This is a genomic window from Klebsiella sp. H-Nf2 (assembly GCF_002806645.1).
In the GTDB taxonomy this organism is placed as follows: Bacteria; Pseudomonadota; Gammaproteobacteria; order Enterobacterales; family Enterobacteriaceae; genus Klebsiella; species Klebsiella variicola.
This window is the reverse complement of sequence record NZ_PIBL01000016.1, coordinates 1-101757: the sequence shown is the minus strand read 5'-3', so window position 1 is coordinate 101757 and position 101757 is coordinate 1. Positions and strand designations below refer to the sequence as shown.

The 101757-nt window shown below is 55.6% G+C and carries 104 protein-coding genes and 2 pseudogenes; 63 read left to right on the top strand and 43 right to left on the bottom strand.

What is annotated here, in order from left to right; all coding sequences use genetic code 11:
- Window positions 1-396: 396 nt before the first annotated feature.
- Genes CWM58_RS25470 through CWM58_RS25460 form a run of 3 tightly spaced genes read right to left on the bottom strand, consistent with a single transcriptional unit; the run spans window position 397 to window position 3361 of the window.
- On the bottom strand, window positions 397-1362 hold the full coding sequence (locus CWM58_RS25470; RefSeq protein WP_100682095.1) for a lysylphosphatidylglycerol synthase transmembrane domain-containing protein: 966 nt from the start codon (window positions 1360-1362) through the stop codon (window positions 397-399).
- Complete coding sequence (clsB, locus tag CWM58_RS25465) at window positions 1359-2603, bottom strand: cardiolipin synthase ClsB (RefSeq protein ID WP_100682094.1); 1245 nt, start codon at window positions 2601-2603, stop codon at window positions 1359-1361. Before clsB ends, CWM58_RS25470 begins: the two co-directional genes overlap by 4 nt.
- Window positions 2600-3361, bottom strand: a complete 762-nt coding sequence (locus CWM58_RS25460) for an endonuclease/exonuclease/phosphatase family protein (RefSeq protein WP_100682093.1) — start codon at window positions 3359-3361, stop codon at window positions 2600-2602. The genes clsB and CWM58_RS25460 overlap by 4 nt, the downstream gene beginning before the upstream one ends.
- A gap of 131 nt (window positions 3362-3492) precedes the next feature.
- On the opposite strand from CWM58_RS25460, the gene CWM58_RS25455 reads away from it, so the two are divergent.
- Window positions 3493-3903: a YbhQ family protein gene (locus tag CWM58_RS25455; RefSeq protein WP_100682092.1), complete on the top strand. Its 411-nt coding sequence runs from the start codon at window positions 3493-3495 to the stop codon at window positions 3901-3903.
- Here CWM58_RS25455 and CWM58_RS25450 read toward each other — a convergent pair.
- The 6 genes from CWM58_RS25450 to CWM58_RS25425 form a co-directional block, all read right to left on the bottom strand.
- Window positions 3865-4971, bottom strand: coding sequence for an ABC transporter permease (locus CWM58_RS25450; RefSeq protein WP_100682091.1), 1107 nt, complete (start codon window positions 4969-4971; stop codon window positions 3865-3867). The genes CWM58_RS25455 and CWM58_RS25450 overlap by 39 nt on opposite strands.
- Window positions 4972-5100: 129 nt before the next feature.
- Window positions 5101-6234 (bottom strand): ABC transporter permease, encoded by a 1134-nt coding sequence (locus CWM58_RS25445; protein ID WP_100682090.1) that lies wholly within the window; start codon window positions 6232-6234, stop codon window positions 5101-5103.
- Window positions 6224-7963: an ATP-binding cassette domain-containing protein gene (locus CWM58_RS25440; RefSeq protein ID WP_100682089.1), complete on the bottom strand. Its 1740-nt coding sequence runs from the start codon at window positions 7961-7963 to the stop codon at window positions 6224-6226. Before CWM58_RS25440 ends, CWM58_RS25445 begins: the two co-directional genes overlap by 11 nt.
- Window positions 7956-8951, bottom strand: coding sequence for a secretion protein HlyD (hlyD, locus tag CWM58_RS25435; protein ID WP_008805759.1), 996 nt, complete (start codon window positions 8949-8951; stop codon window positions 7956-7958). The genes CWM58_RS25440 and hlyD overlap by 8 nt, the downstream gene beginning before the upstream one ends.
- Window positions 8951-9610 (bottom strand): transcriptional regulator CecR, encoded by a 660-nt coding sequence (gene cecR / locus CWM58_RS25430; protein ID WP_008805760.1) that lies wholly within the window; start codon window positions 9608-9610, stop codon window positions 8951-8953. The genes hlyD and cecR overlap by 1 nt, the downstream gene beginning before the upstream one ends.
- Window positions 9611-9683: 73 nt before the next feature.
- Window positions 9684-10607, bottom strand: a complete 924-nt coding sequence (locus CWM58_RS25425; RefSeq protein ID WP_012542386.1) for a LysR substrate-binding domain-containing protein — start codon at window positions 10605-10607, stop codon at window positions 9684-9686.
- Window positions 10608-11026: 419 nt separating this feature from the next.
- Between CWM58_RS25425 and CWM58_RS25420 the strand changes: the two genes are divergently transcribed.
- The 7 genes from CWM58_RS25420 to ybiB all read left to right on the top strand — a co-directional run bounded on the left by CWM58_RS25420 (window position 11027) and on the right by ybiB (window position 19923).
- Entirely contained in the window at window positions 11027-12358 is a 1332-nt protein-coding gene (locus CWM58_RS25420) for an MFS transporter (protein ID WP_012542385.1), read from the top strand.
- 50 nt (window positions 12359-12408) lie between these two features.
- Window positions 12409-13158: an SDR family NAD(P)-dependent oxidoreductase gene (locus CWM58_RS25415; RefSeq protein WP_100682088.1), complete on the top strand. Its 750-nt coding sequence runs from the start codon at window positions 12409-12411 to the stop codon at window positions 13156-13158.
- Between the two features lie 13 nt (window positions 13159-13171).
- The gene (locus tag CWM58_RS25410) at window positions 13172-14017 is read left to right on the top strand and encodes a transketolase (RefSeq protein ID WP_016160531.1); all 846 of its coding nucleotides are present in this window, start codon (window positions 13172-13174) and stop codon (window positions 14015-14017) included.
- Window positions 14017-15009: a transketolase family protein gene (locus CWM58_RS25405; RefSeq protein WP_100682087.1), complete on the top strand. Its 993-nt coding sequence runs from the start codon at window positions 14017-14019 to the stop codon at window positions 15007-15009. Before CWM58_RS25410 ends, CWM58_RS25405 begins: the two co-directional genes overlap by 1 nt.
- Before the next feature lie 216 nt (window positions 15010-15225).
- Entirely contained in the window at window positions 15226-16581 is a 1356-nt protein-coding gene (gene rhlE / locus CWM58_RS25400; RefSeq protein WP_008805766.1) for an ATP-dependent RNA helicase RhlE, read from the top strand.
- A 187-nt stretch (window positions 16582-16768) separates the two neighbouring features.
- Window positions 16769-18925 (top strand): ATP-dependent DNA helicase DinG, encoded by a 2157-nt coding sequence (gene dinG, locus CWM58_RS25395; protein WP_100682086.1) that lies wholly within the window; start codon window positions 16769-16771, stop codon window positions 18923-18925.
- Between the two features lie 29 nt (window positions 18926-18954).
- Window positions 18955-19923 (top strand): DNA-binding protein YbiB, encoded by a 969-nt coding sequence (ybiB, locus tag CWM58_RS25390; RefSeq protein WP_100682085.1) that lies wholly within the window; start codon window positions 18955-18957, stop codon window positions 19921-19923.
- Between the two features lie 108 nt (window positions 19924-20031).
- Here the strand turns inward: ybiB and ybiJ are convergent, their stop codons facing one another.
- The 4 genes from ybiJ to CWM58_RS25370 form a co-directional block, all read right to left on the bottom strand.
- A complete protein-coding gene (ybiJ, locus tag CWM58_RS25385; protein WP_004176772.1) occupies window positions 20032-20292 on the bottom strand; it encodes a DUF1471 family protein YbiJ in 261 nt (86 codons plus the stop codon).
- Window positions 20293-20577: 285 nt separating this feature from the next.
- Entirely contained in the window at window positions 20578-20844 is a 267-nt protein-coding gene (locus tag CWM58_RS25380) for a DksA/TraR family C4-type zinc finger protein (RefSeq protein ID WP_002895824.1), read from the bottom strand.
- A 20-nt stretch (window positions 20845-20864) separates the two neighbouring features.
- Window positions 20865-21125 (bottom strand): DUF1471 domain-containing protein, encoded by a 261-nt coding sequence (locus CWM58_RS25375; RefSeq protein WP_074386616.1) that lies wholly within the window; start codon window positions 21123-21125, stop codon window positions 20865-20867.
- A gap of 140 nt (window positions 21126-21265) precedes the next feature.
- Window positions 21266-21880, bottom strand: a complete 615-nt coding sequence (locus CWM58_RS25370) for a flavin reductase family protein (RefSeq protein WP_100682084.1) — start codon at window positions 21878-21880, stop codon at window positions 21266-21268.
- Window positions 21881-21976: 96 nt separating this feature from the next.
- On the opposite strand from CWM58_RS25370, the gene rlmF reads away from it, so the two are divergent.
- On the top strand, window positions 21977-22891 hold the full coding sequence (gene rlmF / locus CWM58_RS25365) for a 23S rRNA (adenine(1618)-N(6))-methyltransferase RlmF (RefSeq protein ID WP_061155249.1): 915 nt from the start codon (window positions 21977-21979) through the stop codon (window positions 22889-22891).
- A 2-nt stretch (window positions 22892-22893) separates the two neighbouring features.
- Here rlmF and ybiO read toward each other — a convergent pair whose 3' ends face one another.
- From ybiO to rhtA, 6 genes are all read right to left on the bottom strand, one after another.
- Window positions 22894-25089 carry a mechanosensitive channel protein gene (gene ybiO / locus CWM58_RS25360; RefSeq protein ID WP_100682083.1) on the bottom strand — a complete coding sequence of 732 codons (2196 nt, stop codon included), beginning with the start codon at window positions 25087-25089 and terminating at the stop codon, window positions 22894-22896.
- A gap of 112 nt (window positions 25090-25201) precedes the next feature.
- Window positions 25202-25924 (bottom strand): glutamine ABC transporter ATP-binding protein GlnQ, encoded by a 723-nt coding sequence (gene glnQ / locus CWM58_RS25355; RefSeq protein ID WP_008805775.1) that lies wholly within the window; start codon window positions 25922-25924, stop codon window positions 25202-25204.
- A complete protein-coding gene (glnP, locus tag CWM58_RS25350; RefSeq protein ID WP_002895837.1) occupies window positions 25921-26580 on the bottom strand; it encodes a glutamine ABC transporter permease GlnP in 660 nt (219 codons plus the stop codon). The genes glnQ and glnP overlap by 4 nt, the downstream gene beginning before the upstream one ends.
- Window positions 26581-26705: 125 nt before the next feature.
- On the bottom strand, window positions 26706-27452 hold the full coding sequence (gene glnH / locus CWM58_RS25345) for a glutamine ABC transporter substrate-binding protein GlnH (RefSeq protein ID WP_061155247.1): 747 nt from the start codon (window positions 27450-27452) through the stop codon (window positions 26706-26708).
- A 430-nt stretch (window positions 27453-27882) separates the two neighbouring features.
- Window positions 27883-28386, bottom strand: a complete 504-nt coding sequence (gene dps / locus CWM58_RS25340; RefSeq protein ID WP_004886200.1) for a DNA starvation/stationary phase protection protein Dps — start codon at window positions 28384-28386, stop codon at window positions 27883-27885.
- Window positions 28387-28623: 237 nt separating this feature from the next.
- A complete protein-coding gene (rhtA, locus tag CWM58_RS25335) occupies window positions 28624-29511 on the bottom strand; it encodes a threonine/homoserine exporter RhtA (protein WP_061155246.1) in 888 nt (295 codons plus the stop codon).
- Between the two features lie 351 nt (window positions 29512-29862).
- Here rhtA and ompX point away from each other — a divergent pair, with 351 nt between their 5' ends.
- Window positions 29863-30378 (top strand): outer membrane protein OmpX, encoded by a 516-nt coding sequence (ompX, locus tag CWM58_RS25330; protein WP_008805777.1) that lies wholly within the window; start codon window positions 29863-29865, stop codon window positions 30376-30378.
- 95 nt (window positions 30379-30473) lie between these two features.
- Here the strand turns inward: ompX and CWM58_RS25325 are convergent, their stop codons facing one another.
- Complete coding sequence (locus tag CWM58_RS25325) at window positions 30474-32054, bottom strand: phosphoethanolamine transferase (protein WP_100682082.1); 1581 nt, start codon at window positions 32052-32054, stop codon at window positions 30474-30476.
- 268 nt (window positions 32055-32322) lie between these two features.
- Window positions 32323-32448, bottom strand: a complete 126-nt coding sequence (gene mntS, locus CWM58_RS25320) for a manganase accumulation protein MntS (RefSeq protein ID WP_012968653.1) — start codon at window positions 32446-32448, stop codon at window positions 32323-32325.
- A gap of 185 nt (window positions 32449-32633) precedes the next feature.
- Here mntS and mntR point away from each other — a divergent pair, with 185 nt between their 5' ends.
- From mntR to CWM58_RS25295, 5 genes are all read left to right on the top strand, one after another.
- Window positions 32634-33107 (top strand): manganese-binding transcriptional regulator MntR, encoded by a 474-nt coding sequence (gene mntR / locus CWM58_RS25315; RefSeq protein WP_008805779.1) that lies wholly within the window; start codon window positions 32634-32636, stop codon window positions 33105-33107.
- Window positions 33104-34216, top strand: a complete 1113-nt coding sequence (locus CWM58_RS25310) for an anion transporter (protein ID WP_061155244.1) — start codon at window positions 33104-33106, stop codon at window positions 34214-34216. Before mntR ends, CWM58_RS25310 begins: the two co-directional genes overlap by 4 nt.
- A 107-nt stretch (window positions 34217-34323) precedes the next feature.
- The gene (locus tag CWM58_RS25305) at window positions 34324-35364 is read left to right on the top strand and encodes an aldo/keto reductase (RefSeq protein ID WP_061155243.1); all 1041 of its coding nucleotides are present in this window, start codon (window positions 34324-34326) and stop codon (window positions 35362-35364) included.
- Window positions 35365-35519: 155 nt separating this feature from the next.
- Window positions 35520-36896, top strand: coding sequence for a glycoside hydrolase family 1 protein (locus tag CWM58_RS25300; RefSeq protein WP_100682081.1), 1377 nt, complete (start codon window positions 35520-35522; stop codon window positions 36894-36896).
- A gap of 67 nt (window positions 36897-36963) precedes the next feature.
- Window positions 36964-37680 (top strand): GntR family transcriptional regulator, encoded by a 717-nt coding sequence (locus CWM58_RS25295; RefSeq protein WP_100682080.1) that lies wholly within the window; start codon window positions 36964-36966, stop codon window positions 37678-37680.
- A gap of 122 nt (window positions 37681-37802) precedes the next feature.
- Here the strand turns inward: CWM58_RS25295 and ldtB are convergent, their stop codons facing one another.
- Window positions 37803-38717 (bottom strand): L,D-transpeptidase, encoded by a 915-nt coding sequence (gene ldtB, locus CWM58_RS25290; protein ID WP_100682079.1) that lies wholly within the window; start codon window positions 38715-38717, stop codon window positions 37803-37805.
- A 201-nt stretch (window positions 38718-38918) separates the two neighbouring features.
- Window positions 38919-39834: pseudogene (locus tag CWM58_RS25285) on the bottom strand (tyrosine-protein phosphatase).
- 48 nt (window positions 39835-39882) lie between these two features.
- Between CWM58_RS25285 and CWM58_RS25280 the strand changes: the two are divergent.
- Window positions 39883-41475, top strand: a complete 1593-nt coding sequence (locus tag CWM58_RS25280; RefSeq protein WP_061155238.1) for an ABC-F family ATPase — start codon at window positions 39883-39885, stop codon at window positions 41473-41475.
- 376 nt (window positions 41476-41851) lie between these two features.
- On the opposite strand, the gene CWM58_RS25270 is transcribed toward CWM58_RS25280, so the two are convergent.
- Window positions 41852-44215 carry a glycoside hydrolase family 31 protein gene (locus tag CWM58_RS25270; RefSeq protein ID WP_100682077.1) on the bottom strand — a complete coding sequence of 788 codons (2364 nt, stop codon included), beginning with the start codon at window positions 44213-44215 and terminating at the stop codon, window positions 41852-41854.
- A 15-nt stretch (window positions 44216-44230) separates the two neighbouring features.
- A complete protein-coding gene (locus CWM58_RS25265; protein ID WP_061155236.1) occupies window positions 44231-45532 on the bottom strand; it encodes an MFS transporter in 1302 nt (433 codons plus the stop codon).
- Window positions 45533-45831: 299 nt separating this feature from the next.
- On the opposite strand from CWM58_RS25265, the gene CWM58_RS25260 reads away from it, so the two are divergent.
- Window positions 45832-46905 (top strand): LacI family DNA-binding transcriptional regulator, encoded by a 1074-nt coding sequence (locus tag CWM58_RS25260; protein ID WP_100682076.1) that lies wholly within the window; start codon window positions 45832-45834, stop codon window positions 46903-46905.
- Here CWM58_RS25260 and CWM58_RS25255 read toward each other — a convergent pair.
- The 6 genes from CWM58_RS25255 to moeA form a co-directional block, all read right to left on the bottom strand.
- Complete coding sequence (locus CWM58_RS25255) at window positions 46902-48167, bottom strand: DUF1479 domain-containing protein (RefSeq protein WP_100682075.1); 1266 nt, start codon at window positions 48165-48167, stop codon at window positions 46902-46904. The genes CWM58_RS25260 and CWM58_RS25255 overlap by 4 nt on opposite strands.
- Before the next feature lie 140 nt (window positions 48168-48307).
- Complete coding sequence (locus CWM58_RS25250) at window positions 48308-49123, bottom strand: Cof-type HAD-IIB family hydrolase (protein WP_100631673.1); 816 nt, start codon at window positions 49121-49123, stop codon at window positions 48308-48310.
- Between the two features lie 180 nt (window positions 49124-49303).
- Window positions 49304-51736 carry a formate C-acetyltransferase/glycerol dehydratase family glycyl radical enzyme gene (locus CWM58_RS25245; protein WP_100682074.1) on the bottom strand — a complete coding sequence of 811 codons (2433 nt, stop codon included), beginning with the start codon at window positions 51734-51736 and terminating at the stop codon, window positions 49304-49306.
- Between the two features lie 4 nt (window positions 51737-51740).
- The gene (locus CWM58_RS25240) at window positions 51741-52640 is read right to left on the bottom strand and encodes a glycyl-radical enzyme activating protein (RefSeq protein WP_074386456.1); all 900 of its coding nucleotides are present in this window, start codon (window positions 52638-52640) and stop codon (window positions 51741-51743) included.
- Between the two features lie 155 nt (window positions 52641-52795).
- Complete coding sequence (gene moeB, locus CWM58_RS25235; protein ID WP_061155230.1) at window positions 52796-53551, bottom strand: molybdopterin-synthase adenylyltransferase MoeB; 756 nt, start codon at window positions 53549-53551, stop codon at window positions 52796-52798.
- Window positions 53551-54786, bottom strand: coding sequence for a molybdopterin molybdotransferase MoeA (gene moeA / locus CWM58_RS25230; protein ID WP_074386455.1), 1236 nt, complete (start codon window positions 54784-54786; stop codon window positions 53551-53553). Before moeA ends, moeB begins: the two co-directional genes overlap by 1 nt.
- Before the next feature lie 233 nt (window positions 54787-55019).
- Between moeA and iaaA the strand changes: the two genes are divergently transcribed.
- The 5 genes from iaaA (at window position 55020) to gsiD (ending at window position 61318) form a co-directional block, all read left to right on the top strand.
- Window positions 55020-55961, top strand: a complete 942-nt coding sequence (gene iaaA / locus CWM58_RS25225; protein ID WP_100682073.1) for a beta-aspartyl-peptidase — start codon at window positions 55020-55022, stop codon at window positions 55959-55961.
- Between the two features lie 17 nt (window positions 55962-55978).
- Window positions 55979-57838: a glutathione ABC transporter ATP-binding protein GsiA gene (gene gsiA / locus CWM58_RS25220; protein WP_100631672.1), complete on the top strand. Its 1860-nt coding sequence runs from the start codon at window positions 55979-55981 to the stop codon at window positions 57836-57838.
- A gap of 32 nt (window positions 57839-57870) precedes the next feature.
- The gene (gene gsiB / locus CWM58_RS25215; RefSeq protein WP_061155226.1) at window positions 57871-59412 is read left to right on the top strand and encodes a glutathione ABC transporter substrate-binding protein GsiB; all 1542 of its coding nucleotides are present in this window, start codon (window positions 57871-57873) and stop codon (window positions 59410-59412) included.
- Between the two features lie 72 nt (window positions 59413-59484).
- On the top strand, window positions 59485-60405 hold the full coding sequence (gsiC, locus tag CWM58_RS25210; RefSeq protein WP_008805798.1) for a glutathione ABC transporter permease GsiC: 921 nt from the start codon (window positions 59485-59487) through the stop codon (window positions 60403-60405).
- A gap of 1 nt (window position 60406) precedes the next feature.
- Complete coding sequence (gene gsiD / locus CWM58_RS25205) at window positions 60407-61318, top strand: glutathione ABC transporter permease GsiD (RefSeq protein ID WP_100682072.1); 912 nt, start codon at window positions 60407-60409, stop codon at window positions 61316-61318.
- Between the two features lie 963 nt (window positions 61319-62281).
- On the opposite strand, the gene rimO is transcribed toward gsiD, so the two are convergent.
- Window positions 62282-63607, bottom strand: a complete 1326-nt coding sequence (gene rimO, locus CWM58_RS25190) for a 30S ribosomal protein S12 methylthiotransferase RimO (RefSeq protein WP_100682070.1) — start codon at window positions 63605-63607, stop codon at window positions 62282-62284.
- A 245-nt stretch (window positions 63608-63852) separates the two neighbouring features.
- Between rimO and CWM58_RS25185 the strand changes: the two genes are divergently transcribed.
- On the top strand, window positions 63853-64755 hold the full coding sequence (locus tag CWM58_RS25185) for a Kdo hydroxylase family protein (protein WP_100682069.1): 903 nt from the start codon (window positions 63853-63855) through the stop codon (window positions 64753-64755).
- Window positions 64756-64782: 27 nt separating this feature from the next.
- On the opposite strand, the gene CWM58_RS25180 is transcribed toward CWM58_RS25185, so the two are convergent.
- On the bottom strand, window positions 64783-66024 hold the full coding sequence (locus CWM58_RS25180) for an oligosaccharide MFS transporter (RefSeq protein WP_061155223.1): 1242 nt from the start codon (window positions 66022-66024) through the stop codon (window positions 64783-64785).
- A gap of 378 nt (window positions 66025-66402) precedes the next feature.
- Here CWM58_RS25180 and bssR point away from each other — a divergent pair, with 378 nt between their 5' ends.
- The gene (bssR, locus tag CWM58_RS25175; RefSeq protein WP_061155222.1) at window positions 66403-66786 is read left to right on the top strand and encodes a biofilm formation regulator BssR; all 384 of its coding nucleotides are present in this window, start codon (window positions 66403-66405) and stop codon (window positions 66784-66786) included.
- A 115-nt stretch (window positions 66787-66901) separates the two neighbouring features.
- Entirely contained in the window at window positions 66902-68011 is a 1110-nt protein-coding gene (locus CWM58_RS25170) for a PQQ-dependent sugar dehydrogenase (RefSeq protein WP_100682068.1), read from the top strand.
- A 2-nt stretch (window positions 68012-68013) separates the two neighbouring features.
- On the opposite strand, the gene CWM58_RS25165 is transcribed toward CWM58_RS25170, so the two are convergent.
- From CWM58_RS25165 to CWM58_RS25135, 8 genes are all read right to left on the bottom strand, one after another.
- Window positions 68014-68640, bottom strand: a complete 627-nt coding sequence (locus tag CWM58_RS25165) for a glutathione S-transferase family protein (RefSeq protein WP_061155220.1) — start codon at window positions 68638-68640, stop codon at window positions 68014-68016.
- A 97-nt stretch (window positions 68641-68737) separates the two neighbouring features.
- Window positions 68738-70024: a site-specific integrase gene (locus CWM58_RS25160; RefSeq protein WP_048293365.1), complete on the bottom strand. Its 1287-nt coding sequence runs from the start codon at window positions 70022-70024 to the stop codon at window positions 68738-68740.
- Window positions 70024-70239, bottom strand: a complete 216-nt coding sequence (gene xisR, locus CWM58_RS25155) for an excisionase family protein (protein ID WP_023297262.1) — start codon at window positions 70237-70239, stop codon at window positions 70024-70026. Before xisR ends, CWM58_RS25160 begins: the two co-directional genes overlap by 1 nt.
- 87 nt (window positions 70240-70326) lie before the next feature.
- Window positions 70327-70671 carry a hypothetical protein gene (locus CWM58_RS25150; protein ID WP_100682067.1) on the bottom strand — a complete coding sequence of 115 codons (345 nt, stop codon included), beginning with the start codon at window positions 70669-70671 and terminating at the stop codon, window positions 70327-70329.
- Window positions 70672-70703: 32 nt separating this feature from the next.
- Window positions 70704-70925, bottom strand: a complete 222-nt coding sequence (locus CWM58_RS28245; RefSeq protein ID WP_133122440.1) for a hypothetical protein — start codon at window positions 70923-70925, stop codon at window positions 70704-70706.
- Between the two features lie 72 nt (window positions 70926-70997).
- Window positions 70998-71291 (bottom strand): host cell division inhibitory peptide Kil, encoded by a 294-nt coding sequence (locus CWM58_RS25145; RefSeq protein ID WP_100682066.1) that lies wholly within the window; start codon window positions 71289-71291, stop codon window positions 70998-71000.
- Between the two features lie 211 nt (window positions 71292-71502).
- On the bottom strand, window positions 71503-71727 hold the full coding sequence (locus CWM58_RS25140; RefSeq protein WP_100682065.1) for a hypothetical protein: 225 nt from the start codon (window positions 71725-71727) through the stop codon (window positions 71503-71505).
- A 379-nt stretch (window positions 71728-72106) separates the two neighbouring features.
- Window positions 72107-72592: a helix-turn-helix domain-containing protein gene (locus CWM58_RS25135; protein WP_165785849.1), complete on the bottom strand. Its 486-nt coding sequence runs from the start codon at window positions 72590-72592 to the stop codon at window positions 72107-72109.
- Window positions 72593-72663: 71 nt separating this feature from the next.
- On the opposite strand from CWM58_RS25135, the gene CWM58_RS25130 reads away from it, so the two are divergent.
- The 8 genes from CWM58_RS25130 to CWM58_RS25085 all read left to right on the top strand — a co-directional run bounded on the left by CWM58_RS25130 (window position 72664) and on the right by CWM58_RS25085 (window position 78053).
- A complete protein-coding gene (locus tag CWM58_RS25130) occupies window positions 72664-72933 on the top strand; it encodes a transcriptional regulator (protein ID WP_023297269.1) in 270 nt (89 codons plus the stop codon).
- A complete protein-coding gene (locus tag CWM58_RS25125) occupies window positions 72933-73346 on the top strand; it encodes a toxin YdaT family protein (RefSeq protein ID WP_032413998.1) in 414 nt (137 codons plus the stop codon). Before CWM58_RS25130 ends, CWM58_RS25125 begins: the two co-directional genes overlap by 1 nt.
- A gap of 265 nt (window positions 73347-73611) precedes the next feature.
- Window positions 73612-74706 carry a hypothetical protein gene (locus CWM58_RS25115; protein ID WP_100682062.1) on the top strand — a complete coding sequence of 365 codons (1095 nt, stop codon included), beginning with the start codon at window positions 73612-73614 and terminating at the stop codon, window positions 74704-74706.
- A 26-nt stretch (window positions 74707-74732) separates the two neighbouring features.
- Window positions 74733-75128 (top strand): hypothetical protein, encoded by a 396-nt coding sequence (locus CWM58_RS25110; protein ID WP_100682061.1) that lies wholly within the window; start codon window positions 74733-74735, stop codon window positions 75126-75128.
- A gap of 213 nt (window positions 75129-75341) precedes the next feature.
- A complete protein-coding gene (locus tag CWM58_RS25100) occupies window positions 75342-76130 on the top strand; it encodes a ParB/RepB/Spo0J family partition protein (RefSeq protein WP_048334530.1) in 789 nt (262 codons plus the stop codon).
- Window positions 76127-77203, top strand: a complete 1077-nt coding sequence (locus tag CWM58_RS25095) for a DGQHR domain-containing protein (protein WP_100682059.1) — start codon at window positions 76127-76129, stop codon at window positions 77201-77203. Before CWM58_RS25100 ends, CWM58_RS25095 begins: the two co-directional genes overlap by 4 nt.
- A gap of 137 nt (window positions 77204-77340) precedes the next feature.
- On the top strand, window positions 77341-77610 hold the full coding sequence (locus CWM58_RS29590) for a hypothetical protein (protein WP_048334534.1): 270 nt from the start codon (window positions 77341-77343) through the stop codon (window positions 77608-77610).
- 122 nt (window positions 77611-77732) lie between these two features.
- The gene (locus CWM58_RS25085) at window positions 77733-78053 is read left to right on the top strand and encodes an energy transducer TonB (protein ID WP_100682058.1); all 321 of its coding nucleotides are present in this window, start codon (window positions 77733-77735) and stop codon (window positions 78051-78053) included.
- Window positions 78054-78256: 203 nt separating this feature from the next.
- On the opposite strand, the gene CWM58_RS25080 is transcribed toward CWM58_RS25085, so the two are convergent.
- Complete coding sequence (locus tag CWM58_RS25080) at window positions 78257-78595, bottom strand: hypothetical protein (protein WP_048964771.1); 339 nt, start codon at window positions 78593-78595, stop codon at window positions 78257-78259.
- Window positions 78596-79422: 827 nt separating this feature from the next.
- Between CWM58_RS25080 and CWM58_RS28915 the strand changes: the two genes are divergently transcribed.
- The 4 genes and pseudogenes from CWM58_RS28915 to CWM58_RS25065 all read left to right on the top strand — a co-directional run bounded on the left by CWM58_RS28915 (window position 79423) and on the right by CWM58_RS25065 (window position 81188).
- A complete protein-coding gene (locus CWM58_RS28915) occupies window positions 79423-79590 on the top strand; it encodes a hypothetical protein (RefSeq protein ID WP_162921945.1) in 168 nt (55 codons plus the stop codon).
- Window positions 79591-79735: 145 nt separating this feature from the next.
- Window positions 79736-80041: a Ref family recombination enhancement nuclease gene (locus tag CWM58_RS25075; protein ID WP_100682057.1), complete on the top strand. Its 306-nt coding sequence runs from the start codon at window positions 79736-79738 to the stop codon at window positions 80039-80041.
- Window positions 80038-80577 (top strand): annotated as a pseudogene (locus CWM58_RS25070) (phage N-6-adenine-methyltransferase); the annotation flags it as partial. The gene CWM58_RS25075 and the pseudogene CWM58_RS25070, both read left to right, overlap by 4 nt.
- A gap of 11 nt (window positions 80578-80588) precedes the next feature.
- The gene (locus tag CWM58_RS25065) at window positions 80589-81188 is read left to right on the top strand and encodes a hypothetical protein (RefSeq protein WP_100682055.1); all 600 of its coding nucleotides are present in this window, start codon (window positions 80589-80591) and stop codon (window positions 81186-81188) included.
- A 274-nt stretch (window positions 81189-81462) separates the two neighbouring features.
- Here CWM58_RS25065 and CWM58_RS25060 read toward each other — a convergent pair whose 3' ends face one another.
- A complete protein-coding gene (locus CWM58_RS25060) occupies window positions 81463-82521 on the bottom strand; it encodes a hypothetical protein (RefSeq protein WP_100682054.1) in 1059 nt (352 codons plus the stop codon).
- Window positions 82522-82707: 186 nt separating this feature from the next.
- Here CWM58_RS25060 and CWM58_RS25055 point away from each other — a divergent pair, with 186 nt between their 5' ends.
- The 26 genes from CWM58_RS25055 (at window position 82708) to CWM58_RS24930 (ending at window position 101557) form a co-directional block, all read left to right on the top strand.
- Window positions 82708-83022 carry a hypothetical protein gene (locus CWM58_RS25055; RefSeq protein ID WP_100682053.1) on the top strand — a complete coding sequence of 105 codons (315 nt, stop codon included), beginning with the start codon at window positions 82708-82710 and terminating at the stop codon, window positions 83020-83022.
- A complete protein-coding gene (locus tag CWM58_RS25050; RefSeq protein ID WP_129689327.1) occupies window positions 83006-83530 on the top strand; it encodes a lysozyme in 525 nt (174 codons plus the stop codon). The genes CWM58_RS25055 and CWM58_RS25050 overlap by 17 nt, the downstream gene beginning before the upstream one ends.
- On the top strand, window positions 83527-83994 hold the full coding sequence (locus CWM58_RS25045; protein ID WP_100682051.1) for a lysis protein: 468 nt from the start codon (window positions 83527-83529) through the stop codon (window positions 83992-83994). The genes CWM58_RS25050 and CWM58_RS25045 overlap by 4 nt, the downstream gene beginning before the upstream one ends.
- A 345-nt stretch (window positions 83995-84339) precedes the next feature.
- On the top strand, window positions 84340-84828 hold the full coding sequence (locus CWM58_RS28910; RefSeq protein WP_165785850.1) for a hypothetical protein: 489 nt from the start codon (window positions 84340-84342) through the stop codon (window positions 84826-84828).
- Window positions 84779-86179, top strand: coding sequence for a PBSX family phage terminase large subunit (locus CWM58_RS25035; protein WP_100682049.1), 1401 nt, complete (start codon window positions 84779-84781; stop codon window positions 86177-86179). Before CWM58_RS28910 ends, CWM58_RS25035 begins: the two co-directional genes overlap by 50 nt.
- Before the next feature lie 237 nt (window positions 86180-86416).
- Entirely contained in the window at window positions 86417-87868 is a 1452-nt protein-coding gene (locus CWM58_RS25030) for a DUF1073 domain-containing protein (RefSeq protein ID WP_100682048.1), read from the top strand.
- Window positions 87869-87923: 55 nt separating this feature from the next.
- A complete protein-coding gene (locus CWM58_RS25025) occupies window positions 87924-88472 on the top strand; it encodes a phage minor head protein (RefSeq protein ID WP_100682047.1) in 549 nt (182 codons plus the stop codon).
- 38 nt (window positions 88473-88510) lie between these two features.
- Window positions 88511-88933, top strand: a complete 423-nt coding sequence (locus tag CWM58_RS25020) for a hypothetical protein (protein WP_072023566.1) — start codon at window positions 88511-88513, stop codon at window positions 88931-88933.
- 55 nt (window positions 88934-88988) lie between these two features.
- Window positions 88989-90188, top strand: coding sequence for a DUF2213 domain-containing protein (locus CWM58_RS25015; protein WP_100682046.1), 1200 nt, complete (start codon window positions 88989-88991; stop codon window positions 90186-90188).
- 3 nt (window positions 90189-90191) lie between these two features.
- Window positions 90192-90686, top strand: a complete 495-nt coding sequence (locus CWM58_RS25010) for a hypothetical protein (RefSeq protein WP_000528476.1) — start codon at window positions 90192-90194, stop codon at window positions 90684-90686.
- Window positions 90687-90697: 11 nt separating this feature from the next.
- A complete protein-coding gene (locus tag CWM58_RS25005; RefSeq protein ID WP_100682045.1) occupies window positions 90698-91639 on the top strand; it encodes a DUF2184 domain-containing protein in 942 nt (313 codons plus the stop codon).
- Window positions 91640-91678: 39 nt separating this feature from the next.
- Window positions 91679-91960: an STY1053 family phage-associated protein gene (locus tag CWM58_RS25000; protein ID WP_048265720.1), complete on the top strand. Its 282-nt coding sequence runs from the start codon at window positions 91679-91681 to the stop codon at window positions 91958-91960.
- Window positions 91929-92348, top strand: coding sequence for a DUF4054 domain-containing protein (locus tag CWM58_RS24995; RefSeq protein ID WP_100682044.1), 420 nt, complete (start codon window positions 91929-91931; stop codon window positions 92346-92348). Before CWM58_RS25000 ends, CWM58_RS24995 begins: the two co-directional genes overlap by 32 nt.
- Complete coding sequence (locus CWM58_RS24990; protein ID WP_100682043.1) at window positions 92345-92851, top strand: hypothetical protein; 507 nt, start codon at window positions 92345-92347, stop codon at window positions 92849-92851. Before CWM58_RS24995 ends, CWM58_RS24990 begins: the two co-directional genes overlap by 4 nt.
- Window positions 92851-93255, top strand: coding sequence for a head-tail adaptor (locus tag CWM58_RS24985; protein WP_100682042.1), 405 nt, complete (start codon window positions 92851-92853; stop codon window positions 93253-93255). The genes CWM58_RS24990 and CWM58_RS24985 overlap by 1 nt, the downstream gene beginning before the upstream one ends.
- A complete protein-coding gene (locus tag CWM58_RS24980; RefSeq protein WP_100682041.1) occupies window positions 93248-93799 on the top strand; it encodes an LIC_12616 family protein in 552 nt (183 codons plus the stop codon). Before CWM58_RS24985 ends, CWM58_RS24980 begins: the two co-directional genes overlap by 8 nt.
- 1 nt (window position 93800) lies before the next feature.
- Complete coding sequence (locus tag CWM58_RS24975) at window positions 93801-94952, top strand: DUF3383 family protein (protein WP_100682040.1); 1152 nt, start codon at window positions 93801-93803, stop codon at window positions 94950-94952.
- A 10-nt stretch (window positions 94953-94962) separates the two neighbouring features.
- Window positions 94963-95403, top strand: coding sequence for a DUF3277 family protein (locus CWM58_RS24970; protein ID WP_100682039.1), 441 nt, complete (start codon window positions 94963-94965; stop codon window positions 95401-95403).
- Between the two features lie 3 nt (window positions 95404-95406).
- Window positions 95407-95856 carry a phage tail assembly chaperone gene (locus CWM58_RS24965; protein ID WP_100682038.1) on the top strand — a complete coding sequence of 150 codons (450 nt, stop codon included), beginning with the start codon at window positions 95407-95409 and terminating at the stop codon, window positions 95854-95856.
- Window positions 95857-95897: 41 nt separating this feature from the next.
- A complete protein-coding gene (locus tag CWM58_RS24960) occupies window positions 95898-96050 on the top strand; it encodes a DUF6889 family protein (RefSeq protein ID WP_100682037.1) in 153 nt (50 codons plus the stop codon).
- Window positions 96040-97962, top strand: a complete 1923-nt coding sequence (locus CWM58_RS24955; RefSeq protein WP_100682036.1) for a hypothetical protein — start codon at window positions 96040-96042, stop codon at window positions 97960-97962. Before CWM58_RS24960 ends, CWM58_RS24955 begins: the two co-directional genes overlap by 11 nt.
- The gene (locus tag CWM58_RS24950; RefSeq protein WP_100682035.1) at window positions 97962-98537 is read left to right on the top strand and encodes a phage baseplate protein; all 576 of its coding nucleotides are present in this window, start codon (window positions 97962-97964) and stop codon (window positions 98535-98537) included. The genes CWM58_RS24955 and CWM58_RS24950 overlap by 1 nt, the downstream gene beginning before the upstream one ends.
- Window positions 98538-98840, top strand: coding sequence for a phage baseplate plug protein (locus CWM58_RS24945; protein WP_374756067.1), 303 nt, complete (start codon window positions 98538-98540; stop codon window positions 98838-98840).
- Window positions 98841-98842: 2 nt separating this feature from the next.
- Window positions 98843-99907 carry a hypothetical protein gene (locus CWM58_RS24940; RefSeq protein WP_100682033.1) on the top strand — a complete coding sequence of 355 codons (1065 nt, stop codon included), beginning with the start codon at window positions 98843-98845 and terminating at the stop codon, window positions 99905-99907.
- Window positions 99907-100239 carry a hypothetical protein gene (locus CWM58_RS24935; RefSeq protein ID WP_100682032.1) on the top strand — a complete coding sequence of 111 codons (333 nt, stop codon included), beginning with the start codon at window positions 99907-99909 and terminating at the stop codon, window positions 100237-100239. Before CWM58_RS24940 ends, CWM58_RS24935 begins: the two co-directional genes overlap by 1 nt.
- Before the next feature lie 88 nt (window positions 100240-100327).
- A complete protein-coding gene (locus CWM58_RS24930) occupies window positions 100328-101557 on the top strand; it encodes a GIY-YIG nuclease family protein (protein ID WP_100682031.1) in 1230 nt (409 codons plus the stop codon).
- The last annotated feature ends 200 nt before the right edge of the window (window positions 101558-101757 follow it).

Here is a 101757-nt window from a genome sequence, read left to right as displayed (position 1 = left end):
CCTGCAGGGATAAGTCGAAGGTACCACGCAGTGGCGATTTTGCTGGCCGGAGCCCGGGGGTACAGGGGGCGGCGGCGACTGGCCGCCCCCTGTGCGCTCCCTGCGCCATGAGTGACATAACGCAGACAATTAACCGGGAGCGCAATGTGCGCTGGAGCCACAGATAACATCAAGGAATTCCCGGCAGTGCTTCCCCTCATCCTGTCCCTCTCCCGGAGGGAGAGGGAACCATCCGGCTGGCGTTTAGGCCCGTGCAAGCGCAGCGCCGCCGGGCGAGATATCAGGCACGGTACCCGTGATGTTGCCGGGCGGCGGCTGGCGCCTTGCCCGGCCTACGGGGGCCTCTCACAGGCTCACACCCCGCAGGCCCGGCAAGCGCAGCGCGACCTGGCTGTGTCATTCGCGGGCCAGCTTGCGCTGGTTCTTTTGCCGCAGCTTTTTCGCCCGACTCTCCAGCAGCAGATAGGCCACCGTCGCCAGCAGCAGCGGCAGGAAATAATAGAGCGCACGCCAGGCGAGCAGGGCGGCGATAATCGCGCCCTTCGAAATCTCCTCTCCGGAGAGCATGGCGATAAACACCGCCTCCAGCACGCCGATCCCGGCTGGAATATGAACGATCACCCCGGCGATACTGCTCACCAGCAGCACCCCTAATACCAGGAAATAGTTAATTTCGCTGCCCAACAGCAGCCAGATTATCGCCCCCATCGCCATCCAGTTCGCCGCCGAGATCCCCATCTGCAGCAGCGCGAAGCGCCAGGAGGGCAGCACCAGCCGCTGGCCTTTAATCGTCAGGTGACGGCGTTTAGCGAACGCGCAGCCGAACAGATAGCAAAGCGTAAGGATCAGCATCACCCCGCCGATAATGCGCAGGGTGGTCTGGCTGATGTACCAGTGCGGCGGTAACTTCACCAGATCCGCCGTAAAGATCACTCCACCGAGCAGGATATAGCCCAGCCAGTTGGTGGTAATACTCAACGAAAAAATACGGGTGATGGTGCCGCCGTTGAGCCCCAGCCGCGAGTACAGCCGGTAGCGCATGCCGATCCCGCCGACCCAGGTGCTGAGCGTCAGGTTAAAGGCATAGCAGATAAACGACACCAGCATCACCTGGCGTTTCGCCAGCTTATGCCCGCAATAGGCCCGGCCAAGCAGATCGTAACAGCCGTAGATCAGATAGCTGACGATGACCAGCGCAATGGCGCTAAATAAGGCCAGCCGATCGTAGCCGCGGATCACCTTCCACACGTCCTGCCAGTCGACCTTCTGCGCGTAAATCACCAACAGAACGATCACAGCGATAAAAAAGAGCACGGTAAGTACTCTTTTCGCCATCCGCCAGTGGGGATGCGATTTGCTCATAGCGGATTATCCCTGGTTTGTGAGTCGACACGATCCTGGGTTTCAATCTCCGGCTGTACCGGTGGGCTGACCCTGGCCAGCCGCGGCGTATGGGCTGGTAGCCAGCCGACCCACGCCGGGAAGTGGCGCAGAAAGTGGAAGGCCATCACGCTGACGCCCAGCCGCCACCAGTTGCGCTTCGGCAGCATCGCTTTATCGATCCGCTGGCAATCCCTGGCGATAAGCCCGTTGAGGTTATCGCGCAGCGTCTGGTTAAACACCCGGTCGTGGATGATCAGATTGGCTTCCAGATTCAGCGACAGGCTCAATGGATCCAGGTTGCTCGACCCGACGGTGGCCCAGTGGTCGTCCGCCAGGGCGACCTTGCCATGCAGCGGACGGCGGCGATACTCAAAGATCTGCACCCCGCCCTTAACGAGATAGTGATAGAGCAGGTGGGCGCCAAACTTCACAATCGGAATATCCGGCTCGCCCTGGACGATCAGCTTGACCCGCACGCCGCGCCGCGCGGCATTGCGCATCGCATGCAGCAGGCGGTAGCCGGGAAAGAAATAGGCGTTGGCAATGATCACCTCCCGGCGGGCGCTGGTTAGCATCTTCAGGTAGTGGCGTTCGATATCGTCGCGGTGATCCTGGTTGTCGCGCCAGATGAACAGCGCCTGCGCCTCGCCGGGAGTCTGGTTGATCTCCGGCTGATGGCGACGGCGGCGCCACCAGCGGCGGGCGGTTTCGCTGTTGGGCAGGTTCTCCAGCTCGAACTGCAGAATATCAAGCACCACCGGCCCTTCGACCTGCACCGCATAATCCTGTTTCGCCTCCGGGCCGTAGTCGCTCATATGCTCGGCGGAGTAGTTAATGCCGCCGACAAAGGCGGTAGTGTCATCAATCACCACGATTTTACGGTGCATCCGACGGAACAGGTTGGTGCGCATCCCCATCAGCTTAGGGCGCGGATCGTAGTAGCGAAAAATCACCCCGGCGGCGGTCAGTTCGCCGACAAACTCATCGCTGAGATCCGGCGAGCCGTAGCCGTCAAGCAGCACCTCCACCTGAATACCGCGGCTGGCGGCTTTCAGCAGAACCGCGTGCAGCCGCCAGCCCACCTCATCTTCAAACCAGATAAAGGATTCGAGGATCACCCGCCGGCTGGCGCGACCAATGGCCGCAAACAGCGCCGGATAGTACTGGTCGCCGTTCTCCAGGAGCGTAATGCGGTTGCCTTCCTGCCAACGACATTTCACAAGTGTATCTCCACGCTAAGAGGCGCATGATCGGACAGATGCCGCCATTGTTTGAGGGCCAGCGCCTTTGGGTGGCTGGCGTGGGCGTTTTTGACATAAATGCGATCAAGGCGCAGCAGCGGAAAACTGACCGGAAACGTGCGCGCTGGCCTTCCGCGGGCGCGGGTAAAGATCTCTTCCAGCCCGGCTTGCGCTTTTAACGGCTGATTCGCCTGCTGACGCCAGTCGTTAAAATCCCCGGCCACCACTACCGGCTCACCGGCAGGCAGGGTATTGACCCATTCCGTCAGCATGGTCAACTGCGCCTGCCGTTGGTCTGCGCGTAAACCCAGATGAACGCAGATGACATGGATCGTCACGCCGCTCTCTGGCGGCACGATGCGGCAGTAAAGCAGACCGCGTTTCTCGCCGTTGCCGACTGAAATATCGCGATTTTCATAGTATTCAATGGGAAAGCGCGACAGTACGGCATTGCCGTGGTGGCCTTCCGGATAGACCGCGTTGCGCCCGTAGGCGTAATCGCTCCACATGGTGTCGGCGAGAAATTCATAATGGGTGGTATCTGGCCAGTTCTCGATGTGCAGCGGGTGAACTTCGTGAGCGCCCATCACTTCCTGCAGGCAAACAATATCCGCGCTGACGCTGCGCACGGCTTCGCGCAATTCGGGCAAAATAAAACGCCGATTAAACGCCGTAAAGCCTTTATGGGTGTTAATTGTCAGCACGTTCAACGAAAATCCCGACGTTGGCTCAGCCATAATTCTCCAGTAAATGTCACTTTCCTGAATAAAATAGTGTAGTAGACGTCACAAAAAGATGCGGTGATACGGAATTTTCCGTAAAGTGCGGTACTCTGAGTAGCAGAGAAAAATCCTTCAGGAGAGAAGCCATGAAGTGGCAACAACGTGTACGCGTCGCAACAGGTCTTAGTTGCTGGCAGATTATGTTGCATCTACTGGTCGTGGCAGTACTGGTGATGGGTTGGATGAGCGGCGCGCTGGTGCGCGTCGGATTAGGACTGTGCGTCCTCTACAGCGTCACGCTGCTGGCGATGCTGTTTTTACAGCGTCACCACGAGGCGCGCTGGCGTGATGTGGGAGACTTCCTTGAGGAGCTCACCACGACCTGGTACTTCGGCGCGGCCATGATAGCGCTGTGGCTGCTGTCGCGCGTGCTGCACAATAACCTGCTGCTGGCCCTCGCCGGGCTGGTGATACTGGCAGGCCCGGCAGTGGTCTCGCTGCTGGCGAAAGATAAAAAACTAAGCAATCTTTCTTCGGAACATCGCATACGCCGCTGAGCCGGTGGTGGCCGCTATGACCAGTAGCGGCCACAAACTTCCCCACACAATCTTCAGACTCGCATCCTTCAGATAAATTTGCTTGGTGATATCGGTAAAATGGCGGATCGGGTTTATCCAGGTCAGATCCTGCAGCCACTGCGGCATGTTTTCCACTGGTGAAACGTAGCCCGAAAGCAGGATTGCCGGCATCATAAAGACGAACACGCCGATAAACGCCTGCTGCTGGGTGGCGCACAGCGATGAAATCAATAAACCGAAGCCCACCAGCGATAAGCCATAAATCACCATCGTGAAATAGAACAGCAGCAGCGAGCCGGCAAACGGGATCTGATAGGCCCAGATACCAATCGCCAGCACGATAGTCGCCTGCAGGGTGGCGACGATCAGCGCCGGTACTGCTTTGCCAACGAAGATTTGCCAGGTGGCGAGGGGCGAGACCAGCAACTGATCGAGGGTACCCTGTTCGCGCTCGCGGGCCACCGACAACGACGTCACGATCATCACCCCGATGGTGGTGATCATGGCGATAAGCGACGGCACCACGAACCACTTATAGTCGAGATTCGGGTTGTACCAGTTGCGCACCACCAGTTCACTGTTATTCGGCTTCGCTTTCCCCTCCAGCAGCTCCTGCTGATAGTCTTTCACGATCTGCTGCAGGTAGTTGGCGGCGATTTGCGCGCTGTTGGAGTTGCGCCCGTCGAGCAGCAGCTGCAGCGGGGCGGTTTGATAGTTGTCGAGATTACGCGAGAAATCCGCCGGGAAGCGTACCACCAGCAGGGCTTTTTGTTCATCGATGGTCGGCTGGATCGCCTGCGGGCTTTGCAGCAGCAGGACGTGGGTAAAGGCTTTGGCGCGGGCAAAGCGCTGAGTGAGTTCCACCGCATGCCGGCCGCTGTCCTCGTTATAGATGGCGATGGTGGCGTTGGTCACCTCCAGCGTCGCGGCAAAGGGAAAGAGCAGTACCTGAATCAGCACCGGCATGATTAAAATCATCCGCGTTTGCGGCTCGCGCAGCAGCGACTGCAGCTCTTTGCGGATCAATGTCCATAAACGGTGAAACATAATAGCTCCTTTGGCCCATTCAACCACGCCGGGCGGCACTGCGTTTGCCCGGCCTACGGGATCGGCGAACCGTATAATCGATGTTGGTTAAACCGTAGGCCCGGTCAGCGCAGCGCCACCGGGCAAAACCTAATCCAGACGCCGCTTGGTTTTCAGCCACGTCAGGCCGATAAACATCACCGCCGACGCAATCAAAAACAGCACATTCACCAGCAGCACCACCGGAATATTGCCCGCCAGAAACAGGCTTTGCAGGGTGTTGACGAAATAGCGCGCCGGGATCACGTAGGTCACCGCGCGGATCACCGCCGGCATACTGTCTATCTGGAAAATAAACCCGGACAGCATAATCGACGGTAAAAACGCGGCATTCAGCGCCACCTGCGCGGCGTTAAACTGGTTGCGGGTAATGGTTGAGATAAGCAGCCCCATGCCCAGGGTGCTGAGCAAAAACAGACTGGTGATGACAAACAGAATCAGCAGCGAACCGCGATAGGGCACGCCGAGAATAAATACCGACACCAGCATACACAGCAGCATTGCCAGCATGCCGAGGAAATAGTAGGGAATGAGCTTGCACAGCAGCAGTTCGGCGCGGGTGATCTCCGTCGATAGCAGCGCCTCCATGGTGCCGCGCTCCCATTCGCGTGCCACCACCAGCGAGGTCAGGATCGCGCCGACCACGGTCATGATGATGGTGATCGCCCCGGGGATAATAAAGTGCTGGCTAATAGCCGCCGGGTTAAACCAGTAGCGCATCTGCACGTCGATCAGCGGCTCAAAGGTCTCACCGCGGTCTTCCGCCCGCTGCTGCTGCCAGATCTGCCAGATGCCTTCCACATAGCCCTGGGCGAAGTTGGCGGTATTGGGCTCGCTGCCGTCGGTAATCAACTGAATTGGCGCGTCGGCGCCGGGGCGCGCCATCTGGCGGTCAAAGTCCACCGGAATGACCACCATGGCGCGGATGCGCCCGGCCTGCATCATTTGAATCAGCTGCTGGCGATTATCGCTGACCGTGGCGTCGATATAGGGCGAGCCGGTCATGGTATGGACAAAATCCAGCGCCTCTTCGCTCTGTTGCTCCAGCAATACGCCGACCCGCAGCTTGCTGGAATCGAGGTTAATGCCATAACCGAAGATAAACAGCAGGAGTAGCGGGATCACCACCGCAATCAGCCAACTACTGGGATCGCGGACGATCTGCCGGGTCTCTTTCACGCACAGGGCGCGGACCCGTCGCCACGAAAGAACGCTATTGCTCATGGCCGTGCTCCTTATCCCATTGATTAATCAGGGTAATAAACGCCTGCTCCATGGTGGGATCTTTCTGGCTATCATTCGCCGCCTGGGCCTTCAGCGCGTCCGGGGTCCCGCTGGCGATAAGCTTACCGTGATAGACCAGCCCGATGCGGTCGCAATATTCCGCCTCATCCATAAAGTGGGTGGTGACCATCACCGTCACCCCTTTATCGACCATGCTGTTGATATGCAGCCAGAACTCACGGCGGGTGAGGGGGTCGACGCCGGAGGTCGGTTCATCGAGAAACAGAATATCGGGCTCATGCATCAGCGAGCAGGCCAGCGCCAGCCGCTGCTTGTAGCCGAGCGGCAGCTCGTCGGCGGCGTGACGGGCGATACTTTTCAGGCCAAAGGCATCGCTCATCCGGGCGATTTTTTCATTTTGCGCCCGGCCGCGCAGGCCATAGACGCCGGAGAAAAAGCGCAGGTTCTGCTCGACGCTGAGGTTGCCGTACAGCGAAAATTTTTGCGCCATATAGCCCAGATGCTGGCGCGCCTTGCCAGAGCTGACCTTAAGATCCATCCCCAGCACCAGCGCTTTGCCGGAGGTGGGCACCAGCAGGCCGCACATCATTTTGAAGGTGGTGGATTTCCCGGCGCCGTTGGGGCCGAGCAGGCCGAAAATTTCACCACGCTTAACCTGGAAATCGACGTGGTCGGTAGCGGCGAAATCACCAAATTTTTTCGTTAACGACTGCGCCTCAATGACCGTTTCGTCTTTGCTGCCGTCAACGCGATGGATAATCGCTCCCAACGGCGACTCAGCGGTCCCGGCGCCGCCGAGCAGATCGATAAACGCATCTTCAAAGCGCGGCGCCGTCTCCGCCACCTGTAGCGGCGGGATGTCGCCATGCTGCTGGACTTCCTCAATGCGGGCGTCCTTTTTCAGGATCAGGCGCACCGATTTGCCCTGGATCACGCCATCGCTGACCTGCGGCAGTTTCAGCGCCCGCTGCAGCAGACGGCGGTTGTTTTCCTGTGGGCTGGAGACGAGGAAACTGCGCCCGGCCATGGTTTGCGTCAGCGCCGTCGGCTCACCCTGGTAGAGTAGTTTGCCTTCGTTCATCAGCAGCACGTCGCGGCATTGTTCCGCTTCATCGAGATAGGAGGTGCTCCACAGGATCAGCATGCCTTCGCCGGCCAGCTCGTGCACCATCTGCCACAGCTCGCGGCGCGAGATAGGGTCGACGCCGACGCCGGGCTCATCCAGCAGCAGTACTTTCGGGTCGCCCACCAGGGTACAGGCGAGCCCCAGCTTTTGCTTCATGCCGCCGGAAAGCTTGCCTGCCAGCCGTTCGGTGAACGGGCCAAGGGAGGTGAACTCCAGCAGACGGTCGAAAATTTTCTTCCGCGCCTCGCCGGTGACGCTGCGCAGGTCGGCGTACAGGGTCAGGTTTTCCATCACCGTCAGATCTTCATACAGGCCGAACTTCTGCGGCATATAGCCGAGCACCGCGTGCAGAGCGCTGTCGTCTTTTAGCGGGTCGAAGCCGATCACGCTGGCGCGGCCCTCATCAGGCTTGAGCAAACCGGCCAGCATTCGCATCAGGGTGGTTTTCCCCGCGCCGTCGGGCCCCACCAGCCCGGTGACGTAGCCGGCGTGGATCGTGCAGGTGAGCGGCGCCACCGCGGGCCTGTCCATTCCGGGAAAACGGCGGCTCAGACCGTTTAAGGCAATGATGGCCTCACTCATGTCCGTTCCCGTGGTTAAAGGAGACGGTCACCGGCATCCCCTGGCGCAGGGCGCCGTCGGCATCGTTCACCACAATACGCAGACGATAAACGAGGTCGGTACGCAGATCCGGCGTTTCAACGGTCTTCGGCGTGAATTCAGCGCTTGGTGAGACAAAGCCGATTTTGCCGTGATAGGGCTTATCCGGCCGGCTATCGGTATACAGCAGCACTTCACGTCCCGGCTGCGCCTGACCAAGGTTTTTTTCGTCAACATAGGCGCGGACCCATACCGGATGGGTTAACGACAGCGTCAGTACGGTGCCGCCGGCGTTGAGCATGGTGCCGGGCTCGACGGCACGGGTCATCAGCGTACCGTCGGAAGGGGCGGTGAGCACGGTATCGTGCAGGTCCAGTTTGGCCTGGGCCAGCGCCGCCTGCGCCTGTTCCAGACTGGCTTTGGCCTGGGCAATTTCCTGCGGGCGGTTACCGGCGCGGTACTGACGCAGTTTGTCCTGCGCTGATTTGAGCGTTGCTTGCGCCTGGTCGCGCGAGGAGCGGGCATTCTCCAGATCGTTGGCGGAAATCGCGCTGCTGGCGCGCAGCCCGAGCTGGCGCTGATAAAAGTTTTGCGCATAGTCGTAAGCGGCCTGCGCCTGTTTCACCGCCGCCGCGGCCTGGGCAATCTCTTCCGCGCGGTAGCCGGCCATCATCAGGTCATACTGCGCCTGGGCGGTAGAGACGTTGGCCTGGGCCTGCAGCAGGGCATTTTCATACGGCGCGCGATCAAGCTCGCCGAGAGTTTGCCCGGCGCGGATGCTGTCGCCTTCGTCGACGGTCAGCGAAGCCAGTCTGCCGCCGACGCGGAAGCTCATGTTGACGGTGCGGATATCGACATTGCCATACAGGGTCAGCGGCTGCTGCCGGCTGCTCTGGTACCACCACCAGCCGCCGCCCAGCGCGGCGAGAAGAATCACGATCAGCAGAATGACGACGACGGGTTTTTTCATCAGCCCAAACTCCTTTGCGATAACCCATGCAGAATGAAATCGATATGACAGGTAATGACCTCGAAAATCTGTTCGGTCTTTTGCGCGTCAAACTGCGTCCAGCCGGTGCGCAGCAGGATGGTTTCACGCCCAAGACGGAAAGCCAGCACCTCGCCCAGCAGGGCGTGGGTGTGGAGGATCATTTGCGTATCACCGGCATCGCGGCCTGTCCAGGCGGCAATCAGCCGGGTGAGATAGTGGTGCAGGGGGGCGATCACCTGCTGGTGGATCAGATGGTAGGCGGCGGTCGGCGCCAGCTGCTCACGGGAAATGAATTTGCTTAAGTTGACCGTATCATCCTGGGTCAGCAGCAGGATCATGTTATGGCAGGCGTTGAGAATGAGGGCGCGTATTGCCTGGCGATCCGGCGACTTCCCGGCGAGCAGGGCCTCCGCCGCTTCGGCCTGTGGGCGAAAATTGTCGCCGATAAAATCGGCGATCCATTGGGCACAGGCGAGATATAAGTCGTCTTTCGAGCCAAAATAATAGGTGATAGCGGCGATATTCTGCCCGGCCTGGGCGGCGATATCGCGGGTGGTGGCATGCTGACCATACTCGCCAAACTGGGCGATAGCGGCCGCGATAAGCTGATTTTTTGCCTGTTCGCCTTTACTGGTCATCGCGCTCGGTAAAAGTTAATCAATCGATTGATTAACTTTAGGCCTCGATCGGCGGTTTGTCCACCAGCCGGGATCAAATATGGAACCCTTCCTCTTTCAGCTCCCCGGCGACCCAGGCGAAGAAACGCTGGACCTTCTCCTTCTGTTCATTGGCATGGGGAAGAACGAAGTGGTGCGCGCCGACCGGCATACTCCGCTCGTCGTCAAATACCGGCGTCAGCTGCCCCTGACGCACGTGCCCGCCGGCCAGCAGATTGCTTTCGAGGATCACGCCCATCCCCATTCTGGCCGCCTCGATGCTCATGTACGACCGGTCGAAATTAAAAATGAAGTTTTTATGCCAGCCGCGGACCTTGTGCCACGACAGCCAACTGCTCCAGTTAATTAAGGTGCTGTCGGAGTGGATCAGATCGCAGGCCAGCAGATCTTCCACCGCATGCACAGGATGGCTGGCTAAATAAGACGCTGCGCTGTAGGGCAGGACGCACTCATTTTTAATGGTTCTGACCAACAGCGTTGGCCACTGTGATAGCCCGTGACGAATATCGATATCAATATTATCCCGGGAGAACTGGATGCTTTCGTAGGAACAGGTCAGGCTGATTTTTAACTCCGGCCACGCCTGGCGAAATTTATCCAGGCGAGGCATCAACCACAGCAGGCCGAAGCTCGGCGCCGAGTGAATACGTAAATAATCCTGATGGATATCATTGATCACCTGGCTGGTGGCCTGGCCAATCATATTCAGCGCCCCGGAGACCTCTTTGAGATATTTTTCTCCCACCGCCGTTAACATGACGCCTTTACTGCTGCGGGAGAACAGTTTTTTCCCCAGAAAGTGCTCCAGGCTGGCTATCTGATGGCTGACCGCCGAGGCGGTAATATTGAGATTCTCTGCGGCCAGGTTGAGGCTGCCGGTAGCGGCGACTTCAATAAAGGCTTGGATATTGCGTAAAGAGGGCATCGGCAAATTTTTATTGGGCAGCGGTTGACTCATGGCAGCATCCTGGGCAGGGCGTTTCTAAAAGAAAATAGCGAATAGCGTGGCGCAGTCGTGATAGCCAGCATAGGGAAAAGGAAAAAAATGATTTTAATTTGTGATGGGCTTAACAATTTATCTCGTTAAAAGCGCGCGTGTCAGTAAAGACTAAAAATTTGCGGGAAGTCACTAACTCAATTTTTCTCAATCATAATTGAGGTTTTTTGAATACCGTTTCATTTTGGGGTTGTTATATTCCTCTCACAGGCCTGATCACAAACGGCGATGCGTTGAGATCGCCATTATAAAACACCTAACCACCTGTTTAGCTGAGCGAAAAGATATTTATCTTTTGCTGCTGTATGGAAAGTGAAAACGCGGTGATCCGAAGCGGCAACGGGCAGCGAAGTGGATGAGGTATAAGATGAGGAAACCCTATGTCACGTATAGATACACTAGTCTGTACTGACGCCAGGAAAACGAAATATCGTTTCGTGGTTTTGACGATGATTTTCCTGGTGTATGCCATCAATTACGCCGACAGAACCAATATTGGCGCGGTTCTGCCGTTTATCATTGATGAGTTTCATATCAATAATTTTGAAGCCGGGGCCATCGCCAGTATGTTTTTCCTCGGCTATGCGGTAAGCCAGATCCCGGCCGGTTTTTTCATCGCCAAACGCGGTACCCGGGGGCTGGTTTCGCTGTCCATTTTCGGCTTCTCCGCCTTTACCTGGCTGATGGGCACGGTGAGCTCCGTGTTTGGCCTGAAGCTGGTGCGTCTGGGACTGGGGCTAAGCGAAGGGCCTTGCCCGGTGGGGCTGGCTTCCACCATAAATAACTGGTTTCCACCAAAAGAGAAAGCCACGGCAACCGGCGTTTACATCGCGGCGACCATGTTTGCGCCGATTATTGTCCCGCCGCTGGCGGTGTGGATTGCGGTGACCTGGGGCTGGCGGTGGGTCTTTTTCTCCTTCGCGATACCCGGGATTGTGGCAGCGATAGCCTGGTATCTATTGGTGAAGTCAAAGCCATCAGAAAGCGGATTTGTTTCACAAAGTGAACTGGCAGAGATTAATGCCGGGCGTGAAAGTCATAATAATAGCGTACGCGAAAATATATTAATTGCCGATCGATTCACCTGGCTGGATAAAATCATTCGGGTAAAGAAGATGGCGCCAATTGATACGGCGAAAGGCTTATTCACCTCAAAAAATATTCTCGGTGACTGCCTAGCGTATTTTATGATGGTTAGCGTGCTGTACGGATTATTAACCTGGATCCCGCTGTACTTAGTCAAAGAGCGTGGCTTTGATGTAATGAGTATGGGTTTCGTGGCCAGTATGCCGTGCATCGGCGGCTTTATTGGCGCGATTGGCGGCGGGTGGATTTCAGATAAAGTCCTGGGCCGCCGACGTAAACCCACCATGATGTTTACTGCCGTGTCAACGGTGGTCATGATGTTAATTATGCTGAATATCCCGGCAAGCACCCTGGCGGTCTGTATTGGATTATTCTTTGTCGGCTTTTGTTTAAATATCGGCTGGCCGGCTTTTACCGCCTACGGTATGGCCGTTTCGGACAGCAAAACCTATCCAATCGCCTCTTCCATAATTAATAGCGGCGGCAACCTCGGTGGATTTGTCGCGCCGATGGCAGCCGGTTTCTTACTTGATAAAACCGGGAGTTTTAATTCTGTATTTACCTATTTTGGTATCTGCGCCGCCATTGGCTTGGTGGTGATTCTTTTCCTCGATGAACCACAATAACGGAAATATATCCTGTTAATTAATATGACGTAATGTCATGGAGTGAAACTATGTTATTAAAAGATAAAGTCGCCATTATTACTGGCGCGGCCTCCGCACGCGGTTTGGGCTTTGCCACCGCGAAATTATTCGCCGACAACGGCGCGAAAGTGGTCATTATCGACCTCAATGGTGAAGCCAGCAAAACCGCGGCGGCGGCATTAGGCGAAGGTCATCTCGGCCTGGCGGCGAACGTCGCTGATGAAGTGGAGGTACAGGCGGCCATCGAACAAATTCTGGCGAAATATGGCCGGGTTGATGTGCTGGTGAATAACGCCGGGATTACCCAACCGCTGAAGCTGATGGATATCAAGCGCGCCAATTATGACGCAGTGCTCGATGTCAGCCTGCGCGGCACGCTGCTGATGTCGCAGGCGGTTATTCCCACCATGCGGGCGCAAAAATCCGGCAGCATTGTCTGCATCTCGTCCGTTTCCGCCCAGCGCGGCGGCGGTATCTTCGGCGGCCCGCACTACAGCGCGGCAAAAGCCGGGGTGCTGGGTCTGGCGCGGGCGATGGCGCGCGAGCTTGGTCCGGATAACGTCCGCGTTAACTGCATTACCCCGGGGCTGATTCAGACCGACATTACCGCCGGCAAGCTGACTGACGACATGACGGCCAACATTCTTGCCGGGATCCCGATGAACCGCCTCGGCGACGCGGTAGACATCGCGCGCGCCGCGCTGTTCCTCGGCAGCGACCTCTCTTCCTATTCCACCGGTATCACCCTGGACGTTAACGGCGGCATGTTAATTCACTAAGCGAGGCAAACAGATGAAGATGACCGAATCACAAAAAGTCGCTGCAGCGGCGTGGCGTATTCGCCGTTACGCCCTGCAAATGGGGGAAGTACAGGGGCAGGGCTATATCGGCCAGGCGCTGGGCTATGCCGATGTGCTGGCCACCGCCTTCAGCCACGCCATGACCTATCGCCCGGAAGATCCCGAGTGGGAGGGGCGCGATCGCTTCCTGCTATCTCATGGCCATTACGCTATCGCTTATTATGCCGCGCTGCTGGAGGCGGGCATTATCCCGGAAGCCGAGCTGGAAACTTACGGTTCCGACGACAGCCGCCTGCCGATGTCCGGCATGGCGACCTACACCCCAGGCATGGAGATGTCCGGCGGTTCGCTGGGACAGGGGCTGTCCATTGCCGTCGGCATGGCGCTTGGGCTGCGGCAGAAACAGAGCACGGCCTGGGTCTACAACTCCATGTCCGATGGGGAGCTGGACGAAGGGTCGACCTGGGAAGCGGCGATGTCGGCGGCTCACTATGGCCTGAGCAACTTGATTAACCTTGTCGACGTCAACAAACAGCAGGCCGACGGCGATTCACGCAAAATCCTCGGCTTTGAGCCGCTGCATGAAAAATGGGCCGCCTTCGGCTGGTACGTACAGCGCGTGGACGGTAACGATCTGCCAGCGGTGATGGCCGCTTTTGACAACGCGAAAAGTTATTCCGGCAACCAGCCGCGGGTCATTTTATGCGACACGCTGATGGGCAAAGGGGTGCCGTTCCTCGAAACCCGCGATAAAAACCATTTTATTCGCGTCGATGCCGACGAATGGCAAAAAGCGATTGCGGTGCTGGACGCTAACAAACCAGAAGGAGTGCTGTAATGAGCCAGAGTCAACCCCGTTTAAAAACGTCGGCGATGATCGCCTCGATTGCCGATGAAGGCCAGGCGACCATCTCTGCGCCCTTCGGCGTCGCGCTGTCAAAACTGGCGGCGCAGCGTCCGGAAATCGTCGGCATGACCGCGGACCTGTCAAAATATACCGATCTACATATTTTCGCCCAGGCCTTCCCGGATCGTTTTTTCCAGATGGGCATGGCCGAGCAGCTGCTGATGGCGGCGGCGGGGGGGATGGCGAAGGAGGGGTTTATTCCTTTCGCCACCACCTATGCTGCCTTTGCCACCCGTCGCGCCTATGATTTTATTCATCAGGTCATCGCCGAAGAGCATCTGAACGTGAAGATCTGCGCGGCGCTGCCGGGCCTGACAACCGGCTACGGGCCTAGCCATCAGGCCACTGAAGATCTGGCGATTATGCGCGGTATCCCCGGCATGGTCATCGTCGATCCTTGCGATGCGCTGGAGATAGAGCAGGCGGTACCGGCCATTGCCGATCACCAGGGGCCGGTGTATATGCGCCTGCTGCGCGGTAAGGTGCCGCTGGTGCTGGATAAATACGACTATCAGTTCGAACTGGGCAAAGCGAAGCTGCTGGAGGACGGCAACGATGTGCTGATCATCTCCTCCGGGCTGATGACCATGCGCGCGCTGGAGGCGGTTGAAAAGCTGCGGGCCGATAACATCAGCGTGGCGGTCCTGCACGTGCCAACCATCAAACCGCTGGATGAAAAAGCGATTATTGAACAGGCGTCGAAGCCGGGTCGTCTGGTGGTGACTGCGGAAAACCACACCGCGGTCGGCGGGCTAGGGGAGGCGGTGGCCGCGCTGCTGATGCGTAAGGGTGTGCGCTGTGAGCTGGATATCGTAGGGCTCCCTGACGCGTTCCTGTTAGCCGGCGCGCTGCCGACCCTCCACGATCGTTACGGTATTTCCACCGCGAAGATCGTTGAAAAAATCAAGTATCGTCTGCGTTAATCGTTCTGCGATGACACACCTGGCCGCTGAGCGCACTCAGTGGCCTTCTTCCCCCCGCCAGACAAGCGCGGCATTCTTTTGGCAGATTTTATGCGGCCTGTCACAAAATCTGCTAGAATGCGCCCCTTCATGGCATTGTGGTTTTTGCCATCTCTTATCGCAATAATCTCCCTGAAAACTACGCCCTTCACCGGGCCGGGGCGGTTCGGAGTTGTTATGTCTTTTGATTCCCTTGGCCTGAATCCCGATATCCTGCGCGCTGTCGCTGAGCAGGGCTACGTTGAGCCGACCCCTATCCAACAGCAGGCTATCCCGGCGGTAATGCAGGGGCGCGATCTGATGGCCAGCGCCCAGACCGGCACCGGTAAGACGGCGGGCTTTACCCTGCCGCTGCTGCAGCGTCTGATTGACAAAGAGCCGCACGCAAAAGGCCGCCGCCCGGTGCGCGCGCTGATCCTGACCCCAACCCGTGAGCTGGCGGCGCAGGTGGGCGAGAACGTCCGCGACTACAGCAAATACCTGAATATTCGCTCGCTGGTGGTATTCGGCGGCGTGAGCATCAACCCGCAGATGATGAAACTGCGCGGTGGCGTCGACATCCTCGTCGCCACCCCGGGCCGTCTGCTGGACCTCGAACATCAGAACGCGGTCAGCCTTGATAGCGTGGAAATCCTCGTGCTGGACGAAGCGGACCGCATGCTGGATATGGGCTTTATCCATGACATTCGTCGCGTACTGGCCAAACTGCCGGCGCGTCGTCAGAACCTGCTGTTCTCGGCGACCTTCTCCGACGAGATCAAGGGCCTGGCCGAGAAACTGCTGCACAACCCGCTGGAAGTGGAAGTGGCGCGTCGCAACACCGCGTCCGAGCAGATCACCCAGCACGTCCATTTCGTTGATAAGAACCGCAAGCGCGAACTGTTGTCGCAGCTGATCGGCGAAGGCAACTGGCAGCAGGTGCTGGTGTTTACCCGCACCAAGCATGGCGCCAACCACCTCGCGGAGCAGCTTAATAAAGACGGCATCCGCAGCGCGGCGATCCATGGCAACAAGAGCCAGGGAGCGCGTACCCGCGCGCTGGCCGACTTTAAATCCGGCGGCATTCGCGTGCTGGTGGCGACCGATATCGCCGCCCGTGGTCTGGATATCGAAGAGCTGCCGCACGTGGTGAACTACGAGCTGCCGAACGTACCGGAAGATTACGTCCACCGTATCGGCCGTACCGGTCGCGCGGCGGCCACCGGCGAAGCCTTATCGCTGGTGTGTGTGGATGAGCATAAGCTGCTGCGCGATATCGAGCGCCTGCTGAAAAAAGAGATCCCGCGCATTGCGATTGCCGGCTATGAGCCGGATCCGTCCATTAAAGCCGAACCTATCCAGAACGGTCGCCAGCAGCGCGGCGGCGGTCGTGGGCAAGGTCAGGGACGCGGTGGCCAGGGTCAGGGACGCAGCGGACAGCCGCGCAGCCAGAACAGCGCCCCGCGCCGTCAGGACGGCGAGGCGCCGAAAGCGCGTACGCAGGACGGCAAACCGCCGCGCCGCCGTCGCCCGCGTAAACCGGCTGGCGAATAACACGCTGATGCCCCGGCCGCGATTACGCGGCCCGGCTCAGGCCCGTCTGTCCGCTACGCGGCGACGGGCCTTTTTCTTTCCATTACACTATTTGTCGAGCACGCTTCCACACTCAGCAGAAAGCAATACCTCCGGGCGGGCAAAAATGGCACAATAGTGGCTGTTTATACAGTATTCAGGTTTTCTCATGGCTTTGACCGCTGCGCTGAAAGCGCAAATCGCCGCCTGGTATAAGGCGCTTCAGGAACAGATCCCGGACTTTATTCCCCGCCCCCCGCAGCGGCAGATGATCGCCGATGTGGCGAAAACGCTCGCCGGGGAAGAGGGCAGGCATCTGGCTATCGAAGCGCCGACCGGCGTCGGTAAAACGCTGTCATACCTGATCCCGGGCATAGCCATCGCCCGGGAGGAACAAAAAACGCTGGTGGTCAGCACTGCCAACGTCGCCCTGCAGGATCAAATCTACAGTAAAGACCTGCCGCTGCTGCGTAAAATCATTCCCGACCTGCGCTTTACCGCCGCCTTTGGCCGTGGGCGCTACGTTTGCCCGCGTAACCTGACGGCGCTGGCCAGCACCGAGCCGTCACAGCAGGATCTGCTGGCCTTTCTCGATGACGATCTCACCCCGAACAACCAGGCCGAGCAGAAGCTGTGTGCGACCCTGAAGCAGGACCTCGACAGCTACCGCTGGGACGGCCTGCGCGATCATACCGATAAAGCCATCGATGACGCGCTGTGGAGCCGGCTGAGCACCGATAAGGCCAGCTGCCTGAACCGCAACTGCCACTACTATCGCGAGTGCCCGTTCTTCGTGGCACGGCGGGAAATTCAGGAGGCGGAAGTGGTGGTGGCCAACCATGCGCTGGTGATGGCGGCGATGGAGAGCGAGGCCGTGCTGCCGGAACCGAAAAACCTGCTGTTGGTCCTCGATGAAGGCCATCATCTGCCGGACGTCGCCCGCGACGCGCTGGAGATGAGCGCTGAGATCACCGCCCCCTGGTTTCGCCTGCAGCTGGATCTGTTCTGCAAGCTGGTCGCCACCTGCATGGAGCAGTTTCGTCCGAAAACCACACCGCCGCTGGCCAATCCGGAGCGGCTCACCGGCCATTGCGAAGAGCTGTTCGAGCTGATTGCGTCGTTGAATAATATTCTCAATCTCTACATGCCCGCCGGTCAGGAAGCGGAGCATCGCTTCCCGATGGGCGAACTGCCGCAGGAGGTGATGGAGATCTGCCAGCGGCTGGCGAAGCTCACCGAGATGCTGCGCGGGCTGGCGGAGCTGTTTCTTAACGATCTCAGCGAAAAGACCGGCAGCCATGACGTGGTGCGCCTGCATCGGGTGCTGCTGCAGATGAACCGCGCGCTCGGCATGTTTGAAAGCCAAAGCAAGCTGTGGCGCCTGGCGTCGCTGGCGCAATCCTCGGGTGCGCCGGTGACTAAATGGGCGACGCGGGTGGTGCGCGATGGCCAGATCCATGTCTGGTTCCACTGCGTCGGCATCCGCGTCAGCGATCAGCTGGAACGGCTGCTGTGGCGCAGCGTGCCGCATATCGTCGTGACGTCAGCGACGCTGCGTTCTCTGAACAGCTTCTCGCGCCTGCAGGAGATGAGCGGTCTGAAGGAGAAAGCGGGTGACCGCTTCGTGGCACTGGATTCGCCGTTCAATCACGTGGAGCAGGGGAAAATTATTATTCCTCAAATGCGCTATGAACCGTTGATGGATAACGAAGAGCAGCACATTGCCGAGATGGCGGCCTATTTTCGCCAGCAGGTAGAGAGCAAGAAACATCTCGGGATGCTGGTGCTGTTTGCCAGCGGGCGGGCGATGAACCGCTTCCTGGAGCATGTGACCGATCTGCGCCTGATGCTGCTGGTGCAGGGCGATCAGCCGCGCTATCGGCTGGTGGAGCTGCATCGCAAACGGGTTGAAAACGGCGAGCACAGCGTGCTGGTGGGCCTGCAGTCCTTTGCCGAAGGTCTCGATTTAAAGGGCGATCTGCTAAGCCAGGTGCATATTCATAAAATCGCCTTTCCGCCCATCGACAGCCCGGTGGTGATCACCGAAGGCGAATGGCTGAAAAGCCTCAATCGTTATCCTTTCGAGGTACAGAGTTTGCCCAGCGCCTCCTTTAATCTGATTCAGCAGGTGGGGCGTCTGATCCGTAGCCATCACTGCTGGGGAGAGGTGGTGATTTACGATAAGCGTCTGTTGACCAAAAACTATGGCGCGCGTCTACTGAACGCGTTACCTGTTTTTCCCATAGAGCAGCCGGGCGTCCCGGAGGTTATAGTAAAACGGAAAGCAAAACAGACAGCAAAACAGTCAGGCCGCAAACGTCGCTGACGCCGGCGCGTGATGCACCAGGGGGAGCCATGGAGTACAGCAAAATTATAAAAGAGGTGGGTCGCGGTAAGAATCATGCCCGTGACCTCGATGAAGAGACCGCCCGTGCGCTCTATGCGCGGATGCTGGACGGCGAGGTGCCGGAGCTGGAGCTGGGGGGAATATTAATCGCCCTGCGCATCAAAGGCGAAGGCGAAGCGGAGATGAAAGGGTTTTACGCGGCGATGCAGCAGCATACGCTGCGCCTTACCCCGCCGGCCGGCAAGCCGATGCCGATTGTCATCCCCAGCTACAACGGCGCACGCAAGCAGGCGAACCTGACGCCGCTGCTGGCGATGCTCCTGCACAAGCTGGGGTTTCCGGTGGTGGTTCATGGCGTCAGTCACGATCCCACCCGGGTGCTGACCGAGACCATTTTTACCCTGCTGGACATTCCGGCCACCCGGCACGCCGGACAGGCTCAGGCGCAGCTGGAGGGCCATGAACCGGTGTATATCCCGGTGGGGGCTTTCTGTCCGCCGCTGGAGAAACAGCTGGCGATGCGCTGGCGGATGGGCGTGCGCAACAGCGCCCATACCCTGGCCAAGCTGGCCACGCCGTTTGGTGAAGGGGAGGCATTGCGTCTCTCCAGCGTGTCGCATCCGGAATATGTTCCCCGGGTGGCGAACTTCTTTCGTGAGACCGGTGGCCGCGCGCTGTTGATGCACGGTACCGAGGGCGAAGTGTATGCCAACCCGCAGCGCTGCCCGCAGATCAGCCTGATCGATGAGCAGGGCGTGCAGGTGCTGTACGAACGCCAGACTGAGACGGCAACGGAGGTGGTGGTCCTGCCGGCCTCGAAAGATCCCGAGGTCACCGCGCGCTGGATCGAGCGCTGCGTCGCCGGCGTCGAACCGGTGCCCCACTCGTTGAAAATTCAGCTTGCCTGCTGTCTGCTGGCCAGCGGGGAAGTCACCACCCTGGAGCAGGGCCTCAGCCGCGTCAACGACTGCTGGTAATCGGATCTGCAGGATAAAAAAAAGCCCGTCCGGTGGCTCGGACGGGCAAGGCAAGGGTATTAAAGGTTTTTTCAGGGTTAATTCAGTGGCTTACAGAGGGAACAGCGATTATTTATAGATAACCGCGGTACCGCTCAGTTTGTTGTTGGTGTTAGCGGAAGTAATGCTGTAGCCAGTCGCACCAGCGGCTTCGGCTTTAGCAGCCAGTTTTGCTTCCAGACCATCTAAAGTGGTTGCGCCTTGCGCAGACACCACACCGATTTTATTCATGCTTTCAGCCTGAGCGGGGGTGACCGGTTCGGCGGCAAACGCGCCGAAGGAAAGGGCGGTCAGAGCGATGGCAGCGGCAGCATATTTGATGTTTTTCATAGTTAATCTCTCGCAGGTTGTTCTGTTCAGGGGACGATGTTCCGTCGATGTGATAAGTATCACGCTTTTTTGCGGGAGATAAAATCGAAGGAAATTCACAGTCTTCATCTAATTTTTTGAATGATTAATAATTTACTGATTATTAATAAATTATTTCTCATTCTTTTCGCCACGAAGCGTAGCGAGGAAGACCGACGCGTTTAAGGGCACATATTGCGACTTTTTCCGCCAAAAAATGTGCGCGAAAAGATAATGCGAAAGGCTGTCATGAACGGTAAAGGAAAGTCAGCGTAGCTGGCTATCCTTGGATCCGCGACGATTATATCCTGAAAATGTATTGTTATGTAAATCTTTCTCCTGCTGGCACTTCACGCAATATCTGACTCCTGGGATGGCCTGTCGACGGGCCTCCGGAATCGGCTCTCCACATTCATCACAAAATTTGTTGCTTTCGCCGCGCGGAAGCTCGCGGCGCGCGCGAGCCACCGCATCGTCAATGGTGCTGTCGATCTGATCCTGAACGGCCCCATCGCCTGCCCAACCTGATGCCATCGTCTGCCTCCTGTGAAAGGTTATTGATAAATTATAGCTGAACCGTGCAGTCGGTTACCGCTGCTGGCAGCATTGACCCGCCAGGCTATCGCCCCCTGGCGGTGGGCCTTATCCGCGAGGGCAGCCACCAGATCATCAAGGGTGCTGGCACCGGAGGCGGAGACGGTACCTACAGGGCGGAGTGGCCCGTCATAGGGCAGTACGGGTGTCGGTGGCAGGGGAGAGGCCGCGGCGGCATGAGCGGTGAGCGCAGCGGCGAACAGCAGCGAGGTGATTTTCATCAGCATATCCTCATAAACAGCATGGGACATAGCTTAAGTGTAGGTCTTTCCAGACCGCGCGATAGGGAATTTTTAATGCAAAAACAAGGCGTTTTGTAGGCTACCGGCGCAGGGCAGCGGTACTCTGGCCGGTAGATTATTTAGCGGGCGTCAGGGCGGATCATGTCAAAACGCAGACTGTCATCAATACTGTAATAGGCGCTCGGACCTCCGGCGCGCAGGATCGGCTGGGCGCGGGCGGTTTGATAGATGCCGTTGTCCAGCAGTGATTCATCAATATGCACGGCGACCACTTCGCCAAGCACCAGCCACGTATCGACAGGGTTACCGTCGGCGGTGGTGAGTTGAATACACTGCGACAGACGGCACTCAAAGTTCACCGGGCTCTCCGCGACCCGGGGGGCGCTGACCAGGCGGCTGGCGGCGGCGGTGAGGCCGGCGCGCACGAACTCGTCCTCATGGTGCGGGATCGAGGCAGACGTTTCATTCATCGCCACGGCCAGCGGGCGCGTTGCCAGGTTCCAGACGAACTCCTTCGTCTCGACAATATTTTGCACGCTGTCTTTCCAGCCACTGCTGGCGAAACCAATGATCGGCGGGCGATAGTTAAAGCAGTTAAAAAAGCTGTATGGCGCCAGATTTCGCTGGCCCTCAGCGTCCTGCGAGGCGATCCAGCCTATCGGGCGAGGCCCGATAATCGCGTTCAGGGGGTCATGCGGCAGGCCGTGGCCCTGTGAAGGTTGATAAAAGTACATGCTGCACCTGTCACGGATAAAGGAGATATCCAGACTCCCTTATTTACCGCGCCGCCGTCAACGGGTATCTTACGCGGCTGTTCAAAGGAGATTGTCATGAAAGCCCAGAAACCGGGGTTACACCCGCGTAACCGCCACCATCAACGCTACGACCTGCCTGCGCTCTGCCAGGCGCATCCTGACCTGCAGGGATACATTACGCTCAATCCGCTGGGTGAGCAGACCATTGATTTTGCCAATCCGCAGGCGGTAAAGGCGTTGAATAAAGCGCTGCTGGCGCATTTTTACGCGGTTAAACACTGGGACATTCCTGACGGTTTTCTCTGTCCGCCGGTGCCTGGGCGTGCCGATTATATTCATCATCTGGCGGATCTGCTGGCGCAGGATAGTGGCGAGGTGCCGAAGCAAGCCACGATCCTTGATATTGGTACGGGTGCCAACCTCATCTATCCCCTGATCGGCGTTCATGAGTACGGCTGGCGCTTCACCGGCAGCGAAATCAGCCCGGAGGCCTTCGCCAGCGCGCAGGCCATTGTCAATGGCAACCCCGGATTGACCCGGCAGATCCGTCTGCGTCGGCAAAAAGAGAGCCAGGCTATCTTCCACGGCGTGATCCACAAAAACGAGACCTATGACGCCACGCTGTGTAATCCGCCGTTCCATGACTCCGCAGAGAGCGCCCGGGCAGGCGGTGAGCGCAAGCGCCGCAATCTCGGACTCGGCGCCGACAGCGGGCTTAACTTTGGCGGTCAGCAGCAGGAGCTGTGGTGTGAAGGAGGCGAAGTGGCCTTTATCTCGCAGATGATCCGCGAAAGTCAGGCTTTCGCCCGCCAGGTGAAATGGTTTACCTCGCTGGTGTCGCGCGGCGACAATCTGCCGCCGCTCTATCGCCTGCTGACCGAGGTTGGGGCCGTGAAAGTGGTGAAAAAAGAGATGGCCCAGGGGCAAAAGCAGAGCCGGTTTATCGCCTGGAGCTTTATGGACGACGCCAAACGCCGCCGTCCGTTCTAACGCTACTCGGCGGCCGGGCTATCTGAGCCCGGCATCGGCAGCTGTTGCCAGGTCTGTATCGGGGCGCGAACCCCGGCGCGGTCGAAGTGCTTTTTCACCTGAGTGTCGAGGGCAAAGCGCACCGTCCACTGCTTCAGCGGCAGGGTAGTGAAGCTGACGCGTAGCGTGAAGGCGGTATTGCTCAGCCCCACCAGCCCGGCGAACGACGGCTCGCCAATGATCAGGCCGCGGATCTCCTCCTGGGCCAGCAGATCGTCCACCGCCGCCTTCAGCGCCTGGCTGGCTTTATCCAGATCCTCGTGACGGTCGACATCATAGTTGGCGACCACCGAGCCAATGCCGCGCACGAAGTTGGCAAAGGTGGTAATCGAGGACCAGGGAATAATGTGATAGGCGCCGGTATCCTGCCGTACCCCCACGGAGCGAATCGACATTCGTTCCACGGTGCCGGTCAAAGGGCCGATGGTGACCAGGTCGCCGGTATTCATCCCGTTCTCAAACTGGATAAATATGCCGGTGATAATATCTTTAACCAGCGTTTGCGCGCCAAACGAAATCGCCAGCCCTAACGCCCCGGCGCCCGCCAGCAGCGGCGCAATGTTAACCCCAATCTCCGAAAGCAGGATCATCACCGTGATGGTGCTGATCACCACCGCCAGCGCGTTGCGAAACAGGGTCAGCAGCGTCCGGGCCCGCGCGCTGGGCAGCGGGCGACCATGGATATCCGAGGCCAGCCGGTTTTCGATCAGGCTGGCCAGCACCGTCCAGCCGATGGCAGAGAAGAAGAGGATGAGGGCGATGCGGATCAGCACATCCACCGTTTTTTGCCCGGCATCGTTATGCAGCCATTCGCGGAAGTCAAACAGGCCCCAGGCGCTCAGCAGCAGCATGACGGCGACGCAGACGGTGAGAATGCGCGCGGCCTTCAGCGAGGCGGAGATCCAGCCATTCAGCCGCTTTTGCAGCTCAGGATAATTGCGCTGGGTGGCGGGTGACAGGGTGATGGTTTTGGCTATCCAGCGCGACAGGATGCCGGACACCAGCGCCGCGCCGCCGATAATGGCCAGGCTGCGCAGGGTGGCGCCCATCATGAATTTCAGGCTATTGCCCGGGTCGAACAGGGAGAAGAAAAAGAGCACCACAAAGTAGGCGCAGGCCAGCCAGTGCCAGACCAGCGCGAAGGCGCGGATAAACAGGCTAAAGAAGGAGAGCGAACGGTCGGCCAGATGGATTAGCCCCTGCGTAATCAAGGTCTTGTTATGAAAAATCAGGTACAGCGCCCACAGCGTAATGCACAGCATGATGACGACGTTAGCCAGCGCGCCAACCTGAACATTCACCTGATTGGAGATAATCGGCACCGCGACGATCAGGCCATAGCCAATCAGGCTGCTGAGCGCGCTCAGGCGCAGGCTCCAGTATGACGCGGCTTCGTCGCTGAGGTTAAAGGGCCGGAGCGCCGGGATGCGCGGGCAGAAAATGAGCCGCAGAATGGCTTTAAAAAACTCGATCAACGCGAAGGCGTTGAGGAAAAGACTCTGCTGGAAGGCGATGGTGGGGTTATTACCATTCAGGCGATCGCTTAACAACTGGCCGACAAACAGGGTCAGCGCCAGCAGCAGCAGGTCGATAACAAACGCCCCGGCGATGGTCAGGGGCAGCTGGAGCCAGTTTCCGCGATCGCGGTTTTTATGCCGCCCCCATTCACCCATTTTGCGATACAGCGGCAGCGCCGCGAGACGTACCAGCCACCAGAAGGCAAACACCAGGCCGGCCAGCAGTAAAAAATGCCAGGCCGCGCTGGTGAAGGTTTGCGAATTAAAGGGTTTATGCGGTGAGCCGGTGATATTGCGCCACAGTTGAGAGAAGCGCGACGAGAGCTGCTCGCCGTATTCCCGGCTGATCTGCGTGACGTTCTCCAGCACCGTGGTCTCTTCTTTCACCGCCGGCGGCGTCAGCGTCGGGGTGCTGTCTGGCGGCGGCGTGGCGGCCGCTTTACGCAACTGGTCAATGAGCTCCTGACGGGCGCTGTCGTTAGCCAGCACGTCAGCCAGCGCGGCGTAGGCCGCTCTTTTCTGTTCCGCATCGGGTTCGCTGGCGCTGGTTTTATCGGCGTTAGCTGTCGGCACGCCGGGCAGGGCGGCGGCGGAAAGCGGGGCAGTAAACAGCGCAGCGAGCAAAAGCAGGATCCACGGCATGGGCACCTCCGTTGCAACGTAAACGGGTAAGTATAGAAGCCGATGGCGGAAGGGGAGGGAAGAGGAATCTGGAAAAGCGGCTCTCTCCGCGGGGGAAGAGAGCCGTTGCGGGTCAGGCGACGTGCTGCAGGAATTCGCGCAGGCGCGGGCTTGGCGGATTCTTCACCAGCTCCTGCGGGTTGCCGTCTTCAGCAATGCGTCCTTTGTCGATAAAGATCAATCGCGAGGCCACTTTTTCGGCAAAGCCGATTTCGTGGGTTACGATCACCATGGTCATCCCCTCTTCAGCCAGATCCTGCATCACTTTGAGCACTTCATGGCGCAGTTCCGGGTCGAGCGCGGAGGTGGGCTCATCAAACAGCATCATCTTCGGCTTCACCGCCAGCGCGCGGGCGATCGCCACACGCTGCTGCTGGCCGCCGGACAGTTCGGACGGATAGTGATGCGCGCGCTCTGCCAGGCCGACTTTCGCCAGCAGATCTTTCGCCTGCTTCTCTGCCGCCTGCTTGCTGGCGCCGCGCACCCGCAGCGGACCAAACATGACGTTCTCCAGCGCCGTCAGGTGCGGGAACAGATAAAACTGCTGAAATACCATCCCGGCTTCCTGACGAATCAGACGTTCGTCAACTTTCGGGTCGTTGACCTTCAGGCCATCGACAATCAGATCGCCGCTGGTGATCTCTTCCAGTTTATTGATGCAGCGTAGCATCGTTGATTTACCAGATCCGGACGGGCCGATAATGACCACCACTTCACCCTGATTAATTTTCAGGGAGATATCATGCAGCACCTGGGTTGGGCCAAAGTGCTTGGAGACGTTTTTAAATTCAATCACAGGATTTTCATCCTTCTTTCAAGACGACGCAGAATAAAGCTCAGGACCAGGGTAATAATCAGGTAGATAACAGCAACGGCGCTCCAGATTTCCAGGGCGCGGAAGTTGCCCGCGATGATCTCCTGTCCCTGACGGGTCAGTTCGGCGACGCCGATGACGATGAACAGCGAGGTGTCCTTGATGCTGATAATCCACTGGTTGCCCAGCGGCGGCAGCATGCGGCGCAGCGCCAGCGGCAGGATCACGTGGCGAATGGTTTCGCGACGCGACAGACCAAGCGCCAGGCCCGCTTCGCGGAAGCCTTTATGAATGGAGAGCACCGCGCCGCGGGTAATTTCCGCGATATAGGCGCCCGAGTTAATCATGATGGTCACTACCGCTGCGGAGAAGGGGTCGATGCGCAGGTCGCTAAAGGCCATCGGCAGCGCAAAGTAGATGAACATAACCTGCACCACAATCGGGGTGCCGCGAATGATTTCAATAAACACCAGTGCGATGTGGTTGGCGATCCAGCCGCCGAAGCAGCGGGCGAAACCGGCCACCAGGCCGATTATCAGACCGCCGGCCAGGCCGAGGACGGAAATCCACAGCGTCATTTTGGCGCCTTCCAGCAAAATCGGAATGGCAGGCCAGATGGCACTCCAGTCAAACTGCATAATACGTTCCTGTTACCGTGTCGAGAGCAGAGGAAATCCTCTGCCAAAATACTGTCTCCCGCGTAGCCTGTGCCGGAAGACCGTTGTGGTGTCGCCGGACCTGCGTCCGGCGAAGTGTGTTCTTATTATTTTGGTTCAGTGCCGAACCATTTTTTATAAATTTCGTTGTAGGTACCGTTCTCGCGCAGCGTTTTCAGCGCACCGTTCACTTTCTCACGCAGCTCGTCGCTGCCTTTCGGGAAAGCGATACCGTAGTTTTGCGCTTCCAGTGATTCGCCTACCGCTTTGAACTTGCCGTTGCCCGCGGTTTTGATGAAGTACAGAATATTTGGCGTATCGTGCAGCACGGCATCAGCGCGGCCGGTACCCAGTTCCATGTAGGCGTTATCGATGTTTGGGAACTGACGTAGATCTTTGGTTTTGATATTGGCTTTCGCGTAGTCAACGGAGCCGGTACCGCCCTTCACCGCGACCACTTTGCCGTTCAGATCTTTCACATCTTTGATGTCGTTATTATTGGCGTTGACCATCACCAGCAGGCCGCTTTTGTAGTAGCCATCGGAGAAATCGATCGCTTTTTTACGCTCGTCGGTGATGGTGATCCCGGCCAGCGCCAGATCGATATTTTTAGTTTGCAGCGCCGGGATAATGCCGCTGAAGTCCATTGGCTTCAGGGTGTAGTCGAGCTTCAGCTCTTTGGCGATAGCCGCCCACAGGTCAACGTCAAACCCGACATATTTATCGCCTTGCTTAAATTCGAACGGGACGAACGCCGTATCGGTGGCGACAACCAGGGTCTTATTGGCGGCATGGGAAGAAACCGCAAAAGCCAGGGTCAGTGCAGCCAGTGAAACTTTAAATACAGACTTCATAGCATTTCCTTTTATATCCACGGGACGATCCCCTGCGAGAACGACTAGCCTAATGAAAAAATCGTGCCACTTTTACAAGCTGTTGTTTTTCAACAAACGAAGCGCGAGAGGTTGCACAATTTCGATCACGACAGGCACTAACTGCACCATGATGGGGCGTCACTTTGGTGCGTTATAGAGTTGCTGAATAACGAGCACATTTTTAGCGCAAACCCTGATGGGAAAACAATCTCGGCGTAACGATTGTGTGAGGTGATTATTACAATTGTTTTACTTTTGTGCGCATTTTCATCAATTTGGCGCCCTAAAACGGTGCAAGGTCAGCGGGGAATGAAAGCAAAGAAGGGATAACAGATAGAACGGAAAACAGAAAGGTGGGGGAGGGAAAAGCAAAGGCGCCGCCGACCGCGTTGCGACCGGCGGCAAAGCCTTACTCGATATTCGCTTCGATGAACCACAGGAATTTATCCAGATCGCGGGAGGCCGCGGTGAAAATATCCGCGGTATCCTCGTCTTTGGCTTCACCAATCGCCTTGCGTACGTCGTTAGCGACGACGGCATAGCGGTCAGCCAGCGCTTTCAGGTGATCCTGAACGTGATGGATATCGAGCGGGTAGCTCTGCAGCGGCGTTTTGCTGTTAATGACCTGAGTGGTGCCCAGTGCGACGCCGCCCAGCTGCACGGCACGCTCCGCCATGGTGTCCAGGTGCTCGGTTAGCGCGGTACGGAAGCCATCCAGCATTTCGTGCACGGCGATAAAGTTCGCACCGCGCATATTCCAGTGTGCCTGCTTGGTGATAAGTGACAGGTCAATGAACTGGATCACCTGGCGATTCAACAGCTCAATGGTCGCTTTCTTTTCGCTGTCAGCGACATCGTTGCGGGTATAGACCAGATTAGATGCTTTTGATTTAACCAGTTTTGCGGTACTCATCGTTTCATATCCTCTTGATATTGATGCTCGTCACACTTCAAATCTGAATGATGTGGAGCGTTGTCCCAGGTAACTTCGGGACTAAGTATAGCAAGGGTTTCAAAGAGTGAGGCATCGGCAGGCCATATCACTTCGATAGCGCAAAGTGGTTGGTTATTTTGAAATTCGCTAAATATCATATGGTTATATTTAGCTGAACGGCCCGGATTTCTCACGGGCCGGCGGCGTAACAGAATGTTAATTGATATCGACTTGCTCGATTTTACTTTGTCGCTGCATGGTCAGCGTGGCGCCCATTGAGGCGATAATGATCGCGCCCAGCGCCAGAGTCTGGGAGAGCTTCAACGTTTCGCCGAGGAAGACCATACCGGAAAGGGCGGCTAACGCCGGTTCGAGGCTCATCAGTGTGCCGAAGGTGCGCGTCGGCAGGCGCGTCAAGGCCATCATTTCAAGGGAGTAGGGCAGTGCGGTTGAGAGAATAGCAATCCCCAGACCCATCGGCAGCAGCGACCACTGCCACAGCGTATCCGTGGCCTGCGCTATGCCTAACGGAACAAACACCAACGAGGCGATGAGCGACCCCATCGCCACCGTGGCCGGACCGTGTTCCTCACCGGCGCGTTGCCCGGTCAGAATATAGACTGCCCAACAGGCGCCGGCGCCCAGGGCAAACAGCGCGCCGGTTAAATCGACCTGCGCCACGTTCTGCCCCAGCGGCAGGAGATACCACAGCCCGAGGATCGCCAGCGCCACCCAGACGAAATCCAGCGGTCGGCGCGAACCAAACAGCGCCACCGCCAGCGGGCCGGTAAACTCCAGGGCCACCGCCACGCCGAGCGGAATGCGCTGCAGGGATAAGTAAAAGAGATAGTTCATCGCGCCGAGCGCCAGGCCGTACAGCAGCAGCGGCACACGCTGTGCTGGGGAGAAACGTAACCGCCATGGCTTGAACACGACCACCAGAATCAGCGTCCCGAGCGCCAGACGCAGGGCGGTGACGCCCGGGGCGCCGACCAAGGGGAACAGCGATTTGGCGAGCGAGGCGCCGCTCTGAATCGATGTCATGGCGACTAAAATCACCAGAATTGGCAACCATGCCGCCGCTTTTCGGGATGGACCGGGCATCCTTTCTCCTGTCAGGTTTTGTCAAAAGTCGTAAAAGTTCCAGTGTACTGGAATAACCTGCTGACGGTTGAGCTAATGTTGAAAAAAACAGGGGCAAAAACAGTAGAATGGCGCACGTTGCTGAGAAATTCGCCAGGCGATTAGGATTAATCTGGATGCTTGCGAATTTCTTAATGAGCGTTAAGATGTACGTTAACGCCAAATATTGTTGTTTTCCATATTGTTATAGAAGTATGGAAACTTTTAGTTACATGAAAAAGTATGTTAGACAATGTAAACTCCAAAGAGTTTCCCAAAAGTTTTTGATATATTTAAGGCTTAGGACTTATTAGAAACACATTTGAGGTGGTTATGAATAAAATTGCACGTCTTTCAGCACTGGCCGTTGTTCTGGCTGCATCCGTAGGTACCACTGCATTTGCTGCAACTTCTACCGTCACTGGCGGTTACGCGCAGAGCGACATGCAGGGTAAAGCGAACAAAGCTGGCGGTTTCAACCTGAAATACCGTTACGAGCAAGATAACAACCCACTGGGCGTTATCGGTTCCTTCACCTACACTGAAAAGGATAACACCAGCAACGGTACTTACAACAAAGGTCAGTACTACGGCATCACCGCAGGTCCGGCTTACCGTCTGAACGACTGGGCAAGCATCTACGGCGTAGTGGGTGTTGGTTACGGTAAATTCCAGAACAACAACTTCCCGAACCAGAAATCCGATATGAGCGACTACGGTTTCTCCTACGGTGCTGGTCTGCAGTTCAACCCGATCGAAAACGTTGCCCTGGACTTCTCCTACGAGCAGTCTCGTATTCGTAACGTTGACGTCGGTACCTGGATTGCTGGCGTGGGTTACCGCTTCTAATCACTCCTGTGATATAAAAAATCCGCCTCACGGGGCGGATTTTTTTTGCCTGTTGACGGCCAGCCCGGGCGGTTGACCGGGCTGAACGAGTCGTCTTAGTTGACAGTGAACTCATCGCTGCCGAGGTGGGTGTAGTCAACCTTCTGCAGCTGGAAGTTGGTGATGTACACCGGACCGGCCTTTTGCTCAGAGATAAAACGATAGCGCGGGACGAGTTCCGCCGCCTTGATCCCGGTCCACTGGGAGAAGAAACTGAGGAAATCATTCGCTGACCGCTGCGCTTTAATCACTTTATGCGCGTTGTCATCGCTGGACAGCACCATAAACGGCACCTGGAAGTTCTGCTGGAACTTATCGTCATGCGCCAGATACTGCACCTCTTTTCCCCGCTCCTTGAACGCCAGACCATGATCGGAAAAGTAGGTCAGTGAAAAGGTATCGCCGGAGTTTTGCAACTGGCTGTAGAGCTTAGCCAGCAGCGAGTCGGTCTGCGTCATGCTGTAGAGATAACAGGAAGTCTCTTTCGACTGGACGAAAACCGTGTACTTGCCTTTGGTCCGGTCGCAGGCCTGCGGGTGAGAACCCATCAGATGCAGGACGATCAGCTGCGGCTGGGTGCGCTGTGTAGAGAGTACCTGTTCGGTCAGCTTTAATAACTGCTCGTCCTGGGTATTTTTATTGGCCTCGAAATCGCCGTTTTTCAGGAACTGGACTTCATCCGCACGTTTGGCAATGCTGGCGATAGCGGTGTCGTACTCGCCAATCTGCCCCTGGTTGGAGAACCACCAGGTCTGGAAACCCGCGCGGTTGGCAAGGGTGACAAAGTTATCCTGAAACTGCGGTTTACCGTCGACTACCCGGTTAAGCGTCAGGCCGAGCGATTTCTGCGTCGAGCCGCTGGCGGCGACATAGTTGTTAAACAGATAACCGTTTACCGAGCTGGCAAACGGCGTGTTGTCCCAGTGGCCACCGAAGGCGCCGAGGGCGTCGCGGCGGGCGCTTTCGCCAATCACCACCACATAGATATGGTACTTTGGCTTCACCGCCAGCACGTGCCAGCTGTCTTTCATGCCGGCCAGCTGCGCCATTCGCGCCTGCTCGTCCAGCACCTCGTTATTATTCACCACCACGTCTTTCACAAAACGAAAGGCCGGATAACCGGTGTCAATCACCTTGAACACGCCGCCCCAGGCGAGATTCTGCACCGGCTGCAGAAAGAAAATCCCGATGCTGAACAGCAGGCCCAGGGTCTCCATTTTTCCCCAGCGGGATGGCTCAACGATCCTGCGGCGAACCGCAATGATCCCCAGCGCGAAAATGAAGACCGCCAGCAGATAGTTGTACCACGGGAAGATGGTCAGAATTTCCGTGGATTCTTCCACATTGGTGGCGTGAAGCGCCAGCAACGTATTGAAGTTGGGGGCGCCGTAGGCCTGGCCAAAGGGGTAGTAGAGAGCCGCCAGCAGCGAATAGGCACCGACCACCCCTTTCTGAACGCGTGGAAAGGCACGCCACAAAAGATGTAACACGCAGGTAAATGCCACGGTATAGAGCAGGCTAAATTCATAGCCCAGCGCCAGGTTAATTAATAGCGACTGTAAAAAGTAGAATCCTGTCCATGGGTTCAGTGCCAGTCGGCGGGCGACCAGCGTATTTTTCAGGGTGGTGACATTCATAGTAAACAATCAAAAAGAGGCCATGCGCATCCCCTGGCATCAAGGGGGAAAACCTGCTGGACAGTGCGCGAAGAGGGTCTCTGCGAGCCGCGAATGTGGCAGGGCTGTGCAAAGATAGGGCTTGTAAATGGTAAGGTCAACCAGACATAACAGATTGTTTTGCGAGGGCGCTTACAAAACTTGAAAAAAGGTCAGGGAAACGGGGGAAACCGGCCATTTTAGCGGCAGAAGATGACAGAAAAATGAAGCGGCGTACCGCGACGCCGCCTTAGGAATGAGGTTTGTCCTGCTGCGGTTTACCGTTAATCATCTCGCACAGCATACCGATCAGCATTAGTCGTACTTTAAAGGGTGAATGGCTAAACACGTTTAAGCACCTCTTGAATTCATTCATCTGCTCTCCTCCTGCCTGTTCACGCCGTCAATCCTTGATGGCTGTTTGCATTACATACAGATATAGCACAGGCTATATTTTATAGCTATGGCTAAAACGTTAATTTTTTGTGCTCTTGGCGCAATCCATTACAATGTGGATCTTTTTATATGATGCTTGACGCGTCACACGAATGAGGAAGCACAATGAACCGTCGCGCAGGTAAGCCAATAACAAAAAAAGTGACGCAGTTAGTAAATGTTGAAGAGCACGTTGAGGGTTTCCGTCAGGTGCGGGAAGCGCATCGCCGCGAGCTGATCGATGACTATGTGGAGCTGATCTCCGATCTGATCAACGAAGTGGGGGAGGCGCGCCAGGTGGATATGGCGGCGCGTCTTGGCGTTTCGCAGCCTACGGTCGCCAAAATGCTTAAACGCCTGGCCAGCGTGGGGCTAATCGAACAGATCCCCTGGCGCGGGATCTTCTTAACCCCGGAAGGGGAAAAGCTGGCCCAGGAAAGTCGCGAGCGCCACCAGATTGTGGAAAACTTTCTGCTGGCGATTGGCGTCAGTCCGGAGATTGCCCGCCGCGATGCGGAGGGAATGGAGCATCACGTGAGTGAAGAGACGCTGGCGATGTTCCTGAAATTTACCCAGAAACAGGGATCCCAGGAAGCATGACTCTTCCCTTCGTTCAGTCGCTGCTGCGCGACCGTTTTTTACACCTGCTGCTGATTATCGCCTGCGTGCTCAGCGCCATCGTGCCGTTTGTCCCGGCAAGCTGGCCGGCGGCCATTGACTGGCATACCATCATCACGCTCAGCGGCCTGATGCTGTTGACCAAGGGCATTGAACTGAGCGGCTACTTTGACGTGCTGGGACGGAAAATGGCTCGCCGCTTCGTGACTGAGCGCCAGCTGGCCATCTTTATGGTGCTGGCGGCGGCGCTCTTATCCACCTTCCTGACCAACGATGTCGCCTTGTTTATTGTGGTGCCGCTGACGCTGACGCTGAAAAAGTGGTGCGCGATCCCGGTTAACCGTCTGATTATCTTCGAAGCGCTGGCGGTCAACGCCGGGTCTCTGCTGACGCCGATCGGCAACCCGCAAAACATTTTGCTGTGGGGACGGTCCGGTCTCTCTTTCGTCGGGTTTATCGGCCAGATGCTACCCCTGGCGGCGGCAATGATGTTGACTCTGCTGGTGCTGTGCTGGTTCTGTTTCCCGGCAAACCGGCTCAGCTACCAGAGTAGCGATAAGGCGCCATCGTGGCAGCCTAAGCTGGTCTGGAGCTGTCTGGGATTGTATCTGGTGTTCCTGACCGCGCTGGAGATGAATCAGGCGCTGTGGGGTCTGGCGCTGGTGCTGCTGGGCTTCCTGATACTGGCCCGGGCGGTGATCGTCCATGTGGACTGGTCGCTGCTGCTGGTGTTTATGGTGATGTTTATCGATGTCCACCTGCTGACCCAGCTTCCGGCGCTGCATCATGTGCTGAGCGGCGTCGGGACGCTTTCCGGCGGCGGACTGTGGCTGACCGCCATCGGCCTGTCGCAGGTGATCAGTAATGTGCCCTCGACCATTCTGCTGCTCAACTATGTCCCGCCGTCGATACTGCTCGCCTGGGCGGTTAACGTGGGCGGCTTTGGCCTGCTGCCAGGATCGCTGGCCAATATCATCGCCCTGCGCATGGCCAGCGATCGGCGGATCTGGTGGCGCTTCCATCTTTACTCCATTCCTATGCTGCTGTGGGCGGCCATCAGCGGCTATTGGCTCTTCAAACTCTGCGCCTAATTTCTGCAGAATTGGGCAAGAAACTGACAGAAACACCCCATTCGCACGCCTCGACTCAGCGGTATAACTATACCGCTGACGTTAATCATCCTGTTGAGGAGAGTGCTATGCGATATCAAAAACTGGGCAATACCGGTCTGTTTGTCTCTGAGCTGTGCCTGGGCACCATGACCTTCGGCGGCGAAGAAGGGATGTGGGGCAAAATCGGCCAGCTGCGCCAGGCCGAAGCCGAGCAACTGGTCGGCAGCGCGCTGGACGCTGGGATCAACTTTATCGATACCGCCAACGTCTACTCGGAAGGGCGCTCTGAAGAGATTACCGGCCAGGCGCTGAAAAACCTGAAAATCCCGCGTGAAAACGTGGTGGTGGCGACCAAAGTGTTTGGCGAAACCGGCACCGCTGGCGTGAACTCTCGCGGCAGCTCACGGTACCACATCATGGGCAGCGTGAAAGAGAGCCTGCGCCGCCTGCAGCTCGATCATATCGATCTCTATCAATTGCACGGCTTCGATCCGGCGACGCCGATCGAAGAGACGCTGTCGGCCCTGGATACCCTGGTACAGCAGGGCCACGTGCGCTACATCGGTGTTTCTAACTGGGCGGCCTGGCAAATCGCCAAAGCGCTGGGCATAGCGGAACGCCTTGGACTCTCCCGGTTTGCTTCTCTGCAGGCCTACTACACTATCGCCGGGCGTGACCTGGAACGCGAGCTGGTGCCGATGCTGCAAAGTGAAGGCCTCGGCCTGATGGTCTGGAGCCCGCTGGCGGGCGGCCTGTTGAGCGGGAAATACCGCCGCGACGGCGAGGCGGAAGCGGGGGGGCGTCGCCTGGCGTTCGACTTTCCGCCGGTGGATAAAGCGCGCGCATTTGATTGCATCGACGTCATGCGGGTGATAGCTGAAGCAAAAGGGGTATCGGTGGCGCAGATTGCCCTGGCGTGGCTGCTGCATCAGCCGGCGGTGACCAGTGTCATTATTGGCGCCAAACGGGCCGAACAGTTGCAGGATAACATCGCTGCGACCGCTATTCGCCTGAGCGAAGATGAGTTGCGCCAGCTTGATGCGGTCAGCGCCCTGCCGCGCGAATATCCGGGCTGGATGCTGGAGCGCCAGGGGGAATATCGTCGTCATCAGCTTGACGCGCAGTAACGCCGTTTCCACTTACCTCTAAAGATCGCCGCTTGCGGCGATCTTTTTTGTTTGTCTGGCTCACAGAAAACGATCCGTCTTTTGCTTCCGCGGCGTATTTTTTGTATATGACTAGTCATGAATTTAAAATGACTAGTCATATACAGAGGCGAACCATGAAAGACACATTACCGGCCGATTTTTTATGGGGCAATTCGGTCTCCAGCATGCAGACCGAAGGGGCGTGGAATGAGGGAGGAAAGGGGATGTCGGTGTACGATATTCGTCAACCGTCAGAGTTCGCCTCGGACTGGAAGGTGGCGACTGACTCCTATCATCGCTTCCGCGAAGATTTCGATCTGATGCAGGATCTGGGCATGAACTGCTACCGCTTCCAGATCGCCTGGAGCCGGGTGTGTCCGGAGGGGGACGGCGAATTCAATGAAGAAGGGATCGCTTTCTACCATCAGTTTATCGATGAGCTTATTGCCCGTGGCATCGAGCCGATGATCTGCCTGTATCACTTTGACATGCCGCTGTCGCTGGCGGAGCGCTACAACGGTTTTACCGACCGCCGGGTCATGGACGCCTTTATCCGCTATGGCCAGAAGATGATCGACTGCTACGGCGATAAGGTGAAGTACTGGCTGACCTTCAATGAACAGAACCTCTACCATTCGCCGGAAGCCTTCCTGATCACCGGCTATCTGCGTGGCGATAAAACGTTGCGCGAACTCTACCAGATCCAGCACCACGTGATGATGGCGCATGTCCATCTGACCCACTATCTGCATCAGACGAAGCCGCAGTGCCTGATGGGCGGAATGCTGGCTCACGCGCTGGTCTATCCGGCTACCTGCAAACCACGCGATATTCTCTGCGCTCAGCAACTGGACGAGTTTTTAAACCAGAACCTGCTGCGCGTCTACGCGGGCGAGGGCTATAGCCCGGAGGTGATGCACTTTGTCGCCCGCGAAGGCTTTGACGATATTTATCGCGCCGAAGATATGGCGCTGATGGCAATGGTGAAGGTGGATTATCTGGCGTTCAGCTATTACGCCAGCCGCTCGCTCAATAGCGACGCGATCCCGCCGGGAACGGCGGTCAACAATTACATGCTATTCGGTAATCAGGATAACCCGTACCTGAAAGCGACGGAATGGAACTGGCAGATCGATCCGCTGGGATTTCGCATGATCATCACCCGTTATTACAATGACTGGCGGCTACCGGTGTTCCCGATTGAAAACGGCATCGGGGTGATCGAATCCTGGGACGGTGAACATCCGGTTGCCGATGATTACCGCATCGCCTACCATCGCGACCATATTAACGCCATGAAAGCGGCGATGTTTGAGGACGGCGCGCAGGTGATCGGCTATCTCGGCTGGGGATTAATCGATATTCTTAGCTCACAGGGCGATATGCGTAAGCGCTACGGCGTGGTGTACGTCAATCGTGAGAACCATGACCTCAAGGATCTACGGCGGGTGCCGAAGAAGAGCTATGCGTGGCTGAAGCAGGTGATCCACAGCAACGGCGAAGCGATGTAACGGCGTCCTGGCGGTCAGGTCAAGTATGCTGCCCGCCAGTCACGCACAGAATGTAAAAGGACCGGGAATGACGGCGAAGTATCTGCAAATTGCGCGGGAAATAAAAAAACGCATCATCAGCCAGCAGTATCCTGCCAGCGCACCGCTACCCGACCAGTTTGCGCTGGCGGCGGAGTTCAACACCAGCCGGATGACGATCCAGCAGGCGATGCGTCAGTTAATCGTCGAAGGGCTTATCTACACCCGCAAAGGGCAGGGCACCTTTGTGCGGAAAAATTTCCTCCAGCTGTCGCAGTGGGAACTGCCCGGCAGCGACTATTTTGGCGCCACCAAAACCTGGGAGCATCTTGGCGAGGTACAAAGCGAAGTGGTGCGCTTTGAGGTGCGTTTTCCCAGCGACAAGGAGCAGAGTTCGCTGCTGATTGACGCCGATGCCCCGGTGTATGACTTTGTCCGTCTGCGGCTGCTCAACGGTGAGCCGGTGTCGTTGGATCTGACGGTTATGCCGGTGGGACTGGTGCCGGGGCTCAATAAAAGCCATCTGGAAAGCTCGGTGTTTCGCTATGTGCAGGAGACGCTGGGGCTGAAGCTGATGGGATCTTACCGCGTGGTGCGGGCGATGAAGCCCGATGAACTGGATAAATTACATCTTCACTGCGACGCCACCGACCCGGTGCTGGAGGTTGAGCAGGTTATCTACCTCGAAGACGGTACGCCGCTGGAGTATGCCCACTGCCACTATCGCTACGATCACGGCGGGATTATTCTGGTGAATAACGGCTAGACCGGGGGGCCTGTTTGCGAGCGCTTAGCAGGGCCAGGGTGTTGTCAGGTTTGGTAGCCCGGGGAAATACAGATAAAAAAACGGCGGGCATCAGGCCCGCCGTTTTTCTTGTCATGCAGAACTTAGTTCAGACGCACCGGCATACCGGAGCGGTTCTGGATAGCCTGCTCAACCACGTTCTGATCGACATCAGATTGGCTGGTGATCGCCTGTACCGGCTGAGTCAGGGTGATTGGCACGATTTCGCCGCCCTGGAACTGCGCTTCGGTGGTTGACAGCGGGTTGTGAACCTCAATGTAACGGCTGCCGTCCGGCTCGGTGGTCGCTTTTACCGGCTCATCGATAAATTGTACGCGGGTGCCAACCGGCACGTTATCAAACAGGAACTTGATGTCATCGTTGCGCAGACGCACGCAGCCGTGGCTCACGCGCAGGCCAATACCAAAGTTAGCGTTGGTGCCGTGGATGGCGTACAGACGGCCGATATACAGCGCGTACAGGCCCATCGGGTTATCCGGACCGGCCGGTACGACGGCTGGCAGCGGGTTGCCGGCAGCGATGTATTCGGCATGCATCTTGGCGGTCGGCGTCCATGTCGGGCCGGCTTTCTTGCGTTCGACTTTGGTGGTCCAGTTAATCGGCGTGTCTTTACCTAACTGGCCGATACCGATCGGCAGGACGATCACGGTGTTGGTGCCTTTCGGATAGTAGTACAGACGCATCTCGGCGCTGTTAATCACGATGCCTTCGTGGACGGTGTCCGGCAGAATCAACTGCTGCGGGATGTTCAGGACGCTACCGCCTTTTGGCAGATAGGTGTCCACCCCCGGGTTGGCTTCCAGCATGTTGGACAGCCCCATCTGATATTTCGCCGCAAAGTATTCCAGCGGCTGCTTGTTATCATCAGGAATGGTGATGACCTGATTCTGACCAACCAAACGGCTGCCGTCGGTCGGCAAAGGATAGGTGACAGCAGACGCTGTATTGCAAAAGCCTACGAGGGCGAAGGCTGCCGCTAAGAGTGTAGATAATTTCATAGTCTTTAATGTCGTGTGCGAAATCAACGCCACACAGGCCTTTGTTAATGATTGAGACAGTAGATGGGAGCGCATTATATGTGCATTCCGCTGAACAGGTAAATCAGATGTGTACGAAATCACATTTTTTTCCCTGTCGTCTCGACTGTCGGGGCCTGGCGGACAATGCGACCGCCGCCTCCCACGCGGTTCACAGGGAGGTTATCCTTCCAGTAACCGGTCCTGCAGCGAAGCACGGGCCGGGGCGGTGAGCTGGTACTCTTCTGCCAGCCAGGCGTCGACGCTACCATAGCGCTGGTGGATGGCCGACAGCGCGGCGGCGAGATAGGACTCTTTCACCGTCAGAATATCCGCCAGACTCTGGCGTCCCTGGGGCGTCAGGTCGTTGCCGAGCATCTCCAGCATCCAGGCTTCCACCTGCGTCAGCATACCGTGGGTGAGCAGATACTCCTCCATGACCGTCTCGCTGTCGCATCCGACGGCAAACAGCGTTAGCGCGCAGCCGACGCCGGTGCGATCTTTGCCGACGGCGCAGTGTTGGAGCAACGCGCCTTCAAAAGGGGCCGTCAGCCAGGCAGTGAGCTGGCGATAGGCCGGATTGTTAAACGGCAGCTGGCGATAGAGTTGCAGCATAAACTGTTCACCGTTCAGCGCGTTAAGGGTGGCAGCATTCAGCTCGGTGACCTTCGCATTCACATCGCTGATTGGCGGATTGGCTGGCGCGTTCAAATAATGAGTGAGCGGGCTAAGCTTGTCAGGCGTGCGCTGCACCTCACCGGGGTCGCGATAGTCGAGCACCCGACTGAGCGGCAGCGTCGCCAGGTGGTTGAGATCGTCCGCCGTCAACTGGTTTAGCGCGCCGGAGCGTAGCAGCTTGCCACTGCGTACCGTGCGTCCGTCGGCGGCACGCTGGCCGCCCAGATCGCGAAAATTGATACCGCCCTGCAGGGATAAAAAGGCCGGGTGTCGCGGTAGGCTGGTGGTCATGGGGTTCCTCATAATGACGTACAGAATAACCGTTTGAGCCCTGGTCTGTGGCTCATCTGACAAAGACCTTAGCACAAGCGTCGCGGCGGAATTTACCGCAGGCCGTGAAAAGTGCGTCATTTACTGGCATAATGTCTGCTGTGTCACACCCCTCATTCTCTTTTTTCAGGATATCCCCGTGCTAGTATCCAGCAACGTTACCATGCAGTTTGGCAGTAAGCCGCTGTTCGAAAATATCTCCGTTAAATTTGGCGGCGGCAACCGTTATGGTCTGATCGGCGCCAACGGCAGCGGTAAATCGACCTTTATGAAGATCCTCGGCGGCGATCTCGAGCCGACGCTGGGCAACGTTTCTCTCGACCCGAACGAGCGTATCGGTAAGCTGCGCCAGGATCAGTTCGCCTTCGAAGCGTTCACCGTGCTGGATACGGTTATCATGGGCCACGGTGAGCTGTGGGAAGTGAAGCAAGAGCGCGATCGTATCTACGCCCTGCCGGAAATGAGCGAGGAAGACGGCTATAAAGTGGCCGATCTGGAAGTCAAATACGGCGAGATGGACGGCTACTCCGCCGAAGCGCGCGCCGGCGAACTGCTGCTCGGCGTCGGCATTCCGGTTGAACAGCATTACGGCCCGATGAGCGAAGTCGCGCCGGGCTGGAAGCTGCGTGTCCTGCTGGCGCAGGCGCTGTTTTCCAATCCGGATATCCTGCTGCTCGACGAACCGACGAACAACCTCGACATCGACACCATTCGCTGGCTGGAGCAGGTGCTGAACGAACGTGACAGCACCATGATCATCATTTCGCACGACCGTCACTTCCTGAACATGGTCTGCACCCACATGGCGGATCTCGATTACGGTGAGCTGCGCGTCTATCCGGGCAACTATGACGAGTATATGACCGCGGCGACCCAGGCACGCGAACGTCTGCTGGCGGACAACGCCAAGAAGAAAGCGCAGATCGCTGACCTGCAGTCCTTCGTTAGCCGCTTTAGCGCCAACGCCTCTAAATCGCGTCAGGCGACCTCTCGCGCCCGTCAGATTGATAAAATTAAGCTGGATGAAGTGAAAGCGTCCAGCCGTCAGAACCCGTTTATTCGCTTCGAGCAGGATAAGAAACTGTTCCGTAATGCGCTGGAAGTGGAAGCGCTGGCGAAAGGTTTTGATAACGGCCCACTGTTCAAAGGGGTGAATCTGCTGCTGGAGGTTGGCGAGAAGCTGGCGGTGCTGGGGACCAACGGCGTCGGTAAATCAACGATGCTGAAAACCCTGGTGGGCGAGCTGGAAGCAGACAACGGTACCGTTAAGTGGTCCGAAAACGCCCGTATCGGCTATTACGCGCAGGATCATGCCGAAGATTTCGAGAACGATCTGACGGTCTTTGACTGGATGAGCCAGTGGAAACAGGAAGGCGATGACGAGCAGGCAGTACGCAGCATCCTCGGTCGTCTGTTGTTTAGCCAGGACGATATCAAAAAGCCGGCGAAAGTCCTTTCTGGTGGTGAAAAAGGGCGCATGCTGTTTGGTAAGCTGATGATGCAGAAGCCAAACATCCTGGTAATGGACGAACCGACCAACCACCTGGATATGGAATCGATTGAATCGCTGAACATGGCGCTGGAGATGTATCAGGGCACCCTGATCTTCGTCTCTCACGACCGCGAGTTCGTGAGCTCGCTGGCGACCCGCGTCCTGGAGATCACCCCTGAACGCGTTATCGATTTCAGCGGCAACTACGAAGACTACCTGCGCAGCAAAGGTATCGAGTAATCCCTGTCCGTTACCCGGGTTGCGGCTACGCCTTACCCGGGCTACGCCTGGCATGTGATCTGTAGGCCCGCGCAAGCGTAGCGCCGCCGGGCAATAACCGCGGGTAAAGAGCCACTTTCGCGCCGGATGGCGGCTGCGCCTTATGCGGCCTACGGTCCGTGCCATTGTGAGCTTAAGAGCTCTATCTTGTACCCATGGTTACTGAAACTGTCCGTTACCCGGGCTACCAAACCGCACAGTGCTGTAGCCCCGGTAAGCGGTAGCGCCACCGGGGATTTTGAGGCCACCAGTTTGTAGCCCGGATTAGCGTAGCGCAATCCGGGAACATAATAAAATCCAGGCCGGGCAAGGCGTAAGCCGCCGCCCGGCATATCGCTTAGCGCCTCCACTCCGTTCCTTCGACGCCATTCACCAGCAGCTTACGCTTTTCTCCCGCCGGTAATGACAGCTTCAGCGCTTCCCACGCCGGGCGATAGTTGCCGCGAGCGTTGATATTCAGGTTTATGCTGTTGGCGCTGCAGGTCATTTCCCACTCCAGCCATAGCGCATCCCCCTCTTTATAGCCCCAGCTTTCGCCGTCGTCTTCAAACAGCAGACCGCGGGTTGAGCCGGTACCTTTCAGCGGGAACAACTGCAGTTCGCGACGATCGTCTTTTTGCGCATCGACATGGCTGATACGTTCACTGAGCGGCAGACCGGCGCCGGCGCGGACCAGCAGCGGCAGTTTTTCCAGCGGCGCGTCCAGCGTCACCCACTGGCCACCGGCGAACCACTGGTGGCTGTAAAAATCGTACCAGCCGTCCTGATTATCGGGCAGCCATAGCTGGCGCTGACGGGCGCCGGGCTCGACCACGCTGGCCACCAGCAGATCGCGACCCAGCAGGAAGTCATCGCACTCGGCGAAGGTCTGGGTATCGTGCTGGTGATCGAGGAAGGTCGGGCGCAGCATCGGTTCGTCATCGGCATGCGCCTGCCACAGCAGAGTGTACAGATAGGGCAGCAGGCGGTAGCGCAGTTCGATGGCTGAGCGGATCGCCGGGGTGATTTCCGGGTACATCCAGGCTTCATTGACCGTCTGGTCGTCATTCCACGAGTGAATGGTAAAGCGCGGATGCATCACGCCGTTTTGCACCCAGCGCACGAACAGCTCCGGCTCAGGTTTATCGCCGGAGAATCCGCCGACGTCGTGGCCGACGTTAAACAGCCCGGACAGGCTCATGCCTAATCCCATGCGGGTGTTATAGCGTAATGTATCCCAGTTGGTGCGGTTGTCGCCGCTCCAGGTCTGGACGTAGCGCTGCATCCCGGCGCAGCCGGAGCGGGAGATCAGATACGGGCGCTTTTGCGGCGCAAAGCGCTGCTGGGCTTCCATGGAGGCGCGCATCATCAGCAACGGCATCACCGGGCGAATATGTTTAATGGCGATTTCGCGGCCAAAGCCGTAGCAGCGCGCTTCGCCGTCCCACACCTCATACTCGTTATTATCGTTCCAGGTCGAATCGATACCCATCTCCAGTAGCTGGGTGGTCACGCCTTCCTGCCACCAGGCCACGGTGTGCGGGTTGGTGAAGTCGAGATGCGACCCTTCATCATCCCAGAAGCTGGAGCGCTCCGGCGCGTCGGTTTGCGAATCGCGAATAAAAAGACCGCGCTCCGCCACTTCGCCATAGCGCGGATGATCCTGCAGCAGGCAGGGTTTGATATTGGCGGCCAGCTTCAGCCCGGCATCATGGAACGACTGGCTCATCACTTTTGGCTGCGGCACTTTGTCGTAGTTCCAGTTAAAGACGTAGCGCTTGCCATTGATCGAGGTATAGCCGGAAGAGAGCTGGAACGAATCGCAGGGGATCGCATGCTGCTCGCACAGGCGGATGAAGTTCATTAGCTGATTTTGCGCATCCGGCGCATCGGTGTAGTGCATGGTGGAACCGCTGTAGCCGAGGCTCCATTTTGGCCCGAACAGGGTTTTACCGGTCAGACGGACGAAAGCTTTGGTCACATCCAGCACTTGTTTACCGGTAAACAGGTAATAATCGATGTCGCCGGCCTCCGCCTGCCAGCGGCGATAGGCGGTGTGGTAGTTGTCGATTTCATTACCCAGATCCAGCCAGCAGCTGCTCAGGTTGTCGTAAAACAGGCCGTAGCTGATATCGCTGCGCTGGGTGATGGTAAACGGAATATGTTTATACAGCGGGTCGGTGCTGACGGCGTTGTAGCCCATGGCATCGAGGTTACGCATTTCATAGCGCTTACCGTTGCGCTGCAGGTCGCCGGCCTTTTCGCCCAGGCCGTAGAAACGCTCATCTTTACGGCGGCTCAGATAATGGGCGACGCCATCCCCGTGAGCGTTTGCCAGATAGGCGCTGGTGGGACGGTCACTGGCGAGCGTCTGCCACTCACCGGCGTCGTCGCGATAGCTCCACTCCAGCCAAAGCGGCTGGTGGACGGTGACGCGCAGCTGGCGGGTGGCGATGGTCAGCGCGTTATCCTCTTCGATCATCTGCCAGGCCGGGAGACTAAAACCGCTGAGGTCATCCCGCGCACGGCCTTCCCACGGCACATCCTGCTGCGGGGCGATACTCCAGGTGCGATCCAGCGCCAGCTGGCCCTGGCGCTTCAGCAGGACGCGGAACAAATTCTCTTCCAGCACGTACAGGCACAGGGTGTGCTGGCCATCGACGGTCAGTTCAACGTGATGCTCCAGCTGTTGGTGCAAACTCCAGTGTTTCAACGTCTTCATATTTTACATCCACTCTCAGGCGCGCTTGGCGCGACGTTCAGCAATAAATGCCACCAGGAAAACGGCGCCAATCAGGTCAAAGAAACCCATGGCGATAAACAGCGGGTTGAAGCCAATTTTGTCGGCAGTCACCCCGATCAATAATGAGAACAGGAAGCTGGCGATCCATGCCGCGGATCCGCGCATGCCGTTGACTGTCGCCATTTGCCCCTTGTCGAAAGATTCCACCACCAGCGCGCTGAGCATGCAGGAGATGATCTGGTGCCCGAAGCCGCCAATGGAGATCAGGATGATGGTGATATAGGGATCGCGGGTGATGGCGACCAGGGCCAGCGAGATCATCAGAAACGCGCCGGTCACTGAGCTGGCGATGACTGAGTTGACTCGCGTACAGCCGAACCAACGGACGTACAGGCGGGTGAGGTAGCCGCTGACCACGCTGCCAAGGTCGGCGGCGAGGAACGGCAGCCAGGCAAACATCGCGATCTGCTTCAGATCCATCCCGTGCTCTTTCGCCAGGTACAGCGGCACCCAGAAGCTCAGCACTGCCCAGGCGGGCTCGGCCATAAAGGCGGGAATGGCGATCCCGTAGAAACGTTTGTTCTTTGAGACGGTTTTTAGCGCGGTCAAAAAGGGCAGCTTCACCGGCGGGGCTTCGTTATCCTGCTTGATGTACTCCAGCTCGCTTTTGCTGAGATTCGGGTGCTTTTCCGGGTTCTGATAGAAAGCCCACCACAGCACCACCCACAGCAGCGCCAGCGCGCCGGTAAACATAAACGCCCCCTGCCAGCCGAAGGAGGCGTGGGCGAAGTAGATGATTGGCGGGGCCAGCATCGCGCCGATAGAGAAGCCGACACCAGCCCAGCCGGCGGCGATCGGTCGCTCGGATTTCGGGAACCACTCGCCGATGGTTTTGGCGTTGGCCGGCGTGGCGGCCGCTTCAGCGCCGCCCATAAAGAAGCGCAACATAGCCAGGTGCAGCCAGCTGCCGGCCCCGGCATGGGCGATACAGGCCAGCGCCCACAGGGTAGCGCAGATCATAAACCCGAGCTTCAGGCCGATGACGTCGATAAGCCAGCCACAGAGCGGCTGGAAAATCGTGTAAGCCAACTGAAACGCGCCGACGATCCAGGAATATTGTTCGGTGGTAATGCCGAGGGTCGCTTTCAGTTCCGGGGCGATAATCCCCAGCGAGTTGCGTGTGATGTAGTTGACGGTGACGCCAAGTAAAAACAGGACCAGCACCCACCAGCGCAGGTTTTTTACCACCCGGCGTGTTTTGCTGACCGCGATATCATTGTTGAGGCCTTGACTCATAGCACACTCCACAAGACGTTTGTAGGGGGAAAGTGACGGCCTCTTTCCGTGAGTGGTCACATATTTTTTTTAACTATTTGAATAGTCTAATTTTTATCTCAACATTATTGGTATGACTAGTATGGGAGATGTTGGACCAATTCAGGCTAAGGGAGAAAAATCGTCGGGCATAGCGCTATTTATGCAATTTTTTTCATGAAATGACGAAGATCTCATATTTCGCTGTGATATTTGCTTGCGTGAGGCGCTTTGGCGATTATGAAAATCCTTTCATTTTCCAATCGGAGCTGGATCACAAAATGGATAAAAAGCTGCGCGTTGCCGAAATTGCCGCCCGCACCGGGCTGTCGGCCAGCACGGTTTCACGCGTCCTGGCCGGGAAAGCGAATACCAGTGACAAGGCGCGCCGGGCGGTGCTGGACTGCGCCCGCGAGCTGGGGGTCATGCAAGGGCTGGCCGCCGGGCGTCTGCTGCTCAATAATCTGCTGGTGTTTGCCCCGCAGCGCGCCTTCGATGAGCGGTCGGATATCTTCTACTACCGGGTGATCCAGAGCATCAATAACGCGCTGGCGGCGCATGAAGTGCGCCTGCGCTACTGCGCGCTGGACGAGAACGACAGCGACGCCAATCTGTTTCTTGCCCGCATGAACGAAGCGGAGACCCAGGCCGCGGTACTGCTGGGGATTGACGATCCGCATATTCATGGCCTGGCGGCGGATCTGGGCAAACCCTGCGTATTGATCAACTGTCGGGATGAAGGGATGCGGCTGCCGTCCATTGCCCCCGACCATCGTCTGATTGGCCAGTGCGCGGCGCGCTATCTGTTTGATATGGGTCACCGGGCGGTGATGAATGTGATGTGCCTGCGCCGCTACACCATGGAGCTACGGCTGGGAGGGATCCAGGAAGCATGGCGCGCGCGCAATCTGCGCTTTACCGCCAGCCGGGATCTCATCAGCGTCGCCAACTTTAGCGCCAGAGAGACGGAAGAGCAGGTAGGGGCCTGGCTTGACGGCTTACAGGGGCGCCCGATGCCCACCGCCTTCCTGGTGGGCGGTGATTTTATGGCCGCCGGCACCGTCAGCGCCCTGCAAAAACGAGGCCTGCGGGTGCCGCAGGATGTTTCGGTAATGAGTATCGACGGGTTTAATCTGGCGGCGATCCAGGAGGTGCCGCTGACCGCGGTGCATGTGCCGCGAGATGAGCTGGGCAGCGAGGCGGTGCATCTCCTGCAGCAGCGCCTGCTGCGCCCGGAGGCGCCGCACGGCTCGCTACTGCTGCATGGTACGCTGGTGGTGCGTGATTCGGTACGGCGGATCCGGCCAGGCAAGAGCCATACCGCCGTCGAGCCGCAGGGGCTGTATGACGATTAGGTCGGCATTCCCAGCGCCCGTTTCCCGTGAATATTCAGATCATCCAGGGTGAAGCGCCCCTGCCAGCTGGCCTCATAGTCCTCGCGCGGGAAATCCCCCGGCGAGGCCCCTTTTTCCAGAGCAATTTTCACCTTCTGCGCGTAGGCCAGGTTCTTTTCGCACATCGGCGCGGCCGGGATGTACATCACGTTGCCCCAGCCCTGCTGATTTTCCACCGGCGCCACTGAGTGAATAACATCGCAATGCCACCAGACGGAGTCCCCGGCATTCAGCGCCGGAATCGAACTGAGGGCTTTGATCAAAAGCGGGTGCCATTGCTCAGAGATCGGCAGCACTCTGCCCGGCGCGACGCCGCACAGTTCATCTTCCGGCACATCGTCGAGCAGGGGGCGCAGCAGCACATAAGCCATCGCCTCCGGGATAGGCACCACGTGCAGCAGCCCCTGACCCGGGATCATGTCTGACAGCGCGGTCCAGCCCTGGAAGGTGCGGAACACCGAGCATTTGGTGGTGTTGTCGACGGTGTACTCTTCCACTTCGGTACGATGCGCCGCGTCCCACGGATCGTAGGCGTCGATATTGCCATTAAAGACGTTGGCGAAAACCTGCTGATAGGCGGGAAGCAGCCAGCGCTCCAGCGCCCCGGAATCGGTATGCGCCCCCAGCCCCTTTGAAGTGGTTCCCGGCGGACGACGGCGGATGCGGTCAGGGTAAATCACGCTGACATCCGGATCGAACCAGCGCTTGCCGTCCTGCTCAAAGCGCCACAGGCGATTGAGGAAGGATTGCACTGCTGCCATTTCATCGCTCTGGCGAGCCTGCATCTGTGAGGGCGACCAGTAGATCGGATGGATTTCCGGGCGCGAGGCCTCCAGCGAACCGAAGAAGCTGTCGCCAGGCCCTTTGTATACGTCATCGAAATGGTTCAGATCGAGGTATTCCAGCATCGCGTTGTCCCAGGCCAGCGCCTGTTCGCGCGGATAGTGGCCTTTGATGACCGCGCAGCCCCGGCGCTTAATCGCCGCGCGCTGCGCATCGCTCACGTTACCCTGGGCGATATCGCTGAACGGGATCGTCGGCCAGACCTCCAGGCCTGCGGCTTTCAGGGCCTCAATCTCTTCCAGGCGCTCTGTGATACGTGCCGAGAGTTTATCGAATACCGCCTGGACATCGCCGATTTGCGCCCGTAAGGCCTGTTTCATCTGGCGAATTGCCGCTTTGTGGTCGGCAGGTAATGTTTCGTGGGTCGGGAGAGCAGCCATAATAACCTCGCTGTATCTTTCATTCGAAAGTATTAAATCTTACAAACGTTAATTTAAGTTAAAATTGAGTTAATGCAAGTTTAAAATCTTGCTGCGGCGCACAAAATGGAAAAGCCGGGGCGCGCTGCCCCGGCGAAAGGTCAATCGTTGAAGGGGGCGGTGTTATCGAGGACGGCCTGAATGACGTTCAGCGCGCCATCATGGTTGTTATCGTCAGTGGCGTAGCCAGCGATGGCTTTGATGCTGTCAGCAGCGTTGCCCATGGCAAAGGCGTATTTCACCAGCTTCAGCATTTCGGCGTCGTTGCCGCTGTCGCCGATGGCCACGCACTGCTGCGGCGAAAGGTTCCAGCGTTTGAGCAGGCGGCTGATGCCGTTGGCTTTATGCAGGCCGGGGATGATCAAATCGACAAAACCAAAGCCGCTGGTGACCGGCTTCATGATCCCGTCGAGCGACACGTGCAGCTTATCGATCAGCTGTGGGATCTCGCTGTCCGGCAGGTTGAGGGAGAATTTAAACAGCGTGTCATCGATGCGATGGTAATCGCTTACCCGCTGCAGACGGTGGTAGTGCTTTGACATCAGGTCGACGAAGGCGTCCGGAGCTTTATCGCTCACATACGCGCTCTGCAGGCCGCAGGCGACGAAGTTCAGCTGCGGATCGTTAAGTAATTCCCCGATCACCACCTGCGATTCGTGGCGGGTCAGTTCGCCGTGGAACAGCTGCTTACCATGCTCAAAGACCAGCGCGCCGTTTTCGGCGACGAACGAAATCTGCTCGCGGATTTCCGGAAAAAATGAGATCAGCTGATAGTACTGGTTGCCGCTGGCGACAACAAATTCAATACCTTGCTGTTTGAGCTGCGCAAACTGCGCGAGGAAACGCGGGCGGTCGTACTGCTTGGCGTCATTGAGAAAAGTTCCGTCCATATCGGTGACGATAACTTTAACGGTCATAAGGGGATGCTCCTGGCTTAACTTCGACCAGTAACATTCTAATTACAATGTGATGGGGAGCACAAATTTATTTCGAATGAAAGCTCACTCAGCGCAGAAAATGCCGGGTGGCAACGTTGCCTTACCCGGCCTGCAGAACAGGGTAGGCCCGCTGAGCATAGCGCCAGCGGGCACGAAGGGTTACAGCGTATGTTCGGTTCGGGCGATGATATCGTCCTGGGTATCTGGCGACAGCGCGGTGAAGAATGCCGAGTATCCGGCGACGCGGACCACCAGATCGCGGTACTGGTCAGGGTGTTTCTTCGCCTCCAGCAGCGTGTCGCGTGACACGATGTTGTACTGGATATGCCAGCCTTTGTGCACCTCGAAGAAGGTGCGCAGCAGCACCATCAGCTTCTGCTTGTCGGACTCGTTCTCCAGCGTTGACGGATTCAGCTTCTGGTTAAGCAGCACGCCGCCGAGGATCGCCCCGGTGGGGAGTTTGCCCACCGAACTGATGACCGCCGTCGGCCCCAGATGGTCGGTACCGGAAGCCGGGCTGGCCCCTTCCGCCAGCGGGGTGTGCGCTTTACGGCCATCCGGGGTCGCCATGGTCTGCGCGCCGAACGGAACGTTGGCGGAGATAGAGGACGTGCCGGCGTAATAGTTGCCGCCGATTGGGCCGCGGCCATAGCGCGGGTTGTGATACTGCTTCAGCTCGTCGATATAGGTCTGGTAGGCCCGCGCCAGCAACTCGTCGACGCTGTCATCATCGTTACCGTACTTCGGCGCGCCGTTGATCAACCGCTGGCGCAGTTGCTCGTGGGTCAGACCGTCGAAATCTTCCGCCAGCGCCTTCGCCAGTTCCTGCTGGCCGATGGCGCCCTGATCGAAGACCAGTTTTTTCACCGCCGCCAGGCTGTTGCCGAGGTTGGCGATACCCACCTGCAGGCCGGAAACCCAGTCATATTTCGCGCCGCCTTGCTTGATGCTTTTCGCCCGTTCGATACAGTCATCCACCAGCGCCGAACAGAGAATATCGTGGACGTTTTCCTCCAGCATGGTATCGACCACATACTCAATCTCAATGGATTTACGGGTGTAGTAGCGGATCTGGGTGTCCCAGTCGGCCAGCACCTGGTCGAAATTAGCGAAGTTGCCTTTCGACAGGGCATGCTCCTGGGGCAGGAATACCTGACCGCTGGTGGCATCGCGGCCGCCTTCCAGCGTCGCCAGCATCACCCGCGCGAAGTTGATAAAGCTCATGCCGGTGCAGCGATAGCCCCATTTGCCGCCGACCGCGGTTTCGATGCAGCCGATAGCGGCGTAATCGTAGGCGTCCTGCGGCTCGATGCCGAGTTTGATAAATTCCGGGATGACGATTTCGTCGTTATTAAACGCCGGCATGCCGAAGCCGCAGCGGATCACCTGGACGCAGGCGTCGAGGAAGTCGTTGCTCATCCCGGCATGGTAACGCACGCTGAGGTTCGGCTGGGTAGAGCGCAGACGACCACAGGATTCCAGGATGGCATACGACAGCGGGTTGACGGCATCCTGCGGCTGGCCGTCGACCAGGTTCTGGCCGCCAATGGTGACGTTCTGGTACAGCGGGCTGCCGGCAGAGGCCTTGGAATGCGAGCCGGAGCGAATTTTGTTGACCTCCAGCAGCTTCAGCCAGCAGCTGTGCAGCAGCTCAATGGCCTGTTCGCGATCCAGCGATTGCTGCAGTTCAACGTCGCGGCGGTAGTACGGATAGAGGTACTGGTCCATACGGCCAAAGGAGACCGAGTGGCCATTGGATTCAATCTGCAGGATCAACTGAATGAAGTAGCACAGCTGCAGTGCCTGCCAGAAGGTTTTCGGCGGCTCATGGGCGATGATGTCGCAGTTTTCGGCAATCGTCAGCAGCTCGTGGCGGCGTGATTCGCGGGATTCTGCTGTCGCCATCTCGCGCGCCAGTGCGGCGAAGCGTTTGCTGTGGTCGCTGACCGCTTCCAGAACGATATCAATCGCTTTCAGGAACTGTTCGCCATGCAGGTCTTCCAGTACCGTCAGGTTAATGCGCGACCGGCGTTCAGCAACCTTGGCGCGCATGCCGTCGAGGCCTTTTTCCAGCAGTAACGGGAAGTTGACCGCCAGGTGGGCGTCACCGGAAGTCATGTTGCCTTCCGCCTTGATAATACCGGTGGCGAGGAGCGCCTTCTGCTCATCGGTAAACATACCGTAGCAGCGGTCCTGTACGGTCTGCCCGCGCCACCATGGGCACACTTCATGCAGCACGCGTTTGTTCTCTTCGCTGACCGAGAAGCCGGCGCCGGGGCGGTCGGCGAGATCGTCGATCTCTTTCTCAATCCAGCTGACGGTGTATTCCGGGAAAATCGGCGCAGCGCGCACTTCGCTGGCCTGGTTGCCGACGATCAGCTCATCGTGCTTGATCCAGATGGTGCGCTCCGCCAGGTGGTGGGCGAGGGCCAGGGCGCGACGCACCGGGATCGGTTTATCGAGATGTTGCTGATACATCTCGGTGTAGTGGCGGGCGCGCTCGGTACAGACCGGCGGCTTAACGATATGCACCAGCGCCATTTTATGGGCCTGGATGCGGGCGCTGAGGGTGTTGAGTTTCAGGGTCGTCATAGGGTTATCCTCGTAAGATCGCCGTTAGCCCCTTGCTCCGCGCATAATCTTGCGCAAAGGTGAGCAGCTCAGGAGCATCCAGCGGTTTGTCCGGTGCGGTGTAGGGCTGACTGAGTAACTGGTATTTGTTCATTCCCAGCGTGTGGTACGGCAGGAAATGGATTTCGCTGACCTGCAGGCGGTCGGCGGCAAAATCGGTGATCGCGGCAATGTCGGTTTCGCTGGCGTTGAATCCCTGGATCAGCGGCACGCGAATAATCATTTTTTTCCCTGCCTGCGCCAGACGCTGCAGGTTATCCAGCACCCGGCGGGCGCTGCCGTCGGTCCACTGCTGGAACACAGCTTCGTCGACATGCTTGAGGTCGGCGAGAAACAGGTCAACAAAGGGCAGGGAGGGAGCAATGTATTTCCACGGCACGTGCAGGCAGGTTTCCACGGCGGTGTGAATACCAGCCTGATGGCTGGCTTCGAAAAGCGCCTGCGCCAGCGTCGGGTTCATAAAGGGTTCGCCGCCGGAAAGGGTGATGCCGCCGCCACTGCGATCGTAGAACGGTTTATCACGCAGCACCGTCGCCATGATCGCTTCGACGTTTTTCTCCTCGCCGCAGACCGTTAGGGCGGTGGTGGGGCAGCAGTCACGCAGCGCAGTAATATGCTTGTCGTTAACGTTTTGCCGATTAATGATCAAACCATCGAGGGTACGGGTGATAACCTCCGGCGCCGCCTGCTGGCACAAATCGCAGCCGGCCAGGCACAGCCGCGAGTCATACAGCAGATCTTCGCTGCGGGCGCGGCTTTCCGGGTTCTGGCACCAGCGGCAGCCCAGCGAGCAGCCTTTCAGGAAGACGACGGTACGGATCCCTGGGCCGTCATGGGTGGAATAGCGCTGGATGTTGAAGATCATGGCTTATCCTCTTGTTTGCGTATGAACATAAAAACACTTTCGAATGAAAGTTATATTGACGCAAATCAATAAGCGGGATGGGGATAAGCCCCTGGGGATAAAATAACGAGAGAGGTCACAAAACCACCGACGACCCTCGTCGCCGGTGTGGGGGGTTAGTGCGAACCGCATACCTCGCACTGCGGATGACGCATCAGCTTCATTTCACGAAACTGGCAGGTCATGGCGTCGTACATCACGATTTTTCCGCTGGCAGGGGTGCCGTAGCCGGTCAGCAGTTTAATGGCCTCCATCGCCTGCAGCGAACCGATAGTGCCCACCAGCGGGGCCATTACCCCGGCTTCGACGCAGGTGAGGGCATTTTCGCCGAACAGACGGCTCAGGCAGCGGTAGCAGGGTTCGCCATCCTGATACGTGAAGACGCTGATTTGCCCCTCCATGCGGATCGCCGCCCCGGAGACCAGCGGGGTGGTGTGCTGGAAACAGCCGGCGTTGAGCTGGTTACGAATGGCGACGTTGTCGGTGCAGTCCAGCACCAGATCGTGATCGGCAATCTGCCCCGCCAGCGCGGTCTCATCCAGCAAGGCATTGAGCGTAACCAGCCGGACGTGCGGGTTAATCCGCGCCAGCGCCTCGCGGGCAGAATCCACCTTCGGCTGGCCGAGGGTGGCGTCGCTGTGCAGCGTCTGGCGTTGCAGGTTGGACAACGAGACGGTGTCGAAATCGAGCAGGGTGAGCTGACCCACTCCGGCGGCGGCCAGATACTGCGCGGCGGCGCAGCCGAGCCCGCCGAGGCCGACCACCAGCACGCGAGCGGCTTTTAACCGCTCCTGGCCGTCAAAATCAAAACCGCGCAAGACGATCTGCCGGTTATAGCGCAGCATCTCTTCATCGCTCAGCTCAACGGTCATTACCGCCCTCCAAACAGGTGACTGAACGGTTCGACCTCGACCCATTCGCCTGCTTCAACGTGGCCGCGCTCACGCTCCAGCACGATAAAGCAGTCGCCGAGGCTGAAGGAACTAAAAATGTGCGAGCCCTGATGGCCGGTGGTGGTCACCACCAGCTCGCCGTCGGGGTTGCGCTGCAGAATACCGCGCTGAAAATCGAGACGACCCGGGGACTTTTTCAGTCGCGTGGCGGCGCGTACCCGCAGGCGGGGTGGCTGAAGCGGGCCGTGCTTGCCCGAGAGTTTCGCCAGCAGCGGCTGCACCAGCTGACAGAAGGTGACGGTGGCGGAAACCGGGTTACCCGGCAGGCCGCAGAACCAGCTGCTGCTGAGTTTGCCGAAGGCGAAGGGTTTCCCCGGCTTGATCGCCAGCTTCCAGAAGCCGATTTCGCCCAGCTCTTCAAGAATGGTTTTGGTGTAGTCGGCTTCGCCCACCGAGACGCCACCGGAGCTGATGACCACGTCAGCCTGCTGGTCGGCGGCGATAAACGCGTCACGCAGCTTCGCCGGGTCGTCAGGAATAATGCCGAGGTTAATGACCTCGTAGCCCAGCTGCTGCAGCATCAGGTGCACCGCCAGGCGGTTGGTATCGTAAATCTGGCCGTCGCCGAGCGGTTGACCCGGCAGCTGCAGCTCATCGCCGGTTGAGAAGACCGCGACGCGGACCTTGCGCACCACCTCGACCTCGGCAATGCCCAGCGAGGCCAGCACCGGCAGCTCGGCCACCGTCAGCGGCGTCCCCGCCGGGAAGACCACCGCGCCGTGGGCGATATCTTCTCCACGGCGGCGAATATGCTGCCCGGCTTTGACTGGCGCGGTAAAGCGCACGCCGGCGTCGGTCTGTTCGGTCTCTTCCTGCATCACCACCGCATCGCAGTCTGCAGGCACCGGCGCGCCGGTCATGATGCGGATACAGGTACCCGCCGGCCAGGTCTCGTTAAACGGTTGGCCGGCAAAGGCCTTACCGGCGACCGGCAGCGCCGCGCCGTCGCGAAGATCGCTTAGCCGGACGGCATAGCCATCCATCGCCGCGTTATCAAAGCCGGGGACATCCAGCGGGGAGACGATGTCATGGGCGGTCACGCGCGAGAAGGCCTGCAACAGCGGTACAGTTTCCGTCGCGCTCAGCGGCGTAATACGATCGAGCATCTGGGTGAGGGCTGTGTCGAGCGGCATCAGTCCGGCGGTAAAATCCATGGGTCACTCCTGCGGGCAAAACAGCGAAAACGCCTATTATGGCAGAAAAGCGGCGCGGGCTGTATGCCACCTGGGTACGAGGCTTTACATCGCCCGCCGCTCTTTCTATATTCAAAAATTGTATAAGACATTCAGCAATATAATGATATCAATACCCTATTCCTGACGTGACCGGCGCCGCGACGCTGCGCAACAGGGCGGGGCTATCCACTTCATCGTTAAGGACTGGCGAAATGGGCAAAGCGGTTATAGCAATTCACGGCGGCGCAGGGGCGATTTCCCGCGCGCAGATGACGCCGGAACGGGAGCGGGAGTATGTGGCGGCGCTGTCGGCAATCGTCGAAAGCGGGCAGAAAATGTTGGCCGCGGGCGCCAGTGCGCTGGATACCGTGACTGAAGCCGTCCGTCTGCTGGAAGAGTGCCCGCTGTTTAACGCCGGGATGGGCTCAGTATTTACCCACGATCAAACCCATGAACTGGACGCCTGCGTGATGGATGGCTATAGCCTGCAGGCGGGCGCGGTGGCTGGGGTCAAACATTTGCGTAATCCGGTGCTGGCGGCGCGTCTGGTACTGGAGGAGAGCCCGCACGTGCTGCTGATTGGCGAGGGCGCGGAAAATTTCGCCTTCTCCCGGGGGATGGAACGCGTCGAAAACGATCTCTTCTCCACGCCCGAGCGCCTGCTGCAGCTGCAGGAGGCGAAAGCGGGCGGGGAGATTATCCTCGACCACTACGCCGCCCCGCTCGATGAACGCCAGAAAATGGGCACCGTCGGCGCGGTGGCGCTCGACCTGGCTGGCAATCTGGCGGCGGCAACCTCCACCGGCGGCATGACCAACAAACTGCCCGGACGCGTCGGCGACAGCCCGCTGCCGGGCGCGGGATGCTATGCCAACAATGCCAGCGTGGCGGTCTCCTGCACCGGCACCGGCGAAGTCTTTATGCGCACCCTGGCGGCCTACGATATCGCCGCCTTAATGGAGTATGGTCAGTTGAGTCTCTACACCGCCTGCGAGCGGGTGGTGATGGAGAAACTGCCCGCTCTCGGCGGTAGCGGCGGGCTGATTGCCGTCGATCGCGAAGGTAACGTCGTTTTACCGTTTAACAGTGAAGGCATGTACCGCGCCTGGTGCTATGCCGGCGATACGCCGACCATTGGCATTTATCGCGAATAGAAGAAGGGAGAGGGAGATTGTCGCAAACTCACGAAACCGATACCTGCGAAGTGCTGGTAGTGCGCAACCTGAACGTGGCCTTTCGCCAACAGGATGCGCCAGAGGTGCAGGCCGTGCGTCAGCTTTCCTTCAGCCTGCGTCGCGGCGAGACGCTGGCGATTGTGGGTGAGTCCGGTTCGGGAAAATCGGTGACCGCGCTGGCGCTGATGCGTTTGCTTGACGCCGCCAGCAGCGAAGTGAGCAGCGAGGGGCTGTGGCTGCGGCGGCGTAACCGGCAGGTGATCGCGCTCAATGAGCAAACGGACGCCGAGATGCGCCGGGTGCGCGGCGCGGATCTGGCCATGATTTTTCAGGAGCCGATGACCTCGCTGAATCCGGTTTTTACCATCGGCGAACAAATCGCCGAATCCCTGCGCCTGCACCAGGGGCTGGGGCGCGAAGAGGCGCTGCGCGCGGCGAAAAAGATGCTCGACCAGGTGCGTATTCCCCAGGCGGAAGAGATGCTCTCACGCTATCCGCACCAGCTCTCCGGCGGCATGCGCCAGCGGGTGATGATCGCCATGGCGCTCTCCTGTCGGCCGGCGGTGTTGATAGCCGATGAGCCGACCACGGCGCTGGATGTCACCATCCAGGCGCAAATTTTGCAACTCATTGCCGTCCTGCAAAAGGAGATGGCGATGGGGGTGATCTTTATTACCCACGATATGGGCGTCGTGGCCGATATCGCCGATCGGGTGCTGGTGATGTATCGCGGTGAGGCGGTAGAGACCGGCAGCGTTGAGGAGATCTTTCGTTCGCCGCAGCACCCTTATACTCAGTCGCTGCTGGCGGCGGTCCCGCGGCTGGGGGAGATGCGGGGTCAGGATCTGCCGCGTCGTTTTTCGCTTCCCGGTCAGCCACAGGCGGAGACAGAAACGCCAGACACGGTGGCGGCGGGGGAGCCTATCCTGCAGGTGCGCGACCTGGTGGCCCGTTTTCCGGTGCGCGGCGGGCTGCTCAATCGCGTGACGCGCGAAGTGCATGCGGTGGAGAAGGTCAGTTTTGATCTCTGGCCGGGAGAAACTCTGTCGCTGGTGGGCGAGTCCGGCTGCGGCAAGTCGACCACCGGCCGGGCGCTGTTGAGACTGGTAGAGACCCAGGGAGGCACCATTACCTTCGACGGCCAACGGATTGATACGCTCTCCGGCAGCAAGCTGCAGTCCTTGCGCCGTAATATTCAGTTTATTTTTCAGGATCCTTACGCTTCGCTTGACCCGCGTCAGACGGTCGGTGACTCGATTATGGAACCGCTGCGGGTGCATGGCCTGTTGCACGGGGAAGCAGCCCGTGAGCGGGTTTCCTGGCTACTGAAGCGCGTGGGGCTTCAGCCGGAGCATGCCTGGCGCTACCCTCATGCCTTTTCCGGCGGCCAACGACAGCGGATCTGCATTGCCCGCGCGCTGGCGCTGAATCCGAAGGTGGTGATAGCCGATGAGTCGGTGTCGGCCCTGGATGTCTCCATTCGGGCGCAGATTATCAATCTGATGCTCGATCTTCAGCGCGAGATGGGCATCGCGTTTCTGTTTATTTCCCATGATATGGCGGTGGTGGAGCGCATCAGCCACCGCGTGGCGGTGATGTACCGCGGTCGCATTGTCGAAATAGGCCCGCGCCGCGCGGTGTTTGAAAACCCGCAGCACCCCTATACCCGTAAGCTAATGGCCGCCGTACCGGTGGCCGACCCGGCCTACCGTCATCCGCAGCGGGTCCTGCTGTCTGATGATGTCCCGGGCAATATCTATAAGCGGGGCGAGGAGATCGCCAGCGTGCCATTGCAGCAGGTTGGGCCGGGCCACTTTGTCGCCCGCGAGTCCGCCGATGTGCTGGGCAGAGCATAACAACACATAACGCACTTTTTCAGGAGAACACGATGACACAACCTGTTTCACGCAAATGGTGGCTGGCGCTGAGTATCGCGGCGGCCCTGGCGAGCGCCCCCGCCTTTGCCGCCAAAGATGTGGTAGTGGCGGTCGGGTCTAACTTTACGACGCTCGATCCCTATGATGCCAACGATACGCTGTCGCAGGCGGTGGCGAAGTCCTTTTATCAAGGCCTGTTCGGCCTTGATAAAGAGATGAAGCTGCAAAATGTTCTTGCCGAGAGCTATACCGTGTCACCGGACGGCCTGGTGTACACCATCAAGCTGCACAGCGGGGTGAAATTCCAGGATGGCACCGACTTTAACGCCGAGGCGGTCAAGGCTAACCTTGATCGCGCGAGTAATCCGGATAACCATCTCAAGCGCTATAACCTGTATAAAAATATCGCCAGCACCGAGGCGGTCGATCCGACCACGGTCAAAATTACCCTGAAGCAACCCTTCTCGGCGTTTATTAACATTCTCGCCCATCCGGCAACGGCGATGATTTCGCCGGCGGCGCTGAAAAAATATGGCAAGGATATTGGCTTCCATCCGGTGGGTACCGGGCCGTATAAGCTCGACACCTGGAACCAGACCGATTTCGTGAAGGTCAGCAAGTTCGATGGTTACTGGCAGCCGGGCCTGCCGAAGCTGGACTCCATCACCTGGCGTCCGGTAGTGGATAACAACACCCGGGCGGCGATGCTGCAGACCGGCGAAGCGCAGTTTGCTTTCCCGATCCCTTACGAACAGGCGCCGCTGCTGGCAAAAAACAGCAAACTGGAGCTGGTGGCCAGCCCGTCGATCATGCAGCGCTACATCAGCATGAACGTGACACAGAAGCCGTTCGATAATCCGAAGGTGCGTGAAGCCATCAACTATGCGATTAACCGTCAGGCGCTGGTCAAGGTGGCGTTTGCCGGATACGCCACCCCGGCGACCGGGGTGGTGCCGCCGTCGATTGCCTACGCCCAGACCTACACCGCCTGGCCCTACGATCCGGCGAAAGCTCGCCAGTTGCTGAAAGAGGCCGGCTACCCTAACGGCTTCAGTACCACGCTGTGGTCATCACATAATCACAGCACCGCGCAGAAAGTGCTGCAGTTCACCCAGCAGCAGCTGGCGCAGGTGGGGATTAAGGCGCAGGTGACGGCGATGGACGCTGGTCAGCGGGCGGCGGAAGTGGAAGGTAAAGGGCAGAAAGAGAGCGGGGTACGGATGTTCTATACCGGCTGGTCCGCCTCCACCGGTGAAGCCGACTGGGCGCTGTCGCCGCTGTTCGCCTCGCAAAACTGGCCGCCGACGCTGTTTAACACCGCATTTTACAGCAACCCGCAGGTGGATAAAGCGCTGAGCGAGGCGCTGAAAACCACCGACCCGCAAGAGAAAACCAAACTCTATAAAGAGGCGCAGGATATTATCTGGAAAGAGTCGCCGTGGGTACCGTTGGTGGTCGAGAAACTGGTCTCCGCCCACAGTAAGAACCTCACCGGTTTCTATATCCAGCCGGATACTGGCTTTAGTTTTGAACAGGCAGATTTAACACCGTGAAGGATGGGATGATGCCCTCAGGCGCCAGCGCGCGGGGGGCGGTTTTTCCGCGGGGCGGGTTGCGGAGGTATGATGCTCAACTATGTGATTAAGCGCCTGCTGGGGCTGATCCCCACCCTGCTTATCGTCGCAGTACTGGTGTTTTTGTTCGTCCATATGCTGCCCGGTGACCCGGCGCGGCTGATTGCTGGACCGGAGGCCGATGCCCAGGTGGTGGCGATGGTGCGCCAGCAACTGGGGCTTGACCAGCCGCTGCATGTCCAGTTCTGGCACTACATCACCAACGTACTGCGCGGCGATTTTGGCATTTCCATGGCCTCGCGGCGTCCCGTTTCCAGTGAGATAGCCAGCCGCTTTATGCCCACGCTGTGGCTGACGCTGGCCAGCATGAGCTGGGCGGTATTGTTCGGGATGGCGGCGGGGATCGCGGCGGCAGTGTGGCGCAATCGCTGGCCTGACCGTCTGGGAATGGCGTTGGCGGTGAGCGGCATTTCGTTTCCGGCTTTTGCTCTCGGCATGCTGCTGATGCAGGTCTTTTCGGTTGAGCTGGGCTGGCTGCCGACGGTGGGGGCCGACAGCTGGCGGCACTATATTTTGCCGTCGTTGACCCTTGGCGCGGCGGTGGCGGCGGTCATGGCGCGCTTTACCCGCGCGTCGTTCGTCGATGTGTTGCATGAAGACTATATGCGTACCGCGCGGGCGAAAGGGGTGAGCGAAACGTGGGTGGTGCTCAAGCATGGCCTGCGCAACGCGATGATCCCGGTGGTGACCATGATGGGGCTGCAGTTCGGTTTTCTGCTCGGTGGGTCGATCGTCGTGGAAAAGGTGTTTAACTGGCCGGGGCTTGGGCGCCTGTTGGTCGATTCGGTAGAGATGCGCGATTACCCGGTGATTCAGGCGGAAGTCCTGCTCTTTTCGCTGGAGTTTATTCTTATCAATTTAGTGGTGGATGTGCTGTACGCGGCCATTAACCCGGCTATCAGGTATAAGTAAGGTGCGATTGCTTAACTGGAGAAGGCAGGCGGCGCTGAACGCCATGCCGGGTATCGGACCCGGCGAGATCCATACCCCATGGCATGAGTTCTGGCGGCGATTTCGTCGCCAGCCGGTGGCGATGGGCGCTGGTATTTTCGTGCTGTTGCTGATTGCGGTAGCCATCGTTGCCCCATGGATAGCGCCGTACGATGCGGAAAATTATTTCGACTATGACCGGCTTAATGAGGGGCCCTCGCTGGTGCACTGGTTCGGTGTCGACTCGCTGGGACGCGATATTTTCAGCCGAGTGCTGGTCGGGGCGCAGATCTCGCTGGCTGCCGGGGTACTGGCGGTGCTGATTGGCGCGGCCATCGGCACGGTGCTTGGGCTGCTGGCCGGGTACTATGAGGGCTGGTGGGACCGGCTCATTATGCGACTTTGCGACGTGCTGTTCGCCTTTCCGGGGATCCTGCTGGCGATTGCGGTTGTCGCCGTCATGGGCAGCGGGATGGCCAACGTGATCATCGCCGTGGCGATCTTCTCGATCCCGGCGTTTGCTCGTCTGGTGCGCGGCAATACGCTGGTGTTAAAGCAGCAGACCTTTATTGAATCGGCGCGCAGCATCGGCGCCAGCGACGCCACCATTCTGTTCAACCACATCCTGCCGGGGACGGTGTCATCGATCGTGGTTTATTTCACGATGCGTATCGGGGTATCGATTATTTCGGCGGCCAGTCTGTCGTTTCTCGGCCTCGGCGCGCAGCCGCCCACCCCGGAGTGGGGCGCGATGCTCAACGAGGCGCGGGCGGATATGGTGATGTCCCCGCACGTAGCGCTATTTCCGGCGGTGGCGATTTTCGTGACCGTGCTGGCGTTTAATCTGCTGGGAGATGGCCTGCGCGATGCGCTGGATCCGAAGTTAAAGGGGTAGGGTGAGAGAAAGCTCCGTCGTGCGGTGCTTTATATTATTTGTGGCTTCAACGCACATTGCGCTCCCGGTTAATCTTCTGCGTTATGTCTCTCATAGCGCAGGGAGCGGTGTGGGGCGAAACGACTGCCGGACGGTTCCCTCTCCCTCCGGGAGAGGGTTAGGGTGAGGGAAATCTTCGCCGTGCGGTGCTTTATATTATTTGTGGCTTCAGCGCACATTGCGCTCCCGGTTAATCTTCTGCGTTATGTCTCTCATAGCGCAGGGAGCGCACAGGGGGCGGCCAGTCGCCGCCGCCCCCTGTACCCCCGGGCTCCGGCCAGCAACATCGCCACTGCGTGGTGCCTTCGACTTATCCCTGCAGGCTTCGGGTCGGGCCGAGGCAGCGTCCGTGCAAAACACGGCCCTCAGCCCGCATCCATGCGGGCTGCCCCGGCCTTCCGGGAACGTCTCAGCGATGTTGAGGCCGCCAGCACCGGCAGTTTCAGCGGCCCCATATCCGGCGGCGATTCACATATTGGGACTGGACCCCGTAGGCCGGGTAAGCGTAGCGCCACCCGGCAAAATAACGGCGCAACAGGGTTGCCTGGAAGGTAATCAATGCTTGCCCGGCGGCGCTGCGCTTGCGCGGGCCTACTGTATCTGCGCTTACAGGCGGCATTTGTAGGCCGGGTAAGCGTAGCGCCACCCGGCAAAATAACCGCGCAACAGGGCTGCCTGGAAGGTAATCAATGCTTGCCCGGCGGCGCTGCGCTTGCGCGGGCCTACCGTATCTGTGCTTACAGGCGGCATCCGTAGGCCGGGTAAGCGTAGCGCCACCCGGCAAGATAACGGCGCAACAGGGTTGCCTGGAAGGTAATCAATGATTACCCGGCGGCGCTGCGCTTGCGAGGGCCTGGGGGGGTGAGCCTACGGGAGGACCCCGTAGGCTGGGGAATGCGATAAGCCGCTATCCTGGAAGCTGGACTAAACCCGGGTACCCCACAGGTCGTATTCGTCGGCATGCTCGACTTTCACCCGCACCACGTCGCCCGGCTTAACGCGGGTTTCGCCGTTCAGGTAGACCGCGCCGTCGATTTCCGGGGCATCGGCCATGCTGCGGCCAATGGCGCCTTCTTCGTCAACTTCATCCACCAGCACCATGATTTCGCGGCCCACTTTCTCCTGCAGACGCTCGGCAGAGATCTGCTGCTGCAGCTGCATAAAGCGGTTCCAGCGCTCTTCTTTCACTTCTTCCGGTACCTGATCCGCCAGTTCGTTGGCGGTGGCGCCTTCTACCGGGCTGTATTTGAAGCAGCCGACGCGGTCGAGACGCGCCTCTTTCAGGAAGTCGAGCAGCATCTGGAAATCTTCTTCCGTTTCGCCCGGGAAGCCCACGATAAAGGTAGAGCGCAGGGTCAGATCCGGGCAAATTTCACGCCACTGCTTAATGCGCGCCAGCTGGCGGTCTGCAGAGCCCGGACGCTTCATCAGCTTCAGAATACGCGGGCTGGCGTGCTGCAGCGGAATATCGAGGTACGGCAGAATTTTGCCTTCCGACATCAGCGGGATCACATCGTCGACGTGCGGGTACGGGTAGACATAGTGCAGGCGCACCCAGATGCCGAGCTTCGCCAGCTCTTCGCACAGGCTGACCATGCTGGTCTTCACCGGCATGCCGTTGTGGAAACCGGTACGGTGCTTGACGTCGACGCCGTAGGCGGAGGTGTCCTGAGAAATCACCAGCAGCTCTTTCACGCCGGCGTCAGCGAGGCGTTTGGCTTCCGCCAGCACTTCGCCAATCGGACGGCTTACCAGATCGCCACGCATGGACGGGATGATGCAGAAGGTACAGCGATGGTTGCAGCCTTCAGAAATTTTTAAGTAGGCGTAGTGGCGCGGGGTCAGCTTAACACCCTGTTCCGGCACCAGGCTGAGGAACGGGTTGTGCTTCGGCTTCGGCGAGTAGTGGTGGACGTGCTCCAGCACCTGCTCATAGCTGTGCGGACCGGTGATCTCCAGCACCTTCGGGTGAACTTCGCGGATCTGATCCTCTTTCGCGCCGAGACAGCCGGTGACGATCACCTTGCCGTTCTCTTTCAACGCTTCGCCGATCGCTTCCAGCGATTCCTGCACAGCGCTATCGATAAAGCCGCAGGTGTTAACGATGACCATATCGGCGTTGTCGTAGGTGGGGACGACGTCATAACCTTCGGTGCGCAGTTCGGTCAGGATACGCTCTGAGTCCACGAGATTTTTCGGGCAGCCCAGGGAGACGAAGCCGATTTTCGGCTGGTGCGTGACATTGCTCATAGCTTAAAAAGTGTTCAATTATTGGAATGGTCAGGGCAGGAATTCTACAGATCTTTGCGAAAAAGAGTATAGCTCCATCGCGGTTAATGGTGAAAAAGCGCTCGGGTGAAGGGCGCGTGAGCTTCAGCGCCGGGTCAAAACCGCCATTCCTGATAAAAACGCCCGTCATTTACGTTGTAATCTACAAGTTGATAACAATTTCTTTACTAAATACCTCGGTGACCGCGAGGAGAAGAGGCAAGGAAATGACACCAACAAGCGCACCGGTGGCGATTGCCACCCTGCCATTCAGTAATCTGGAGATCCCCCCGCAGCCGCCGCAGATCCAACACTCCCTTGAGCAGGGGAATGTGCTCTATCTGCCGCAGCTGGCGTTTTCATTAACCGCCACGGAGCAGGCGTTGCTGACCCCTGAGCTGGTCGCGCCGCGGCGCAAGAATATCAGCTATCAACCTGACACCCGAACGCTCAGAGGCGTGGCGGATAAGCAGAAAACCGCCGCCGTCGCCCGGCTGATGGCGCGTTACCACCAGATGTCGCTGCAGCTGATTGACGCGTTATTGCCAGGCTATGGCGAGGCGCTGCACCATCCGCAAACCAGTCTGCGTCTGCATCCCATTACCGCCTGGCGTGAAACGACCTCCTGGCGCAAAGACGATTCGCGCCTGCACGTGGATGCTTTCCCGTCGCGCCCGGTCAATGGTGACCGTATTCTGCGCATTTTTTGCAATATTCACCCTGGCGGCGAACCGCGAACCTGGCGGACGGGGGAGCATTTCGATACCCTCGCGGCGCGCTTTCTGCCGCAGCTGAAACCCTGGTCGCCGCCAGGCGCCTGGCTGCTGGCAGCGCTGGAGATCACCAAAAGTCGGCGCAGCCATTACGATCATCTGATGTTGGCCCTGCACGATGCGATGAAAAGCACCCCTGAGTACCAACAACAGGGGGTGCAGCAGGAGATCGACTTTGCCGCCGGCAGCACCTGGATCTGCTTTTCCGATCAGACTCCGCACGCCGCAATGCGCGGCCAGTATCTGCTTGAGCAAACCTTCCTGTTGCCGGTGAAGGCGATGAGTCACCCGCAGCTCTCGCCGCTGCGGGTGCTGGAAACGCTCCTGCAAAAGCCGTTAGTTGCGCGCAACGTGTAGCGCCCGGCGTGGCTACCGGGCAAAGACTTATTGCGCCGGCGTAACGGCCCCGGAAGGCCTGGCGCTGGGCTTTTTCGGCTCGCGCTTATCCTTCAGGGTGAAAATGGAGATCAACGTAAAGAGCCCGGCGATACCGCCGAGGATCAGATAGGTGTCGGCGAAGCCAATGGTATCGTACAGGTAGCCTGCCAGCGGGGAATAGATGGCGGTGGCGATCGAGGCGACAAACAGCACCAGCAAATAGACCGTCGAAGAGAGCTTGTGGTCGAAGTTGGCGGCGATGAATTTAAAGACCGATACCAGAATTAATGGTTTCTCCAGGGCATGCATCATTTTCACCGCGCCAATCCATACCGGACCGAGGGGGATGGCTGACCCGACAATGCGTACCGACATGATCAACCCGGCGATGATCAGCGCCCATTTGGCGCCGGTCCGGTTAACAAACCACGGCATCAGGCATAAGAACAGGGTTTCACCGCAGACCTGAACGGATGCGAGGATACCGTACCAGCGGTTGCCTTCCTCCGGCGTCGGGAACTGCAGCGAGAAATACTGGGCAAACTGCTGATCGTAGGTGTCATAAATCTGCGTGACGAACAGGGTAAAGAGCAGCAGCATCCAGAACTGACCATTCTTCGCCAGCTCAAGGGCATGGGAGACCTTCAGCGATTCGCTTCGCGCCACATCAGCGTCGGTTAATTCAATTTTGGTCAGCATAAAGCAGATGGCGGCGATGACGATGGCGAGGCTGGCGAGCCAGAAGGCCAGATTAGGATTGCTGTCGATATATTTACCCACAATCCAGGCCGCCGCTGCCCAGCCTAACGAGCCCCACATCCGTACCCGACCGTATTCGAACTGGTAGCGGCGTGAAATCTTATCGATGTAAGAGTCGATCACCCCGCAGCCGGAGTTAAAGATGATCCCCAGATAGATCCCCCCCAGCAGCGCGCCAAACCAAAAGTTGTGCACCAGCAGCGGCGCGTAAACGTAGATAAAGAAGGGCCCCACCGGCAGGAGCAAGGCGACCAGCAGCCAGATAAGGCGTTTTTTCAGGCCGAACTTGTCGGAGATAAAGCCGAAGAAAGGCTGCATCAGCAGGGCGATAAAGGCGTTGACCGAGTAGAGCAGGCCAGTCTTCGTGGCGCTGATGCCAAGATGCTGGGTGGTCCAGATGACGAAGAAAGCCATGGTCGACGACCAGGCGAACAGGTAGAGGAAATCGAAAAGACTCAACAGGAGGTAGTTTCTTTTACCGGGCGTCATGTTTCAGTTCCTTGCAAACGAGCAGAGAGATTATCAGCGATCCACGGCGCGCGTTCGCTGTTTTTATGAAATGTTATACGTATTACATTAATAATTTGTTATGGCACTCTGACTGGCGATCGCGCAATAGCGTCTGTAATATATTGTGATCATGGCAGCACTATTTTCGCCTTTTAATGGCAGTAATTGCGATTTGGTTTCTTTCTGAAATTAATTGTGATCGTATAACATTGTTTTTGTTATATACCTTACAAAGCGGTAAGGTTGTCACATTGTAAAGGGTGTTAAAGGCTTGGGAATAATTGACCTGGCGCATCATTTTGCACAAAAAATAACCGTATTATGAGAAGGGTAAAGGACGACAGAGGAGGAACTGTGATGACCGTTGACAGACGATATCGCCACCTTTTGCAGAAGCTCATCAATGCCAATATCGATATTGATGCCTATCTGCAGCTGCGAAAGGCCAAAGGTTACATGTCAGTCAGCGAAAATGACCATCTGCGTGATAACTTGTTTGAGCTGTGCCGTGAAATGCGTGCGCAGGCCCCGCGCCTGCAGAATGTCGTTTCACCGGAGGAGAGGGATGCCCTTCGCCTGGCGGGCGAGTCCATCGCCGCCGCTGCAGTATGCCTGATGAGCGGGCATCATGATTGCCCACTGTACATTGCGGTTAACGTAGAGAAGCTAGAACGCTGTCTGACAGGATTGACTTCAAATATTCATAAATTGAATGAATTGGCGCCAATCACCCATGCCTGATCGGCTGAAACCCAGGGGAAGTAGACGCTTCCCCTGTTAAAGGTTATGTAAAAATCCCCGCGCAACTTTCCCCGCTGGCTACCCTTTAGCGCAGAGCTGACTAAAGGAGAATGCCATGCGTCCGATCCCGCTGCTGTTGATATTGAGCGCCTTAGCGCTGCCGGCGTTAAGCCAGGCTGCGGTGCGGGTGGAGGTATTGCAAAACCGGCTGGCCCATCCGTGGGGTCTGGCGTTTCTCCCCGACGATCAGGGCATGTTGATTACCCTGCGCGGCGGCGAGCTCAAGCGCTGGCAGCCAGGTAAAGGCCTGTCGGCGCCGATATCCGGCGTGCCGCAGGTGTGGGCCAACGGCCAGGGCGGCTTACTGGATGTGGCGCTGGCGCCGGATTTTGCGCAGTCGCGACGGGTATGGCTGAGCTATGCGGAAAGCGACGCCAGCGGCAAAGCGGGCACCGCGGTAGGCTACGGACGGTTAAGCGAGGATGCCACCCAACTGACGAACTTTACCGTGGTGTTTCGCCAGCAGCCGAAGCTCTCCGTTGGCAATCATTTCGGTGGCCGGCTGGTGTTCGACGGCAAAGGGTATCTGTTTATCGGTCTGGGAGAGAACAATCAGCGCGCCACCGCCCAGGATCTCAGCAAGCTGCAGGGGAAAGTGGTCCGCCTGACGGACGCGGGGGACGTTCCGCCGGATAACCCCTTTGTCGGCCGGGCTGACGCCAGGCCGGAGATCTGGGCCTACGGTATTCGCAATCCGCAGGGCATGGCGATGAACCCATGGAGCGACGCGCTGTGGCTCAATGAGCACGGCCCGCGCGGCGGGGATGAAATTAACATCCCGCAGGCGGGGAAAAACTACGGCTGGCCGCTGGCGACGCACGGCATTAACTACAGCGGCCTGCCAATTCCGGAGGCCAAGGGCAAGACGGTCCCGGGTACCGAACCCCCGCTGTATGTCTGGCCGGTCTCCCCCGGGGTGAGTGGGATGGCCTTTTACTCGGCGCAGACTTTTCCCCAGTGGCAGCATAAGCTGTTTATCGGCGCGCTGAAGGAGACGTCGCTTATTGTCTTATCGGTGGACGGTAATCAGGTCCGCGAGGAGGGGAGATTGCTGGAGGCGCGCGGGAAGCGTATCCGCGACGTCCGCGTGGGACCCGACGGCTATCTGTACGTATTAACCGACGAGTCTAACGGCGAACTGTTGCGTTTGAGCCCGGAGGGTTAACCTCAGGTGACCGGGATCTTCACGACCTCGTGCCAGGCGGGGCGCTGGCTAATCTGCTGATACCAGCGCTGCAGATGGGGCCGCGGTTGCCAGGTATCGAGGATCGTCAGCAGATTGTAGACAAAGGGGGCAACGGCAATATCGCCAAGGCCGAAGTGCTCGCCAGAGAGCCATGGCGTTTTCGCCAGTTCGTCATCAAGCATGGCAAACAGCGATTCACAGGCGCTGATCCCCGCGGCGATGGCCGCCGGGTCGCGCTGCTCCGGTGGCGTCCTGACCAGACCCATTAACACCGGGCGATGGGCGGGAGAGAGCGTGCCGTTGGACCAGTCCATCCACTTTTCCCCTTGCGCGCGCTGCGCCGGCGTGGCCAGCCACAGGCGATCGACGCCGTACTGCGCGGCAAGGTAGCGAATAATGGTATTTGATTCCCACAACACCACCCCGGTGGCATCGTCTTTTAACAGCGGCACCAGCCCGTTCGGGTTCATCGCCAGATATTCCGGGTCATGATTGAGACCAAACTCCAGCCCGGCGAGGATCTGCTCATAAGGAAGATCCAACTCCTCCAGCACCCAGCGTACTTTCTTCACGTTGGTCGAGTTATTACGTCCCCACAGTGTAATCATTTTCGCTCCTGAGTTTGTTTCACTGCCGTTGCAGCGCGATCGGCGATCATGTTGGGATAAAGTTAATATTCCGGCAAGCATTTTTATTTTGCTGAAATCAAACGTTTTTTATACCAACTACCTTGCGTTTGGGGCACCCTTGGGACACAACGTCAGAAAAACTGCTATTCAGCATTTCCACCTGGTTGCGGTCCATCTCTCCGATCCACTTCGAGTAAATCTCATAAACCATCTTCGCGTTTTCGTGACCCATCTGTCCGGCGATAAACGACGGGTTAGCACCGGCAGTTAATAACCAGCACGCAAAAGTGTGGCGCGACTGGTAAGGGCGCCTGTTCCTGATTCCTGCCTTCTTTAATCCTGCCTCCCAACTATACCCCAGAGACTGAGATCCGTAATACTTCGTTTCCCCGCGCCAGTTTTTGGGCGGGATAAACACGAACCGCAGTTTTTGTTGTTCAGTTAAACCATGTTCGCGGTGATGGAAGGTGATTTCGGTTTTGCTTAATGCGCCAGTTAGCTTGAATTGCTCACGTAAAGCGTTCAGCGCAGGCTCAAGCAGGGTTACAGTTCTGATCCCCGCTTCGGTTTTAGGTGGCACAAACAGTCCCTCATTGGTCTGATTACGCCTAACGTGAAGCTCACCCTTATCAAGGTCCACATCTTCCCAGGCTAAAGCTGTAAGCTCTCCATGCCGAAGGCCGGTAAAGACAGCTGTAGTCCAGAGTAAAACATAACGAGGAGATAGCGCTTTTATAAAACCTTCGAACTCACTCTGGAGAAGCGGATCCGGGTCTCTCCTGGAGCGCTTGAGCATCTTTATACCTTCGTGCGGGGTATGCTCGATAAAACCGCTCAGGTTAGCCAGTTTGAGCAACGCAGTCAGGTTGTTCATCAGGCCGTTGACCGTGGATACAGCACGACCTTTTCTTTTTAACCAGGGCGCATGATCGCTAAAGGTGTTTCCCGTCAATAGCAAGTTTCTGTAATTCAACAGATCGGTATGCTGAATATCTGCAATATGCGTATTACTTCCGACGATAGCGCAAAGTGTTGCTATTCGTGATTCTGCACCTCTGTATGATGCAGCTGAAACCTCAAGCTTTTTGGCATCAAGATAAACTTTGCATAATTCACCAAAGGTTTTAACTTTTTGTGTCGTGGTAAATTTTTTAATCGCTTTTGATTCAGGAAAATGCTCTGCATAGTCAAACTTCCCCTGCTGAATCTCACTTACTATTAAAGCACGGAGGTTACCAGCCTTTCGTATATTGCTATTTGATACAGTCCAGCCCCGCAAAACTTCGCGGCACCGTATGCCGCGATATAGAAAGCTAATTCTTATTCCCTTCCCATGCAGCTCTACGCCAGCTGGCATATTCATTATGTTTCCCCGACAAGCCTATTAATCCTGGTGTAGTTGTAGAGAAGAGTTACCCTTCCTTCTGAAGCTTCGGGGTCAGGTGAGTGCTTCTTATAATGAACCCCCTCAATCCATCTCCCCTCCCGGTAGGATTTAATTTGCCGGGGAGTCATATACATCTTCGCTACAATTCCCTTTTCCATCACCCATTCATCTTCTTGAGTAATATCGGCCATAAATAACCTCATGGCCGGGAAACTATAATCAGTTCCCCGGTTTAATGTTGATTATTGGAAATCAGTTTAGTATTGATACTCGATATTTCAGTCGTTCCATGCTTCAAGTTCGTTCTCGATCTCTTCGTCGATTTCGTTGTTGGTAGCGTCTTCGTTCAGGTAGTCACGCGCCTCTTTCAGGTAGTGTTCATGGCGTTCCCGATACCAGACCGAAAATTCTGGCGTCCAGCCGTTCGGCTCACCGTCATAGTCAACCTTAGCGTTACGTTCGGCCATGCTCTCGACCATGCTGTAGGCGGTGGTAAGCGCCGCTTCACGGATATACCCGCGCAGATCACGCTTGCGCCAGTAGGGGTTAACTTTTGAATCACAGAAAGGTTTGAATTCCACTTCCCAACGGCGGATACAACGCGCGTTTAATGATTTTCTCATCGTGATGCCTCCGCTTTTATCGCTTTCTTCACCTACCAGCGCTTGTTGGCAAGGTGTCCAGGTCGTGACGGCAAGGTTTTACGAAACGAGGAAGCAGCAGCGGAGAGGGCGATTTTCTGCTTTTCTTTCTTATTGCATACCGGGCAGAAATAAATGTCTCTCCGATAAGCACCCCTACCAGAGGGGCGATATTGCAGTTCATCGCGAGCAAAAGAACCGCCGCAACCATGACAGTGCAACTTTAATTCTTCCATTTACATATCTCCGGTTGAATTTAATGTGTGTTCATACCTGCCAGTTAAGGCATTAAATAAAAGATGATGGTATTAGTAAGATACTTCGGTATTTATTTTATAACGTACATTGCCAGAGTCTGCGTTAACAGAAACCAAATCGCAATACATGTCATAATTCAAAATGACATCATTGAATTTCAGGGCTGAGAGAGATTCTTCGCGACCGCAAAACATAAAATCTTCTGCGTGCTTAGCTTCCTCATAAATATCTTTCATTGAGGAAAAAGCCTCTGACCACATTTCACCACTACCAATAAATTGAGCAATGGCCAGCTTGCTTTGTGCCGCTTTAAAAGCTGGGTTGCCATGCAGTAAATTACCCATTGAACACCCCTTTGATATACATAATTTCGACAGCCAGCCCACCCCAGAAAACCAATCCGATGGCCAGCGCGATTACTAGGGAACGAATGCCGTTTCTGCTCATTTCACACTCCAGAACGGAAAGCTAACAACGAGAACTGCAATCAAAAACAGAGCTACATACAGCTTGAATCTGTTCCATGCAGGGACTTCATGTTCGCGGATCATCTTTTCATCCTCTGCGATGGCTGTTTTTAATGTCATTCCAGTACTGAAAAGTGCAGGGGATGTTTGCGTCAAAGACAGCTTGCGTGGCCGCAATAATATTTGCATGCCAGAGCACAACTAAGGTTGCACGCATCTGCGTATAACGAAGTGATGGGTCGGCCTTGTTCATTAATATTCCGGCGCGTGCTGCATCACTGGAGCTATCAAAGCAAAAAATTACCTCGCTCATTCTCTTACCCTCTTATGAATTTGAGTAACGAACAGACTTTGCAATGCGGCGCCGGGTGCCTCCCGGTGACAGTAGCCAGTTAACAACTACTGCCGGCACTTCTTTTCCACCCCACCCGGGATAACAAGGCGGTACTTCATTAACTAAGCCGCGTGCGCATAGCCGCATTCACCGCTTTGCAAAGCCTGTTGATTTAGCCTTATGGCGGCCAACCGAACGTTTAACCTATCGCACCGTTGTGTCGATAAGTAGAAGGATACAACATAAAGTAGATTGGTCAACACCTAAAGTAGAAATTTATGTCTACTATGGGTTGCATTCGTGAGGGTAGGCACAAAAAAACCCAGCAGGGCTGGGTTTTGTTAGTGGTGGATGTTAGCTATTTTTTGTCAGGATCAGCGTACTCGCTGTAAAATTCTAGGAGCTTCTTATAGCGGATCTCAAAGGCTAGGAGCATGTTGTTAGCTTCTGCATCGGGGAATTTTCTAAATACCCGGAGCAAGCGTTTTTCCTCATCGCTAAGGTTGGCGAACTCTGATTCATCAGGCTTATCGTAATGGAAATCTGTGCCGATTTCCTGAACAGTGTCGGATTCAGTAGTAGCCTCAGTAGCCCCGTAGTCCAGCCATGCGGGAGGTACGTTTAGCCACTCCGCAATTCTTATCAGCTTTTCATCGCGTGGCTTGGCCGTGCCGAGCGTATACCGCCTAGCCATTTCGTAAGTTACTTGTCCCGCAAGACTTAACTGCTTAACAGACAAGTTTTTTTTACTCATCTCTAAGTTAAGTCGATCTGCGAAGTCTTGATGTTTATTCGTTTTTTCTACCATAGGTAGAAGATTAAGGCAGAGCGTCTTTTTAGTCATTTCTATTTTAAGTAGTTGCAATTCTCTACTTTGTGTAGCATTCTCTACTTACCAACTAACAGGAGGTAAGAATGCTTACACCATACAAAAACATTACGGAAAAGGCCGTTAAAGCGATTGGTAACGTGTCCTACGTCGCCCGAATGTTCAACTTCAAGTCGAGCCAGTCAGTAGCAAATTGGATTAACCGTAATTGTGTCCCCAGCGATCGCGTTATCCCGCTCTGCCGTATGGGGGGCTGGGTAGTCACACCTCATGAACTTCGCCCAGATCTTCACCCCACGCCAATTAGTGGGCTTACAGAAGAAATTATCACCAAGCGCCGGAAGGAGTCTGATTGATGGAAATCAAACACGAGCACGTTGAAATGGTCCTTCTGGCATGGGCTGCGGAAGTTGGTCAGGCGTTCGCAGCAAATGCTATCGCTGAAGAATATGCACGTATTGGTGGCGATCAGCTGCGCCTGGTGCCGGGGAAAACCTGGAGTAACCAGCAGAACATTTTCCACCGCTGGCTGAAAGGTGAGACCGAACTACAGCGCGAGAAAATCCGTTTGCTGCTCCCGGCAATCCTGCGTGTTCTGCCGCGTGAAATCCGTCATCGCTTGAGCATCTACGACACCATTGAGCGCCGGGCGCTGCTTGCGGCTCAGCACGCTATTGGAACGGCAATTGATGCTCACGATGACGCTATTGAAGCCGTCTACAGCAAGGCTTATCAGCCTGGAGCTGTTGAAGTGCCGAAGTACCACTGATTCCGGAGGTGACTATGTGTAACCAGTCTGCTGCTGAATTGATTGCACGCCTTAAAAAGGCTTATCCGGCGTATGTGCCATCCGAAGGGGATTGCGCAAGTAACGGGATACCCAAGGCGGGAGCACGCTTTCAGCACAGACACAAGGGGCACATGGTGACGGTACTCACGGCAACTGAGAAAGACGTCTCCTATCGAAAAGTCTGCGGGACCGTTGGCTGGATGGGATTACGCGAGTTTTTACGGTTACACAACGAGGTTTCGGAATGAACAATCAGGTCTTTGAAATTGTTCAGGCCATGTCGGGGCAGGGGAACTGCATAACGATCCCTGGACCCTATCTGGATTTATTTGCTGGAGACAGGCAGCAGCATTTGCTGGCAGCGATTCTCAATCAGCTGGTGTTCTGGTCTGGTAAGTCGAGTCTGGATGATGGTTGGTTTTACAAGGAGCATGCGGCGCTTGCGAAAGAGGTTCGCGCTAAAGATGGGGATGTTGTCCGAAAAGCGATGTTCAAAATTACGGGTCAGTACCTTTCTGGCGTAATCGAAGAAGAGCTTCGCCAGGTGGGTGGAACACCCAAAAAGCATTACCGAATTGACCAGGAAGCGCTCATTTCCCGGATATTCCCGCAAATACTGGATTCGGCTCAAGAGTCGAATGGGAATAAGTCATTGAAAGTCATGGGAACGGCTTATAAGCCGAATGCAATCGGCGCAAAAGCCGAATCGAAGCAATTTACTGAAAATAATGGAATCGGCTCTCAAGCCGAATGCATTCGTCTCAAGAGCCGAATGGAAACGGCTCATGAGCCGAATCCTGGAATCGGCTCTCAAGCCGAATCCTATCTCTATACAGATCTTAAAAACAGATCATTACATACAGATCATAAAAACCACGTGGGAGAGATTTCTCCTGTGGATAACTTTGCTGAGCCAGAGCGTGAAACCGTCATCCCGGAAGCAGTCATTCCTGACGCTACCGAAGCCAGTAACCTAGCTACCGATGATGACTTCGACCTCGCTACGTGGTTCTGGTCGACCATCATCGAGCTGTACGAACGCGCAGCAGAGTTCGACGGCACTCTGGCAAAACCGAGAGAGCCGAACTTCACAGTCTGGGCGCAAGAAATTTGCATGCTGCGCCAGGAGCACGGCTGCAGTCATGACCAAATCCGCACCATGATTGAGCGCATTCAGCGCGATCAGTTCTGGTGCTCCCGAGTTCAATCCGTGAAAACCCTACGCAGCAAATGGCAGGAGCTGGCTCTGAAGTTATGCCCGGCAAACCTGGCAACCGGCAGCTCGTTCGGTGTGAGCAGCAAACTGGATACCGACATCCCGAAAGGTTTCCGGGGCTAACAAATTTAACCGTGAGGATATCTCTGATGGAAAAAATTACTGACGTGCTGAAAGAGCTGGAGAAGATCACCTGTCGTGAGCTGGCTGTCTATTTCGACCTGACAGCACCTGAAATGCTGGCCCGCCTGCTGGTGCTTGAGCGCGAAGGCAAAGCGCAAAACCTGAATGGCTACTGGATGCCGGGTGGAAGTGCTGAACCCGTAGCGGTAACCAGCAAACTCACAGAGCTGGATATCAAGTTGCTCCAGTCGGTGCCGGTTGGCGTCTGGTTTGAGTGGCAGTCCCTGGCAGGTTTCGTTGATCGCCCTCGCTACCGCTGCGAGCGTCTGGTGGTCGCGGGGTTTATGAATTCGAAGGTGACTAATCCTGACAATCCGCACCATGGCACTAAATTCCAGAAAATCCGCGAGGTGGCCCGGTGATGCGAGAGATACCTGATTGCCCAGTCTGTGGTTCATCTGCGGAGTTCTATTTTCGGGATTACCAGGCTGGCGCCTGTTCCGGGGCCCTGAGATGCCCTTACGGACATCTCCGTGTACAGGATAGTTACTGGGCTGGTGGCAAGAGCAAATCGAAAATCCGGCTGATTGAAAAATGGTCTCAGCAGGTAGAACAGAAAAAAGGTGAAGTGAAAAATGGCTAAAGACTCAAAGCTTGTATACGGCGCCAGTGGCAAAACGAACGTTTTGACGTTCGAACCTGAAAACCTGCATCTGGTTACCGACAAAACGCACCCGATTTACGATGAGCGCATCCACCTGCCTATTAGCGAGGCAATGGTGCTGAACATCATGGACCAGGGCGTTCTTGAGCCGATTATCGTCTGGAAAGACCCGGAAACAGGGCTGTCTTGTGTGGTTGATGGTCGCCAGCGTGTGCGCCATACACTGGAAGCCAACAAGCGTCTGTTGAAAGAGGGTAAAGAACCGTTACTGGTTCCAGCAGTCGCTAAACGTGGCTCCGCCATTCGCATGGCGCAGGCGATGGTAAGTGCTAACGAAATCCGCCAGGCAGATACGCCACTGGGCCGAGCAAAGAAAATGGCTGATGCGCTGGAGCGCGGGCACGACGAGGACGATTTAGCGCTGATGTTTGGCGTGAGTGTCCAGACCGTTCGCGCAACGCTGTCACTGCTGGATGCCACCCAGGCTGTTCGCGATGCAGTGGAGTCCGGAACGGTCACCGTTACCCAGGCGCGTCAGCTGGCATCGCTTAAACCCGAAGAACAGCGGGAGAAGGTCTCTGAAATCGAAGCGGCAACTGCTGGCACAACCGGCCATGAAAAAGCCCGGCGTCAGCGTCAGATCCTCGGCGAGGCAAAGCCGCGCCTGAGAACCCGCAAAGAAATCACAAAAGCCCTGGAATCAGCCGAGGGTGAGTATGCAAGCGCACTTCGTTGGGTGCTTGGGGAGGAATCATTATGAGCAAAATAGGCGATCATTTCTTTGAATTTCCGGCGTCGCGTGGAACTCAGGGGGATTCAATTGTCCTGATGCTGACAGTACCTGCGCGGACACTAACGCGAGTCCTAGCCAGCGATAACTACGGGGACACCCTTGATCGATCTCAGCGAGAACTGAACCCCGCCAGGGCGAAAAAGTTTTATCAGTATCTCGTTGAAGCATACGAGAACAAGGAACCATTCATTATTCCGCCGCTTGTAGGTAACTGCGACTCGTATGTTGAATTCGAAGAGTTCGGAAACACTAATGTTGGGGTGGCCCGTTTCCCGATGGATGCAGAGATTAAATTGTTTGATGGTCAGCATCGTGCAGCCGGTATTGCGGAATATTGCCGCACCATTTATGAACCGATCCATGTCCCGATGATGCTTACTCTCCAGTTACCACTGAAGACGCGGCAGCAGTTTTTCTCGGACATTAACAACAATGTATCGAAGCCATCTGCGGCTATCAACATGGCCTATAACGGGCGCGATAAGAACGCTCAGGAGATGGTCAGCTTTATCAGTTCACACGCCGTCTTTTCTGAAGTCACCGATTTTGAGCATAACGTGGTTCCCGCGAAAAGCGATAAGTGGGTGAGCTTCAAGGCCCTTAGTGATGCTACGGCAAAATTTTCAGGTTCCTGCTCACAGGATGATCTTGAAGGGTTATGGAATGCGTGGCTAATGCTGACTGGTTTAGATGATATTCGCAAAGGTACTAACCAGGCAGAGTACAAACGCGAATACATCCAGTTCCATGCCGTGATGATTAACGCCTTCGGCTACGCAGTGCAGCGGCTAAGCGAAGGCCGGGGAGTTCGTGGGGTCACGCTGATGATTGAGGATCTGGTTATGAATACCGGCATTGCCGAACGTGAAGACTTTTTCCTTATTTCATCATGGGACGGCATTTGCGTCAGCTGCGAGAAAACCAGGCCAACGGTCATTGCAAATGTATCTGCACAAAAGGCAGGTGCATCACGTCTGATGAATGCCATCGTGAATAAAACTTTGTTTGTTAGTCGCAGTAAGGAGACCTGCCATGACTGATATCACCGAACTGGAGAGACATCAACGCAGGACCGCAATTCTCTTTGCGGAAAACGACCTGAAAAACACAGAGCAAGGGATAAAACAATAAAACGCAAACAAGATATTTGTTATCAACAAATCACAGGTTTGTATTTATGCGAATGATAACGCGAAAGAAACCGGCATTCACTGAGCTGTATCAGACCGGCGTACTGACTCGCATAGCCGCCGTAAAAAGTCCCGATGGCGGCGGCTGGCGATTGTTTGGGTTATGGCGGGGGAAGGATATAGCTGTGTTTGTGGAGGCTGCTCGCGGAGGAATACGCGAGTGGTCTGGGCTGGACTACCTTGCTAACTTCTGTGCGAGCTGCGGAATCAGCCTCTGGGAGATTCACAACAAGGTCACAGAAAAACCGCCGCAGTGATATATAATCACCTCCACACCAGAGGGGGCTTGTGTCGAAGTGGAGCCTCTCCCTGCGGCTTTACATGTAAAATGCGCATTAGTGAACTTTGGACGCAAGGAAAACAACAATTGGTATCGTTTATGAAAAAAACATTGCTTCTGGTTTGTGCTGTCCTTGTATCCAACGTGGCGCTTGCTATTGAAAAAAAAGAAGAAATAGTACCTGTTCGCATAAGCTGTCCTGCGCAAGTGATGCCAGTCAAGGCTCAGGCATTGAGAATTGAAGGGAGTGTCGATTATGCGGCGTGGGTTAATGATAAAGGCGATGTGTACTCAGTAGACATAACGGGCGATGAGGTTTTCTTCAGGGAAACTGAGGTTGCTATTAAAAAGTGTAAGTTTGTGCCAGGTCATCCAGGGGTATATCGGGATACAATAAAATTTAGTCTGGTAAAACCTTAAAAAGGGCGTTTGTCGTCAAATATCTACCATGTGGGTAACTCCGCGGCATGCTGAGGCTCTGGTGAGCAGAGATGTGTCAGGCACGTGAGGCTGCTTAACGGTAACCCTCGCAGAATGCAAAGCCGCGCAGCGAGCACGTCAGTTCACGGGTGCGATAATTCAAAAAATAATATAAGGCGGGGAGGTCATCCCCGCGAAAAGAGTTACGCCGCACCAATATAAATTGTCGTGCTTGATGGAGTGGAGCCACCCTCTGAGGAGCTCATTCGCGCCTCAATGGTTGCTGTTTGGTTAGCTTCGATGTACCCCTCCCACCCTTTAGTTTCTGACCAGCCTAAGCTCACTCCATTCGGTATAACTGTTCCTTCTGCGTATGCTTTAGCAACTGAGTTTCCATTGAAGAAAAGCTCATGTTTGGCCTTTGACTTACCTCCTGGGGCAAGGGCTAGCAGTAACGGAACCATTATTCTGCGCCGGTAAGATACGGCGCCAACGTTAAAAACCAGACCGCTTTCAATACAGTGAGTCTCTTGAACTTGCATTTCATTACTCCTTACTGATTGACGAATAAATGATTTTTACAACATAACTCTCATCCGAGTATCGGGGTTGATGCACGTCAAGCTTCAGTGAAGAACACAGAAAATCATAAAGTCACAGGCTAACCAATGCCCAATTCCAGGAGGGGAGTCGACAATGCTCATTTAGCTTTTATCCCCGGAGAGTGCTTTTTTATCTTTGGGCATACGGTTCCCGCATGCATTTTCTCTGTCAAACATCAAAATGGTTGAGTCGAAAACCAGGTAGTAATCAGACTAACTAAACTACTACAGCGCTTGTGTTACAGATGCCTACCGATGAATATTACCCATTCTGCTCTGGCAGATAGGGGGTTGCACACTATACAAAATATGCATCATCAACTCTTATGGTTTTTTATGCTGCATAACTCCGAGTTGTAATCGTTAAACTCTGAAGTTAGATGAGGACCTTTAGTTGGGTGAAACAGGGGATTGCGCACAACGCAAAATATGCATTCTTTGTCGCGGTAGTGTTTTCTGCTACTCCATTTTTCATGCAATTAATTAAATCCTGAAATTGGCTAAATTCTTTTATCTGAGTGAAATGGGGGGTTGCGCCAGAGAAAAAATGTGAATGACTTTTTTATATTTATTGCCTTCATTTAAAATATTGAATTTATTAATTTTTGTATTTTTGTTTTCATTCACCTCCTCCCGTGAAAATAGGGGCTTGATGGGCGATTTAAATATGTCATTGTATTCCAGAACGTCGCGAGTTCATTTTTAGCCATCCCTGTACAGGAAAAGCAAAAACCAATATTTATGGAATAATCACAAGGTGCTAACTAATGAGTGAGAAAGAGATTATTGAAGCAATTCGCATTCTGGGCCGTTATGTCGTTGATAGTCTGCCAGGGGGGATTTTTGTTCTTACCCCATTAGAGGATGGGGAAATCATAAATACCGAGGAATCTCACAAGCAATGCAAAAGCTTCTTCCGGAAGAAGAAAAGCTGATTTATACTAATCACTTCGGCTGAACACCGAACCTATCGCGCCATCACCGGAGAAAAGTGATGACGCAAAAACGCAGTAATTCCATTCAACGCCGTGCCTTTGTGCGCGGTGTTTTCGCTTGTCTGTCGTACCAGGGCGGTGCGATATGAGCAAATCCAAAACCAAGGCTGAAAAGCTCCATCTGAGCCGCGTAGCTGCATTGGGCTGCATCGTATGCCGGAACCTCAATTACGGCGAATCGCCTGCTGAAATCCATCACTGCAGCTCTGGTACCGGCTTGTCTGTCCGCGCTGATAACTTCCATGTCATTCCGCTATGCCATGCCCATCACCGTACTGGTGGCTACAGCGTTGCTATTCATGCTGGCCGTAAGTCATGGGAAGAAAAGTTCGGTACTGAGGCTGAGTTACTGAGTCAGGTACTCCAGGAGTTAGGGGAGGCCTGCGCATGATGAATTTTTACTGTGAAGCCCTTACGGCGCTGCGTTCAGCACCCCATCACTATTTAAAAGAAGTCGGCGACCAGTGGCGGACTCCGGATCTGCTGTTCTGGGGTATTAACGCGATGTTTGGCCCGCTGATGCTGGACCTGTTCGCAGACGACAGCAATGCAAAATGCCCTGTCTGGTTTACCGCAGAAGATAACGCGCTGACGCAGGACTGGTCGGGGCGTCTGGCTGAACTCGGCGGCGCAGCCTACGGCAACCCACCTTACAGCCGCTCTCAGTACCACGAAAAACAAGCCATCACTGGCATGACGCACATCATGAATTATGCAGCTGCGCAACGAGAGAAGGGCAGTCGCTATGTCTTTCTGGTGAAGTCAGCCACAAGCGAAACATGGTGGCCGGAAGATGCGGATCACGTCTGCTTTATTCGTGGGCGAATTGGTTTCGATCTGCCCGAGCGGTTTAGTTACATCAATCGAGCGGTGCTTGAAGCTAAGGGCCGCGCATTTATGTCACTGGCGCAGTTTGCTGCTGGTAAGGGAGATATTGCATGACACCACTACAACGCCGCAGACAAAACACCGCTATGTCAGAGGTCGCGATCGCCACGCACAAACGTTACCTTGGGCGCCCTGAGTTATTGACCGGTATCCAGTCAGCCTGGATTAAGTCACTTCTTACTGTATGGGGAGAGAGCCAGAGAGGGGAAGTATACCCGCGTAAGCCCACAGCACACTCTTGCTGGTGGTCAGTTAAGGGGGAAAGATGGTCAGATAAAGCGTTAGAGCGCTTTACCGCGGCAATTGAGCAGGCAAGGGCAGAGGGCTTTCGTGGGCCCAATGCTCTGAAGCGTGCACAGGTAATTCTCTGGCCTAAGAATGAGAGCAGCGTGATAGATACCGCCATAAGTAACGATGACGCCGACTTTATTGAGAAGTGCGTACTGGATGCTTTTGAGGTTACCGACCCGATTTACATCGTCGGAATGAATTACTACACAACCAGAAAAAAAATATCGGACATAACCAGAGAGCTTCAGAAGCTGGCGCCCTGGCTGACGGAGGACCAGTCGAGAGAGCGCGTGAAATGGTGCCTCAAGATATTTCAGGGGAAGGCGTTTTTAGCCGCCCGCAAAAACCTGAGAAGTTAGTCGTTTTGGCTTTTTGTGCTATTTATTGAAATTAACATTGACTTTCACCCAGAAGTTTAGATAATTCATTCATGCTTGGCAGAGCTGCGCCGCGATGGCAGTGATGAGAAGCGACAATTTGAACATGACGAAAGCCCCGCCCTTGCGGGGTTTTTGCTTTCCGGCGATACGACAGGGGTATTCGCGAGATGCATTGCATCAGTACCCCTGTCACATCGTCGTATTGCATAAAAATTAAACCAACAAGCTTTAGCGTTCGCAGGTTATTTTGTATTTAAAGTTTTCTAATTGAATCAAGCGCCATGCATAACACTAAAAAATATGGGAAAACTGAAGCTATAAAAATAATATAAGTTAGGAATGAAACTAATATATTTTCCCATGGGATTAAATCTGAGCATGGCCCTAAGAAAAATATTGGCAAGCACACTCCTAATGCAAATATATACATTATTAAGTAAATTACTTGATTGAAAGAACGGGGGATGCTGTATTTATCCTTCTCTATCTCATATTCGTCTGCTGATTGTAGTAAATTTATCATTTTGTTTTCGGAAAAATATTTGATTCTTGAGTAATACTCACTTATGATACCAATGTAATCAATTATCTCCCTGGCTTTTTTTTCCATTTGAGCGTTTTTACGATCATGAATATAATAATATTCGCATCCTAGGAAATTATTAATTTCTTCTTCGGTAACGCCATCTTCTTTCTTTTTTTTTGCATTTTCATTTGCCTTTTTTTCTAGTTCCTGGACGAAAGGAGCGACTTCTATGCGTGCCGCATCAATCATCTTTTGAGTATATCTATCTTGTATGACTTTGATGTTTTCAAGTTCAGATTGAAGAAATCTTAAAAGCCTATTGATATTTAAACTTCCGTTTAAAAATTCTGAGTGTGAGGGTGGTTGAATTTTACTTTCATGAGGTGCTCCATCAATATAATCAATGTTTCCATAAAATGGTTTGCAGGTCATAATGTCGTTCATTATTTGCGTAATTAAAGATAAATGCCTCTCTAGCTCATCTTTGCTTGCGTTTGGATTGGCGATTAATCTTCCGGACATTGTTTTAAGTTCGTTGAAAATATCAAATAAAATGCTCCCATGAATTTCACCGTTTTTATCTCTTTTAATCATATAGCCTCCGATATTATTGTAGGGGCTGATTTCCGATAAGGAATCTCTGATTAAAGATGTTAATTTCTCCTTTTTTGATGATATTTTTGGAAGGGCATAGACATACCATGCAATTACTGTCGCACTAAGTATTGACAGAATTCCTGCATGTATCGAAGGTAATAGTTCAAGGAGTTTTGAAGGCTCGCTCATTTTGGATCTTCCTTTTTAAATTGGAATGAGATCATTATAGGAATAAATAAGATAAAATAAAGTGTTGGCGTCTATATGTTTTGAGGAAAACCTCTCATTTTTTAAATTAACCATTGTAAGCATGATCTGACTAATTATTTCATTGTGACCTTACTTGTAACGTATAGATAGATGGAAGTTGAAATAATGAATGACCAGCAAGGAACCATCATCACGCAGTTCTTTGCGTGGTTAGCGTCTATTTCCGCAGTACTTGGAATAACAACTCAGGATCTCGCATACATCCTGTTTGGGCTTATCGGCGTAATGGTTTCGATCGCCTCTTATGTGTCTGGAAGAATTGATGCCAGGAACGCACAGAAAGAGGACCGAAAAAGGACACAGTTGCTTGATGAGTACCTTCACGGCATCCAGAAAAAACCAATAGGTGAACGCCCCTCATCAGCAGAGGTGATAACTCAGGCAATGAACAGGATAAATGACGATGGCGCAACTGACTAAAAGAGCTGGTGCCACCGGCGCGGTTTGTTCTGTGGCAGCGATTATCGCAATAGTGCTGAATGCCGGTCACGTGCGTACCAACGAACGGGGCCTTGAATTGATTGGCAATGCTGAAGGTTGTCGGCGTGATCCGTATATCTGCCCGGCGGCTGTGCTCTCCGATGGCATCGGAAACACGCACGGAGTTAAGCCCGGTGTACGCAAAACTGACAAGCAGATCGCCGCTGACTGGGAGAGAAACATTCTTGAGGCCGAGCGTTGCGTGAACACCTACGGCAATGGCCGACGACTCAGTGACAACACGTTTTCGGCGGTAACGTCGATCACCTTTAATGCGGGCTGCGCCAATATGCAGAAATCGACGCTATTTGCGCTACTGGGAAAAGGGCAGGTAACGCAGGCATGTAACCAGTTCCCTCGCTGGGTGTACGGTGGTGGGAAAGTCCTTCCCGGACTGGTGACTCGTCGCGCTGCAGAAAAACAGCTCTGCCTGGACGGTGTGAAATGAGCCGATTAACCGCCATTATCAGCGCCATCGTGATTTGCCTGGTAGTTAGCCTCGGCTGGCTGGTCAGTCACTACCACGACAACGCCACCGAGTTCAAAAGGCAGCGGGACAAAGTGACTGAGCAACTCAGCCTGGCGAACGACACCATCGCGGACATGCAGACCCGCCAGCGAGACGTCGCAGCGCTCGATGCCAAATACACGAAGGAATTAGCCGATGAAAAAGCTAAAAATGATGCTCTGCAGCGCAAGCTTGATAATGGTGGTCGGGTGCTCGTCAAAGGCAAGTGTCCAGTGTCAGCCGCAACCCAAGCCCCCGGCGCCGCCAGCATGGGCGATGATGCCACCGTCGAACTCTCTGCAGTTGCTGGACGAAACGTTCTCGGTATCCGGTCCGGAATCATCAGCGACCAAACAGCCCTGAGGGCGCTGCAAGAGTACATCACCACGCAGTGCCTGAAGTAAGGCATTACAGAGCCACTTCAAGAGGTGGCTCGATAATGTCAAGGCGAGGACAAAATTATGGCAACACCGGACTGGGAGGCCATCGAATCGGCATACCGGGCCGGAGTCCTTAGTCTCCGTGATATAGGCGATAAATACGGCGTTACTGAAGGTGCTATCAGGAAGAGAGCGAAGAAGTTTGATTGGGTACGCAAGGCCGGTACGCAGGTATGCAAAAGTGGTACGCAAAGCGGTACGCAAAAGAATAAGGCGCGTACCAGCGAAAAGCCCGCCAGCGCTGGCCGTACGCAAAAAAGTACGCAACCAAAAGTCGAGCCTCCACCAGATACGAAACCGATACGCGGGGTGCGTACCGATCCGCCGACTAACCCATTTCAACCTGGCAACCAGCAGGCGTTAAAGCATGGTGGTTACGCCCGCCGCCTTCTGCTTAAAGATGAGGTCATTGAAGACGCGAAAGCGTTGACACTCGAAGACGAATTATTTCGCCTTCGGGCTAACAACCTTGTCGCTGCAGAGAATATTGGCCGGTGGTTGACCAAGCTGGAAGATACTGAAGGGGACCAGGAAAGAAAGGTGCTGATAGAAAATATCAGCGCCGCCGAGAAGGCGATGATGCGCAATACCGTTCGTATTGAGTCCATCGTCGGCACGCTTGCGACGGTAGGCAAAATATTTGCTGATACAGACTATCGCAAGGCTGCTACTGATAAGGTGTCGCTGGAGGCTGATCGTCTTCGCCGTGATGCAGGTATTAATGATGGCAACGGAGAGCGTGACCTCAATGACTTCTACTCTGACATCCAAACCGACGCTGAATCCGGTTCTGCGTAGCTTCTGGACGACGCAGAAGCGTAACAAAGTGCTTTATGGTGGCCGGTCATCGTCAAAATCATGGGATGCCGCTGGCATCGCCATATTTTTGTCGAATAAATACAGCCTGCGCTTTTGTTGTGCACGTCAGATCCAGAACAAAATTGAAGAGTCGGTGTATACCCTGCTCAAAATTCAGATTGACCGCTTTGGCCTGCGGCATCGTTTCCGCATTCTGAACAACAAAATCATTAACCGGGTGACCGGGTCTGAATTCGTGTTTTATGGGCTCTGGCGAAACATTGAAGAGATTAAGTCTCTAGAAGGTATCAGCGTTCTGTGGCTTGAAGAGGCCCACGCGCTGACGGAATACCAGTGGAAGATACTGGAGCCTACCATCCGTAAAGAGGGCTCAGAGTGCTGGTTTATCTTTAACCCCGGGCTGGTGACTGATTTCGTGTGGCGTAACTTTGTGGTCGACCCGCCAGAAGATACGCTGATACGCAAAATCAACTACGATGAAAACCCCTTTTTGTCCGACACCATGCTGAAGGTTATCGAAGCCGCTAAGCGCCGGGATCCGGATGGGTTTAAGCACGTCTACGAAGGCGTGCCAGAGTCGGATGATGATGCGGCCATTATCAAGCTGTCATGGATTGAGGCGGCCGTTGATGCCCACAAAGTCCTTAATTTCGAGCCAAGCGGGCGCAAGCGTATTGGCTTCGACGTCGCCGATAGCGGCGCCGATAAGTGCGCTAACGTCTATCGCCACGGATCCGTCGTTTATTGGGCGGATGAGTGGAAGGCGAAAGAAGACGAATTGCTGAAGAGCTGCCAGCGTACGTATCAGGCAGCACTGGAGCGCGATGCTGATATCGTCTACGACTCAATCGGCGTTGGGGCATCAGCTGGCGCTAAATTCTCAGAAATTAATGAGGATCGTAAGCGCGAAAACATGAACGCATCTCGCATCAACTATCAGCGATTCAATGCAGGCGCTGGTGTGAATGAGCCGGACTACGAATACATTGGCATCCCGAACAAGGATTTTTTCGCCAACCTCAAAGCGCAAGCCTGGTGGCTGGTAGCTGATCGCTTCCGTAATACCTTCAACGCGGTTAAGAACGGTGAGCAGTACCCGGTAGATGAGCTGATAAGCATCGACTCATCCTGCCCGCTGCTGGAAAAGCTCAAGCTGGAACTTACCACCCCACACCGCGATTTTGACAAAAACGGGCGTGTGATGGTGGAAAGCAAAAAAGACCTTGCCAAGCGTGATGTGCCATCGCCGAACGTGGCCGACGCTTTTATCATGGCGTTCGCTCCTACTGATACGGCAATGGATATCTGGGAAGCGCTGGGAAACAGCTAAATACCTGGAAATAACCGTTTCACGCAAAATCCACGCTATTCAATTTTCGACCCTGTTTATGCATGTTTTATTCACGCGCTTTTAGCCACTTAACCCCGATAAATAATCCTTTGGCGGACATTTCATCACGGGAGGGATCCGGCTGGTGCGGGTAACAGTCATTATGTTAAATCGGGTCGTTTTTTAACAAATTATCCTATCCGCCACGAGTATCGAAATAGCCGGAGAATAGTCACCATGGCGAAGAAAACAGGACGAGTCGCCACGGCGGATTCGTACGATAACTTTGTTGCCCGTGTCGGTATGCAGCAGCCTAACCAGCATGCCGCATCGACCTACAGGGCGAACTATACCAGCCGCAACCGTCTGCTCATCGAGTGGGCTTATCGTTCCTCCTGGATTATTGGCGCCGCAGTCGATTCGAAAGCGGACGATATGACCAAAAAGGGCGTGCGGATCACCAGTGAGATAGACCCGAAGCGTCGTGGCGTTCTGGAATCACGGTTCGATGATCTTCAGCTTTGGGATTGCATCAACGAGACGCTGAAATGGTCCCGGCTGTATGGCGGGGCGGTGGCACTGATTCTGATTGAAGGTCAGGCACCGCTGACGCCGCTGGTGCTGGATAAGGTAGGTAAGGGCAGTTTTAAAGGTCTGGCTGTACTTGACCGCTGGATGATTAACCCGCAGCTCACCAGGCGCATTAAGGCGCTTGGCCCTAACCTCGGCAAGCCTGAATTCTATGACATCGTGACAACGGCGCAGGGGCTTCCTGCGTGGACTGTTCACCACAGCCGCCTGATCCGTATGGATGGTGTGAAACTGCCGTACCAGCAGAAAATCACCGAAAACGATTGGGGGATGTCCATTGTTGAGCGCATCTTCGATCGCCTGACTTCCTACGATAGCACCAGCGTCGGCGCCGCCCAGCTTGCCTACAAGGCGCATTTGCGAACGGCAAAGATTAAAAAGCTGCGTGAGATTATCGCCACGGGCGGCAAGGCGTTTGAAGCGCTTATCAAGAATATGGAAATGGTCCGCCAGTACCAGACGAACGAGGGTATGTCCCTGTTTGATTCGGAGGACGAATTTGAAACACATTCCTATTCTTTCGCAGGGCTGTCTGACCTGCTGGGTGAGTTTAAAGAGGATATCGCGGGTGCTGTTGGCATTCCTCTTGTCCGTCTGTTCCGCCAGTCACCGAAGGGTTTTTCAACCGGTGACGCTGACCTCGCGAACTACTACGACGACGTGGGAACGCTTCAGGAGCGAGATTTACGGCCTCACATCCGCCTGTTATTCGATGTACTGCATCGCTCAGAGTTTGGCGACCCGTTGCCGCAAGATTTCACCTTTGAGTTTAACCCCCTGTGGCAGATGAGCGACACCGATCGCTCTACGGTGGCGACCAACACAACTACCGCTCTGGCAACCGCGGTTCGTGATTTGGGCATGTCCCCGGCTGCTGCGCTGACCGATTTGCGCGAGCTGTCTGACGTTACCGGCATCGGTGCTTCAATTAGCGATGAGGATATCCAGAATGCGGCGAAACAGTGGCAGGAGACTGAATCTGAAACCAGCCCTCCGCCGCCGATCGGAGGTCCAGTATCAGAAAAGCCTACTGGCGATAGTCGACCAGATAAATCAAATCGTCACGGGTTCCTACGATGGTTCACAGGCAAGCGCTGAGAGCATTGCTAAATCGCTTGTTGACTACTCCGGGGTGATCGACGACTGGGCCGAAATGGTCGGTCGAAAGATGTTTGCCCAGGTAGAGCGTGAAGAGTGGAATCAGTGGCGCTCTGTTTCGGAAGAAATTTCCGCTGGTCTGCGTGACGTGCTTGATAACACTCCTGTCGGCCTGGTAGCGCAAGATATCGTTTACCGGCAGATTCGCTACATGAAGTCTCTGCCATTAGAGGCGGCCGGACGTGTCAGAGAAATTCAGGAGCGTGCGATACAGGCTGTCATCCATGGTGAGCGCCCCGATCAGCTTTACGAGATGATCATGCAATCCGGTGACGTGGCGGCCAGCAGGGCGCGGATGATAGCCCGCACTGAGATAGGCCGCGCCACTACCGCATTAACTCAGGCTCGGGCCCTGTCCGTTGGTTCTGAGGGGTACTGGTGGCGCATCAAGGGGGCTGGTACCAGGCCATCGCACCGAGGAATGAAAGATAAATTTGTGCGCTGGGATAACCCGCCAACGCTTGACGGTATGACCGGCCACGCCGGATGCCTGCCGAACTGCGATTGCTGGCCAGAAGTGCAGATCCCTGAGTTTAGAAAATAATGCATAATGCATTAGTAACAACTCGATAGGGATAGCAAATGAAGCAAAACATACATAAGCTTAACGGGTTAGAATTCACCCATGAACGCGATTATATCAACGGGCAATGGGTATATTATTGGTATTTTAGACCCCTAGAGCAATCTGAATGGTGCCCATTCTCGCTGCCAACGGGGAAAACAAGAAAATCTGATATTGAGAATTTCTTAAAAAATTGTGAAGAAGCTACCAAGTTCTATTTAGAGTGGTTAAGAAATGCCTCTGATGTGGAAGGTGCTGAACGCTATTTATTATCCGCACAACAAGCTTGGGAAAGGATATCTAGTCCGGACTGGGGAGGGCGTGGAAATAATCCAAACAAGGATGCCAGGAGGGTGCAACAAGCAAGAGATACTCTCGAATCGGCAAAAGTAAAGCTTGAGAAAGCCAAGATATTACGAGAAAGATTAAATAGTAACTAACAACGAGGCCGCTATTCAGCGGCCTTTTCTTTGCCCGCCATTCAGCAGGTAACCCATGAAATATTTCTTTAAAACCCGCCTGGGTAATACCCGCTTTCAACTTGCTGATGGGTCGGTACTGTTTAAGGACGTCCCGATCGCAAGGACTGGTGAGCAGGAGTACGACGCCACAGAGCGGCCTGAGCTTGTCCCAAATGATAGAGGGAAGGTCATCGTACGCCGGACGCCAGAAGAGGTATTTAGCGAGCGAGCCATGGCGTCATTCGAAGGAATGGCAGTCACTATCGGGCATCCGCGAGATTTTGACGGGCAGATCATCTTTGTTACCCCTGATAACTGGCGCCAGCTTGCTCATGGTCACATCCAGAACGTACGGCGCGGCACGGACGATAAAACCGATCTGCTGCTGGCTGATGTCATCGTCAAAACCCCGGAAGCCCTGCAGGCCATTGATGATGGTGATGACGAGGTCAGTTGCGGGTACGACGCTGATTACGAACAGATTTCACCTGGTCTCGCAAAGCAATCTGCGATTACCGCTAACCATCTGGCCCTTGTCCCTAACGGGCGGGCCGGTTTCCGTTGTGCAATAGGGGATTCTATGCCAAGCACTACTAAAAACTGGTTTACCCGGCTCCTGAAGGCCCGTAAAACCGGGGACGCTGCCGAAATGGCAAGTCTCATTGATAACCCGCCTGAAGATGTAACTGGCGATAACGATGTATCGACCGCTATGACACCCGGCGGAGTGGTCATTAACCTTGCGCCGCAAAATCCGCTTCCCGGTCCGGCATTGCCTGGTACCGGCGATGCCGAAGATATCCCGGAATGGGGGAAGGCACTGATTGAGGCGGTAGCCAAACTTACGCCTGCGGCAACTGCTCCTGGTACCGGCGATGCCGAAGACGAAGAGGAGAAAAAGGAAGAAGAGGGCAAAGTAACCGGCGATGCCGCTTATCGTGCCGATCTGATTCAGCCAGGCATCCAGTTGCCAGAAAAGGCGAAGCCGACAGCATTCAAACGTCAGGTGCTCGCCTCGGCAGATCAATCTCTGGTGCGCTCTATTGTCGGTGATGCCGATATCAGCAAGCTGAAAAAAGCCACGGTGGATATGGCTTTCACGGCTGTTTCTGAGCTGGCGAAAAACCGCAATACCAAAACCGTCGACAGCCTGCAAACGCAGACTGCCACCACTGTTAAAACCATTGCCGGTATGAATCAGGCCGCGCAGGAATTCTGGTCTAAACGAGGCTAACCAATGGGTAATACATTTCTTTACCGGATGCCTGCGGGCATCGCCGGGGCAATTTCTCGTCCGCAGGATCTGACGGTTGAACCTCAACTGCTGGACTCCTCCAACCTTTTCCCCGCTTACGGCCTTGGCGGTAAAATTTCCTCCGGGAAATTTGTGCCAATCGCTGCGAGCGATACAGCGTCGGTGCTGGTGGGCATTTACGTTCGTCCGTATCCGACCGCCAGCCAGCCGGATAAGGTCCAGCAGGTAGGTAGCGGTAAAAACTTCACCGGCGATTGCCTGGTACGTGGCTACGTCACGGTAAACATCGGCGCGGATGCATCCAGCGTCGCGCTGCATGGCCCGGTATATATGCGAGTGGCCACACCATCCGCCTCAAGCCCTCTCGGCGCGTTCCTTGCCGCCGCTGATGGCTCGAATACCGTCCAGATCACCAATGCTTACTTTAATGGCCCTGGCGACACCAGCGGCAACATTGAACTGGCCTTCAATATTTAAGGAAATCGCAAATGCCAATGACATTTGACCAGGCGACAGTCGACGGCACTGGTGCCTTTCTTATCCATGAGCTGGAGCGTCTCGATCAGACACTGAATCTGCCGCTGGTGAATTACACCTGGTCGCGCGATATCCAGTTGCGTGAAGACGTGTCTATTGCTGATGAGATCAGCTCGTTCACTAACACCACTTTTGCTGCTGCCGGTACGCCGAATGCCAACGGCAAAAACTGGCTTAGCAAAGCCGCGACCGCGATGGCTGGACTTAACGTCGACATCGCAAAAACTGGCTTCCCGCTTACCCTGTGGGGTATGGAGCTGGGCTGGACCGTTCCCGAATTGCAGGCAGCTGCGCAGGTTGGTCGCCCGATCGACACGCAGAAGTACGACGGCATGCAGCTGAAATGGAACATGGACACGGACGAGCAGGTTTATATCGGCGATTCCGGTCTGGCGGTAAAAGGCCTGCTGAACCTGACGCAGGTGACGCCGACCAACGCCGCGAAGACCTGGGCGACCTCCACCGCTGACGAAATCCGAGCGAGCATTAATGCAGGGTTGAGTGCAGCGTGGGCCAACTCGGCTTACTCCATGGTTCCGACGGACCTGCTGATCCCGCCGGAGCAGTTCTCTCTGCTGGCAAGCACCATCGTATCCAGCGCAGGTAACCAGTCTCTGCTGACCTATCTGGAAACCAACACCATCGCATACCACCAGAACGGGCGTCCTCTGAACATCCGTCCGGTGAAATGGGCGAAAGGTCGTGGCGTGTCGAACTCTGATCGCATGATGTTCTACACCAACGACAAGAAATACGTTCGCTTCCCGATGGTTCCGCTGATGAGCGTGCCGATCCAGTATCGCGGCTTGTATCAGCTCGTAACCTATTACGGCAAGCTGGGTGCAGTAGAGCCGGTTTATCCGGAAACTCTGGCCTACGTCGACGGCATCTAACCTGCGGCGGCCCGAAAGGGCCGCTCATGAGGACTTGCAATGAAAAAGATTTACGTACTCTCCCCGTTTAACTTCAACGACGGCAAAGAGCAAAAGCATTTCCCGGTTGGCTTCCACGACGTCGATGACACGGTTGCTGATCACTGGTTCGTAAAAGCGCACTGCTCGCCTGATGGCGAAGCGCCAGCGGTCGCAGAAGACCCGCGAATTGCTGAGCTGGAAGCAAAAATCGCCGAGAAAGATGCGCGTATTGCTGAACTCGAAGCGCAATTGCCGGAGACTACCGATAATGGCAAGAAATCAAAGTCTGCCGACGCCTGAGCAGTTCAGGGCAATCTTCCCCCAATTCGCTGATGAAACAAAGTACCCCACGCCAATGATCCAGGCTCGACTGAATTTTGCTGATGCCCTGCTGAGTGAATCGCGCTTTGGCGTGGATATCTTCCCCTACATCGTCGGGCTGTATGTTGCGCACTACATGTACCTTTACGCCGCAGATATGCGTGGTGTGGCCGTGGGTACTGCTGGTGGCGTCAATAGCGGCATACAGACGGCGAAATCAGTGGATAAGGTTTCAGCCAGCTATGATGCCAGCGCGACACTGGACCCTAACGCCGGTTTCTGGAACAACTCCCGTTATGGATCGGAGTTCTGGGAATACCTGATGTTGTTCGGTGCAGGAGCGGTGCAGTTGGGGACGCCGGAATGAAAAGCGGGCTCACGATTCGGGAAGACAATTACAGCAGCGTTCTGGATGCGCTGAAGCAGTTGTCAGGTACTGATGTGCTGGTTGGTATCCCGGCAGGCCCTCCGCGCGATGATGCGCCGCTGAGCAACGCTGAGCTGGGGTATCTCCAGTCCACCGGGGCAACCGTAGAGATAGACGGCGAGACCGTCACTCTGCCGCCAAGGCCATTTCTGGACATGGGTATTGAGGATTCGCGGGATAAAACGACCGAGCGTTTAAAGCTGGCCGCTCAGTCTGCGCTTGAAGGTAAAGCGGATGTGGCGGCGATGCATCTTGAAGCCGCAGGACAGATTGCGCGTGATGCCTCAAAGGCTGTCATTGAGGCAGGCGATCGACTGACCCCGCTATCTGAAAAGACCATCAAGAAGCGCAGATCAATGAAACCGCCCATCCCTGGCGATAAGCCGTTGCGTGCCCGCGGATTCCTTTTCAGAGCGATTCAGTATGTCGTGAGGAAAAAATAATGCCGTTTCTCGATGTGACTGATGTTCTGCTTGATCCGGACTTTGTCGACCTTTCGCTGGTGTGCTATCGACAGGTGCAGACAGTGGATGAAGATAATTTCCCGACCAATACCGCGCAGGCTATTCCGTTCTCTGGTGTCGTAACAGTCGATCGCTCGCTTGAGGCTAAGCGAATGGCCGCCGGGCAAAACATCAATGGCGCCATCCTCATCGTTACCCAGTTCAGGCTAACGCAGGGGATGCCTGCCAGTGATTCAACGCCAGAACTCGACGCTGATATCGTTTTATACAGCGGCAGACTGTACCGAGTGACCTTTGTCGATCCGTACACCCGATACGGTGCCGGGTTCGTGCAGGCACATTGCGAGCTGCTGGAGTTTAACGGAGGAATTCCCGTTGAGTAACGACAGCACAGAACCTGGATATCTAACCCCCGTCGGGGATGCCCCTGATTACGATCAGGAGCTGGAAAAGCAACTAAGCCGATGGGTAAGGGGCGTGACGGGGATTGCGGTTCACCTGGTATTGCCCCGGTTTACCGATCCCCAGTCCAAAATACCGCCGAACGGCGAGACATGGTGCGGCTTTAACTTCTCCACGCTCTCACGTCCAGGAACACCTGCGAATGTCCAGGTAAGCGAAGAGCAGAGCGAACAATGGTCATGGGAAAGCATTCAGGTGCTTTTCTGTTTCTATGGCCCCGGCGGTTCCGGGATGGCCACGCGGTTTCGCGACGGAATGTTTGTAGATCAAAACGCAGATACATTGCGACGAATCTCAGGTTTGTCGCTGGTGAGCGCTGATGATATACGAAACCTCCCCGAATTGATCAACAACCAGTGGGTGCGCCGGTATGACCTTGCCGTGACCCTTTCCCGCAAAAACACCCGTACCTACAACGTTAAATCTGTCGTTGACCCTAACGTCACGATAGTTACCGGAGACTAACATGGAAAAAGGGCTTCCCCTTAACCGTATCGCTAACGTGACGGTGACGCTTTCTGCTCGGGCCGCGCAGGGGCGCAATTTTGGCTCAATGCTCATCCTGGGCGACTCAACTGTTATTCCGATTTCTGAGCGCCTGCGACTTTACTCCAGCGCTAATGATATCGGCGATGACTTTGGTGTAGACAGCCAGGAATATGCAGCAGCTGTTATCTGGTTCTCCCAGCAACCGCAACCGACTCTGGTGTATGTCGGACGCTGGGCGAAAACACTGGCTACTGGTGAAACAGGCAGCGCAGAAAGCCTCCTGCAGGCCGTTAACGCCTTGTTGGACTGGAATTCATGGTACGGCCTTCACCTTGCTGTGCCGGTTGCTGATTATCCTTCTGATACCGATATTATCAGTGTGGCGGCGGCTATCGAAGCCGCGAGCGTATCGCGCATCTTTGGCGTTACCTCGGCTGATTCAACGATTCTTGAATCGGCCACTACGACGGATCTGGCTTCCAAGCTGAAAGCAGCGAAATACAGCCGTACCTTTATCCAGTACTCGACCAGCAGCCGCTATGCTGCGCTGTCCTCGTTTGCGCGTGCGTTTACTGTGGACTTCACTGGAAGCAACACGACGATCACCCTCAAGTTTAAACAACAGCCGGGCGTCACCTACGAAACCCTGGGTACCTCGCAGGCGAACAACCTGGAAGCGAAGAACTGCAACGTTTACGTGTACTACGAAAACGATACAGCGATTCTTGAGCAAGGCGTTATGGCAAACGGCGATTTCTTCGACGAGCGCCATGGCCTCGACTGGTTGCAGAACGCCGTGCAGACCGCTGACTACAACACGCTCTATACCAGCACAACCAAAATTCCCCAGACCGACGCCGGGACCACAACCCGTATCGCTAACATTGAGCTGGTGCTCGATAAGGCTGTGCAGAACGGTCTCTTTGCGCCGGGTAAATGGACTGGTGGCCCACTTGGTCAGCTCAATACCGGCGACATGCTGACTAAAGGCTATTACACCTGGGCAGAAAACGTTGATGACCAGCTTCAGGTCGATCGCGAAGCGCGAAAAGGTGTGCCAATTCAGGTTGCCGGGAAACTGGCCGGAGCCGTTCATTACGGTACCGTCGCAATCACGGTCGTGCGCTAAGGAGCCATAGATGTCTACGTATTCGTTTCTTGATGTTTCGGCCTCTCTCGCAGGGCCTACCGGGTTAGTTGAACTTGGCTACGGCTCAGCGAACGCCGAAGAGGGCATTACTGTCACAATGACAGAGGCCAAAAACACCATGACCATCGGCGCCGATGGCGAAGTGATGCACAGCCTGCACGCCGGAAAGAGCGGCACTATCACGGTAACCTTGCTGAAAACCTCCCCGGTCAACAAAAAGCTCTCGCTGATGTACAACGCACAGAGCCTGTCTTCGGCAACGTGGGGCAATAACGTCATTGTCATTCGCAACAAAGCATCAGGCGACACCTGTACAGCTCGTTCTTGTGCTTTCCAGAAACAGCCTGACTGGAATAACCCGAAAGTCGCCGGAACAGTCGCATGGGTATTTGATTGCGGCAAGATTGATCAGCTGCTTGGGGAGTTTTAACCGATGGAATTTGAAATCAAAGGCGTTAATTACCGCACCGCTAAGCTGGATGTTTTCCAGCAGTTGAAGGTGAGCCGCAAGCTGCTTCCGGTGCTGGCTGGTCTGGTTTCAGACTTTGGCTCGCTGAAATCCATGATGGTAAGAGACGGCGAGGGAAAGCTTGTTTTCGGTGAGAAAAGGGCGTTCGACGCTCTGGATATCGTTTTGCCGAAGATTGCCGATACGCTGGCGGCACTGCCGGAAGAGGACGTTAACGCGGTGATTCATCCGTGCCTGGGCGTTGTTATGCGCCAGCATGAAAAAGGGTGGGTGAAGATTTTCGATCAGGGTGCCCTGATGTTCGACGATATCGACCTGTTCACGATGCTGCAGCTAGTGGCGCGGGTGGTCGCCGACAGCCTGGGAAATTTTTTGAAAGAAATCCCCGGCAGCGGGACGCCTACCCAGCCATAGGTCCAGCCCTGGAATCCTTGCCAGAAGGTGAGGATTTTCTGATGCGCCCGGTTGACGCCGGGTACATCCCTTATACCGCCCTGAAAGATGGATCGGTAGACCTGGCCGATATTGCCCGTATGAATGACTGGCTTGACCTGAAAGCCGATAACGAAAACCGTATAGCGAAATGGAGAGAGACTAATGAATGCTGAAACGCTCAAGGACTTTCTGATCTCGCTCGGTTTCAAAGTTGATGAGGCTGGCGCCAGAAAATTCGATGCCGTCGTTGCCGGGACAACGCTTAAAGCGATTGAGCTGGGCGTCAAAGTTGAAGCGGCGGCGCTTTCCGTCGTGGCATTCACCGCCAAAATTGCCAGTGGCCTCGACGACCTTTATTGGGCCTCTCAGCGCACAGGCGCGACGGTGGAGGGCATTAAGCAGATTGGGTATGCGGTAAGCCAGGTTGGCGGAAGTGTCGACGGGGCCCGCGGCTCTCTCGAAAATCTTGCCAGGTTCATGCGTAACAATCCCGGCGCTGAGGGTTTCCTGAACCGGCTGGGGGTTCAAACGCGTGATGCCAGCGGCAACATGCGGGATATGGCGACGATATTTACTGGCGTCGGCCAGCGTCTTAGCAGCATGCCGTATTACCGTGCTAACCAGTACGCTCAAATGCTTGGTCTGGATGAAAACACCCTGATGGCAATGCGTCGCGGTATCGGCCAATTTAGTGACGAATACACCGCGATGGCGAAGGCTATCGGCTATAACGCCGATGTGGCCGCCGTCAGCTCTAATAAGTTCATGACCTCGCTGCGCTCCTTCGGGCTGATGGCAGGCATGGCGCGGGATAAAATAGGCTCCAGCCTCGCTGATGGCCTTGCTGGTTCTCTTGACAGGCTGTGTCGCCAGATACTGGACAACTTCCCCAAAATTGAAGGCGCAATAACCGCTACCGTGAAAGGCATTCTCTGGGCTGGCGAGATGGTAGGCAGGGTAATTTACCGCCTCATCCAGTTGGGTCAGAGTATCAGCGACTGGTGGGACTCTCTTGATAAGCAGTCGCAGGAGCTGATCGAACTGATTGGGGCGCTTACCGCTGCCTGGTGGATGCTCAACCGCGCTATGCTCGCATCGCCGATTACGTGGGTTCTCGGTCTTGCCGCTGCCATCGTTTTGCTATGGGAGGATTACCAGACCTGGAAGGAGGGCGGTAAAAGCCTCATTGAGTGGGGGAAATGGAAGCCTGAAGTAGACGCAGCACTGAAGATGGTCGGTGACCTGAAACAGACTGTCCTCGATCTCGGAAAAGCGCTGGCAAAGCTGCTCAATATCGATCCTAAATCCTGGTCTTTGAAATGGGATTTCAGCAACTTCATTACCCAGATGGGTGAGTTTAGCAAGATGCTGAGCATGATCGGCGACCTGCTTAACGCTATCAAGGACGGTCGCTGGTCGGATGCGGCAAGCATTGGCCGCGCTCTTCTCAAGCAAGGTAGTGATCAGCCAGATGCCCTTCCTGGCGTAACCAGTAGCGCAGTCAATGCGCGAGGTAAAGTTCTGGGATTTTGGGAGGAGGTTAAATCCCGCTACAGTGATGGCGGCTGGTATCAGCATGAGCAGAACACGCTTGCCGATCGCAACAACAATCCAGGGAACATTCGGCCCGTAGGCGGTGGTGGCTTTCGTGCGTTTGGTTCTGCGCTGGAAGGCTGGGAGGCCATGAAAAACCAGCTCATGCGGTACTTCACAGGGAAAACGACCGGGCGTCGTCTGCAGACGATCATGGATATCGTCAGCACCTGGGCGCCCGCGGGCGACAATAACGACCCGCAGCAGTACGCCAGACAGGTCGCCGGGTGGATGAGAGTATCTCCTACAGCAGCGTTGAATCTGTCCGACCCGAATACGATGGGGGCGCTAATGCAGTCTATGGCCCGCAAGGAGGGCTATTCAAACTGGAGCAGCCCGATGGCGTATCAGGCTGCTGGTGCACAGATCCTGCAAAACAACACATACCACATTCAGGGCTCGAACGCCCAGGAGATCGGACTGGAAGTCGGCCAGCGTCAGCTTGACGCGAATGCAAGGGTGTTACGTACTAACCAGAGCGGGGCAGGCTAATGGATATCCTTTCAACGCTGTTTCAGCAGCAGAGCAGGCGGATCGGGCTGATAGTCCCCAGTGTCGTTATTTCAGAAAAACATAATGACTCGCTTGAAATCACCGAGCACCCCGTAGAGGTTGGCGCAGCAATTTCCGACCATGCATTTCGACGTCCCTCGGAAGTGGTTATGCAGGTCGGTTTCGCTGGTGGCGGTTCCTTGCTTGACTTCGTAGATACGTCTTCTCTTGGGCTGAGCGTGGGGATTGGCCCGAAGGAGACTTATCAGGAGCTGTTAGATCTGCAGAACAGCAGGGTGCCTTTAGATGTGGTGACCGGTAAGCGGATGTACACCAATATGCTGATCCGTGCGCTTGAGGTTACTACCGACAGGACGTCGGAAAATATTCTCTCTGCCGTGCTGACGCTCCGGGAAGTGATTATCACAAGCACAACCACTACACAGGTAGCCCCAAAGTCCAATATGAAGTTAGGGGCGAATACCTCAGCGGTGCAAAACTCCGGGGTGAAAACGCCAGTGCAAAAAAATGAATCCATTCTTAGCCGGTTAAGCGGCTTTGTAGCGGGAGGGTAAATGCCAATCAGTGAAATCCCTCTTTCCCCTGAAAACCAGCGATTCTCCATATCTGTGGCAGGTCAAAGTCTGCAAATGGCTGTGACCTGGCGTGCTGCTTTCTGGTGTCTGGATATTATGGATAGCAGCGGTGCAGACCTGATAAAAGGGATCCCGCTTATCACCGGCGCCGACCTGCTAGCGCAATATCGCTATCTCGGGCTTGGCTTTTCGCTTTATGTTGGCTGCGACAACCAGTCCAGCGAAAATCCCACTGAGGCCGATCTGGGGATTAATAGCCATCTTTATGCGGTAACGGAGTAAAAATGTCTCAGAACTGGATGCGGCACTTAGAATTGCAGTTAGTCGATTCGAAGGGTAACGCCACTGATTTTGGTAGCTTCAAGGTCTCTTTTACTATCGACTGGTTTAATCTCAGCAGCGAAACGCGAGTGGGTACTTTCAAAATCTATAACCTTTCAGCTGATACCGTAAACCGGATCGTCGGTGAGGAATTCTCCCGGATTAGGGTTATTGCTGGTTACGATGGCATTGCAGCTGATGTTCCCGCCAGCCAGGTAGGCGTCGCCAGGACAGTAAACCCCGATGAAGTCGGGCAGATGGATGGTCGAAATTATGGGCTGATTTTCGATGGGGAAATCCGGTACACCATCACCGGGAAAGATAACCCCGTTGATAGCTTTGTCCTCATTCAGGCGGCTGATTCTGACCGGGCATTCGCTACCTCGATCACTGCGCAGACGCTGGCGGCTGGCTATACAGTCTCTGACGTCAATGCAGCACTGATGAAGGACTTCAATGCTAACGGAGCCACGGAAGGGAACACGCCCGCCATGCCCGCAACGGTATTTCCTCGCGGCAGGGTGCTTTTTGGCATGACCCGGCATCTGATGGATAACGTCGCCGAGCAATGCAAGGCTGACTGGATGTTTGTCGACGGCAAACGGGAAATGGTGGCGAGAAATGAGGTTGTTCACGAAGCCATTAAGCTGAACAGCGCCACCGGGCTTGTGGGTATGCCTCAGCAGACCATTGGTAGCGGCGTTAACGTCCGTTGCCTGATTAACCCTAACATCCGCGTCAATGGCCTGATCGAGCTGAATCAGGCTTCTGTGTACCGTACCGTGTTGGGGAATAACGATATCTCCATGACGCAAGGGCGTATCACTGACCAAAACAACAACGGAAACATCACCATTGAAGGAACGACCGCACAGCCTGCCAGTATTGCGACTGACGGCGTTTATATTGTGCGTGGCATTATGTACACTGGCGACACAAGGGGCCAGGCGTGGTACATGGATATGATGTGTGAAGCGCGTGGCGCGATGGATCTTGTTTCCTCATCGGCGAGGGAAAGAGGGCTTTAATGAAAATATTCTGTTTGGCGTTGTTCTCGGTGATTTCAACCCCAGTAATGGCTGCAATTCAGTGTGGAAATTATGTGATGACAGGTGATGGAATGACCGTTATCAACGGAGAAACAGTCACATCTCAGAAAATAAAATTTTTGGGTAAGAGTGGCGACTACGCGAACATGAAAATGGACATGGGCCTTATGCCTGCGCGTGATGGTAACAACTATGGCTTTGAGTTTGTAAAGCGCGACGGAAAGGCATTCCTCAACGTCCAGCTACTGCAAAACAGCATGGATGCACCGAAGATCATAGGTTCCTTCCCCTGCAAAAAGGTCCCTGGCTAAGCTATAAGGCCGACTTGGTATGGCGCTCCAAAGGTTAGATCCTGTATATTCCAGATGATTCTAATTGTTAATTCTGGGGTAACTGTAAATGGAAGCGCTGTATCCAATATTGATAGTCTTAGGAGTGGGGGCTGCTATAGGTGCTTATATAACTTATAGGTATTTGATAAGCAAACATAAAAAGGTTGTTGAGTACCTTGAGCTAAGGAATCAAAAATCACTGGCGGCTGAAATTGAAGAAAAAGAAGAAGTAATTGAAAAGTATAAGAATAAAGATATTGCTCGTGAAGTTGAGCATAACAATCTGAAAAACGAGCTCAGGCAGATTATCGAGATAAATAGGATAAAAAGTAAGGAAATCCTCGGTAAGGCTGTCGATTTTGCGTTTGATTTTGAAACCATATTCCGTGAACAGCACCACTCAGCACAAGAAGAGATACAGAAGGTTCTTGATGATACCTACCGATACAAACGTAAGACCCTTCTCGCTTCTGTCACTCTGAGAAACTTCGAGAAAAAACTCGAAGATATCAGAAGAGAAAAAGCAATTTACCAGACGTTAATTGCTAAATATGATTTCTTCCAACTACGCGACCATTCTGACTGGAAGGTGGTAGAAAAAGAATTTAGGGATAAGGTCCTGGAACTGCAGGCTGCACAGGATGAGCGTGACGCCCAGAATGAAATTAAACGTCAAATGCGAGAGGAAAGGCAGCGTGCTGAAGAGTTGGAAAGGCAGCAACAAGAAGCTGAAGCCAAAGAGCAAGAGCTTGAAGCACGGCGCAAAGCAGTAGAAGAAGCGCTATTGGCTGCTGATGAAGAACACCGCCAGGAACTAGAAGAAACCCGCCGTCAGTTGGAGCAAGAGATTGAGGACGTTCACAAGCAGTATGAGCGAGCGAAATCAATGGCTCAGATGACTAAACAGGGCCATGTTTATATCATTTCAAATATCGGTTCATTTGGTGAAAATGTATTCAAAATAGGCATGACGCGCCGCCTTGAGCCACTCGACCGAGTAAGTGAGCTAAGCGGAGCAAGCGTGCCATTCGAATTCGATGTGCACGCAATGATTAGCTGTGACGATGCGCCAGCCCTTGAGTATGCGTTGCATAACAAACTAAGCAGTGAGCGAATGAATAAGGTTAACCTTCGCAAAGAGTTCTTTAAAACGGACTTAAACAAAATAATTCAGTGCGTTGAGGAGCATCACGGTAAAGTTGAATACATTGCAGATCCCGCTGCATTGCAATACTACCGCTCTCTTGAGATAGCAGAAGAAGCCCAAAATAATAAAGAACTATTAGTTGCGTCTTAGATTTTACTAATACATAAAACAGACCCGCTTCGGCGGGTTTTTTAATGCCCGGAGTAAAGCAAATGGCCGTATCTGACCTGCTCCCCGTTGATTAGTACACCCCGATGTTAGTAATGTCTTCATAAGCCACATGAGGACATCCCCATGAAGAAGCGTTTTTCCGACGAACAGATCATCAGTATTCTCCGCGAAGCCGAAGC

Excerpts from the sequence above, each read along its gene's own strand:
- CWM58_RS25470 (WP_100682095.1), bottom strand. The coding sequence starts at position 1,362 with ATGAGCAAATCGCATCCCCACTGGCGGATGGCGAAAAGAGTACTTACC.
- CWM58_RS25460 (WP_100682093.1), bottom strand. The coding sequence starts at position 3,361 with ATGGCTGAGCCAACGTCGGGATTTTCGTTGAACGTGCTGACAATTAAC.
- CWM58_RS25455 (WP_100682092.1), top strand. The coding sequence starts at position 3,493 with ATGAAGTGGCAACAACGTGTACGCGTCGCAACAGGTCTTAGTTGCTGG.
- CWM58_RS25450 (WP_100682091.1), bottom strand. The coding sequence starts at position 4,971 with ATGTTTCACCGTTTATGGACATTGATCCGCAAAGAGCTGCAGTCGCTG.
- CWM58_RS25445 (WP_100682090.1), bottom strand. The coding sequence starts at position 6,234 with ATGAGCAATAGCGTTCTTTCGTGGCGACGGGTCCGCGCCCTGTGCGTG.
- CWM58_RS25440 (WP_100682089.1), bottom strand. The coding sequence starts at position 7,963 with ATGAGTGAGGCCATCATTGCCTTAAACGGTCTGAGCCGCCGTTTTCCC.
- hlyD (WP_008805759.1), bottom strand. The coding sequence starts at position 8,951 with ATGAAAAAACCCGTCGTCGTCATTCTGCTGATCGTGATTCTTCTCGCC.
- cecR (WP_008805760.1), bottom strand. The coding sequence starts at position 9,610 with ATGACCAGTAAAGGCGAACAGGCAAAAAATCAGCTTATCGCGGCCGCT.
- CWM58_RS25425 (WP_012542386.1), bottom strand. The coding sequence starts at position 10,607 with ATGAGTCAACCGCTGCCCAATAAAAATTTGCCGATGCCCTCTTTACGC.
- CWM58_RS25420 (WP_012542385.1), top strand. The coding sequence starts at position 11,027 with ATGTCACGTATAGATACACTAGTCTGTACTGACGCCAGGAAAACGAAA.
- CWM58_RS25415 (WP_100682088.1), top strand. The coding sequence starts at position 12,409 with ATGTTATTAAAAGATAAAGTCGCCATTATTACTGGCGCGGCCTCCGCA.
- CWM58_RS25410 (WP_016160531.1), top strand. The coding sequence starts at position 13,172 with ATGAAGATGACCGAATCACAAAAAGTCGCTGCAGCGGCGTGGCGTATT.
- CWM58_RS25405 (WP_100682087.1), top strand. The coding sequence starts at position 14,017 with ATGAGCCAGAGTCAACCCCGTTTAAAAACGTCGGCGATGATCGCCTCG.
- rhlE (WP_008805766.1), top strand. The coding sequence starts at position 15,226 with ATGTCTTTTGATTCCCTTGGCCTGAATCCCGATATCCTGCGCGCTGTC.
- dinG (WP_100682086.1), top strand. The coding sequence starts at position 16,769 with ATGGCTTTGACCGCTGCGCTGAAAGCGCAAATCGCCGCCTGGTATAAG.
- ybiB (WP_100682085.1), top strand. The coding sequence starts at position 18,955 with ATGGAGTACAGCAAAATTATAAAAGAGGTGGGTCGCGGTAAGAATCAT.
- ybiJ (WP_004176772.1), bottom strand. The coding sequence starts at position 20,292 with ATGAAAAACATCAAATATGCTGCCGCTGCCATCGCTCTGACCGCCCTT.
- CWM58_RS25380 (WP_002895824.1), bottom strand. The coding sequence starts at position 20,844 with ATGGCATCAGGTTGGGCAGGCGATGGGGCCGTTCAGGATCAGATCGAC.
- CWM58_RS25375 (WP_074386616.1), bottom strand. The coding sequence starts at position 21,125 with ATGAAAATCACCTCGCTGCTGTTCGCCGCTGCGCTCACCGCTCATGCC.
- CWM58_RS25370 (WP_100682084.1), bottom strand. The coding sequence starts at position 21,880 with ATGTACTTTTATCAACCTTCACAGGGCCACGGCCTGCCGCATGACCCC.
- rlmF (WP_061155249.1), top strand. The coding sequence starts at position 21,977 with ATGAAAGCCCAGAAACCGGGGTTACACCCGCGTAACCGCCACCATCAA.
- ybiO (WP_100682083.1), bottom strand. The coding sequence starts at position 25,089 with ATGCCGTGGATCCTGCTTTTGCTCGCTGCGCTGTTTACTGCCCCGCTT.
- glnP (WP_002895837.1), bottom strand. The coding sequence starts at position 26,580 with ATGCAGTTTGACTGGAGTGCCATCTGGCCTGCCATTCCGATTTTGCTG.
- glnH (WP_061155247.1), bottom strand. The coding sequence starts at position 27,452 with ATGAAGTCTGTATTTAAAGTTTCACTGGCTGCACTGACCCTGGCTTTT.
- dps (WP_004886200.1), bottom strand. The coding sequence starts at position 28,386 with ATGAGTACCGCAAAACTGGTTAAATCAAAAGCATCTAATCTGGTCTAT.
- rhtA (WP_061155246.1), bottom strand. The coding sequence starts at position 29,511 with ATGCCCGGTCCATCCCGAAAAGCGGCGGCATGGTTGCCAATTCTGGTG.
- ompX (WP_008805777.1), top strand. The coding sequence starts at position 29,863 with ATGAATAAAATTGCACGTCTTTCAGCACTGGCCGTTGTTCTGGCTGCA.
- CWM58_RS25325 (WP_100682082.1), bottom strand. The coding sequence starts at position 32,054 with ATGAATGTCACCACCCTGAAAAATACGCTGGTCGCCCGCCGACTGGCA.
- mntS (WP_012968653.1), bottom strand. The coding sequence starts at position 32,448 with ATGAATGAATTCAAGAGGTGCTTAAACGTGTTTAGCCATTCACCCTTT.
- mntR (WP_008805779.1), top strand. The coding sequence starts at position 32,634 with ATGAACCGTCGCGCAGGTAAGCCAATAACAAAAAAAGTGACGCAGTTA.
- CWM58_RS25310 (WP_061155244.1), top strand. The coding sequence starts at position 33,104 with ATGACTCTTCCCTTCGTTCAGTCGCTGCTGCGCGACCGTTTTTTACAC.
- CWM58_RS25305 (WP_061155243.1), top strand. The coding sequence starts at position 34,324 with ATGCGATATCAAAAACTGGGCAATACCGGTCTGTTTGTCTCTGAGCTG.
- CWM58_RS25300 (WP_100682081.1), top strand. The coding sequence starts at position 35,520 with ATGAAAGACACATTACCGGCCGATTTTTTATGGGGCAATTCGGTCTCC.
- CWM58_RS25295 (WP_100682080.1), top strand. The coding sequence starts at position 36,964 with ATGACGGCGAAGTATCTGCAAATTGCGCGGGAAATAAAAAAACGCATC.
- ldtB (WP_100682079.1), bottom strand. The coding sequence starts at position 38,717 with ATGAAATTATCTACACTCTTAGCGGCAGCCTTCGCCCTCGTAGGCTTT.
- CWM58_RS25270 (WP_100682077.1), bottom strand. The coding sequence starts at position 44,215 with ATGAAGACGTTGAAACACTGGAGTTTGCACCAACAGCTGGAGCATCAC.
- CWM58_RS25265 (WP_061155236.1), bottom strand. The coding sequence starts at position 45,532 with ATGAGTCAAGGCCTCAACAATGATATCGCGGTCAGCAAAACACGCCGG.
- CWM58_RS25260 (WP_100682076.1), top strand. The coding sequence starts at position 45,832 with ATGGATAAAAAGCTGCGCGTTGCCGAAATTGCCGCCCGCACCGGGCTG.
- CWM58_RS25255 (WP_100682075.1), bottom strand. The coding sequence starts at position 48,167 with ATGGCTGCTCTCCCGACCCACGAAACATTACCTGCCGACCACAAAGCG.
- CWM58_RS25250 (WP_100631673.1), bottom strand. The coding sequence starts at position 49,123 with ATGACCGTTAAAGTTATCGTCACCGATATGGACGGAACTTTTCTCAAT.
- CWM58_RS25245 (WP_100682074.1), bottom strand. The coding sequence starts at position 51,736 with ATGACGACCCTGAAACTCAACACCCTCAGCGCCCGCATCCAGGCCCAT.
- CWM58_RS25240 (WP_074386456.1), bottom strand. The coding sequence starts at position 52,640 with ATGATCTTCAACATCCAGCGCTATTCCACCCATGACGGCCCAGGGATC.
- moeB (WP_061155230.1), bottom strand. The coding sequence starts at position 53,551 with ATGACCGTTGAGCTGAGCGATGAAGAGATGCTGCGCTATAACCGGCAG.
- moeA (WP_074386455.1), bottom strand. The coding sequence starts at position 54,786 with ATGGATTTTACCGCCGGACTGATGCCGCTCGACACAGCCCTCACCCAG.
- iaaA (WP_100682073.1), top strand. The coding sequence starts at position 55,020 with ATGGGCAAAGCGGTTATAGCAATTCACGGCGGCGCAGGGGCGATTTCC.
- gsiB (WP_061155226.1), top strand. The coding sequence starts at position 57,871 with ATGACACAACCTGTTTCACGCAAATGGTGGCTGGCGCTGAGTATCGCG.
- gsiC (WP_008805798.1), top strand. The coding sequence starts at position 59,485 with ATGCTCAACTATGTGATTAAGCGCCTGCTGGGGCTGATCCCCACCCTG.
- rimO (WP_100682070.1), bottom strand. The coding sequence starts at position 63,607 with ATGAGCAATGTCACGCACCAGCCGAAAATCGGCTTCGTCTCCCTGGGC.
- CWM58_RS25185 (WP_100682069.1), top strand. The coding sequence starts at position 63,853 with ATGACACCAACAAGCGCACCGGTGGCGATTGCCACCCTGCCATTCAGT.
- CWM58_RS25180 (WP_061155223.1), bottom strand. The coding sequence starts at position 66,024 with ATGACGCCCGGTAAAAGAAACTACCTCCTGTTGAGTCTTTTCGATTTC.
- bssR (WP_061155222.1), top strand. The coding sequence starts at position 66,403 with ATGACCGTTGACAGACGATATCGCCACCTTTTGCAGAAGCTCATCAAT.
- CWM58_RS25170 (WP_100682068.1), top strand. The coding sequence starts at position 66,902 with ATGCGTCCGATCCCGCTGCTGTTGATATTGAGCGCCTTAGCGCTGCCG.
- CWM58_RS25165 (WP_061155220.1), bottom strand. The coding sequence starts at position 68,640 with ATGATTACACTGTGGGGACGTAATAACTCGACCAACGTGAAGAAAGTA.
- CWM58_RS25160 (WP_048293365.1), bottom strand. The coding sequence starts at position 70,024 with ATGAATATGCCAGCTGGCGTAGAGCTGCATGGGAAGGGAATAAGAATT.
- xisR (WP_023297262.1), bottom strand. The coding sequence starts at position 70,239 with ATGGCCGATATTACTCAAGAAGATGAATGGGTGATGGAAAAGGGAATT.
- CWM58_RS25150 (WP_100682067.1), bottom strand. The coding sequence starts at position 70,671 with ATGAGAAAATCATTAAACGCGCGTTGTATCCGCCGTTGGGAAGTGGAA.
- CWM58_RS28245 (WP_133122440.1), bottom strand. The coding sequence starts at position 70,925 with ATGGAAGAATTAAAGTTGCACTGTCATGGTTGCGGCGGTTCTTTTGCT.
- CWM58_RS25145 (WP_100682066.1), bottom strand. The coding sequence starts at position 71,291 with ATGGGTAATTTACTGCATGGCAACCCAGCTTTTAAAGCGGCACAAAGC.
- CWM58_RS25140 (WP_100682065.1), bottom strand. The coding sequence starts at position 71,727 with ATGAGCGAGGTAATTTTTTGCTTTGATAGCTCCAGTGATGCAGCACGC.
- CWM58_RS25135 (WP_165785849.1), bottom strand. The coding sequence starts at position 72,592 with ATGACTAAAAAGACGCTCTGCCTTAATCTTCTACCTATGGTAGAAAAA.
- CWM58_RS25130 (WP_023297269.1), top strand. The coding sequence starts at position 72,664 with ATGCTTACACCATACAAAAACATTACGGAAAAGGCCGTTAAAGCGATT.
- CWM58_RS25125 (WP_032413998.1), top strand. The coding sequence starts at position 72,933 with ATGGAAATCAAACACGAGCACGTTGAAATGGTCCTTCTGGCATGGGCT.
- CWM58_RS25115 (WP_100682062.1), top strand. The coding sequence starts at position 73,612 with ATGAACAATCAGGTCTTTGAAATTGTTCAGGCCATGTCGGGGCAGGGG.
- CWM58_RS25110 (WP_100682061.1), top strand. The coding sequence starts at position 74,733 with ATGGAAAAAATTACTGACGTGCTGAAAGAGCTGGAGAAGATCACCTGT.
- CWM58_RS25100 (WP_048334530.1), top strand. The coding sequence starts at position 75,342 with ATGGCTAAAGACTCAAAGCTTGTATACGGCGCCAGTGGCAAAACGAAC.
- CWM58_RS25095 (WP_100682059.1), top strand. The coding sequence starts at position 76,127 with ATGAGCAAAATAGGCGATCATTTCTTTGAATTTCCGGCGTCGCGTGGA.
- CWM58_RS29590 (WP_048334534.1), top strand. The coding sequence starts at position 77,341 with ATGCGAATGATAACGCGAAAGAAACCGGCATTCACTGAGCTGTATCAG.
- CWM58_RS25085 (WP_100682058.1), top strand. The coding sequence starts at position 77,733 with ATGAAAAAAACATTGCTTCTGGTTTGTGCTGTCCTTGTATCCAACGTG.
- CWM58_RS25080 (WP_048964771.1), bottom strand. The coding sequence starts at position 78,595 with ATGCAAGTTCAAGAGACTCACTGTATTGAAAGCGGTCTGGTTTTTAAC.
- CWM58_RS28915 (WP_162921945.1), top strand. The coding sequence starts at position 79,423 with ATGAGTGAGAAAGAGATTATTGAAGCAATTCGCATTCTGGGCCGTTAT.
- CWM58_RS25075 (WP_100682057.1), top strand. The coding sequence starts at position 79,736 with ATGAGCAAATCCAAAACCAAGGCTGAAAAGCTCCATCTGAGCCGCGTA.
- CWM58_RS25065 (WP_100682055.1), top strand. The coding sequence starts at position 80,589 with ATGACACCACTACAACGCCGCAGACAAAACACCGCTATGTCAGAGGTC.
- CWM58_RS25060 (WP_100682054.1), bottom strand. The coding sequence starts at position 82,521 with ATGAGCGAGCCTTCAAAACTCCTTGAACTATTACCTTCGATACATGCA.
- CWM58_RS25055 (WP_100682053.1), top strand. The coding sequence starts at position 82,708 with ATGAATGACCAGCAAGGAACCATCATCACGCAGTTCTTTGCGTGGTTA.
- CWM58_RS25050 (WP_129689327.1), top strand. The coding sequence starts at position 83,006 with ATGGCGCAACTGACTAAAAGAGCTGGTGCCACCGGCGCGGTTTGTTCT.
- CWM58_RS25045 (WP_100682051.1), top strand. The coding sequence starts at position 83,527 with ATGAGCCGATTAACCGCCATTATCAGCGCCATCGTGATTTGCCTGGTA.
- CWM58_RS25035 (WP_100682049.1), top strand. The coding sequence starts at position 84,779 with ATGACTTCTACTCTGACATCCAAACCGACGCTGAATCCGGTTCTGCGT.
- CWM58_RS25030 (WP_100682048.1), top strand. The coding sequence starts at position 86,417 with ATGGCGAAGAAAACAGGACGAGTCGCCACGGCGGATTCGTACGATAAC.
- CWM58_RS25025 (WP_100682047.1), top strand. The coding sequence starts at position 87,924 with ATGGTCGGTCGAAAGATGTTTGCCCAGGTAGAGCGTGAAGAGTGGAAT.
- CWM58_RS25020 (WP_072023566.1), top strand. The coding sequence starts at position 88,511 with ATGAAGCAAAACATACATAAGCTTAACGGGTTAGAATTCACCCATGAA.
- CWM58_RS25015 (WP_100682046.1), top strand. The coding sequence starts at position 88,989 with ATGAAATATTTCTTTAAAACCCGCCTGGGTAATACCCGCTTTCAACTT.
- CWM58_RS25010 (WP_000528476.1), top strand. The coding sequence starts at position 90,192 with ATGGGTAATACATTTCTTTACCGGATGCCTGCGGGCATCGCCGGGGCA.
- CWM58_RS25005 (WP_100682045.1), top strand. The coding sequence starts at position 90,698 with ATGCCAATGACATTTGACCAGGCGACAGTCGACGGCACTGGTGCCTTT.
- CWM58_RS25000 (WP_048265720.1), top strand. The coding sequence starts at position 91,679 with ATGAAAAAGATTTACGTACTCTCCCCGTTTAACTTCAACGACGGCAAA.
- CWM58_RS24995 (WP_100682044.1), top strand. The coding sequence starts at position 91,929 with ATGGCAAGAAATCAAAGTCTGCCGACGCCTGAGCAGTTCAGGGCAATC.
- CWM58_RS24990 (WP_100682043.1), top strand. The coding sequence starts at position 92,345 with ATGAAAAGCGGGCTCACGATTCGGGAAGACAATTACAGCAGCGTTCTG.
- CWM58_RS24985 (WP_100682042.1), top strand. The coding sequence starts at position 92,851 with ATGCCGTTTCTCGATGTGACTGATGTTCTGCTTGATCCGGACTTTGTC.
- CWM58_RS24975 (WP_100682040.1), top strand. The coding sequence starts at position 93,801 with ATGGAAAAAGGGCTTCCCCTTAACCGTATCGCTAACGTGACGGTGACG.
- CWM58_RS24970 (WP_100682039.1), top strand. The coding sequence starts at position 94,963 with ATGTCTACGTATTCGTTTCTTGATGTTTCGGCCTCTCTCGCAGGGCCT.
- CWM58_RS24965 (WP_100682038.1), top strand. The coding sequence starts at position 95,407 with ATGGAATTTGAAATCAAAGGCGTTAATTACCGCACCGCTAAGCTGGAT.
- CWM58_RS24960 (WP_100682037.1), top strand. The coding sequence starts at position 95,898 with ATGCGCCCGGTTGACGCCGGGTACATCCCTTATACCGCCCTGAAAGAT.
- CWM58_RS24955 (WP_100682036.1), top strand. The coding sequence starts at position 96,040 with ATGAATGCTGAAACGCTCAAGGACTTTCTGATCTCGCTCGGTTTCAAA.
- CWM58_RS24950 (WP_100682035.1), top strand. The coding sequence starts at position 97,962 with ATGGATATCCTTTCAACGCTGTTTCAGCAGCAGAGCAGGCGGATCGGG.
- CWM58_RS24945 (WP_374756067.1), top strand. The coding sequence starts at position 98,538 with ATGCCAATCAGTGAAATCCCTCTTTCCCCTGAAAACCAGCGATTCTCC.
- CWM58_RS24940 (WP_100682033.1), top strand. The coding sequence starts at position 98,843 with ATGTCTCAGAACTGGATGCGGCACTTAGAATTGCAGTTAGTCGATTCG.
- CWM58_RS24935 (WP_100682032.1), top strand. The coding sequence starts at position 99,907 with ATGAAAATATTCTGTTTGGCGTTGTTCTCGGTGATTTCAACCCCAGTA.
- CWM58_RS24930 (WP_100682031.1), top strand. The coding sequence starts at position 100,328 with ATGGAAGCGCTGTATCCAATATTGATAGTCTTAGGAGTGGGGGCTGCT.